Origin of the sequence: Brytella acorum, assembly GCF_029309905.1 — a bacterium.
Classification (GTDB): Bacteria; Pseudomonadota; Alphaproteobacteria; order Acetobacterales; family Acetobacteraceae; genus Brytella; species Brytella acorum.
On the sequence record NZ_JARBJP010000004.1, the window covers coordinates 57672 to 173014 of the forward strand.

At 59.0% G+C, this 115343-nt stretch carries 106 protein-coding genes, 2 tRNA genes and 1 pseudogene (2 of these 109 cut by a window edge); 51 read left to right on the top strand and 58 right to left on the bottom strand.

The genetic code is table 11. The features are described 5' to 3' along the window. The 10 genes from PWM43_RS08610 to pgm form a co-directional block, all read right to left on the bottom strand. Positions 1-1226, bottom strand: the 5' portion of a protein-coding gene (locus tag PWM43_RS08610; protein WP_289842088.1) for an ATP-binding protein. Its footprint begins 148 nt before the window's first position; 1226 of the gene's 1374 nt are visible here — the first part of the coding sequence; its start codon is at positions 1224-1226; the stop codon falls past the left edge of the window. 7 nt (positions 1227-1233) lie between these two features. After that, the gene (locus PWM43_RS08615) at positions 1234-2001 is read right to left on the bottom strand and encodes a response regulator (protein WP_289842089.1); all 768 of its coding nucleotides are present in this window, start codon (positions 1999-2001) and stop codon (positions 1234-1236) included. 89 nt (positions 2002-2090) lie between these two features. After that, the gene (locus PWM43_RS08620; RefSeq protein ID WP_289842090.1) at positions 2091-3353 is read right to left on the bottom strand and encodes a hypothetical protein; all 1263 of its coding nucleotides are present in this window, start codon (positions 3351-3353) and stop codon (positions 2091-2093) included. A 7-nt stretch (positions 3354-3360) separates the two neighbouring features. Continuing rightward, positions 3361-3795 carry an ExbD/TolR family protein gene (locus PWM43_RS08625; RefSeq protein ID WP_289842271.1) on the bottom strand — a complete coding sequence of 145 codons (435 nt, stop codon included), beginning with the start codon at positions 3793-3795 and terminating at the stop codon, positions 3361-3363. A 172-nt stretch (positions 3796-3967) separates the two neighbouring features. Further along, on the bottom strand, positions 3968-4396 hold the full coding sequence (locus tag PWM43_RS08630; RefSeq protein WP_289842091.1) for an ExbD/TolR family protein: 429 nt from the start codon (positions 4394-4396) through the stop codon (positions 3968-3970). 2 nt (positions 4397-4398) lie between these two features. Continuing rightward, positions 4399-5439, bottom strand: coding sequence for a MotA/TolQ/ExbB proton channel family protein (locus tag PWM43_RS08635; protein ID WP_289842092.1), 1041 nt, complete (start codon positions 5437-5439; stop codon positions 4399-4401). Positions 5440-5652: 213 nt separating this feature from the next. Next, positions 5653-6330 carry an energy transducer TonB gene (locus tag PWM43_RS08640; protein ID WP_289842093.1) on the bottom strand — a complete coding sequence of 226 codons (678 nt, stop codon included), beginning with the start codon at positions 6328-6330 and terminating at the stop codon, positions 5653-5655. Between the two features lie 493 nt (positions 6331-6823). Further along, positions 6824-7955, bottom strand: a protein-coding gene (gene prfB, locus PWM43_RS08645) for a peptide chain release factor 2 (protein WP_289842094.1) whose coding sequence is annotated in 2 segments (ribosomal slippage) — positions 6824-7885 and positions 7887-7955 — 1131 coding nt in all. Because the reading frame shifts where the segments join, the coding sequence is not laid out codon by codon here. 26 nt (positions 7956-7981) lie between these two features. Then, the gene (locus tag PWM43_RS08650) at positions 7982-10753 is read right to left on the bottom strand and encodes a penicillin-binding protein 1A (protein ID WP_289842095.1); all 2772 of its coding nucleotides are present in this window, start codon (positions 10751-10753) and stop codon (positions 7982-7984) included. 233 nt (positions 10754-10986) lie between these two features. Further along, positions 10987-12633 carry a phosphoglucomutase (alpha-D-glucose-1,6-bisphosphate-dependent) gene (gene pgm, locus PWM43_RS08655; RefSeq protein WP_289842096.1) on the bottom strand — a complete coding sequence of 549 codons (1647 nt, stop codon included), beginning with the start codon at positions 12631-12633 and terminating at the stop codon, positions 10987-10989. 455 nt (positions 12634-13088) lie between these two features. On the opposite strand from pgm, the gene PWM43_RS08660 reads away from it, so the two are divergent. Beyond that, positions 13089-14177, top strand: a complete 1089-nt coding sequence (locus PWM43_RS08660) for a glycosyltransferase family 61 protein (RefSeq protein WP_289842097.1) — start codon at positions 13089-13091, stop codon at positions 14175-14177. 690 nt (positions 14178-14867) lie between these two features. Further along, the gene (locus PWM43_RS08665; RefSeq protein ID WP_289842098.1) at positions 14868-16487 is read left to right on the top strand and encodes a hypothetical protein; all 1620 of its coding nucleotides are present in this window, start codon (positions 14868-14870) and stop codon (positions 16485-16487) included. Positions 16488-16801: 314 nt separating this feature from the next. Here PWM43_RS08665 and PWM43_RS08670 read toward each other — a convergent pair whose 3' ends face one another. The 3 genes from PWM43_RS08670 to PWM43_RS08680 form a co-directional block, all read right to left on the bottom strand. Continuing rightward, positions 16802-17533 carry a hypothetical protein gene (locus tag PWM43_RS08670; protein ID WP_289842099.1) on the bottom strand — a complete coding sequence of 244 codons (732 nt, stop codon included), beginning with the start codon at positions 17531-17533 and terminating at the stop codon, positions 16802-16804. Positions 17534-17797: 264 nt separating this feature from the next. Next, positions 17798-21406 carry an ABC transporter permease/M1 family aminopeptidase gene (locus PWM43_RS08675; RefSeq protein ID WP_289842100.1) on the bottom strand — a complete coding sequence of 1203 codons (3609 nt, stop codon included), beginning with the start codon at positions 21404-21406 and terminating at the stop codon, positions 17798-17800. Positions 21407-21409: 3 nt separating this feature from the next. Next, positions 21410-22288: an ABC transporter ATP-binding protein gene (locus PWM43_RS08680; RefSeq protein ID WP_289842101.1), complete on the bottom strand. Its 879-nt coding sequence runs from the start codon at positions 22286-22288 to the stop codon at positions 21410-21412. Between the two features lie 151 nt (positions 22289-22439). On the opposite strand from PWM43_RS08680, the gene PWM43_RS08685 reads away from it, so the two are divergent. Both PWM43_RS08685 and PWM43_RS08690 read left to right on the top strand, forming a co-directional pair. Next, the gene (locus PWM43_RS08685) at positions 22440-22733 is read left to right on the top strand and encodes an autorepressor SdpR family transcription factor (RefSeq protein ID WP_289842102.1); all 294 of its coding nucleotides are present in this window, start codon (positions 22440-22442) and stop codon (positions 22731-22733) included. Further along, positions 22712-23332, top strand: a complete 621-nt coding sequence (locus PWM43_RS08690; RefSeq protein ID WP_289842103.1) for an SdpI family protein — start codon at positions 22712-22714, stop codon at positions 23330-23332. The genes PWM43_RS08685 and PWM43_RS08690 overlap by 22 nt, the downstream gene beginning before the upstream one ends. Before the next feature lie 231 nt (positions 23333-23563). Here the strand turns inward: PWM43_RS08690 and prfC are convergent, their stop codons facing one another. After that, positions 23564-25123 (bottom strand): peptide chain release factor 3, encoded by a 1560-nt coding sequence (gene prfC / locus PWM43_RS08695; RefSeq protein WP_289842104.1) that lies wholly within the window; start codon positions 25121-25123, stop codon positions 23564-23566. A 96-nt stretch (positions 25124-25219) separates the two neighbouring features. Continuing rightward, positions 25220-25837: a 30S ribosomal protein S4 gene (gene rpsD, locus PWM43_RS08700; protein ID WP_289842105.1), complete on the bottom strand. Its 618-nt coding sequence runs from the start codon at positions 25835-25837 to the stop codon at positions 25220-25222. A 712-nt stretch (positions 25838-26549) separates the two neighbouring features. On the opposite strand from rpsD, the gene PWM43_RS08705 reads away from it, so the two are divergent. Next, positions 26550-28460 carry a S53 family peptidase gene (locus PWM43_RS08705; RefSeq protein WP_289842272.1) on the top strand — a complete coding sequence of 637 codons (1911 nt, stop codon included), beginning with the start codon at positions 26550-26552 and terminating at the stop codon, positions 28458-28460. Positions 28461-28581: 121 nt separating this feature from the next. Here the strand turns inward: PWM43_RS08705 and PWM43_RS08710 are convergent. The 3 genes and pseudogenes from PWM43_RS08710 to PWM43_RS08720 all read right to left on the bottom strand — a co-directional run. Continuing rightward, positions 28582-28934, bottom strand: a pseudogene (locus PWM43_RS08710) (ABC transporter ATP-binding protein); the annotation flags it as partial. Between the two features lie 88 nt (positions 28935-29022). Next, positions 29023-30018, bottom strand: coding sequence for an aldo/keto reductase (locus PWM43_RS08715; protein WP_289842106.1), 996 nt, complete (start codon positions 30016-30018; stop codon positions 29023-29025). A 332-nt stretch (positions 30019-30350) separates the two neighbouring features. Then, positions 30351-32186, bottom strand: coding sequence for an ABC transporter ATP-binding protein (locus PWM43_RS08720; RefSeq protein WP_289842107.1), 1836 nt, complete (start codon positions 32184-32186; stop codon positions 30351-30353). Between the two features lie 113 nt (positions 32187-32299). Between PWM43_RS08720 and nth the strand changes: the two genes are divergently transcribed. Together nth and PWM43_RS08730 are read left to right on the top strand one after the other, a co-directional pair. Continuing rightward, positions 32300-33022, top strand: a complete 723-nt coding sequence (nth, locus tag PWM43_RS08725; RefSeq protein ID WP_289842108.1) for an endonuclease III — start codon at positions 32300-32302, stop codon at positions 33020-33022. A gap of 97 nt (positions 33023-33119) precedes the next feature. Then, positions 33120-33407: a DUF1330 domain-containing protein gene (locus tag PWM43_RS08730; protein WP_289842109.1), complete on the top strand. Its 288-nt coding sequence runs from the start codon at positions 33120-33122 to the stop codon at positions 33405-33407. A gap of 12 nt (positions 33408-33419) precedes the next feature. Here PWM43_RS08730 and PWM43_RS08735 read toward each other — a convergent pair whose 3' ends face one another. Both PWM43_RS08735 and PWM43_RS08740 read right to left on the bottom strand, forming a co-directional pair. Beyond that, entirely contained in the window at positions 33420-35597 is a 2178-nt protein-coding gene (locus PWM43_RS08735) for a ComEC/Rec2 family competence protein (RefSeq protein WP_289842110.1), read from the bottom strand. Positions 35598-35603: 6 nt separating this feature from the next. Then, positions 35604-36380, bottom strand: coding sequence for a T2 family ribonuclease (locus PWM43_RS08740; protein ID WP_289842111.1), 777 nt, complete (start codon positions 36378-36380; stop codon positions 35604-35606). Between PWM43_RS08740 and PWM43_RS08745 the strand changes: the two genes are divergently transcribed. Continuing rightward, on the top strand, positions 36379-37059 hold the full coding sequence (locus tag PWM43_RS08745; RefSeq protein ID WP_289842112.1) for a hypothetical protein: 681 nt from the start codon (positions 36379-36381) through the stop codon (positions 37057-37059). The two genes, PWM43_RS08740 and PWM43_RS08745, sit on opposite strands and share 2 nt — an antisense overlap. Before the next feature lie 78 nt (positions 37060-37137). Here PWM43_RS08745 and PWM43_RS08750 read toward each other — a convergent pair whose 3' ends face one another. From PWM43_RS08750 to PWM43_RS08760, 3 genes are read right to left on the bottom strand one after another with little or no spacing between them, the layout of a single operon-like run. Further along, complete coding sequence (locus PWM43_RS08750; RefSeq protein ID WP_289842113.1) at positions 37138-37722, bottom strand: RsmD family RNA methyltransferase; 585 nt, start codon at positions 37720-37722, stop codon at positions 37138-37140. Positions 37723-37746: 24 nt separating this feature from the next. Beyond that, positions 37747-38613, bottom strand: a complete 867-nt coding sequence (locus PWM43_RS08755) for a pseudouridine synthase (RefSeq protein ID WP_289842114.1) — start codon at positions 38611-38613, stop codon at positions 37747-37749. Further along, a complete protein-coding gene (locus PWM43_RS08760; protein WP_289842115.1) occupies positions 38610-39332 on the bottom strand; it encodes a gamma-glutamyl-gamma-aminobutyrate hydrolase family protein in 723 nt (240 codons plus the stop codon). The genes PWM43_RS08755 and PWM43_RS08760 overlap by 4 nt, the downstream gene beginning before the upstream one ends. Before the next feature lie 81 nt (positions 39333-39413). Between PWM43_RS08760 and PWM43_RS08765 the strand changes: the two genes are divergently transcribed. Beyond that, positions 39414-39860 carry a nucleoside deaminase gene (locus PWM43_RS08765; protein WP_289842273.1) on the top strand — a complete coding sequence of 149 codons (447 nt, stop codon included), beginning with the start codon at positions 39414-39416 and terminating at the stop codon, positions 39858-39860. 14 nt (positions 39861-39874) lie between these two features. On the opposite strand, the gene PWM43_RS08770 is transcribed toward PWM43_RS08765, so the two are convergent. Then, positions 39875-40336 (bottom strand): hypothetical protein, encoded by a 462-nt coding sequence (locus PWM43_RS08770; protein WP_289842116.1) that lies wholly within the window; start codon positions 40334-40336, stop codon positions 39875-39877. A gap of 344 nt (positions 40337-40680) precedes the next feature. Here PWM43_RS08770 and PWM43_RS08775 point away from each other — a divergent pair, with 344 nt between their 5' ends. The 3 genes from PWM43_RS08775 to PWM43_RS08785 all read left to right on the top strand — a co-directional run bounded on the left by PWM43_RS08775 (position 40681) and on the right by PWM43_RS08785 (position 45968). Next, positions 40681-42237 carry a Do family serine endopeptidase gene (locus PWM43_RS08775; RefSeq protein ID WP_289842117.1) on the top strand — a complete coding sequence of 519 codons (1557 nt, stop codon included), beginning with the start codon at positions 40681-40683 and terminating at the stop codon, positions 42235-42237. A 258-nt stretch (positions 42238-42495) separates the two neighbouring features. Next, the gene (locus PWM43_RS08780; RefSeq protein WP_394356055.1) at positions 42496-45201 is read left to right on the top strand and encodes a DNA translocase FtsK; all 2706 of its coding nucleotides are present in this window, start codon (positions 42496-42498) and stop codon (positions 45199-45201) included. Beyond that, positions 45198-45968: an RluA family pseudouridine synthase gene (locus PWM43_RS08785; protein WP_289842118.1), complete on the top strand. Its 771-nt coding sequence runs from the start codon at positions 45198-45200 to the stop codon at positions 45966-45968. Before PWM43_RS08780 ends, PWM43_RS08785 begins: the two co-directional genes overlap by 4 nt. On the opposite strand, the gene PWM43_RS08790 is transcribed toward PWM43_RS08785, so the two are convergent. Genes PWM43_RS08790 through rfbB form a run of 5 tightly spaced genes read right to left on the bottom strand, consistent with a single transcriptional unit; the run spans position 45908 to position 50424 of the window. After that, positions 45908-46915 (bottom strand): glycosyltransferase, encoded by a 1008-nt coding sequence (locus PWM43_RS08790; protein ID WP_289842119.1) that lies wholly within the window; start codon positions 46913-46915, stop codon positions 45908-45910. The two genes, PWM43_RS08785 and PWM43_RS08790, sit on opposite strands and share 61 nt — an antisense overlap. Positions 46916-46938: 23 nt before the next feature. Further along, on the bottom strand, positions 46939-47835 hold the full coding sequence (gene rfbD / locus PWM43_RS08795; RefSeq protein ID WP_289842120.1) for a dTDP-4-dehydrorhamnose reductase: 897 nt from the start codon (positions 47833-47835) through the stop codon (positions 46939-46941). Beyond that, positions 47832-48392: a dTDP-4-dehydrorhamnose 3,5-epimerase gene (gene rfbC, locus PWM43_RS08800; protein WP_289842121.1), complete on the bottom strand. Its 561-nt coding sequence runs from the start codon at positions 48390-48392 to the stop codon at positions 47832-47834. Before rfbC ends, rfbD begins: the two co-directional genes overlap by 4 nt. A gap of 53 nt (positions 48393-48445) precedes the next feature. Next, a complete protein-coding gene (gene rfbA, locus PWM43_RS08805) occupies positions 48446-49369 on the bottom strand; it encodes a glucose-1-phosphate thymidylyltransferase RfbA (RefSeq protein WP_394356056.1) in 924 nt (307 codons plus the stop codon). Then, positions 49369-50424 (bottom strand): dTDP-glucose 4,6-dehydratase, encoded by a 1056-nt coding sequence (gene rfbB / locus PWM43_RS08810; protein WP_289842122.1) that lies wholly within the window; start codon positions 50422-50424, stop codon positions 49369-49371. Before rfbB ends, rfbA begins: the two co-directional genes overlap by 1 nt. Before the next feature lie 164 nt (positions 50425-50588). Here rfbB and PWM43_RS08815 point away from each other — a divergent pair, with 164 nt between their 5' ends. Next, positions 50589-52658 carry a hypothetical protein gene (locus PWM43_RS08815; protein ID WP_289842123.1) on the top strand — a complete coding sequence of 690 codons (2070 nt, stop codon included), beginning with the start codon at positions 50589-50591 and terminating at the stop codon, positions 52656-52658. After that, positions 52655-53320: a histidine phosphatase family protein gene (locus PWM43_RS08820; RefSeq protein ID WP_289842124.1), complete on the top strand. Its 666-nt coding sequence runs from the start codon at positions 52655-52657 to the stop codon at positions 53318-53320. The genes PWM43_RS08815 and PWM43_RS08820 overlap by 4 nt, the downstream gene beginning before the upstream one ends. Before the next feature lie 917 nt (positions 53321-54237). Here PWM43_RS08820 and PWM43_RS08825 read toward each other — a convergent pair. The 6 genes from PWM43_RS08825 to mnmE all read right to left on the bottom strand — a co-directional run bounded on the left by PWM43_RS08825 (position 54238) and on the right by mnmE (position 59831). Next, positions 54238-54313 (bottom strand) — tRNA-Lys (locus PWM43_RS08825). 84 nt (positions 54314-54397) lie between these two features. Beyond that, complete coding sequence (locus tag PWM43_RS08830) at positions 54398-55282, bottom strand: ParB/RepB/Spo0J family partition protein (RefSeq protein ID WP_289842125.1); 885 nt, start codon at positions 55280-55282, stop codon at positions 54398-54400. A 5-nt stretch (positions 55283-55287) separates the two neighbouring features. Beyond that, positions 55288-56094, bottom strand: coding sequence for a ParA family protein (locus PWM43_RS08835; protein ID WP_289842126.1), 807 nt, complete (start codon positions 56092-56094; stop codon positions 55288-55290). Beyond that, positions 56084-56665, bottom strand: a complete 582-nt coding sequence (gene rsmG / locus PWM43_RS08840) for a 16S rRNA (guanine(527)-N(7))-methyltransferase RsmG (RefSeq protein WP_289842276.1) — start codon at positions 56663-56665, stop codon at positions 56084-56086. Before rsmG ends, PWM43_RS08835 begins: the two co-directional genes overlap by 11 nt. After that, a complete protein-coding gene (gene mnmG, locus PWM43_RS08845) occupies positions 56662-58518 on the bottom strand; it encodes a tRNA uridine-5-carboxymethylaminomethyl(34) synthesis enzyme MnmG (RefSeq protein ID WP_289842127.1) in 1857 nt (618 codons plus the stop codon). Before mnmG ends, rsmG begins: the two co-directional genes overlap by 4 nt. A gap of 11 nt (positions 58519-58529) precedes the next feature. After that, the gene (mnmE, locus tag PWM43_RS08850; protein WP_289842128.1) at positions 58530-59831 is read right to left on the bottom strand and encodes a tRNA uridine-5-carboxymethylaminomethyl(34) synthesis GTPase MnmE; all 1302 of its coding nucleotides are present in this window, start codon (positions 59829-59831) and stop codon (positions 58530-58532) included. A gap of 20 nt (positions 59832-59851) precedes the next feature. Here mnmE and PWM43_RS08855 point away from each other — a divergent pair, with 20 nt between their 5' ends. Then, complete coding sequence (locus tag PWM43_RS08855) at positions 59852-60301, top strand: methylated-DNA--[protein]-cysteine S-methyltransferase (protein WP_289842129.1); 450 nt, start codon at positions 59852-59854, stop codon at positions 60299-60301. Between the two features lie 38 nt (positions 60302-60339). Here PWM43_RS08855 and rho read toward each other — a convergent pair whose 3' ends face one another. Together rho and PWM43_RS08865 are read right to left on the bottom strand one after the other, a co-directional pair. Next, positions 60340-61629: a transcription termination factor Rho gene (gene rho / locus PWM43_RS08860; RefSeq protein ID WP_289842130.1), complete on the bottom strand. Its 1290-nt coding sequence runs from the start codon at positions 61627-61629 to the stop codon at positions 60340-60342. A gap of 253 nt (positions 61630-61882) precedes the next feature. Further along, a complete protein-coding gene (locus PWM43_RS08865; RefSeq protein WP_289842131.1) occupies positions 61883-62866 on the bottom strand; it encodes a magnesium transporter CorA family protein in 984 nt (327 codons plus the stop codon). A 141-nt stretch (positions 62867-63007) separates the two neighbouring features. Here PWM43_RS08865 and trpB point away from each other — a divergent pair, with 141 nt between their 5' ends. Both trpB and trpA read left to right on the top strand, forming a co-directional pair. Then, the gene (trpB, locus tag PWM43_RS08870; protein ID WP_289842132.1) at positions 63008-64243 is read left to right on the top strand and encodes a tryptophan synthase subunit beta; all 1236 of its coding nucleotides are present in this window, start codon (positions 63008-63010) and stop codon (positions 64241-64243) included. Further along, positions 64240-65052, top strand: coding sequence for a tryptophan synthase subunit alpha (gene trpA / locus PWM43_RS08875; RefSeq protein WP_289842133.1), 813 nt, complete (start codon positions 64240-64242; stop codon positions 65050-65052). The genes trpB and trpA overlap by 4 nt, the downstream gene beginning before the upstream one ends. A 56-nt stretch (positions 65053-65108) precedes the next feature. On the opposite strand, the gene PWM43_RS08880 is transcribed toward trpA, so the two are convergent. Beyond that, positions 65109-65672 (bottom strand): HdeD family acid-resistance protein, encoded by a 564-nt coding sequence (locus PWM43_RS08880; protein ID WP_289842134.1) that lies wholly within the window; start codon positions 65670-65672, stop codon positions 65109-65111. A 246-nt stretch (positions 65673-65918) separates the two neighbouring features. On the opposite strand from PWM43_RS08880, the gene accD reads away from it, so the two are divergent. Both accD and PWM43_RS08890 read left to right on the top strand, forming a co-directional pair. Continuing rightward, positions 65919-66806 carry an acetyl-CoA carboxylase, carboxyltransferase subunit beta gene (accD, locus tag PWM43_RS08885; protein WP_289842135.1) on the top strand — a complete coding sequence of 296 codons (888 nt, stop codon included), beginning with the start codon at positions 65919-65921 and terminating at the stop codon, positions 66804-66806. Between the two features lie 13 nt (positions 66807-66819). Beyond that, positions 66820-68139, top strand: a complete 1320-nt coding sequence (locus PWM43_RS08890; protein WP_289842136.1) for a bifunctional folylpolyglutamate synthase/dihydrofolate synthase — start codon at positions 66820-66822, stop codon at positions 68137-68139. A 25-nt stretch (positions 68140-68164) separates the two neighbouring features. Here the strand turns inward: PWM43_RS08890 and PWM43_RS08895 are convergent, their stop codons facing one another. The 7 genes from PWM43_RS08895 to PWM43_RS08925 all read right to left on the bottom strand — a co-directional run bounded on the left by PWM43_RS08895 (position 68165) and on the right by PWM43_RS08925 (position 72375). Further along, on the bottom strand, positions 68165-68377 hold the full coding sequence (locus PWM43_RS08895; protein ID WP_289842137.1) for a hypothetical protein: 213 nt from the start codon (positions 68375-68377) through the stop codon (positions 68165-68167). Further along, positions 68377-68577: a hypothetical protein gene (locus PWM43_RS08900; RefSeq protein WP_289842138.1), complete on the bottom strand. Its 201-nt coding sequence runs from the start codon at positions 68575-68577 to the stop codon at positions 68377-68379. Before PWM43_RS08900 ends, PWM43_RS08895 begins: the two co-directional genes overlap by 1 nt. A gap of 675 nt (positions 68578-69252) precedes the next feature. Further along, complete coding sequence (locus tag PWM43_RS08905; RefSeq protein ID WP_289842139.1) at positions 69253-69702, bottom strand: DUF2501 domain-containing protein; 450 nt, start codon at positions 69700-69702, stop codon at positions 69253-69255. Between the two features lie 479 nt (positions 69703-70181). Further along, complete coding sequence (locus PWM43_RS08910) at positions 70182-70733, bottom strand: hypothetical protein (RefSeq protein WP_289842140.1); 552 nt, start codon at positions 70731-70733, stop codon at positions 70182-70184. Further along, positions 70733-71110, bottom strand: coding sequence for a hypothetical protein (locus PWM43_RS08915; RefSeq protein ID WP_289842141.1), 378 nt, complete (start codon positions 71108-71110; stop codon positions 70733-70735). The genes PWM43_RS08910 and PWM43_RS08915 overlap by 1 nt, the downstream gene beginning before the upstream one ends. A gap of 481 nt (positions 71111-71591) precedes the next feature. Next, a tRNA-Ala gene (locus PWM43_RS08920) sits at positions 71592-71667 on the bottom strand. A 102-nt stretch (positions 71668-71769) separates the two neighbouring features. After that, positions 71770-72375, bottom strand: coding sequence for a Maf family protein (locus PWM43_RS08925; RefSeq protein WP_289842142.1), 606 nt, complete (start codon positions 72373-72375; stop codon positions 71770-71772). Positions 72376-72747: 372 nt separating this feature from the next. Here PWM43_RS08925 and hemE point away from each other — a divergent pair, with 372 nt between their 5' ends. From hemE to hemJ, 3 genes are read left to right on the top strand one after another with little or no spacing between them, the layout of a single operon-like run. After that, positions 72748-73812, top strand: coding sequence for a uroporphyrinogen decarboxylase (gene hemE / locus PWM43_RS08930; RefSeq protein ID WP_289842143.1), 1065 nt, complete (start codon positions 72748-72750; stop codon positions 73810-73812). Further along, positions 73809-74504 (top strand): HAD family hydrolase, encoded by a 696-nt coding sequence (locus tag PWM43_RS08935; RefSeq protein WP_289842144.1) that lies wholly within the window; start codon positions 73809-73811, stop codon positions 74502-74504. Before hemE ends, PWM43_RS08935 begins: the two co-directional genes overlap by 4 nt. Next, entirely contained in the window at positions 74501-74953 is a 453-nt protein-coding gene (gene hemJ, locus PWM43_RS08940; RefSeq protein WP_289842145.1) for a protoporphyrinogen oxidase HemJ, read from the top strand. Before PWM43_RS08935 ends, hemJ begins: the two co-directional genes overlap by 4 nt. A gap of 42 nt (positions 74954-74995) precedes the next feature. On the opposite strand, the gene PWM43_RS08945 is transcribed toward hemJ, so the two are convergent. From PWM43_RS08945 to PWM43_RS08960, 4 genes are read right to left on the bottom strand one after another with little or no spacing between them, the layout of a single operon-like run. Next, on the bottom strand, positions 74996-75439 hold the full coding sequence (locus PWM43_RS08945) for a DUF2501 domain-containing protein (RefSeq protein ID WP_289842146.1): 444 nt from the start codon (positions 75437-75439) through the stop codon (positions 74996-74998). A 59-nt stretch (positions 75440-75498) separates the two neighbouring features. Further along, positions 75499-75807: a hypothetical protein gene (locus PWM43_RS08950; RefSeq protein ID WP_289842147.1), complete on the bottom strand. Its 309-nt coding sequence runs from the start codon at positions 75805-75807 to the stop codon at positions 75499-75501. Beyond that, positions 75804-76769, bottom strand: coding sequence for an SDR family oxidoreductase (locus tag PWM43_RS08955; RefSeq protein ID WP_289842148.1), 966 nt, complete (start codon positions 76767-76769; stop codon positions 75804-75806). Before PWM43_RS08955 ends, PWM43_RS08950 begins: the two co-directional genes overlap by 4 nt. Positions 76770-76778: 9 nt before the next feature. Then, positions 76779-77363, bottom strand: coding sequence for a DedA family protein (locus PWM43_RS08960; protein WP_289842149.1), 585 nt, complete (start codon positions 77361-77363; stop codon positions 76779-76781). Between the two features lie 166 nt (positions 77364-77529). Here PWM43_RS08960 and PWM43_RS08965 point away from each other — a divergent pair, with 166 nt between their 5' ends. Continuing rightward, on the top strand, positions 77530-79479 hold the full coding sequence (locus PWM43_RS08965) for an alpha/beta hydrolase family protein (protein WP_289842150.1): 1950 nt from the start codon (positions 77530-77532) through the stop codon (positions 79477-79479). Here the strand turns inward: PWM43_RS08965 and PWM43_RS08970 are convergent. Then, positions 79463-80740: an MATE family efflux transporter gene (locus PWM43_RS08970; RefSeq protein WP_289842277.1), complete on the bottom strand. Its 1278-nt coding sequence runs from the start codon at positions 80738-80740 to the stop codon at positions 79463-79465. The two genes, PWM43_RS08965 and PWM43_RS08970, sit on opposite strands and share 17 nt — an antisense overlap. Before the next feature lie 276 nt (positions 80741-81016). Here PWM43_RS08970 and flgE point away from each other — a divergent pair, with 276 nt between their 5' ends. From flgE to PWM43_RS08985, 3 genes are read left to right on the top strand one after another with little or no spacing between them, the layout of a single operon-like run. Further along, on the top strand, positions 81017-82312 hold the full coding sequence (gene flgE / locus PWM43_RS08975; protein WP_289842151.1) for a flagellar hook protein FlgE: 1296 nt from the start codon (positions 81017-81019) through the stop codon (positions 82310-82312). 28 nt (positions 82313-82340) lie between these two features. Next, entirely contained in the window at positions 82341-83846 is a 1506-nt protein-coding gene (flgK, locus tag PWM43_RS08980) for a flagellar hook-associated protein FlgK (RefSeq protein ID WP_289842152.1), read from the top strand. A gap of 2 nt (positions 83847-83848) precedes the next feature. Next, positions 83849-84919, top strand: coding sequence for a flagellin (locus PWM43_RS08985; protein WP_289842153.1), 1071 nt, complete (start codon positions 83849-83851; stop codon positions 84917-84919). 174 nt (positions 84920-85093) lie between these two features. Here the strand turns inward: PWM43_RS08985 and PWM43_RS08990 are convergent, their stop codons facing one another. The 3 genes from PWM43_RS08990 to PWM43_RS09000 form a co-directional block, all read right to left on the bottom strand. Next, on the bottom strand, positions 85094-86107 hold the full coding sequence (locus tag PWM43_RS08990) for an asparaginase (RefSeq protein ID WP_289842154.1): 1014 nt from the start codon (positions 86105-86107) through the stop codon (positions 85094-85096). A gap of 20 nt (positions 86108-86127) precedes the next feature. Continuing rightward, on the bottom strand, positions 86128-86457 hold the full coding sequence (locus PWM43_RS08995) for a hypothetical protein (protein WP_289842155.1): 330 nt from the start codon (positions 86455-86457) through the stop codon (positions 86128-86130). Between the two features lie 220 nt (positions 86458-86677). Then, the gene (locus PWM43_RS09000; protein ID WP_289842156.1) at positions 86678-87163 is read right to left on the bottom strand and encodes a transcriptional repressor; all 486 of its coding nucleotides are present in this window, start codon (positions 87161-87163) and stop codon (positions 86678-86680) included. Positions 87164-87274: 111 nt separating this feature from the next. Between PWM43_RS09000 and PWM43_RS09005 the strand changes: the two genes are divergently transcribed. From PWM43_RS09005 to PWM43_RS09015, 3 genes are read left to right on the top strand one after another with little or no spacing between them, the layout of a single operon-like run. Beyond that, positions 87275-88159 (top strand): metal ABC transporter solute-binding protein, Zn/Mn family, encoded by an 885-nt coding sequence (locus tag PWM43_RS09005; protein ID WP_289842157.1) that lies wholly within the window; start codon positions 87275-87277, stop codon positions 88157-88159. Beyond that, positions 88156-88836, top strand: a complete 681-nt coding sequence (locus PWM43_RS09010) for an ATP-binding cassette domain-containing protein (protein WP_289842158.1) — start codon at positions 88156-88158, stop codon at positions 88834-88836. The genes PWM43_RS09005 and PWM43_RS09010 overlap by 4 nt, the downstream gene beginning before the upstream one ends. A gap of 11 nt (positions 88837-88847) precedes the next feature. After that, positions 88848-89690, top strand: coding sequence for a metal ABC transporter permease (locus PWM43_RS09015; RefSeq protein ID WP_289842159.1), 843 nt, complete (start codon positions 88848-88850; stop codon positions 89688-89690). Here PWM43_RS09015 and PWM43_RS09020 read toward each other — a convergent pair. The 5 genes from PWM43_RS09020 to PWM43_RS09040 all read right to left on the bottom strand — a co-directional run bounded on the left by PWM43_RS09020 (position 89647) and on the right by PWM43_RS09040 (position 96667). Next, on the bottom strand, positions 89647-89769 hold the full coding sequence (locus tag PWM43_RS09020; RefSeq protein ID WP_289842160.1) for a hypothetical protein: 123 nt from the start codon (positions 89767-89769) through the stop codon (positions 89647-89649). The two genes, PWM43_RS09015 and PWM43_RS09020, sit on opposite strands and share 44 nt — an antisense overlap. Before the next feature lie 109 nt (positions 89770-89878). Then, positions 89879-91471, bottom strand: a complete 1593-nt coding sequence (locus tag PWM43_RS09025; protein WP_289842161.1) for an efflux transporter outer membrane subunit — start codon at positions 91469-91471, stop codon at positions 89879-89881. Further along, on the bottom strand, positions 91468-92655 hold the full coding sequence (locus PWM43_RS09030; protein ID WP_289842162.1) for an efflux RND transporter periplasmic adaptor subunit: 1188 nt from the start codon (positions 92653-92655) through the stop codon (positions 91468-91470). The genes PWM43_RS09025 and PWM43_RS09030 overlap by 4 nt, the downstream gene beginning before the upstream one ends. Beyond that, positions 92655-95822 (bottom strand): efflux RND transporter permease subunit, encoded by a 3168-nt coding sequence (locus PWM43_RS09035; RefSeq protein ID WP_289842163.1) that lies wholly within the window; start codon positions 95820-95822, stop codon positions 92655-92657. The genes PWM43_RS09030 and PWM43_RS09035 overlap by 1 nt, the downstream gene beginning before the upstream one ends. Positions 95823-96274: 452 nt before the next feature. Then, on the bottom strand, positions 96275-96667 hold the full coding sequence (locus PWM43_RS09040; RefSeq protein ID WP_289842164.1) for a helix-turn-helix domain-containing protein: 393 nt from the start codon (positions 96665-96667) through the stop codon (positions 96275-96277). Positions 96668-97080: 413 nt separating this feature from the next. On the opposite strand from PWM43_RS09040, the gene PWM43_RS09045 reads away from it, so the two are divergent. From PWM43_RS09045 to PWM43_RS09150, 22 genes are all read left to right on the top strand, one after another. Further along, positions 97081-97608, top strand: coding sequence for a hypothetical protein (locus PWM43_RS09045; protein WP_289842165.1), 528 nt, complete (start codon positions 97081-97083; stop codon positions 97606-97608). A gap of 493 nt (positions 97609-98101) precedes the next feature. After that, on the top strand, positions 98102-98551 hold the full coding sequence (locus PWM43_RS09050) for a hypothetical protein (protein ID WP_289842166.1): 450 nt from the start codon (positions 98102-98104) through the stop codon (positions 98549-98551). After that, positions 98535-99842, top strand: a complete 1308-nt coding sequence (locus PWM43_RS09055; protein ID WP_289842278.1) for a phage terminase large subunit — start codon at positions 98535-98537, stop codon at positions 99840-99842. The genes PWM43_RS09050 and PWM43_RS09055 overlap by 17 nt, the downstream gene beginning before the upstream one ends. Before the next feature lie 29 nt (positions 99843-99871). After that, positions 99872-101305: a phage portal protein gene (locus tag PWM43_RS09060; RefSeq protein WP_289842167.1), complete on the top strand. Its 1434-nt coding sequence runs from the start codon at positions 99872-99874 to the stop codon at positions 101303-101305. Continuing rightward, entirely contained in the window at positions 101305-101739 is a 435-nt protein-coding gene (locus PWM43_RS09065; protein ID WP_289842168.1) for a phage scaffolding protein, read from the top strand. The genes PWM43_RS09060 and PWM43_RS09065 overlap by 1 nt, the downstream gene beginning before the upstream one ends. 86 nt (positions 101740-101825) lie before the next feature. Next, positions 101826-103205, top strand: coding sequence for a DUF4043 domain-containing protein (locus PWM43_RS09070; RefSeq protein WP_289842169.1), 1380 nt, complete (start codon positions 101826-101828; stop codon positions 103203-103205). 13 nt (positions 103206-103218) lie between these two features. After that, positions 103219-103620: a hypothetical protein gene (locus PWM43_RS09075; RefSeq protein ID WP_289842170.1), complete on the top strand. Its 402-nt coding sequence runs from the start codon at positions 103219-103221 to the stop codon at positions 103618-103620. A gap of 44 nt (positions 103621-103664) precedes the next feature. Then, positions 103665-104261 (top strand): hypothetical protein, encoded by a 597-nt coding sequence (locus PWM43_RS09080; protein ID WP_289842171.1) that lies wholly within the window; start codon positions 103665-103667, stop codon positions 104259-104261. Positions 104262-104385: 124 nt separating this feature from the next. Beyond that, positions 104386-105240, top strand: a complete 855-nt coding sequence (locus tag PWM43_RS09085; RefSeq protein ID WP_289842172.1) for a hypothetical protein — start codon at positions 104386-104388, stop codon at positions 105238-105240. An 87-nt stretch (positions 105241-105327) separates the two neighbouring features. Beyond that, positions 105328-106812, top strand: coding sequence for a phage tail sheath protein (locus tag PWM43_RS09090; protein ID WP_289842173.1), 1485 nt, complete (start codon positions 105328-105330; stop codon positions 106810-106812). 2 nt (positions 106813-106814) lie between these two features. Then, positions 106815-107240, top strand: coding sequence for a hypothetical protein (locus PWM43_RS09095; protein WP_289842174.1), 426 nt, complete (start codon positions 106815-106817; stop codon positions 107238-107240). Continuing rightward, the gene (locus PWM43_RS09100) at positions 107237-107557 is read left to right on the top strand and encodes a hypothetical protein (protein WP_289842175.1); all 321 of its coding nucleotides are present in this window, start codon (positions 107237-107239) and stop codon (positions 107555-107557) included. Before PWM43_RS09095 ends, PWM43_RS09100 begins: the two co-directional genes overlap by 4 nt. Before the next feature lie 264 nt (positions 107558-107821). Further along, entirely contained in the window at positions 107822-108520 is a 699-nt protein-coding gene (locus PWM43_RS09105) for a hypothetical protein (protein WP_289842176.1), read from the top strand. A gap of 121 nt (positions 108521-108641) precedes the next feature. Beyond that, on the top strand, positions 108642-109466 hold the full coding sequence (locus PWM43_RS09110; protein WP_289842177.1) for a hypothetical protein: 825 nt from the start codon (positions 108642-108644) through the stop codon (positions 109464-109466). Between the two features lie 53 nt (positions 109467-109519). Further along, positions 109520-109723 (top strand): hypothetical protein, encoded by a 204-nt coding sequence (locus tag PWM43_RS15425; protein ID WP_394356058.1) that lies wholly within the window; start codon positions 109520-109522, stop codon positions 109721-109723. Next, positions 109720-110796 (top strand): hypothetical protein, encoded by a 1077-nt coding sequence (locus tag PWM43_RS09120; RefSeq protein WP_289842179.1) that lies wholly within the window; start codon positions 109720-109722, stop codon positions 110794-110796. Before PWM43_RS15425 ends, PWM43_RS09120 begins: the two co-directional genes overlap by 4 nt. Next, the gene (locus PWM43_RS09125; protein WP_289842180.1) at positions 110796-111416 is read left to right on the top strand and encodes a baseplate assembly protein; all 621 of its coding nucleotides are present in this window, start codon (positions 110796-110798) and stop codon (positions 111414-111416) included. Before PWM43_RS09120 ends, PWM43_RS09125 begins: the two co-directional genes overlap by 1 nt. Next, the gene (locus tag PWM43_RS09130; RefSeq protein WP_289842181.1) at positions 111413-111775 is read left to right on the top strand and encodes a GPW/gp25 family protein; all 363 of its coding nucleotides are present in this window, start codon (positions 111413-111415) and stop codon (positions 111773-111775) included. Before PWM43_RS09125 ends, PWM43_RS09130 begins: the two co-directional genes overlap by 4 nt. 103 nt (positions 111776-111878) lie before the next feature. After that, positions 111879-113021 carry a baseplate J/gp47 family protein gene (locus PWM43_RS09135; RefSeq protein ID WP_289842182.1) on the top strand — a complete coding sequence of 381 codons (1143 nt, stop codon included), beginning with the start codon at positions 111879-111881 and terminating at the stop codon, positions 113019-113021. Further along, the gene (locus PWM43_RS09140; RefSeq protein WP_289842183.1) at positions 113018-114256 is read left to right on the top strand and encodes a hypothetical protein; all 1239 of its coding nucleotides are present in this window, start codon (positions 113018-113020) and stop codon (positions 114254-114256) included. The genes PWM43_RS09135 and PWM43_RS09140 overlap by 4 nt, the downstream gene beginning before the upstream one ends. Beyond that, a complete protein-coding gene (locus PWM43_RS09145) occupies positions 114256-114942 on the top strand; it encodes a hypothetical protein (protein WP_289842184.1) in 687 nt (228 codons plus the stop codon). Before PWM43_RS09140 ends, PWM43_RS09145 begins: the two co-directional genes overlap by 1 nt. Further along, on the top strand, positions 114942-115343 hold the start of the coding sequence (locus PWM43_RS09150; protein WP_289842185.1) for a glycine-rich domain-containing protein. 858 nt of this gene lie beyond the right edge of the window; the window shows 402 of its 1260 coding nt (coding positions 1-402); it begins with the start codon at positions 114942-114944; the stop codon falls past the right edge of the window. Before PWM43_RS09145 ends, PWM43_RS09150 begins: the two co-directional genes overlap by 1 nt.

Sequence of the window (115343 nt, forward strand, 5' to 3'; positions counted from 1 at the left end):
CGCGAGCGTGAGCCTTCCAGACGATAGAACGCCGCCAGTACGCGTTCCCGCTCATGTTCCGGAATCCCCGGCCCGCTGTCATCGACCATGACCGTCACGCGGTCATGGTCGCGACGCAGCGTGACATGGGCGTCACCGCCATAATTGCAGGCATTATCGATCAGGTTGGCGAAAATACGTTTGGTGGCCAGCGGACGCGCGGTCATCTGACACCGATCCGGCCCGTCGTAACCCGTTACACGTCCACGATCACTTTGGGATTCGAGCAACGTCATGAGCGTCGCGGACAGATCCATCATCCGGGTCGGCTCGGGATCGAGATCGCCCGCGAGATAAGCCAGAACGCCATTCACCATGGCTTCCATCTCGTCGACGTCGGATTCTATGGCCATCTGGGCTTCGGGATCGGCCAGGAACCCGGCGCGAAGTCGCAGCCGCGCCAAGGGTGTGCGAAGATCGTGCGAGACCGCCGCGAGAACTTCGGTACGATCGTTGATCAACCGCTGGATACGAACTTGCATGGCGTTGATCGCTCGCGCCAGACCACGCACCTCTCGCGGCCCCCGTTCTTCCAGCGGCACCCAGCTGCCCGCCTGTCCGACGGCATCCGCTACAGCAGCCAGGGCACGCAGCGGCGTACTGAGGGCACGCACCAGCATCGCGGCGGCGATCGCGACGGCCCCTGCCGTGATGGCGGCGGAGGCCAGACCTCGGGTGACATGACGTCGGCCGATGACATCGCGCGCCGTAAATTCGAGACGACTGCCGTCCCGCAGGGACAGAGCGCCATAAACGCTGCTTCCGGAATGCGGATCTGCGGAAACCTGCAATCCGGCACGACCGAGAACCGGATCGACCGCAACGAGCTGCTGGCGAAGCTGCCCGAGCGAATAGGAAAATCGGAGAGGCGCGGGTTGTCCGACCGGATGCCAGCTGATGCCCAGTTCATTATCCGACAGCAAAATCGCCAGGACCGGACGTTGAGACGGCTGGGCGGTTTCAATCACCCGAAGATCCGTGCTGAGCGTTTCCGCGATCTGGCTGATCCGGGCATCGTCGGCGATGTAGGTTTCGGCTTCTTCGTAAAACAGAGCGCTGGCCAGGAAGACCATCACGACCGCTGCCAGCAGAACCATGCTGACGCGTCCCACCAGTCCGACCGGCCAGAGACGGATGCGCCCGGCCGCGGAACGGGCGCCGGAAGTCGTCGGACTCACACCGCTCATGTCTCGGTCAGAGACGCTCGACTTCTGGAACGAAAATATAGCCCAATCCACGCACCGTGCGGATCAACGCATCCGCGTCTCGCCCCAGCTTTCTACGGAGGCGGCTGACAAGAACATCGATACTCCGATCGGAGACATCTCCAAGCCGGGTCCGTGAGAGTTCGAGCAGACGGTCACGGGAGATGACGCGCTGCGGATTATCGAGAAAGCTGGTTAGAAGATCATGCTCGGCGCCTGAAATATCAACGGCCACGCCAGTGGGGTCGGTCAGTTCACGGCGCCGCAGGTCCAGTGTCCAGCCTGCGAATCGGATCGTTTCACGTCGCTGGAGACTGGCGACGGGCACCGGCTGGTTGCCGCGCCGAAGCACGGCACGGACACGTGCCAGAAGTTCACGCTGGCTGAAGGGCTTGGCGACATAATCATCCGCGCCGATTTCGAGGCCCTGAACGCGATCGCGCTCTTCGCCACGGGCGGACACCATGATCACCGGCGTCTGACGCAGAGGGGCCTCTCCGGGATGGGACATCCCTTGCCCCGACCTCAACGACCGGCAAAGCTCCACGCCGTTGGTGCCTGGCAACATCACATCCAGAATGATGAGGTCTACCGGTGCGACCGACAGCGCCTCCCACATTTCGTCCCCGCTGGCGACGCTTCTGACCCTGAAGCCATCGCCCTGCAGGGCACGCTGTAGAAGAGTCCGCATACCCGCATCATCTTCGACGATCAGGATTCGGGCCGGGAGATCAGGATTCTGTGAATTTTCTGTCATCTTATTTTCACGTCTACATCATAAATAGCCGTGATGGACAGAGGGTTTCTCCCTCTGTCCGCACATAATATTCAAAAAACAAACGGCTATTACTTACCGGAAGTAACGGGACGTGAAATCAGCAGTTCCCAAAGCTGAGCAAGATCCTGCGATCCATTATCGCTTTTGACCGTGTTGAACGTCTGGGCCGCATCCTTCTTCAGACCGCCATCCATCTGGGCCATACCGTAATCGAGCAATGCAACATCGGGAAAGCGCGGCTTCTTCGCCAGCCCCTGTTTCATGAGAGCAAGCCCCGCAGGCACCTGTCCCGCAAGCACCATGTTGTAGCCGGTCGTCAATGCCGGTCCCGCTGTCGGTGCGGTGGCGGCAGCGGATGCATCGCCCGCCAGAGCCGCCTTGGTGTCCGCCGCCCGGCTTACCGCCATCGCGCGCAGCTTCGCTTCCCTGGCCGCGCCCGTACCCTTGCCGAGAACGCCATTGCTGAAGCCCTGGTTCAGAAGATTGACGGCCAGTTGAGGCTGACCCGCCTCCATCGCACGCTCGGCCATATCGATGTAATCATCGGGGCTCGTCAGTGTTCCCGTCGCCGCGCGCAGACGCAGCAGGTTGAACTGAAGCGATGCGGGAAGCTTCGGGTTCGCGGCCAGATTATGGATGAGAGCGGCCCAGTAATCAGGCTTGGAGTAATATTTCGCCAGCAGGACAAAAGCATGGGTCTGCTGGTCCGCATCCTTCAACTCACGATAGCAGGCGACAAGAAACTGAAGCTGGTTTTCAGAAGGAATCCGACCCGCTTTGATCTCCGCGTCGATCTGCTCCTTCTGCACCCTTGCAGCATTCGCGAAATCCTTCTGCTGGTAGTAAGCCTGCACAAGCACGGTCTGCATTTTCGGATCGGCTTTGGGACCCGCAGCCTTCAGATAGGCTTCTGTCGCCTTGACGGTCGCGGCATAGTTTTTTGCCTGATATGCCAGACTGGCCTGCGCCATCATCATCTGAAGCTTGGCGGACCCTGGCGTACGCGAGGACGCGATCAGGACATCATAGGCCTTGATCGCCGCAGGCACGTCATTGGACTGCGCTGCGACGGCGGCCCGCATCTGCGCGACCGTATAGGTCTCGTAATCGCTCTTGCCGGATACGGCGTCGGCAGCATCCACCGAGGCCATCGCCTTGCCGTAATTCTTGGCCGCCAGGGCGGTCTGCGCCGCCTGCAACGGCGTCCCGACCTTAACGCTCAGCGTGTCGTCAGCATAGGCAACCCCGACGAGAGGCAGGGAGACCGGTATGGCAACGGAAACCGCGAGAAACGCACTCGTGAGAAATGCGGTGCGTTGGTTACGGAACAAACCCAACTTACTGTCCTTCCATGAACTGATCCTGCCCGACGATACCCAGCTTCGTAATGCCCAGCCGCTGCGCATCAGCAAGAACATGCGCCACAGTCTTGTAATTCGCCAAACGGTTTGGGTGGATATGCATTTCCGGCTGGTCAGCCTGAGAAGCCGCGTTCATGAAACGAGACTGAAGATCCTGCTCGCCGGAAATCGCCTCGCCATTCCACGTGATGGAATTGTCGAAATCGATTGCGACGGTCACGACTTTGGGTTGTTCCGTCGAGGGTGGCGGATTGCCCTGCGGCAAATCCAGAGCAACGGAATGGGTCTGCAGCGGAATGGTGATGATCAGCATGATCAGCAGCACAAGCATGACGTCGATCAGCGGCGTCGTGTTGATATCGACGATACCTTCGTCTTCGTGCGTGCTGTCCGATCCGACATTCATGCCCATGACGGCGATCTCCAACAAAGGGCGACTGCACCGTCCCAAGAAGGGAACGGGAGAACATTGAGATAAAGCTGCCCCGCATCCTTCATGTGACGCGGGACCCGACCGAGAACAGTCGGTGCCGTTTTAAGGCGGATGCCGCCGGTCGCTTCCGATCGACGCTCCGCCCTGTTGATTACTGAGCCGTGCGGGGCTGCTCAGTAATGAAGTCGACATGATAGATGCCGGCTTCCTGGCATGTCGCCACCAACCGCCCGATCGATTCGTAACGCGCTTTGGAGTCGCCGCGAATCTGGATCTGGGGCTGCGGCTTCAGGACCGCGATCTTCTCGAGACGATCGAGAAGATCCTGATGACCACGCAAAGGCACTTCGTTCCAGTAAGCCTGCCCGTTCGCCGTCACAGCGAGAACCACGTTGCCGAGTTTCGTCTGCGTGGGCTGGTTGGCATCTTTCGGAAGCTGCACCTTCACCGTATGCGTGGCGACCTGCTGCGTGATGAGAAAGATGATGAGCAAGACGAGCATGACGTCGACAAGCGGCGTCGTATTGATCGCCGAGACAACCTCGTCTTCCTCTCCACCCCCTCCGACGTTCATTCCCATGATTACGCAATCCGCTCGCTGGTGGTTGTGGTGACCGACGCATCATTGCCACGCACGGTCGGAAGTGCACCGTGGCGGAAGCCGCCCATCAGGACGGACTGGACGTCAGCGGAGAAGTTGCGAACGCGATCCATGGCGCTCTTGTTACGACGCACGAGCAGGTTGTAACCCAACACGGCCGGAACAGCGGTCGCAAGACCGATCGCGGTCATGATCAGCGATTCACCAACCGGACCGGCAACCTTGTCGATCGATGCCTGACCGGACGTGCCGATGGCGACGAGGGCGTGATAGATACCCCACACCGTGCCGAACAGACCGACGAACGGCGAGGTCGAGCCGACCGTTCCAAGGAATGCGAGACCGCCCTGCAGACGCGTGTTGATCGTATCGACAGCGCGCTGGATGGAGATGGCTGTCCAGCTGTGAAGATCGATCGAGTCCCGCATGGAGCCCTCATGGTGCTCGGCGGCCACGATGCCGGTCTCGGCAACATAGCGGAACGGCGAAGACTGCTTCAGCGTCGCCGCGCCTTCCTGGACGCTGCTCTTGGTCCAGAAGACCTTGGCTGCTTCCTTGGAAGCGGCGAACACCTTCGCCTGCTCGAGGAACTTGGTGACCATGATGATCCAGGTGCCAGCCGACATGATCACCAGGATGACCAGAACGCTGCGGGCAATAGCATCGCCATTACCCCAAAGGGCTTTCAGGCCATATGGGTTTTCTGCCGGCTCCGCGGCGGCAGCGTCGGCCGGCGGAGGAGCATCGGCACCGGGCGCCGGGGCGGCAGCATCGGGAGCAGGCGTCGGCGCCGGAGCAGAAGCATCGGGAGAGCTCGGCGCGGCATCTGCCGGAGCCGCGGGAGCCGGGGCCGCAGCGTCAGGCGCGGGCGTCGCAGGAGCCTGAGCAGGCGCTGCGTTCGGATCTGTGGTCGGGGCTTCCTGCGCGAGAGCGACGACCGGCATGGCGACGGCCTGGGCTACGGCCAGCGTCACTGCCAGGGCCGGGGCGGCGAGAGCGGGAAGGCGGAACAGTCTCGTCATTAACTCCAAATCCTCTGAGATAGAGCCCTCCCGGAAGGGGACTCTGGCAGCACCGCCCCGGACACCCCGGAACGGTCCGTGAAGTCATCGGTTGAGTCCCGAACATCGGAACCACCGCTGAAAATCGGGTCGAACCTCCGTCACCGGCGGCCCGACAGTTATATTTAAAGAGCAGATCGCGTTGCGAGGAACACGATACCTGCCCCCGCCTGATCAGTCCCCGTCGCCCAGGGCGAAGTTGATGTGCAGGACGTGATGATGCTCGACAACAGGCTGACCGTTCGTGACGGCGGGCTGGTATCGGGCACGACGCAGGAAGTCCATCGCCGCTTCGACGAAGGCATGTCCGCCTGAAGAGTTCACGACAGAGCAGTTCGAAGTGCGACCGTCCGTGCCGATGTCACAGGCGACCGTCACACTGCCTTCGCGGTTTTCCTCAAGCATTTCCTCCGGAAAAATCGGCTTGGCACCGTTGATCGGCGAAGCGCCCGCGGAATGATCGGCGACAGCGGGACTCGGCGGCCCCGGATGTGACGGCGGCTCGGTCGAGATGTGCTCAGCCGTAGCCGGAGGCTGCGGTGTGGGCGGCTTCTCGTGCGTCACCTGCTTGATCACGTGTTTCTGCGGCGGCGGCTGGATCTGGATCTTCGGCGGCGGAATGTACGGCGGCGGCGGCGTCACCATCTGCGGCGGCGGCGGCGGCGGCGGTGGCGGCGGCGGCTTCTTCGGCTCAGTGATGATCTGCGTCTTGATCGGCGGTCGGAGATGCTGGACGATCGCCGCCCCCAACCCGTTCAACAGGGCATAAATCACCACAATATGGAAGATCACAGCAATCGCGATGCCGACGATGTACTTCGTCGGGCTTCGCTGTTGCTCGGCGTAGTTCATCGAATGAGACCCTCCCAAAACCCTCGATCGTCCAGTACCCCGCTTTTTTTCAAAAGTGGGGCGTGCGCAACGCAACTGCTTCGCAGCTGATACGTTGTACCTGGTGGATCAGAGCGCTCCCGCATCCACGGGAACCGCGTCGATCGACCAGGCCATACCTCAAGAGCATGGCACCTGTGCGATTTGGGCAAATCTATGGCCCAGGTGTCAAGCCGCTTTCGGCATCCATTTTTTATCGGAACCCGTCATCGTAACGATGTGACACAGGCTTACCGCCCGCACATGAGAGCCGTTTGAACGGTGTTCTGCAAGTGTAATATTAATGACTTCGTTCTCAAAGCCGCAGATTTTTTTTCATTTAATATCGTACAGGCGCATCAAACAGTACGATTCTGATAAAATCGCTTCATCAGACACCGCACGCCGAAGAAGGGGACGGACACGTCCGCTCCCCCGACGATGCGGCACATCATCATCTGAAAAAACGTATACTTTATTGTGCGTTGGCACTCGCCTCGGATCGTGTCGCCCCCACGCGCTCTGCCAGAGCCGCCGACATGAAGTCATCCAGCGCTCCATCGAGCACGGCGGTGGGGTTGCCTTTCTCGACTCCCGTACGAAGATCCTTGACCAGCTGATAGGGCGCCAGAACGTAAGAACGGATCTGGTGTCCCCAGCCGATGTCTGTTTTCGCGGCTTCCGTCTGGGCTGCGGCAGCTTCCCGTTTCTGCAACTCGGCTTCATAGAGTCGCGCCTTGAGCATCTGCATGGCCGTCGCGCGGTTCCGATGCTGGGAACGATCTGTCTGGCACGCCACGACAATGCCTGTCGGCATATGCGTGATGCGAATCGCCGAATCGGTTTTGTTGACGTGCTGGCCGCCCGCGCCGGACGCACGGAAAGTATCGACCTTCAGATCGCCGTCATTGACCTCGATTTCGATCGTATCGTCGACCACGGGATAGACCCAGACGGAGGCAAAGGACGTCTGGCGACGCGCGGCGGCATCGAACGGCGAAATCCGGACGAGACGATGCACACCGGCTTCCGTCTTGAGCCAGCCATACGCATTCGCCCCGGAAACCTGCAAAGTCGCCGACTTGATACCGGCCTGCTCGCCCTCGCTGGACTCCATCAACGTGACTTTATAACCGCGTTGCTCGGCCCACCGGGTATACATACGCAGCAGCATCTCGGCCCAGTCCTGGGCTTCGGTACCGCCAGCGCCCGCATTCACCTCGAGATAGCAGTCATTGCTATCGGCTTCGCCCGAGAGAAGGCTTTCAATCTGACGGGCATGCGCCTGCTGAGCGAGGCCGCGCAACGTGGCAACGGCCTCGCCGACCGTGGCCTCGTCGCCTTCGGCTTCCGCCATTTCGGCAAGCTCAAGCATGTCGGAGGCATCACGTTCAATCTGCTGGACGCCTTCGACCTGCCCCGCCAGAAGCGTGCGCTCGCGCATCAGCTTCTGGGCGACATCGGCATCGTTCCACAGATCGGGGTCTTCGGCTCGGTGATTAAGCTCGGCTAGCCGCGCCTGGGATGCATCCCAGTCAAAGATGCCTCCTCAGCAGCGCCACCGACTGCTTGATCTGCTCGAATAGGGCCTCGGTTTCGGCCGACATGTCAAAACTCCTTTTTGAATGACGCCTTAGTACAGTCCGCCCACACCGATGTCACCCGTCTGCGCTGCCGGAGGCGTCGCTCCCGATTTGACTGGCTGACCGTTCTTCGCCACCGGCACGCCGTTCGGCCCGATGGTCTCCGAGCCAGTGCCCGCCGACAGAGTGTCTGCCGGTGCTGGTGCGGCGGCCATATCCGTTTCCGAATCGGAAATATTCTCCGCCCCCGTATCCGCCGCCGTCAGGGCTTCCGTCCCGGCCCCGAAGCCGTTGAGCGCGACGCTCATACCGGGCACCTGATCCGGCTTGAACGCATCCACCGCCATCATGCGACCCGTATCGTACCGGGCAAGGACCATCCCGTCGGGCTGCCGGAAGGAGAGTTTCGGACGCCCCTCGAAAACCGCCTTCATCATCTTGTTCCACATAGGTCCGGCGATGCGACCACCGGTTTCATTCTTGCCCAGCGAACGTGGCGTATCATAACCGACCCAGACAACGGTCACGACGTCGGGAGAAAAGCCTGCGAACCAGGCATCGTGAAAGTCCTGACTGGTACCGGTCTTGCCCGCGACCTCTCGATCGATGCCTTCTCCGGCCTGGGTTCCCGTGCCATGGCGAATGACGTCCTGCATCATCGTGGTGATCTGATAGGCGCTTTCGTCACTGGCGATACGCGGCCTGTTATCGGCAACCACCGGAACTTCCAGACTGCCCGCGACGGGCTCTGCCGGCGTGGCGGGAGGTACGGCCGACGGTACGGCGCCGCCACTGCCGCCACTGGCCGAATCTCCCGAGACCGGCTCCGATGGAGGGGGCGGCGCCAGAGCGGGAGGCGTCGGAGGGGCCTGCATCATCGTGCCCAAGGTCAGCGTCTGCCCCTGCGGCGTCCATATCAGATGTCCGTCGCGGTCCTGGACCGTATCGATCAGAGACGGCACCACGATGTGCCCCTCCGATGCAATGGAAGCATAGGCTGCGGTTTCACGCAGGACCGTCGTCTCGACGGCCCCGAGAGCCGCCGGAAGCACATGGGGCATCTGCTCGACCAGACCGGCCCGAATTGCCATGTCCGCGACCGCTTTCATGCCGAGATGGGCGGCCAGCCGGATCGTGACAAGGTTACGACTTTCACGCAGGGCATCATGCAGGGTCGTCGGCCCCCAGTTGTCCTCCTCGTAGTTATGAGGGTGCCAGTCCCCATAGGAGACAGGCGCATCGTCAAATTTTTCCGATGGCGGAATGCCCTTCTCCATCGCCGTCAGATAGACGAACGGTTTGAACGACGAACCGGGCTGACGCAGGGCCTGCGTCGCGCGGTTGAACTGCGATTCACGGAACGACCAGCCGCCGACCATGGCCAGAACGCGCCCCGTGCGCACATCCATCGTCACGATCGCACCTTCGATGCCCGGCACCTGTCGAAGCCCGACGGAAGAGCCGCCCGCCTGAGGTTCGACCAGAACGAGGTCTCCGCTGCGCACGGCATGCGAGCGCATCCAGCCGCGATCCTTCGCCACGATCGTACCCGATTGCGGCGCGCCGTCCTCAAGCCAGCCGACCTCGGCTCTGGCGGGCGAGATCACCACAGCCAGACGCCACTGCTCGATCAGGCCGGGGGGCGCCTTCGCGGTTTTCAGAGCATGGCTCCAGCTTGAAGGGTCGGCCGCGACGTCAGCGTCGAGATGCCCGACCGGGCCGCGCCAGGCTTCGTGGGCGCGATCATAATCGACGAGGCCCTCACGCAGAACGCGGGTCGCCACGTTCTGCAGAACAGGATCAAGGCTGGTATGCACTTCCAGCCCGCTGCGGGTCGCCACGTCCTCTCCATATCGCTCGATAAGCTGGCGGCGCACTTCGGAGCCGAACCACTCCGAATTGGCCAGCGGACCGAACCGGCGCGCATTGTGGGGAATGAGAGGCTCGGCCATTGCGGCGCGCTCCTCTTCGGATGTGATGGCCCCGATTTCGAACATCCGGCCGATCACGAGATTACGGCGCGCCGTCGCGGCGTCCGGATGCCGGAACGGATCGTAATTGCTGGGCGACTTGGGCAGTGCTGCGAGCGTCGCGGCTTCGGCGACGGTGAGCTGGTCCAGGGTCTTGTTGAAATAGGTCTGGGCCGCGGCCGCCACCCCATAGGCCCGGCTGCCCAGATAGATGCCGTTGAGATAGATCTCGAGAATCTTGTCTTTGGGAAGGGTCTGTTCGATCCGCAACGCCAGGAGCATCTCCCTGAGCTTGCGGGAGATGGACAGCTCGTTGCTGTCGAGCACCATATCGCGCGCGACCTGCTGCGTGATCGTCGAGGCGCCGATGGGTCGCTTGCCGTCGGCGCGCGTCAGATTGGTCATCTCCGCGCGCGCTATGGCCAGAGGGTCGATGCCCTTATGCGTATAGAAGTGCTGGTCTTCGATCGCGATGAAGGCGTTCTTGACGCGGGTGGGAATCGCGGTGATCGGCACGTAAATGCGCCGCTCGGCTGCCAGCTCGGCCATAAGGTGGTCATCGCCGGAATAGATCCGGCTGACGGTCGGCGGCTGGTAATGACGCAGACTGTCCACGCTCGGCAGCCCGGACGCCAGACCATCATATTTCTGCCAGACGACCAGCGTCGTCCCCGCGACGCCCACCAGGACGACGCCGGTCGTGACGGCCAGAATCTGCCGCCAGCGGCGAAAGCGCGGCCCTCCCGGTCCCCGGCCGCCGGATCGACGCCCTCCGAACAGCGATGGGCGGGAGCCGTTCCCCTTTCCCCCTCCATTGCCCGAGGGGGCGTCACGATGCCAGGCAAACGTCATGAAAGCCGAAGGTCCAAAAAACGGGGTTAAGATCATTCTGCGCTTTGTAGCATCGCCGCTGTCGTCCGTCGCCTCCCGGCTCCGGCAACATTCGGAACCGGCACGATTGCGACCGGCGCGGGTAAAGCTGGTCCATGAAGAAAGCAAAACAAGGGCGCGGTCCCCCGGCTCGCCAAAGGCCGCCGGTCCGCGCTGTCAGCCGGAAAAAAAGGGACAGCCCCTGATCCGATGGCTTAAGCCGACAGGACCCGGCTGATCACTTCCTGCGCCTCGTCCTGGATCTCCCTGAGATGTTCGGGGCTTTTGAAACTTTCGGCATAGATTTTATAGACATCCTCCGTGCCCGACGGGCGCGCGGCGAACCAGCCGTCTTTCGTCGTCACCTTCAGCCCGCCGATCGCAGCCCCGTTGCCCGGAGCGGTGGTCAGCTTCGCCGTGATCGTCTCGCCAGCCAGAGTATCGCCCGGATATTGCTCGGGCGAGAGCTTCGACAGCTGGGCTTTCTGCTCCGGCGTCGCGGCGGCGTCGATCCGCGCATAATAGGGCGTGCCGAGTCGAGCCGCGATTTCATGGTAATGCTCGCTGGGATTCTTACCGGTTTTTGCGGTGATCTCTGCGGCCAGAAGCCCGAGAATGAGACCGTCCTTGTCCGTGGTCCAGACCGTGCCGTCACGGCGCAGGAACGTCGCCCCCGCGCTTTCTTCACCGCCAAAGCCGAGCGAACCATCCATCAGACCGGGCACGAACCATTTAAGCCCCACGGGCACCTCGACCAGTTTCCGCCCCAGCTCCGCCGCCACCCGGTCGATCAGGCCGCTACTGACCAATGTCTTGCCGATGCCGAGATCAGCGCCCCAGTCGGGCCGGTTCCGGTAAAGATAGGCGATCGCCACGGCGAGATAATGATTCGGATTCAGCAATCCGTCCGGCAGCGCGACGATGCCGTGACGGTCCGCATCCGTGTCATTCGCAAAGGCAACGTCGAACTGGCGGCCCATGCTGATCAGACGGGCCATCGCATAAGGTGACGAACAATCCATGCGGATCTGTCCATCCCAGTCTGCCGTCATGAAGCCGAATTGCGGATCGACTTCCGTACTGACGATCGTCGCATCAAGGCCATAGCGGTCGATGATGGGCTGCCAGTAGGCGACGGCTGCGCCGCCAAGTGGATCAATCCCGATCCTGACGCCCGCGTCGCGAATGGCCGCCATGTCGATGACCGAGTCCAGATCCGCCACGTAGGGCGTGACGAAATCATAGCGGGTCACGCAGCTTTGGTGGATCGCCTCGTCGAACGGCAGACGTTTCACGTCTTTCAGCCCGTCCATCAGAAAGCCGTTGGCGAGATCCTGAACCGCCTTGGTGATGGACGTATCCGCGGGGCCGCCATTGGGTGGGTTGTATTTGAAGCCCCCATCGACCGGCGGATTATGCGACGGGGTTACGACGATGCCGTCCGCCAGACCGCCGGTTCGGCCTCTGTTATATGTGAGAATGGCGTGAGAGATGACCGGGGTCGGCGTGTAGCCGTCATTCTGGTCGATATGCACGGCGATGCCGTGAGCTGCGAGAACCTCCACGGCGGTTCGCTGAGCCGGAGCGGAGACGGCATGACTGTCGATCCCCAAAAAGAGCGGACCGTCAATGCCTTCAGCCTTGCGATGTCGCGCGATCGCCTCGCAGATCGCCAGGATATGATTCTCGTTGAAGCTCGTATGGAGTGGCGAGCCCCGATGACCTGAAGTGCCGAACGATACGCGCTGGGTGGCGACCGCTGGGTCCGGCTTGCGCTCGTAATAGGCAGCGATCAGAGCCGGAATATCCGCGAGATCCGACGCGGGAAGCCGCTTTCCGGCCAGGGGACTGATGTTTGCCATGATGAATAACGGTCCTCGCGAAACTGTTGAACGATAGGTTGCCGGTTAACAAACAACCTCTGCGACGGGCGGTCCAGCCCCATGGGCTGTTTTGGGCGGCAGAGTTCTTGTAGCGGTTTGGGAGATGAACGTGGCAACCGCATGAGCCGTTGCGTTTCAGACCGATTAAGGAAAGCAGCGGGTCTCCCATTCCGGGCGCTCCACAGTTTCGCATCTCTGCGGAAGGTATCCATACAAGCGGGATCGGTGTTCCGGGGGATACGAAAAGAGTGGAATAGTCAGGCCAGCCCGCCGCGAACAAAGAGTGTACGCAAGATCCTGGCGCCGGAAAAAAGACGTCTGGATTTCGGCACGGACAATGTGGCCGCATTTGATGGCCTCGATGGTTCACACTGCCCAGTGATCATCGTAGGGTGAGGGCAAGCTGATTGTCATCGGACCGAGAAAGACGTCTCATGAAAAAACATGAAATACTATCTTTACCCATGAGAGATATATCCGAAACCGGATTGCCTTTCGTCGAATTGGCGAAAAGCTCGATGGCAATTAATATGACTTTCCATTCTATTTTGGGTGTGACAGACGGAGACGCACTGATGTCTCTTCATCGCAACCCGATTTACGAAGCTGTTGGTTATTACGTCGCTTCAAACGCCATGGTCACTTATGATGGAACAATCATTTATAACGATAACATAGTTTCTTCTCCTACATTAAATGTCTCTGAATTAAACAGGCACGTTCTTGAGCACTTTCTTGAAGGAGAACTTCCCCTTCTTCATCCGATCGGCGGATTGTCGGTTGTACTCTATGGTTTCGGGTGGGTCGTTTATGGACACTGGCTGGTAGAGTTTTTCACACGGGTATACACGGTTCATGCCTTTGGGATGGATCTGAATAAGATTACCTGGATACTACCGAATGATGTCCCCCAATATGTCCTCTCTTTTCTCAGTAAAATTGGCATCCGAAAAGAGAGTCTTTTCCTCTTTGACCATAAACGTGAGATCGTATGCTGCGAAAATCTCTTGATTCCTGTAAATCTATGCAAGTCCTCATCTAACGCACATCCGCTTTTCGAAAAATATTGTCAGTGGTTTAGAAAATTATGCGTCGGTCATGAAGCCGCGCTCGATAAATGTAACAAGCTGTTTGTCACTCGGAAATCGTTCACAAACCATCGTCCGGTCGTGAATGGAGATGAGTTAAAAGAAATCTCACAGGAGTTCGGCTACCAGGTATTCTCGCCAGAGACTATGTCTCTTGATGAACAGATTGAGATTTTCTCGACGGCAGCGAGTATTGCTGGGGAATACGGATCTGGACTGCACAACTCAATTTTCGCTCCCGAGCATGCGGTTATTACGGCGTTGCGTATTAATCGTCAGGCATTTGGCTTTGTGCAGAGCTCCCTCGCAGCCGCAGGTGGGCAGACGATGTCTTATGTGTTCGGTGAAGAGCGAGACGATGGACTCTATATCCGCCCCGACTGGTATCGTACCGCCCTTCAATATGCGGATGACAGCATAAACTCTCGTTTTTAACGTTCGGGCATCTTCGAGAAGACTGTTTTCTGGCGGAAAGCACGGCCGAAGATATTCGGCTATCGCCTCTCGGGAAAATACTCCCGGGCCATCTGCCGTTGCCCGACACTTGCCTGGCACGAAAAGATCAGAGTGCATTCCTGGCCCTGACGCATAAAAATCATTCAGGGCTTCTCACCTCATGACGAAAACCCCTGCACAGATGCTCCACGAAGAACCACGGACCTTATCGAAGTCATTTTTGATTGACTTTGTAGCACAAAAAGTGTATTATATTCTTATGATGCCATATTTGCATCATTTTAGGGAAAAATATAAATGCGCTTTTTATTTTTTATTTGTGCGTTTTTTCTTACGGTGCCCGAATGCTTCGCTGACACTGTTGCTTCATACTACAAAAATAGTAACGGTCAATATATAAAAGTCAATCTTGCGTCTCCTGTAACGGCGACGGGTCTCCCGGGCGTCGTAAATTTTAAAAATTCCGCACGGCAATGGGAAGGCGTCCAAGCAATCAGCCTCGTCTGCGGCCTTGATGCGTCCCAGAACGCCATTCCCTGCGATTACCTTCAGCCAACTCGTATCAATCAGCCGCTTGGAATCGCAGGCCTCGATGCCGGGGGACACGAACTCGCACCGCTCGGAAGCGTCGGCGCATCGGTCTTATTTTCGTCTGACGGCGCGCCGGTCATGTCGGTCAATCCGTCGCAGAATGATCCGACCAAGCCCTATCAGGACAACTACTCTGGCGGCAGTCTCATCAAGCCGCATGCGCTGTTGGTCACCGGCGCGCGCGTGGGTCTTCCGAATACTGACGATGACCATAATGCGAATGGGCAACTTTATCTTGTCGGCCAAACAGATGGCCCCGATGGGCTGGGATGTCTGATCTGTGTGATCAACAGCGGCAATGCCCTGCCAAACACCATGCCGGGCATATCGGGCGGCGGTTCGTCGAACTGGGCCAATGGCGCCTCGGGGATCGCTGAGTATGGCGATGCCGACAGTCCCATGGAATATCTGTTCGAGCAGAACCTTCAGCCCGTGCTGACACTGGATGTGGCGAGTTACACCGCTGGCCAGATTGTCCTGAAATCAGCCATGAGCGCCGCTCAGATGGCGCGCGTTCACTACGGCATGTATGTCCAGACGAACAGTGTCGATCCGACACTGGCAACCCCGACATTCAGCGCGACGACAAGCCAGGGCGGCCTCACATTTTACGCTTCCATCGTCGATCACGTCGTGGACAACACGCATATCGCCGTGCGCGGCTGGGCCGTCCCCGGTTCCGGAAAGACAGGGGGCGTTCCAGATACGTCGAGCCTGGACACCGCATGGACAAATTTTGGCAAGGCCGTCGTCGGCATAGGGTCTCCAACCAACACGAGCCATATCAACTGGGTTTTCGACTACGAGGCCGGACAGTCCTGGGTTCGGAACTACGAGAACGAAATCGACCTGATCAACAATTCAGGTCAGGACGGGCGTGTTCGCATCCGTGGCCTGACGATGACCTATCAGGGCAACGCGGCTCCTTCGGCTGATAGCTGGGCTCTCAATCTCAATACGGCGCCGATGCCGGTCGATATTCATATGGAGGTTGGCGCCAAATCCGTGGGTATCGAGAGCAACGCTTTCTGGTTTCATGGCAACGCGGGCGTCAGCAATCAGGGCGACACTTGGGAAATGATGGAAAGTGCCGCCTTCGCCGGTTCAGCGCAGAATATGCGTCTCGTGAGTTGGCTGGCTCAGGATTGCGCGACGGCGGGATATGGCTGCGTTTCCCTACACCAGGGCCTCATCGTGAACGGGACAACGGGTGCCGTGAGCACTCCGCAGGCACAGATCGTTTATGACCCCCTGCTACCGGGACACACGACGAACAGCACGGGCGTTCTCGGACTCGCCTCATTCGGTGGAATTGACTTCAGTCTGGATGGTGGACATCCAACAGTGCCCCAAGGGAATTTTCTAGTGCTCCAACCTTCGAACTGGACAGAAAGCTCTTCTGTAGCGCCCATACTCCAAGCAGCTTCGGCATCGCAGCTGAACGTTCGTGATACGTCGGGCAACGGTATTACACTGAATACCTATGGCTTGACCGTTGGTGGCGAAGCAGATGTCGGAACGTTAGTTTCGAGCGGGAATGTTAACGTCAAAAACGGCGCTTATTTTCAGGAATCTTTGACTACCCCCGCTTCTTCGACAAGCGCTTGTATAGCGGGTGAATTTACAGACGATCAGAATTATCATTATGTCTGCGTACAAACCAACACATGGAAGAGAGTGGCGCTCAGCAGCTTCTAGTATTTTATTATTTTCATGGATTTTTTATGACGAATTGAAACTATATTCTTAAAATCCAGCGGGGAATTGAGCAGGCGAAAATGCAGAGTATTTTGACTTAGCCTGCATCACTTCCCCTATGGTGGCCAGCAACCAGATGAGGTGAAGAAGACGGTCGGCTCGTTGGTGACTCCCTGCAGCCGATAGTTGTCATGGATGGTCTTCCAAACAATCAAGGGACGACCAATAAACCGTCCCTATTCTTCAATCTCGAGCAATTTTTGAATTATGCTCCCACAAAAGATCTGTTACACTCGATATGTCAGCTTTCTCATTTAAAACGAGTTATGCAAAAAATAAGGAAAAATATCGTTCCCATATAAATCAAAATTATCTGAACCATTACCAATTCCAAATGGATAATTATAAATACTGAACCAGTTCGGCTTTCCGCTACCAATCCACATTTCGCAACTTACTCGATTTATCTGCTCTGGATGGCAAAAGCTTTCATCCGCAAAGCTTTTTGATAGCGGATGCTCCAGACTCCTTACATATTTGGAAGTGGCCCACCAAAAGTTTCCTTGGAAGTGCTCTCGTGGGTGCATATGAAAGTTTATTCCCGCCACGTCGTGAGACTGCAACATTGTAACGCAATCCCTCCACTTCGTAATTGTTCCGTACTCCAGAAACCTTCTCCAGCTATTGACATTTTTTATTACACTCAAATCTCTTGTTTGCGAAAAATGGCGAATACCCTTAGTGTGAAAATACATTACATATTCATATTCTTTGTTTTTATTACAAAAATCAAAAAGATGCTTTAGAGTGAAAGCTTCATATTGACTTTCATCTTCTGATATTTCTATTATTTCTATAAAATTATATTGAGATATATATTGCCTTATAACTTCACCCTGCTTACTATTTATGCAGCAAAATATCCGTGCATTATGCCTTAAACCCGCCTGTATCAGGTTTTTTATCTGCTCATCTATGAGAAGGCACCATGAGACTGAATTTTCAGGTGCCCAAACATGGTAAAATACAGCCGCTTTCTTCATCATAAAATCCAATAATTCAGGTGTTGTTTATATAAATTGTTCAGTAAATTTTGGGAAACTCCTTGTCAACAGGCCTTGCTGCGCGAATAAACGACTGAAGCTGGTGACGGCCATGCTGCTCTTACCAGGTTACCCAATTGGAGCATCCAAACGCTTATCGAGGCTGGTTCATGAACGTGACCAGCCTCATCATCAGTCGTGCCAAGGCGCGCACCATCAGCGGTACACGGCCCGTTTGCGACAAACCCGTCTACAGAATACGCACCGTCAAGGCCCCGTCACCAGCTTGACGTTATCGTCCGGATTGCGATCGACCATCTCTACATACGGGTCAATTCCCGCATAGCTTGGCTGGCGATCAACCGTGAAATGCAAGGTGTTGTCACCCGTTTTGATCGCCCGACGCGCCATCAGAACCACATTCTTCCGGTCGAAGGCCGCTTCCCCAGGCATAGCCGTAAAGAGACCGATATCGACGGGCTCGTTCATCGGCGTTTCCGTCTCATTACCCTTCCCGTCCGCGTAAAGCTTCTTCGCCGAGACTTTCATGTCCACATCGAACCGGCCATCGGGGCGCTTCGTTACGACACCGGACACCGTGCGCAGATCGTAGAGCGTGATCTTTTCGAACAGATCGGTGATGAGCTGCTGCCCCGCCGGTGCAGCATCGCCGATCTGCCCGGCCTGGGCACGGAAGTCACCGACGAGATCAAGCGAGCGTGGCCACGGGGCGCCCTTGAAGCGATAATCGGTAAGCAACTGGCGCAGACCGGCATTCACCCGATCCGCTCCCAGACGGTCCTGAAGCAGATACATCACGACCGAGCCCTTGCGGTAATGGATGTATTGCTGGTTCTCCACGCGCTCGAGGGGCTCTTCTTCCAGGCGTTCCGCACCGCGTGCGCGTAAATACTGATCCAGCTCATATTTGAGGAAGCGACGGATCTTGTCGGGGCCATACAGCTCCCGCATCGTCATGAGGGCCGAATACTGCGCCAGCGTTTCGGAGAGCATGGTCGCACCCTGCATATCCGCGCCGACGACCTGATGCGCCCACCATTGATGGCCCAGTTCGTGAGCCGTCACGTAGGTCACGTAATCGATGTTGTCGGGTTTCGACAGATTGGCGATGAAACCGATCCCTTCCGAATAGGGGATCGTGCCCGCGAAAGCCTGTGCGAACGAAGAATAGGCCGGAAACTCCAGAATGCGGGCATAGTGAAACTGATAGGGGCCAAAATTGGACTCGTAATATTTCAGCCCCGCCTTGAAGCCATTCAGCATCCGGTCGACGTTCCAAGGATGGTGCGGGTCGTAATAGACCGTCAGGGCAATCGGTCCATTGGGACCGTCATAGGTCGCATGACGTTCGGCGTAGCGCGCGGACTGCACGGCGAAGAAGTTGAGCACCGGCGCCGAGGTGACGAAGCGAGCCGTCCGTCGGCCGTCATGCGTCACATCCGAAACCCGGTCTCCCGGCGCGATCGGTGTCTGGTCGGCGTCGGTCGTGACCGTGATATCCGCGGTCGTCCAGCCCGCATGGATGTAGTTCTGCGCCTGCGCCGAGCGATCCTCGAGCTTCGCCATCCGCAATTCCGGCGTCAGTCCATATTTGCGCCTCTTGATGCGGTCCTGAAGCAGCCCGTCGCGCGTCATGCCGATCGTCGGCGCGAAATCGTCCTTGTTGACGAACGTGCCGTTGGGGAAAATTCCCAGTCCCGTATTGGCGGCGTTAGCAAAGCCGCGTTGCCTGCGCTCGGTGCGGAAATCCATCCCGATCGTCGCACCCGGCGCGAGCGGCCGGGCCAGCTTGTAGATGCGGTAGTGGAACCGCGGATAGTCACGCTCCAGCGTCGCGCCGTCGATCCTGAGGTCGAGCAGCTTCGTCTGACGCGTCTCCATGCGTATATGAACACGGTCCAGCGGCACATTCTGATGATTGGTCAGGTCATAATGACCCGTGACCGCCATCGCCGGGCCGTTCGGATGAATGTCGATGTCGAAACGCAATGCCGTCACGTCGGGTTGGGGGACATGCTCGTAGGCCAGCAGCGCCTTCTCGTAATCCGCCATGTACCGGTCGCGCTGGTCCGGCGTGCGATATTCGTTCCAGACATGCGTGTTGATGAAAATGAACACGCCGAGAGCCGCGAAACATCCCAGCGCCGCACCGCCGATCGCCGCGGGCGTCCCGCGGATACGGGATGGGAGCACGGCGAGACGCGCCTGAAGCGTCATGGCCGCGCCGCGCCGCCACAGAAGATGGCACAGCACGACCAGGATGATGGCGAAACACGCCCAGTAAAGATCGCAGACCAGCAATCCCTTCCAGAAGGTGCCTACCCCGTTCATATCGGAGAGCGGCATGCCGGGCGTGCGTCCGTAATTATAGAGAATGTCGTCCAGTCCCAGCGTGCCGCCGATCAGACGCAGCACCATGTAGAGGAACATCAATCCCCAGCCGACGAATTTCTGCGGCGCGAGAACCTGGAAAAACACCGCCAGGATGGCTGTCAGAAGTGTCGAGACGGTCGCGGGCAGCACGAACCAGAGCAGGTAATGTCCCAGTTCCAGATGCGTGTAGCCATGGGCGAGCTGGTAGATCACGCCCACGACGACACCCGCGATCAGCGTCGTGAACAGCACGATGGCGATGGCCGGCACCTTGCTCAGCACGAAGATCCAGCCCGGCAGAGGAGCCGCGCCCACCAGTTCCTGCATCTTGCGGTCCTGTTCGCGCCAGACGACCTCGCCCGCGTAAAACGCCGCCATGATGAACGGAATCATCGTGAAAGCACCCATGAGATGCTGGATCATCACGCGGGTCACGGGCCAGACAGGCGTGCCATACATCTCGTCGAGATCGGTCAGGCCGCCGATCGTGTTCATGATGCCCAGCAGAAGAAGAACGACATAGGCCGGGCTGCGCAGCACCTGCCGGATTTCGAATCGCAGACGCAGGAGATACTGCGCCCGCCGGGCGGACGCATCGAAACGCGGGCGGGGCAGGGCGCGTGGATTGAACACGGGGAGCGGCGCTGACGGGGCTTCATCCCAGCGCCGGGACAGACGCGGCTGGCGTCGGGTGAAGCGGAAGAGACTGCCCGCGAGCGCCAGAAGAGCCGCCGCGATCCCGCACCAGATCAGCCGGTTCCATAGAAGGATGCTCGTCGGTGGCGGCGCCAGCATATTGCGCTCGACCGGGGTCCAGTAGCGCGTTGCCAGATCGACCGCGCCGAACCCGAACGGTTCGATATAGCCGAACGTCTCTTCAAGACGGGGCAACCTGCCGATCATCGTGGTCGCGATCGTCCACACAACCATGAGGGCGACCGCGACGATGTAGGACCCCATCATGGAGCGTGTCAGGGTCGCCGTGGCGAACATGAGCGCGCTGATGAGAAACAGGTTCGGGATCGCGAGAAGGCCGTAAGCCTTGAAGTTGGCGAGCCAATGAACCGGGCCGAGCGTTTCAGGATCGACCCAGGGCATGAATGAGCCCAGCAGCACGCCCAGAGGGACTGCGAGAAACACCACGCAACAGGTGAGAAAAACCCCGAGGAAACGGCCGTAGATGTAAGGCAGGCGTCGCAGACGCGTTGCGTACAGGATCTGGCCGAAGCCGGTTTCCTCGTCGCGGATGACGGCATTGGCCGCGATGGCCGCGCAGACGAACAGCGAGAAGACCGAGAAGATCTGCTCCATCTGAGCGACGGCGTAGGGTGCGTTCTTGTGAACGTTGCCGCCCCCGCCGATCTGAATGACGGATACGGTCGTGCACAGGAAAGTCAGGGTGAAGAAGATCAGGGCGCAGACCCAGAAAGCCGGGCCGCGCATCTGATAGCGGATCTCGAACCGCGCGATACGTGCGAGCATGGATCAGGCCGCCCGGCGGGAGTTGTCGAGCGTACGGAAATAGACGTCCTCGAGGCTTCCCTCCATCGGTTCGAAACCGGCACCGGGATCGCTCTGTGCCTCGACATGAATGATCGTGCGCCCAGCGAACAGGCGCACCGCGATGACACGATAATCCTGCTGGTAGCGCTCCAGATCCTCGCGCGGGATGATCTTGCGCCACAACTGTCCGCGACTCTCGTCGATCAACGCCAGCGGCGCGCCTTCGAGCAGAATGCGCCCTCCGGCCAGGACGGCCATGCGGGGGCAGAGATCGGCGACGTCCTCGACGATATGGGTCGAGAGAATGATCACGACCTGCTCGCCGACTTCCACGAGCAGGTTGAGGAAACGGTTGCGCTCTTCCGGATCGAGCCCCGCCGTCGGCTCGTCCACGATGATGAGGGAAGGCTGCCCGATCAGAGCCTGCGCGATGCCGAAGCGCTGGCGCATGCCGCCCGAGAAGCCCGCGACCGCCTTTTTGCGCACATTCCAGAGATTGACCTGCTGAAGCAGCGTCTCGACCGTTTCGCGTCGCTCGCCCTTACCCGTAATGCCCTTCAGCACGGCCAGGTGATCGAGCAGATCATAGGCCGAGACGCGCGGGTAAACGCCGAAATCCTGCGGCAGATAGCCCAGCGTCTCGCGCAGGCGCTCCGGCTCGCGCAGGACGTCGATCCGATCGAACGTGATCGCCCCTGATGTCGGCGCCTGCAACGTCGCGATCGTGCGCATGAGGGTCGACTTGCCCGCCCCGTTGGGACCGAGCAGGCCGAACATGCCACGCGGTATGTCGAGGGAAACATGATCGAGCGCGCGTGTGCCGTTCGGATAAACCTGCACGAGGTCCGAGATATGCAGCATGGTAGTCGAAAGTCCTTCCGGTTTGGTGGTGAAACGTTACACGAACAATCCGGCGGCGGGCGAGTGCTCTCACATTACATTCGTCATTCCGCGCTCTCCTTCAGGGCAGATTTTTATTGCTTTATTTCGGTGTTTCGCTAAACAACGAAATATGAGTGATGTTTTCAAAGCCCTCGCCGATCCAACCCGTCGCGCCATCCTCGTGCTGCTGCGCGAACGCGCCATGACGGCGGGCGAAATCGCCGAGCATTTCAACCTGACGCGTTCGACGCTCTCCGGCCATTTCTCGACGCTTCACGCCGCCGGGCTGGTGGAGCGGGATCGTGAAGGTACGACCATTACGTACCGCCTGCGCCTGTCGGTTCTGGAAGAAGCCTGGCTCGGCCTGGCCTCTGCCCTGCATCTTGGAGAGGAGACAACCCGTTGGAAAAAGAACGACGTCTAGGTCCGGCGATCTCGGCCACGCTGATCGCGCTGACGACAGGAGCATGTCTGAGCGTTACCTGGCATAGTGCCGCACCGCGCAGTGCGATCCTGACGACGGTCACATGGAGCGTCGCGACACAGGCTGTCACATGGCTTGTTATGTTTTACGCGCCGTATTTTCTCAATCGCGACCGCGAAGCCGGTTTCAGGCGCTCCATGTCCTTTTACGATACGGCGTGGGTCACGCTGACGGCACTGCTCTGCGTCACTCAAGCCTGTCTGGTGGCGAAGATACGAGGATTTGGGGTCTCGATGCCGTCACTCCATGCTTTCAGTCTGGGCATTCTGTTTGTCGTGCTCGGAAATACGCTCGGCAAACTGAGCCCCAATGGCGTCATCGGCATCCGCACACCCTGGACCCGACGCAGCGTCTGGGTCTGGGACAGAACGCATCGAACCTGTGGTCCCTTGATGGTTCTGCTTGGCACAGCCTTTCTGGTCATGGGCTTGCTCGCCCGACCCTCGCAGATACTCCAGATTGCCCTCGTCCTCAGCTTCGCCGCGCTCGCTTACGGAATTTCGTGGTATTATGGACGGATAGAGGCGCGCCGATCATGAGGAGGCGCATATGGGTCCCAATGCCTCCATGGGCCTCATCGCGCTGGTGATTGCAGCCAATGCGATGCGGGGCTGTGTCTTTGGCTGGCTGTTCTGGAAAGCGCAATGATGGCGCATGCGACCGCGCATCTTGCGGTGTTCGGACTTATGGCCGTGATCGCCGCTTGAGGGAGGCAGGAATTATCGGGTTCTGCCCGTACCCGGAAGGAGATTTGTCCCCTTCACCCCGATTTATGGGTTGCCGATTCCGATCTGCTTGATGTCATGGAAAGCCAGATCCGGATTCGCTTCCGTCGTCCGACGCATCATGAAGGCGGAACTGGCGAGAAAGACCGGATCGCCATCGAGATCGTCCGCCATGGACGAGCGGTTGACCATCGAGAACGTCTCGATCTTCGCCTTGTCACCGGTCACCCAGCGCGCCAGCGAGAAAGGCGTCGTCTCGAACCCGATGGACACTCCGTATTCGCCCATGAGCCGCGACTGGAGCACATCAAGCTGAAGCGTGCCGACCACGCCGACGATCGGGGGCAGGCCATCCTGGGGGCGGAAAAGCTGCACGACGCCTTCTTCCGCCAGTTCGACCAGCGCCTGACGCAGCTTCTTGGCCTTCATGGCGTCATCGAGCCGCACGCGACGCAGGATTTCCGGCGCGAAATGCGGAACGCCCGTAAAGCGCAGATCCTCGCCCTCGGTCAGCGTATCGCCGATGCGCAGCGTGCCATGATTCGGAATGCCGACCACATCCCCCCCGAAGGCCTCTTCCGCCAACTGGCGGTCCCGCGCGAAGAAGAACTGCGGCGTATGCAGGGCAAACTGCTTGCCCGTCCGTACATGCTTCAGCCGCATCCCGCGCGTCAGGCGACCCGAACAGACCCGCGCAAACGCCATGCGATCGCGGTGATTGGGGTCCATATTCGCCTGAATCTTGAAGATCAGCGCGGACACGGCCGTCTCGTCCGCCCGCACGGCACGCGTTTCAGACGGCTGGGCGCGAGGCGCCGGGCCATAGGCGACGAGCGCGTCCAGCAGATCGGTCACGCCGATCTCCTTCATGGCGCTGCCGAAAAACACCGGTGTCAGATGGCCCGCATCGAAAGACTCGCGATCGAATTCCGGCAACGCGGCCTCGACCAGTTCGAGATCCTCGGAAAGCTGCACCAGGCGCGGATCGGATTGCGGAAGCCCGGCGGCCAGACCGCGCAGTTCCCGCGTGCGAAGATCATAAGTCCCCGCGAATGTCGCCGCGCGCCCGACCGGCCATGTCGCGGGCGAGGTGTCGAGCGCCAGAGTATTGGCAATCTCGTCAAGCAGCGAGAAGCAGTCCTGCGCCTCACGGTCCATCTTGTTGATGAAGGTGACGATCGGGATGTCGCGCAGGCGGCAGATCTCGAACAGCTTGCGCGTCCGGTCCTCGATGCCCTTGGCGGCGTCGATCACCATGACGGCGCAGTCCACGGCGGTCAGCGTGCGGTAGGTGTCTTCGGAGAAGTCTTCATGGCCCGGCGTATCGAGCAGGTTGAAGACGCAATCGCCATATTCGAACGTCATGACCGAAGTCACGACGGAAATGCCACGATCGCGCTCGATGCCCATCCAGTCCGATTTCGTGCGGCGACGTTCGCCTTTCGCACGCACGTTGCCTGCCATCTGGATCGCACCACCGGCGCGCAGGATACGCTCAGTCAGCGTGGTCTTGCCGGCATCCGGATGCGAGATGATCGCGAACGTACGGCGGCGCGCGATCTCGCGTTCGATGATCGCATCCGGAGCAGTGGCGGTTTCGGACATGACAGATACCCGTCTTCAGAACGACGAACGCCGGGCCGGGGGCAAGGCCCCGGACCCGGCGTTCGAAGGAACATCCGGCCCGAAGGCCGGCGTGGATCAGCGCGAGTAGAACTCGACGACCAGGTTCGGTTCCATCTGCACCGGATACGGCACATCGGACAGGCGCGGGCTGCGGATGAACTTGCCCTTCATCTGGCGATGATCGACTTCCACGTATTCCGGAACGTCGCGCTCGCCGCTCTGGGCCGCATCAAGAACAACCGCGAGCTGCTTGGAACGCTCGCGCACTTCGATCACGTCACCATCACGCACCAGGTAGGACGGGATGTTGACCTTGCGGCCATTGACCGTGACATGGCCGTGGTTGACGAACTGACGCGCGGCGAACGGCGTGATCGCGAATTTGAGGCGATAGATCACCGCATCGAGGCGGCGCTCCAGCAGGTCGATCAGGTTCTCCGAGGTATCGCCCTTGCGACGGACGGCTTCCTCGTAATACTTGCGGAACTGCTTCTCGCTGATGTTGCCGTAATAGCCCTTGAGCTTCTGCTTGGCCATGAGCTGGACCGAGAAGTCGGACGGCTTCTGCTTGCGGCGCTGGCCGTGCTGGCCGGGGCCATATTCACGACGATTGACCGGGGACTTCGCGCGGCCCCACAGATTGACGCCGAGACGGCGATTGATCTTGTACTTGCTTTCCTGGCGCTTGCTCATTGCAAGAACGACCTTTCGGCTTCCGGCCTTCCCCATGCTGCATGGAAGACCGCCTGTTGCACCGGTAGGCCACTTCCCGAACTGGAAGCGGCGGGCGCGTGTCTGATACCGCAACCACGGAGCGCAGACTCCGATCCGGTCACGGCCGGCACGTCCACGTTCCCGGCAATGGCGGCCTCCTATCCGCCGGGGCGCGTCTTGTCAACGAAAGAGAGCCAAATTCCGCCACCTCCGGCCAGGGAACCCACTTCAGCAGACGGACTGTCCTCAACCTGCAACCGCCCGCATCCCTCGTTTCGATACCTTCCTCTCTTGATACTATTCACGGGAAAGACGATAGCCCGTCGCACACCCGAGGGTTTTTCCCGACCAACCAGACGGGAGCGGCGTGCTCAAGCCCCTCCGTCACCAGACCGGCTTCGTACCACCAGATCCCGCCCGAAAATTTGTCCGACAAAGCGAGGTGGAATCAAGAATGATCTCACTTATCCACCATGCTCTCGGGTAACATCGACGGCAACGAAATTTTATCAAACAATGCTTAATCGTAACTGTTTAACTTTCGAAACAGACATGGCAATCTTCTGACAGCAATCCGCACTCATCCGCGTCGCGCCATCCCGGGCCGTGGGAGCGTTTTCATTGCTCTTTTCTGAACCCGCACAAGGACGATAACTCAATGAAACGCCTTGGTTTTTCTGAACGTGCCATAATGGGCTGCCTCCTTGCCTGTGGAGCGCTTCCCGGCGGGTCGGCGTCAGCACAACCTCTCACATTCGTCAGCCCTCTTGCTTCCGAGGAATCCGTGTCTTTCACCGTTGTCCTTCCGCTGCGTGATCGGGCTGGCCTGGAAGCCATGGTCGCCCGTCAGCACGATCCGGCAACGTCCCTTTATCATCACTGGCTCACGCCCCAGGAGGTCGAAACACAGTACGGGCCGTCCGCCACGACAATCGCCGCGGTCACGACCGCCCTCCAGAAAAGCGGCCTCAGCGTGACAGTACATGGCCATACGCTTTCCGTGTCCGGCACGGCTTCGCGGGTCGGACACGCGTTCAACACCAGTCTCGCCTATGGACGCAGCCAGGGCGGGGCGCTTCGCAGCTATGCGATGACGGCGCCCGTTCTTCCATCCGCCCTCACATCGGTGAAAGCCGTCGTTCTGGGTCTCGATAAGAATATCCACGAAGCTCACGTGGACAGTCAGAAAATAGCGCTCTCGCAGTCTGCGATCCTCGACCCCGCCAACCGCTACAGCAAGGACGGCACCTATTGGTACAATGATCTCAAGCAGGCCTATCAGTTCCCATCTTATCAGACGATGATCCAAAAAAACGGCAAGCAGGTCCGTCTTGATGGAACAGGTGTCACCGTGGGCATCCTCATGTCGGCCGACATCAATGATTCAGACCTCTCCGCCGTCTTCAACCATGAACACTTCATGGCCAATTCCGGACAGGCCTCGAATCCGTCGCTCTACAAGCGCGTGGCGGTCGATGGCGGTGCGACGACCAATACCAACCAGTTCGACGAGGCGTCTCTCGACACACAGCAGGCCCTGACCGGCGCGCCGGGCTCGCACGTCATCCTCTACCAGATTCCTTCCCTGGCCAACTCGGAAATGCTCGCGGGCTTCGGCAAGATCATCGCCGATAACGAGGCGGACGTCGTTTCCGCGTCATTCGGTGAATGCGAGCTTTATTTCACAGCCGGATATAATTTCGGTTCCGACTATACGTCCTATTTCGATATCGCCCATGAAATGTTCCTTCAAGGCAATGCCCAGGGCATAACCTTCCTTGCCTCATCGGGCGACAACGCGGGACTGGAATGTCCGGATACGAATTATGTGCTTCAGGGCAATAACGGCAGCTATGTCAAAGGCATCGAATGGCCGGCAAGCGATCCCAACGTGACGGCAGTCGGGGGTACGAACCTGCTCACCCAGAACACTTCCGGCAGCCTCGATTCGACCTATGTCGGCGAAAACGCGTACAGCGATCCCCTTCCCGCCAAAGATCCTTTTGGCATCGGCAAGACGCTCGTCAACGCGCGCTGGGGCGCAGGCGGCGGCCTCTCCGTCTATTTCGCCAAACCCGCTTACCAGACTGACGGCGGCATCAACACCGGCTCAACCGGCTATCGGGCCGTGCCGGACATCGGCATGCAGGTCGGCGGCTGCCCATATGGCGCCATTACCCCGTGCAACGGCGGGAACAGTGTCCTCAATGGAAACGGCAACACGGATCGCTCCGCCGTCGTCGTCAGCACCAACGGGATTTTCAGCGGGTTCATCGGAACGTCCGTCGCCGCGCCGGAGCTTGCCGGCGCCGTTGCCATTCTGATCGAGAAATCGGGTCGTCAAGGCAATCTGAATCCCTATCTTTACGCGCTCGGCACCGCCCAAGCCAGCACCGGATCGAACAATACAGATCGTTCGACGACCGTCTTCCATCGCACCATTCCGGGATATAATGGCGTGGTAACGAATAACCAGCCGGTCAATACGCGTGGGAAATACTTCAACTACACGACGGGTCTGGGCACGCCGGTCGTCTATCGCCTTGTCGGCATGCCTGACGCCGAGAAAGCGGGTGTGCCGCAGAGCGCTTCCAATCCGTAGCTGACCGCGATCACCCGGAAGCTCCGTAAAATCCTCCGGTTTGACGGAGTTTCCGCGATGCTTTCTCGTTTTCTCACGAGAGAGGAGCCAATCAATAACCGTCGGACCGACCTGCGCCCGCTCAACCTTCCAGGGACTGAAGCTGGAACAGGCGACGGTGCATGCCCCCGTCCTGACGGATGAGCTCTGCGTGGGAGCCATCCTCCTTCAACTCACCATGACTGAAGCCCAGAATACGCCAGAATAGGATCGCGTTCCATCACCGTCGTGAGACGATGCGCAACGACGATGACGGTCCCGTCGCGCATCAGCCGTTCGATAAAGCCCGACGCATTGGCGCGATGGGACGCTTCCTCGATCTGCCCCTGTGTCGCCCCCAGGGCGATCATAGGCAATATTTTCAGCCAGCGAGCGGTGAAACAGGATGGACTCCTGCCGCACGATGACAATCCAAGAACGCCGGATCCTGCATACCCGTCAGGATATCCACCCCGCAGACTCCGATCCGATCACGGCCCACACCCCCTACGTGCCCGGCGACGGCCCGCCCCACCTTCTGCCGTCAGGCGCTACGCTGGGGAGGTGCCATGAAATCAGGCTCGATTTCGTCAGGAACGTGTCGCTTGAGAATCGCGTCGATCTCCGCGAGTTCGTCTTTCGACAGCGTCCAGCCCAGCGCATCGCGAATGCCTTCGATCTGCGCGGGCTTGCGCGCGCCCCACAGAGCCACGGTCGGTCCCTGATCGAGCACCCAGCGTATGGCCAGGCTGAGAACGGTCTTGCCACGCTTTTCGGCAAAGGCTTTCAGATCCTCGACTGCCGCCAGATAATTCCTGAAACGGGGCGGCTGGAACTTGGGATCCATCGAGCGCAGATCGTCCTTCGGAAACGTTGAGTCCGCCGTCATCTTTCCCGCCAGCAAGCCACGACACAGAGGACCGTAGGCCAGCACGACCGCGTGATGCTTATGCGCATAAGGCAGCACATCGCGCTCGGTCGGACCGCGCTCGAACAGGTTATATGGCGGCTGGATGGTGCTGAGCGGCACTTTCGCGCGGAACTTCTCCATATCCGCCACCGAAAAATTGCTGACCCCGACGGCCCGGATCTTGCCTTCCTGATGCAGTTTTTCGAGTTCGGCCGCCGTATCCTCGACGGGGGTGAGACCATCGGGCCAGTGCACCTGCTCAAGATCGAGGTAGTCTGTCTTCAGGCGACGCAAAGACTGTTCGACCTCATCGCGGACGCGCTCGGGGCGGCTGTCGCGGAAAACTTTGTGATCCTGCGTCCAGTTCAGACCGAGTTTCGTGGCGATGACGACCTTTTCGCGTCGGCCGCCTTCAAGCGCTCGACCGACGACTTCCTCGCTATGCCCAAACCCATAAACCGGTGCGGTATCGATCAGGTTCACGCCTTCATCCAGCGCCCGATGAATGGTCCGGACGGCATTTTCGTCGTCGGGACCGCCCCACATCCACCCGCCGATGGCCCAGGTTCCAAGCGCAATACGAGTCACCGGCTGTTCGATGCCGGGAATGGTGATCGTGTCTGTCGCCATGACGGACGTCCTTCCTGAAAAAAGGGTTCGGTATCGGGAGCCGCGGAGCCAGTTTGTCGGGATCCGCGATGGCCCCGCGCATGGGAGGTCAGAACGCAACGTCAGCCTCCGCCAAGTGTTCCCCATCGAAACGCCTCAGGCCGGAAAGTGCAACCCGCTCCTGTTTTCAGAGCCTGACTCCCAAAGCAGTCCGATTGATTTTTCGGACCGGACTGGCACGGTTTCGGGACTCGCGCGGTTTTGGGACTGGCATGGCGACGGGTCGCATATCATGAGCCTCCGGACCTGGAAGAAGGGGCGGAGGTCCCCTCCCAAGGTGCGCGGCCGCGCACTCAACCTTCCAGGGACTGGAGTTCGAACAGGCGACGGTAAATACCACCGTCCTGACGGATCAGCTCCGCATGGGAACCGTCTTCCCTCACTTCGCCATGACTGAAGACCAGAATACGATCGAGTTCCATCACCGTCGCCAGACGATGCGCAACGACAATCACCGTCCGGTCGCGCATCAGGCGCTCCATCGCATCCTGAACCAGGGCTTCAGACTCCGAATCGAGGCTGGACGTCGCTTCATCGAAAATGAGGATCGGCGCATCCGCCAGAAAAGCCCGCGCGATCGCCACGCGCTGCCGCTCGCCGCCCGAGAGCTTGACCCCTCGCTCGCCGACCAGCGTCGCATAGCCGTCAGGCAGCCGCTCGATGAAGTCCGACGCATTGGCGCGACGGGCCGCTTCCTCGATCTCCGCCTGCGTTGCCCCCGGCCGGCCATAGGCGATGTTTTCGGCCAATGATCGGTGAAACAGAATGGGCTCCTGCGGCACGATGGCAATCTGCGAGCGAAGGGATTCCTGCGTGACCGTCCGGATATCCACGCCATCGACCAGGATACGTCCGCCGCTGACATCGTAAAGGCGCTGCAGCAGCTTGGTAAATGTCGTCTTGCCCGAACCACTCGGCCCCACCAGCGCCACACGCGAGCCGGGCGCGATCGTGACGTCCAGATCGCTGTAGAGCGGCTTCGTCTGCGCGGGGTAGCGAAAAGTCACATGCTCGAAATGGATGGCCCCATGCGGGAAGCGCGCGACGAGCGCGCCCGGCTGATCCTGCACACCGGCTTCACGCCCGAAGATGGCGACCAGTTCTTCCATCTCGTTGACCGAACGCTGCACCTGACTGACCTGCTGGCCCAGATCCCGCAGATAGCCCTGCACGAGAAACACCATCGTCAGAACATAGGCGACATCCCCCGGTCCCGCCTTGCCGTTCCACCAGAGCCAGACGGACAGGGCAATGAGCTGCATCCGCATGATCAGGGACGCGAGGTTCTGGAGATTCCCGCTATTCGTGCCCCGCACCCATGTCCGGCGCGTTCGGCCACGCCATGCCGCGACCGTGCGGCCGAGCCGACGTTCCTCGCGTCCCTCCGCCCCGAACGCCTTCACCACCGCGTTGCATGTGATGGCGTCGGCCAATGCCGCGCCCATGCGGGTGTCCCACTGGTTGGACTGGCGGGCTGACGGCGCGACGTAGCGCAGCGTCAGCCATATCGACAGCACGATGAACAGCACGACCGACACGCCGAGCACGCCCCCCATCAGGGGCGAGTGCAACCCGAGCACCAGCGTCGTCCCGCACAGCACGATCGCCTCCGGCACGATCATCAGCAGCAGCGTGTCGTTCAGCGTATCCATCGCCCACATGCCACGCGTGAGTTTGCGGACCGTGGAGCCGGCGAAAGTGTTGGCATGCCAGTCCGTCGAGAAACGCTGGACGCGCGCGAAGGCCTTGCCGATCACATCCGTCATCATGGCCAGCGTGAGATCGGTTATGCCGAGGAAGGAAAAGCGGCGCCCGATCAGCCCGATCAGCCCCAGCGATATCAGCCCGCCCACGGTCCAGGTCGCGTCCCGCAGCAGCGCGACCTGTTCGGCGCCATGGGGCGGCCCACCGGCATGCTGTGAGACATCGCTGACGAGACGGCCCGCCAGAACGGGCATGACGATGTCAGCCGCCGTCGCGAGCGCCACCCCGGTCAGCGTGCGGGCAAGTGGCCACGGATGCTCGATCCAGCGGCGCGCGATGAAGGCCACGATGCCTGTGAACGGGATCTCCCGCGTCTTTTTCTCCCGCTGTTGCGGCGTCAGTTCGGATGCGGCAGTTTCGGACACAGACAGGCTCCTCCGCGAAATGAAACACATCGCGGGACGTCAAAGTGATGGATACGGGAACGGTCCATTATGCGCGGCGCCGACTGCCGAGGCAATTCGTGAAAGAACGCTGCATGACGAACGCATCCGCCAGACGTCCCATGACGAAGCCAGAGGCCCGCCGGTTCATCACGGCCCTGGCCGAAGCCAATCCGAACGCCGAAAGCGAACTCGTTTTCACCGACACCTTCACGCTGCTCGTCGCGGTGGTTCTCTCCGCGCAGGCCACGGATAAATCGGTCAACAAGGTGACGGGCGGCCTGTTCCACGATGCGCCGGACCCCGCAGCCATGATCCGGCTCGGCGAAGACGGCATCGCCGCTCACATCCGCACCATTGGCCTGTGGCGGGCCAAGGCGCGGAATGTCTTTCTACTCTCCCGGAAACTCGTCACCGACCATCAGGGCGAGGTTCCGTCGGACCGCGCCAGTCTCGAAGCCCTGCCGGGCGTCGGGCGCAAGACCGCCAATGTCGTGCTCAACGTGGCGTTCGGCGAGAGCGCCATGGCGGTGGATACGCATATCTTCCGCATCGGGAACCGCACCGGCCTCGCGCCCGGAAAGACCACGCGGCAGGTCGAGGACGGCCTGATCTCCCGCATTCCGCCAGACATGCTGCGTCCGGCGCATCACTGGCTGATCCTGCATGGCCGCTATATCTGCAAAGCCCGCAGTCCCGAATGCTGGCGCTGCGCGGGATTCGACCCCTGCCAGTTCAAGGACAAGAAAATCCGTCGGGAAGCCCATGGCGGAACCGCAGTGCCCATGCCGGAACGGCCGGTTGACACGACAGATTGACACAACAGATTGACCGGCAGATCGGGACAAAGCCTCTTCCCGCTTTTCAAACGACGTTCTACCGCTTGAGGCCGTTCTCTCTGGAAGGAAAGCGCTCATGGCCAGCTATATCGTTTTTACCAAGGAAAAAACCACCGATCAGGCTGAACTCGACACCTACGGATCGCTTGTCGGCGAGACATTCAAAGGCCATCCGGTCAAGATCCTCGCGGCCTACGGCCAGCAGGAAGTCCTCGAAGGCACGGGCCCCGAAGGCGTCGTGATCGTCGAGTTCCCCGACCATGAGGCCGCTCTCGCCTGGTATAACGGCCCGGCCTACACGAAAGTGCGCGAACACCGCTTCAAGGGCGGCATCTATCGCGCGACGCTGGTCGCGGGAGTCTGACGAAACGATCCTCTATTCCGCCTGCGCCATGGGAAGATTGGGCACGCCCCGACTGCCTGGCGCAGGCACCCAGAAACGATCGCCACGCCACGCGCGATCGGAAACCAGTTTCCAGCCATGCGGCCCCGCGTAAGCCGCGAAGGCGCCATCCCGCCATACAGAGAACCGGTCGATAAACGGTAGTCCGGGACAAGCCTCGCGAGCAGGCGATTGCGTCACGAACAACGAGGCCTCCCGACAGAACGCCTCCGGAGGGACGTCGAAACCGTCGGAGCGGTCCTGCGGACGCATCAGCACTACACCGCCAGCCGTCTTGACCCGACAGAACGATCCGTCGCATGTCCCCACATCCGCGAGATCCACGGTGGGGAGGGCCAGAGCCTGCGTCCAATCACGGACGACAAGGCGGTCAAGGCCGCTCCCCATGCCGACAGCGAGGCCCTCATCCACCCGAACCGCCATGCTTCCGGCGTCCGGCGCGACAAGCACGTCGGGCCTTGCGACGAGCCAGGGAGAGGCCATCGCGAACAGGATCGGCAGCAACCCGCAAAGACGCGCCTTCCCGCGCCAGAGGCAAAGGAAGCAAAGGCCCAGCAGGTAGAGCAGCAGCCCCCATCCCGGCATGGCGGGAACGGGTGTCACGGCGACCGGAAAGCCCGCGACGCCGTGCGCCATGCGCATGATGAGGGCGATACCGGCTCCCATGACGTGCACCGGCAGCCTCGCGAGCCCCAGCGGCATCAGGAGGAGTGCGATGATGCCTGCGGGCATCACCCATAATCCTGCCAGCGGAACGGCCAGGAGATTGGCCAGCACGAACCAGGGCTGGAAAAGGCCGAAATGCGCCAGACTGACGGGCAGCGTCGCCAGACCGGCCACGACGCTCGTCAGGACCAGCGCCACACCGTGCGTCCCCGCGCCGCGCAGGACCCCGCCCTCGCCACGCAGATTGAGCAGCCCGCCCCGCATGACGTCATAGGCGGCGATCAAGGCCATGACGGCCGCGAACGACATCTGAAAGGAGACGTCGAGCACGACGTAGGGCGCGAACGCCATGATGCCCAGCGCGACGAGCGCCAGGGCGCGCATGGACAGGACCCGACGGCCCGCCAGCAGGGCGACGGTTCCGAAAGCCGCCATGCCCAGCGCCCGGACCGCCGGAAGATGGCTGCCCGTCAGAAGCACATAGAGACCTCCTGCGACAAACCCCACGATAACGGCGATCTCACGGCAGGGCCATCGCAGGGCGACGGGCGGACAGGCGGCCATCAGCAGACGTAACGCCATCACGACGAACCCCATGACGAGGCCGAGATGAAGCCCCGCGACAGCCAGAAGATGAGCGAGGCCCGAAACGGCGAAATCGTCACGCGTCTGCGTTGAAAGCGACGCGGTCTCGCCCGCGAGCAAGGTGGCGGCGATCGCGCCCCGCTGATCTGGAAGCCACGTCATGAGGCTGGCCGCGATCGCCTCGCGCGTGTGTTCCAGCAGCGGCGTTCGACCGCCGGAAAGAACCGAAACCGTGCCAAGGACAGTCCCTGTACCGGCCTGGCCCGCAAACCAGGCTTCGCGCTGCATGTCACGGCCACCAGGCGACGACGGCCAGGGTGTGAGACGCAGCAGCGCCCGCATCCGCAGGCGCGCGCCCGGCAGAAACACGGCGGGATCTCTCGCCTTCAGGCTGATCCTCAACGTTCGGCGCAGGGGAGACATGCCGATATCGAGCCCGCTCTCAAACACGACGCGCTTGAGCACGACACGTCGATTAGCCTGACCGTTGGTTTCGGCGACGGCGTCGATGCGCGCCACCTCGCCCGAGAGGATAACGGCCCGGGAGGGCAGGTAGGGCATGTCGGGCTGGCGGTGCGCGCAGAGCTGAACATCCAGGAAGCCCGCGGACGCGATCAGAAGCGCGAAGCCACCCAACCGCGCGAGGGGACGCCGCCAGAGCGTTGCGACAATGACGAGCGCTCCGCAGAAAACGACCGCGGGGCAAAGAAACCCGGGCTCATGCCGGGGCAGGAAATACGCGATGGCTCCCACGCCGAAAAAGACCGGAAGCCAGGACGGAAGGCGTCGTCCCTGCTCCTGAACCATCGTCCCGATCCGCGACGGCAGGACCATGCGCGCCGTCGTTTCCGGCGTGAGAACGTCGGGCTCGTCGGGATCGAAACGGAAGGCACCGTTCATGACGCGTCAGGGTGCATGAGGTTCAGGACGCTGGATCAGGAAGCGGGCCGGACAACGTGCGAACGCATCGGGCAAGGGCGCCAGGGTATCGGCATCCGGAAAGCGCGAAAGGCCGTCACGTGAGATACCGAAGGTGATATTCGTCAGCATGACGGGCTCGCCCACGAATTCCGAACAGCGCGGCTGGAAATTTTGTGCGGTGGCGCCCGGGACCACGGCCCGGAGATCGGCTTCGGTTACATACTGGCCCTGATGCGTGGTCAGGAAAACGGCGAGCGGACCGTTGGAGACTTTCCGCGCCAGCCTCAGAAGCGTGCGGCCATAAGCTTCAGGCGTGATCCCGAAACAACGCGCTGAAGTGTTGTATTGATATTGGGCGCTCGTCTTTCCGCCATCACCGTCAAGATGGGTGACATGCTGATTGATCGCGGCCAGCTGGGCCGGATCGATCCTGACCTGCGTGAAATCATGGTGACCATACAGTTCGCAGCCATTCAGCCACCACTGGTGCCAACTCTGTCCCTGTGTCGCAAGATCCGCGGGCAGGGTGGGTTGCAATCGTATCGCGACGATCCCCGCGTCATGCGGCAGACCATCATGGCACGCTTCCGTCCGCACGCCGATTTTTTCAGCCGGACAATAACCGGGCTGCCAGGCAAGATCGAGGCGATAGCCGGTGTAGTGATGCGCGCCCGGCCAAGGCCGACCGTCCGTACAGGCGGAAAGCGTCGAAGCCGCGACCAGTAAGCCGATAAGGCGGAGGACTTGCGGGGTACGGCTCATGAAATACGTCATTTTTTTCGTCATGGTCTCGAAAGGAAGGCCCGGCAGAACGTCTATTCATTCCGTCAGCGCTAACAGCTCGTTCCACATCCATACCATGCCGGTAGGATCCATCGCCCTCAACGCCCTGCGCGATCGGGTGATACATCGCCTGAACGTCGAGATGGCTGCCTTCACCCCACGCGGGACGCGTCAATACGAGATTATCCGCCGAGATATCCACAAAGCTGTCCGCAGAAGGAACACGTCCCGCCTGTGGCCAAAGAGCAACAGAAGCCAGCGCTATCCATACTGGACTGCCATCCCGAATCGTGGCGGTTTTCTGCCGGTTTCCGGCATCATTATCAGGACGGCAAGCGAAATATTGAGCGTGCCGATCAACCTTTTCGTAAGGACTCGTCCGCCCCCACCAGAAGAAGGAAAGCAAAATGTTACCCACAACGTCGTCTGGACATCCGGAGTCGATGAGCGGGCTCAATCCTTGGGCACAGTTTTTTCGTCAGGAGACCATCCCTACGGCAGGGGCGATCACTTTGCCGCCGCCGCTTTACCGTCGCGAAACGGAGTCCCGCGCGCATGTATCGGCACGGCGGACATAAACGGGGAGCTGCGAACAAAGACAGTGTTTCATGTGAAACACCTTCGCGAGTGGGCCAGCTCTCTTCCATATCTGTCGTAGGCACCGGACGGCTCACCGAACACGCCGATGACGGCATCGGCCTGTCCAATTCGACACCTCCCACAAGGCCCGTTTCTCTCACGAAGCCCGTGGGGTTTTCAGTTCCGAGGCATGGCCCGGCCGCCAGATCGTCATCATGGCGGCGCCGAAACGCCGGGATATCAGAGGGGTTTCCACAGTAAGAGGCGGCTCGTCGGCACCAGTCTCGGCGACGATGATCGTATCGGGGCCAATCCATCCGGCCCGCTGCAAAGCAGCAACGCCACGCGGAACAAGATCCTGTCCGTAGGGCGGATCGATAAACGCGATGGTCACAGGTCCGGCAGCCCGTGGCGGTCGCAGCACATCGCAGGATAAAACCCGCACCCGGTCCGAAAAACGCGCCGTCGCGATATTGGCCGCCATGATGGCGCGCGCAACAGCATTCTGCTCCATGAACCACGCCTGGGTCGCTCCGCGCGAAAGCGCCTCCAGTCCCAGAGCCGCCGTGCCCGCGAAGGCGTCCAGAACCGTGGCGTCATGCAGCAGTTCACGCCCCCCCCAGGAGGCATGCATCAGAATGTCGAACAGCGCCTGTCGGGCCCGATCCGAGGTCGGGCGCGTCGTCGATCCCGCAGGAGCCCGCAGGGTCAGGCCGCGCCGTTCCCCGCCGACAATTCTCACAGCCCGCTTCTCATCTCGACAACCTCAGTCCTCGCTCTCCGCCGGAGCCACGCTCTCCGGCGCCGCCAACCGGCGCGCGCGCGTCTTGAGGCGCACGGGGGCCGCAAGACCGGGGATCTGCTCACGGAGGATCTTGGTCTGAACCTCTTCGAGTTCACGCTTTTGCAGCGTGCCAAGCTGGAACGGGCCATAAGCCGTGCGAATGAGGCGGCTGACATGGAGATTGAGCCCCATCATGACGCGCCGGATCTCGCGATTTTTTCCTTCACGCAGTGACACCGTCAGCCAGGCGTTATCGCCCTTGCGCGAATCCAGCCCGGCTTCGATCGGCCCGTATTTCACACCTTCGAACTCACTGCCGTTGATCAGGCTCGCGAGACGCCGCTCGTCCACGACGCCGAAAACGCGCACGCGATAACGACGCAGCCACGCATTGCCAGGCAATTCCAGACGCCGGGCCAGCCCCCCGTCATTCGTCAGGAGTAGCAGTCCCTCCGAGTTGATATCCAGCCGCCCGACACTGACCACGCGAGGCATGCCCTCGGGCAGCGATTCGAAGACCGTCGGGCGGCCCTGCGGATCGCGGTGGGTCGTCATCAATCCCTCCGGCTTGTGATAGCGCCAGACGCGCGTGTGTTCCTGCGCGCCCACGACCTGCCCATTCACCTGCACGATGTCTCCCGGCGCGACGAAAGTCGCGGGATGCTCGACCACCGCGCCGTTGAGACGGATGCGCTTCTCCGCGATCATGCGCTCGACGTCGCGACGCGACGCCGTGCCCGCGCGCGCGAGCCATTTGGCGATCCGCTCGCCGCGCGCGGACGCCACGCCATGCTCGTCGGCGGAGCCATGCTCTTCAGCGGGAAGGTCTGGGGGAAGGTCGGCAGTCATCGTCGTTCCTGGGCAGCCGCAATCAGGGCGGCGAAGATTCGGTCGTCGGCGGGATCGATAGCGAATTCCGGGTGCCACTGCACGCCGATACAGAAGCGCGCGCCATGTTTTTCGACGGCCTCTATGATTCCGTCCGGCGCGCGCGCGCAGATTTCCAGCGTTCCGGGGTCTCTCACCGCCTGATGGTGCGAGGAATTCACAGCGAGTTCGTCACGTCCCGCAATCGCGCGCAGTCGCGATCCGGCCACGACGGATACGGTGTGGCCCGCCTCGTCACGCGGGTTCGGCTGTTCGTGAAGCAGCGCGTCGGGACGGGCGTCAGGAATATGCTGGATGAGGCTCCCGCCACATGCGACGGCCATGAGCTGCATCCCGCCGCATATGCCCAGAACCGGCAGGTCACATTTCAACGCGGCTTGCAGGAGCGCCATCTCGGCCTCCGAACGACCCGGCTTGAGCGTGGTCTTGGGGTGGCGATTCTCACCAAACAGGGCCGGGTCGAGGTCGAAGGCCCCGCCTGTCACCACCAGCCCGTCGAGCCGCGCGACCAGGGCTTCCGCCTGCGCGGGATCATGTCCCAGTCCGACCGGCAATCCTCCGGCCCGCACGATCGCATCGCCATAGTTCCGACGCAGCGCATACCACGGCCAGCGCGAGAACGCGCCCGGGGCGCCAGGTTCGATATCGAGCGTCACACCAATGAGGGGAGAAGCAGTCATGGAGCAAGATTAGAACAGAGCCTCGCGAAAGCCCATTGTGTCTGCACGCGGCCAACGGGCATTCTGGTCCTCATGACGCTCATGGACTTGGCATTGAAACAGGCACGACTGGCCGCCGAACGCGGCGAAGTGCCCGTCGGCGCCGTGGTGCTGGGACCGGATGGCGCCATCCTTGCGGAAGCGGGCAATGAAACCGAGGCGTCCCGCGATGCCAGCGCTCATGCGGAACTGCTCGCCATGCGCCGCGCGGCGCAACGCCTTGGAACGGCTCGACTGACCGGATGCACGGTCGTCGTGACGCTTGAGCCGTGCCCGATGTGCGCCGCCGCGATGTCACATTTCCGGGTCAAACGCCTTCTGTTTGGCGCCTATGATCCCAAAGGCGGAGGCGTGGAGCATGGTCCGCGCATCTTCGACTCCGAACGCTGCCTTCACCGTCCGGAAGTCATCGGCGGCGTTCGGGCCGAAGAAAGCGGTGGTCTGCTCCGTGATTTTTTCAGCGCGCGCCGTGCCCCCCGGAATGGCTGACGTGCCGAAAGTCGTCACTCGTCAGGGCAGCGATTCCGGCTCTGCGGGAAATCGGAGCAGATCCGGTTTTTCTCCGGGTTCCATATGAAACGGACCATCTCGCTTGCCGAGCCATCCGCCTGGGCCTGCGCCACCAGCGCGTCGATCGCCCGCACACGGCCATGGACATAGGTGAGATCGACGTTGCCGGAATAGCGGCCCGTGCTGTTGTCCATGCCCTCGAAATGGGTGGGCTTATGTTCCTTGCCCGGCACCCCGAAGAACTGGACGATCTCTTTGGAGGTCTTGTTTTCAAGAGCCTTCAGAGTCGCCTCCGACAGGTCCCGGCACGTAATCTCCGGGCGCTCCTCGTCACCAGGATCGGACGTCCAGCAGGCTGAGTTTCCGGCACCCGTCGCCGCGTGCGCTCGCCCCATCACAGGCGTCACAGCCAGCAACGAAAAGAGCATGACGGTCGGGACAAAAATTTTGGACATCGATTTTCCCCAGTTGGCGGACGTGCCTCTATACCAGTCTTATAAGGCAAGATGCGATCGCTTCAAATTCTGCCATCATCCAGATGGAAATTTTCATTTATACGGGTGAATTCCTGTATTCATGAACCATAAAAATTCTTTTACTTAAAAATATGGAAAATTTTTGAGTATGGGATATTTTTTCTCAAACTATGTCTTACCCATCTTTCATCTGAACTCACTCTTGGTTTTGCGAAATTCCGGTCATATCTGTTTGAGTGTCCTTGCCGCATTGCGGACCGATCCTGACACATCGGCCCGTCAGGCGTTAAGCTGCATATTTTGGTGTCCTGGTGGAAACGAGCATGTCGAACCTTTCCCGTAAGCGCTTCGCGCTCTCGAACTCACGTCGCTTCCTTGCTCTGGCAAGCGCCCCTCTTCTCGCGTTCAGCCTGGCGCAGACCCCCGCCCACGCGGCAGGCCCGATCAAGCCGCAGACGCAGGTCGAGCACCTTCCGAATTTCGTCAATCTGGTCAAGCAGGTGAAGCCGGCGGTCGTCTCCATCACCTCGCATATCCGCGCCGACGTCGCCGCGCGGGAAGAGGGCGGCATGCCGGATCAGGGCGAGCAGCAGGGTTCGCCTTTCCCGTTCCCCTTTCCGTTCCAGATGATGCCGCAGCAGCAGCCCAAGCGGACGGTCGAGGCGCGCGGTTCGGGCTTCATCATTTCCAGCGACGGCTATATCGTCACCAACAATCACGTCGTGAACGGCGCAACCCGTGTCTCCGTCACACTCGATGACGGGACGACGCTGCCGGCCAAGGTGATCGGCCACGATCCGCAAACCGACGTCGCCCTGCTGAAGATCACACCCAACAGCCCGCTCTCCTTCATCGAACTCGGCGACTCCGACGAAGTGCAGCCCGGCGAATGGGTGGTGGCGGTCGGCAACCCGTTCGGACTGGGAGGAACCGTGACCTCGGGCATCGTCTCGGCCCGGGGCCGCAACCTCAATTCCGGCGCCTATGACGACTTCATCCAGACCGATGCGCCCATCAACCAGGGCAACTCGGGCGGTCCGCTCTTCACGCAGGACGGCAAAGTCGTGGGCATGAACACGGCCATCCTGTCGCCATCGGGAGGCTCGGTCGGCATCGGCTTCGCCATTCCGTCGAACACGATCAAGAACGTCGTCGACCAGCTTCGCAAGACCGGTCATGTCGTGCGCGGTTATCTGGGCCTCACGGATCAGAGCATCTCCCCGACCATGGCCAAGGCCCTCGGCCTCAAGCCGGGCGAACCGGGCGCTCCGCCGATGGGTTCGCTCGTCGCCAGCGTCAATCCGCATGGGCCGGCCGACAAAGCCGGGGTGAAGGCGGGCGATGTCATCACCACGCTCAACGGCAAGCCGATCAAGGACGGGCATGACCTGGCGGTCCATGTCGTTTCCATGACCCCGGGTTCGAAAGCCACGCTGGGCATCCTGCGTGACAACAAACCAACGTCAATCGACGTCGTCGTCGGCAATATGAGCAAGGACAAGGCCAGCGGCGACAGCGATGATGCGACCGATGATTCGGCCAGCAACTCCAGCAGCCGAATCGGGATTTCGCTCATTCCACTGACGCCGGATGTGCGTCAGCAGCTCGGCGTGGATGAAACCGTCACGGGTACCGTGGTGAACGGTGTCGATAGCGGCTCGCCCGCGGAACATGCCGGAGTACGCCCTGGCGATATCATCCAGGCTGTCGGCACGACGAAAGTGACGTCTCCGCGCGCCGCCATGACCGCCGCCCGCTCCATTCTGAAGACGAAACAGCCTGTTCTGCTCAGAATCCTGCGCGACGGACAACCGCTCTTCATCGCCATTTCGCCGAATTCCTCCCAGGATGACGACGGCGGGAGCGACGACGGCCAGTGACGATGACCGGTCCCTGAATTCCGGAAAATCATCGAAACGGGGCGTCGACCGCAAGGTCCACGCCCCGTTTTCATCTGCGCTTCATCCCCGTTCCGAAGATTTCACGATCGGCACCAGCCTTATCCACGACAAATTCATGTTTTCTTCTGTTGTTAAGCGCTTCGCGGCTATAGTTAAGACGAACCCGATTGCCGCCATTCCCGTGTCCGCCCATCGCTGGGGCGCGACCTGCCCGCTTGATGACAGGATCGTATTTCTTTGGCCTCGTTCAGCCGCATGACCTCTCCCGGAGCCTCTTCTTCCAAACTACGAGACCAGCTTCGCGCCCGCCTCGCCGAACTCGGCGGGCTGGGCCTGCTCGCCGCGGCGCTGACGCTTGGCGTGGCTCTGTGGAGCTATAACCCGGTCGATCCATCCTTCAACACGTCCACCGGAACCGCCCCGACCAATATGCTCGGGCAGATCGGCGCTTCCCTGTCCGATTTCCTCGTGCAGTGGTTCGGTCTCGCCAGCGGTCTTCCGATCGTCGTGCTGATCGCCTGGGCCTGGCAGATCGTGCGCCGTCATGCCCTTGGCGCTCCCATTCTGCGGATTTTATCTTTTCTGGCCCTGCTTCCGGTTTCCGCCGGTGTCGTGGCGTCGTTTCAGGTCATGATCCCGGCGCTCTCGGGAACCTGGCCCTCCCGTGCGGGACTGGGCGGCCAGATCGGCCGTTCCCTGGCGGAGCACGCCGTCGGTGCGGGCCGGGCCGAGCTTGGCAATATCGGTGCTATTCTCGGCTTTCTTCTCGGATGGCTCCTGTTTCTTCTGCTTCTGCCTCTGGCGATGGGACTGACCCGTCGGGAATGGCGGATGCTCGGGCGCGGCGTGACGATGGCCGCGCGCCAGCCCACGCAGATTGTTCGTCGTCTCAACGGCCATAAAGAGCCTTCTCCCGAACCGGACTGGAAGCGCTACGAGGCGCAGGTCGCGCCGATCGTGGATCGCAACGCCAACAACCGGTCCCCGGACGAGACACGCGAACGGAATTTCACCCCCGCCCGGACCGGTTGGCTCCAGCCCCCCAGCCGACAGAACGAAGCCCCACCGGCCGCGCCGGCAGAAGCCGTCGAAACAAAAGCCCTGACGGTTCCCGCCAATCTCTACGCCAATCAGCTGGCCACGATCGCCCGCGACGGAGAACAGCAGCAACGGCCTTCGACACGTGCTCCAACACCCGCGCCTTATGATGACGACGAGGCTTTCGCGCGCCCGCGCTCCATGACCAGCACCGCGCCGCAGCGTGACGGGAATGAAGGACGTGCGGATGCGGCTGCCGAGACGGCGGAGCCGGTGGGCATGTTCAAGCGCGGTCTTTTCAACATGCTGAAAGGCGAGCGGGCGGCGGCGCGCCCCAACCCCGCCGCCGCGCCAGGCTGGGAGCCGACCGGCTGGAAGCCCCCTCCCCTCTCCCTGCTGACGAAAACGCCGCCTCACGCCATGACCGGCCCGTCGAACGAGGTGCTTCAGGCCAATGCGCGCCTCCTTGAAACCGTGCTGGGCGATTATGGCGTTCAGGGTCAGATCGGCGACATTCACGCGGGCCCCGTGGTCACGCTTTATGAACTCGAACCGGCCCCAGGTATCCGCTCGGCGCGCGTGATCGGACTGGCGGATGATATCGCGCGCTCGCTTTCCGTGCTCAGCGTGCGTATCGCGACCGTGCCGGGCCGCAACGTCATCGGCATCGAAGTGCCTAATGCGGCGCGCGAAACGGTCTATTTCTCGGAATTGCTGGAAGCGCCGGACTGGCGCGATGATCGTGGGCAGCTGACGCTTGCTCTCGGCAAGGACATTGCCGGCAATCCGGTCTATGCCGATCTCGCGCGCATGCCACATCTGCTGATCGCGGGCACCACAGGTTCAGGCAAGTCCGTCGGCGTGAACGCCATGATCCTGTCACTGCTCTACAGGCTCTCGCCAGAAGAGTGCCGCCTTATCATGATCGACCCCAAGATCCTCGAACTGTCAATCTATGACGGCATTCCGCATCTGCTGACGCCGGTCGTGACGGAACCCGCCAAGGCGGTGTCGGCTCTTAAATGGACGGTGCGGGAAATGGACAAGCGCTATCGCGCGATGGCGCATCTCCAGGTCCGCAACATCGCGGGCTATAACGAGCGCGTGCAGGAGGCGCGGGCGTCTGGAGAATTGCTGACCCGCCGCGTCCAGACAGGCTTCGATCCGGAAACCGGCCGCCCCGTGTTCGAGGAACAGGCGCTCAACCTTGAAGCCATGCCCTATATCGTCGTCTTCATCGACGAAATGGCCGATCTGATGATGGTGGCGGGCAAGGAGATCGAGACGGCGGTACAACGTCTGGCCCAGAAGGCCCGTGCCGCCGGGATTCACGTCATCATGGCGACGCAGCGTCCATCCGTGGACGTGATCACCGGCACGATCAAGGCCAATTTTCCCACGCGCATCTCGTTCCAGGTCATCAGCAAGTTCGACAGTCGCACGATTCTTGGCGAGCAGGGCGCGGAACAGCTTCTGGGACAGGGTGACATGCTGTTCATGCAAGGCGGCGGTCGCATCACCCGCGTTCACGGACCGTTTGTCGGTGACAGCGAAGTCGAAGCCGTCGTGGCCGATCTGCGCTCCAAGGGCGAACCGATCTACAACGACGATGTCGTGGCAGGTCTCGACGAGGAGAGCGAGAGCGGTGGCGGCAAGGGTGGGAGCGGCAACGGCCTGAACGGGGGCGCCTATGATGCGGAAGCCAGCCTGTTCGATCAGGCGGTATCCATCGTGGCCCGGGAAGGCAAGGCTTCGACGTCATTTATCCAGCGCCATCTCTCCATCGGCTATAACCGGGCCGCGAAAATCATCGAGCAGATGGAGAAAGAAGGTATCGTGAGCGCGGCCAATCACGTCGGCAAACGCGAAGTTCTCATCAAGCGTCAGAGGGACGACGAGGAATGAAACGTCCGGTGTCGTCGGCACCGGACGCAGCCGCCTTTCCCTATCCTGTCCTTTACAGAAGCCCGCGGCTGATCGTGATCGACAAACCCGCGGGACTGCCGGTCCATGCGGGACCGAAGACAGGACGGACTCTGGAAGATGCGTTCCCCCTTCTTTCTCTAAGAAAAGATGGCCCCTGGCTCGTGCATCGACTGGATGCAGATACATCCGGATGCGTGCTCGTCGCACTGCGGAAACAGGCGCTCATCCAGGCGCAGGCCGCCTTTCAGGGCCGCCAGGTGCGCAAGACCTACTGGGCCGTGGTCGAAGGCCACCCGGCGGACCATTCAGGCGAAAACGCTTCAGGCGAGATCAACGCCCCGCTCCGGCGGGACGAGCAGCGTAACGGCTGGCGGATGATCGTGGATCCCAGGGGCCAGCCAGCCCGCACGGGATGGCGTGTTCTGGGCCGCGATGGCGACAGGTCGTGGCTGGAACTCACGCTGCATACCGGTCGGACCCATCAGGCGCGCGCCCATTGTGCCGCGCTCGGCTGCCCGATCCTGGGCGACCCCGTTTATTATCCACTGGAGAACCGGGCATCTGGAAATCGGGCCGTTCCCCTCCAGCTTCTCAGCCGTCGGCTCGAAATCACCGTCGGCGAGGAGCACATCGATACCTGTGCGATACCGCCCGAAGCCATGACGGCGTTCCTCGGCCGTATGGGCTATCGTCCATCCGATAGTACGAACCAGAAACGGAACAGCCAGGTCTCTGACGGCGTCTGACGCACCAGACCGGGATATCGTCTCAGGAGGCGCGCGCGCGCCCATCGACCACGCGGCAGGGTGTGTGCCAGATCGACGAGCAAGGCGCGGGCCTTCGGGGTTGCGATGGCCGGACGCGACATCAACCCCGCCACGTTTGCGGAGAATGTCGCCATGAACTGATACGGCCCGCGCCGTAACGCCGCGAACGCCCGATGCAGACGCGAGCGGTTGGCTCCCACGACGTTCCGCCCATGCTGGCGATAATAGCTGACGCAGCGTCCGTCAGCGACGACGACCCCACCCGTGGCCGTCACGACGAGATAGGCCCACCAATCGTGAAGAACCTCTTCCGGCGGCGCAAAATCCACCAGAAGAGCGCACGCGGCGGCCGAAAGCATCATCGTGTGACCCGTCACGATATTCTGCGTCAGCGCTGCTTCGAAACCCGGCGGACGAAGAAAGGGCGGCGACTCGCCTTTTACAGTCAGGGAGGCATCCGTCAGATACTGGCGGGCGCAATACAGGGCCGGGCCGGTGCGATGACCAGCAAGCGCTGTGACAGCCCAGTCGAGCTTTTCCGGCAGCCAGACATCATCCTGATCCGCGTAGGCCACCATCGCGCCTGGAGGCACCAATGTCAGGAGATGGGCGAAGGAACGGGCGACGCCGAGTCGTTCCTCACATTCACGGCTTTCGATACAGCGTCCCAGTCCTCGGTGAGCCTGAAAGGACAGCATGATCGCCCGTGACGCATCATCAGACCCGTCATCGCGCCAGTAAAGCGTCCAGTTCCGATGGGTCTGCGCAACGAAGCTGTCGAGCTGCTGGTTGAGGAAGGCTTCGCCGTTATAGACGGACAGTAGGATGGCGACAGGCGCTTCCTGCATGTCGCCCCCCCCAACCATGCGCGGCACCCAGCTTCGAGGTGCGGCACTGTCACGTGCTTTGGAATCGGGATGCCGCACGGAAGCGAGGTTGAGCCGTCAGTTCAGACTTTGGCGAAGAGCTTGCCCACGGTATGCGCCACGCTGTCGCGCCATTCCGGGAGCTTCACGCCGAAGACGCGTTCGAGTTTGCCGCAATCAAGGCGCGAATCCTGCGGACGCTTCGCCGGTGTTGGCCAGTCCTGCGTCCGGATGGCCAGAATTTCCGGCACGGCCTGCCCATGTTTTGCAGCTTCTTCGAGCGTTGCCACCGCCAGACCGTGCCATGTCGTGTCGCCCTGGCCGCTGGCGTGATAGATGCCGGCGTATGAGTCTTTCCAGCCGCCCGTTTCGATTTTCGCGATGATCGCGAAAATGGCCTGTGCGAGATCATCGGAGCTGGTCGGATTACCGCTCTGGTCACCGACAACCTTGAGCTGGGGATTTCTGGCCCCGGCATTGATCATGGTGCGCACGAAATTCTTGCCATGGGCCGAATAGACCCAGGACGTCCGCAGAACGATGGACTGTGGATTGGCGGCGAGCACGGCCTGTTCGCCTGCGGCCTTCGTGCTGCCGTAGACCGTCTCCGGCGAAACGGGATCGGTTTCGACGTAGGGAGCGCCCTTATCCCCTGAGAAGACGTAGTCCGTGGACACGTGTATCAGAGGGATACCCGCCGCCGCGCAAGCCGTGGCCAACTCAGCCGGCCCGGACTCGTTGGCGCGGGTCGCGCCTTCCTTTTCGGTCTCGGCAAGATCCACGGCGGTCCAGGCCGCCGCATTCACGACGATTTCGGGATGATATCTGGCGATCGCCGCGGCAATCGTCTCGGGGCGGTCGAAATCGAATTCGGGCCGTCCCACACGGATTACACGCCCCTGACCGAGAGTTTCGAGGGAAACGGCCAACTGCCCGCTGCCGCCTGTGACGAGGATTTTGCCCTTGTCCTGCGCGCTCATGAGTATTGGAACCAGTTGGTGGCTTCGGTGAAGTGCGGTGCGACAAGGTCCTTGTCGGACAGGACGGCGTCCTTCGGATTCACGGGCCAGTCGATCGCGATATGAGGACAGTTCCAGATGACCGCGCGTTCCGACGCCTTGTCATAGACGTTGGTGCATTTGTACTGCACCTCGGCATTCTCGGTCAGTGTCACGAAACCATGCAGAAAGCCCGGTGGAATCCAGAGCTGGGACCAGTTTTCTTCCGAAAGCTCGGCTGCGACCCACTGACCATAGGTCGGTGAGCCCGTGCGGGCATCCACGGCGACATCCCAGATCGCCCCCCGCGTGCAACGCACCAGCTTGCCTTGGGCATAGGGGGCAAGCTGACAATGCAGGCCACGCACGACGCCCTTCTGGCGCGACAGACTCTGGTTGTCCTGAACGAACGGAAGATCGATACCCGCTTCCGTCATCCGCGACAGATTATAGGTTTCGGAAAAGAAGCCACGATTGTCTCCGAAACGCGGCGGCGTCACGAGAATGACTTCGGGTATTTCGAGACGTTCGACTTTCATGATCCTGCCTTTTTTCTGCCGTCAGCGATGGGGAATCGACCGGTCGCGGACCTTCAGTTCTTGCTGACAGTCGCGAGCGGTTGGCCGTGCTCCGCCAGCTCGCGGAGCATACGGCCGAGATCCGTCTTCGCGACGCGATGGGCGAGCGCCAGAAGCTGCTGCTTGTCGATGAAGCCCATTCGGAAGGCGACTTCCTCCGGCGATCCAACCAGCATGCCCTGACGCGACTGGATCGTCTGCACGAATGTACCCGCCTGCATGAGGCTGTCCGGCATGCCGGCATCCAGCCACGCGCAACCTCGGCCCAGCCGGTCGACCTGCAACGTTCCTTCTTCCAGATACATGCGGTTGAGATCGGTGATTTCCAGCTCGCCGCGTGGGCTCGGCTTGACCCTCTTGGCAAAGTCGACCACACGGTGATCGTAGAAATAAAGGCCCGTCACCGCCCAGTTGGACTGGGGCTCTGTCGGCTTCTCCACGATTTCCAGAGCCCGACCGTTCTCGTCGAACGAGACCACGCCGTACCGCTCCGGATCGCGCACCTGATAGGCGAAAACCGTTGCGCCTTCGGGACGCTTGGCTGCGGCGCGCAGAAGCACGCCAAGATGGTCGGCGAAGATGAGGTTATCGCCAAGCGCCAGCGCACTCGGCGCACCGTCAAGCCATTCATCGGCGATCAGGAAAGCCTGCGCCAGCCCGTCGGGCGACGGCTGAACACGATATTCAAACTTCACGCCGAACTGCGAACCGTCGCCCAGCAGCCGTTGGAACTGGGGAATATCATGCGGGGTGGAGATGATCATGATGTCCCGGATACCCGCGAGCATCAGCGTCGACAGCGGATAATAGATCATCGGTTTATCGTAAACCGGCAGCAGCTGCTTTGATGACGCAAGCGTCATGGGATGCAGGCGCGTGCCGGAACCGCCCGCGAGCAGAATCCCCTTCATGGGGGTCGAGAAAGAGACGCTCGGCATCAGGAATTCGTCCCTAGTCGCTGGCCCGTATAGCGACGGGCGCGGATTTCTTCCCACCAATCACGATGATCAAGATACCATTGGACCGTCTTACGGATCCCGGTTTCGAAATCGTGCTTGGCCTTCCAGTCCAGCGCCTCTTCGGCATGGCTCGCATCGATTTCGTAGCGGAAATCATGCCCTGGACGATCGCTCACAAAACGGATCAGGCGCTCACGCGGGCCGGCGGGGTCGGGCACGAGTTCGTCGAGCACGGCGCAAATCGTTTTGACAACGTCGAGATTCGTGCGCGGTTGCCGCGCGCCGATCGCGTATGTTTCACCGGGCTTGCCGATTTCAACAGCCTTGACCAACGCCTCAGCGTGATCCTCGACGAACAGCCAGTCGCGGACGTTTTCACCCTTGCCGTAAACCGGCAGTTCCTTGCCTTCAATCGCATTGATCGTCACCAGAGGGATCAATTTCTCGGGGAAGTGCCACACGCCATAATTGTTCGTCGTGTTCGTAACGAAGGTCGGAAGGCCATAGGTATGATACCAGGCGCGCACGAGATGATCCGAGGCCGCCTTGGACGCCGAATACGGGCTTCGCGGATCGTAAGGCGTCGTTTCCGTGAACGGCGGATCTTCCGGCTCGAGATGGCCAAAGACCTCATCGGTGGAAATGTGGTGAAAACGGAAGGCTTTCTGCTCGTCTGCGCCCAGACCGCTCCAATATTTGCGAGCCGCTTCCAGGAGGGAATAAGTTCCAACGACATTGGTCTGGACGAAAACGCCAGGGCCGTCGATCGAACGATCCACATGGCTTTCGGCGGCGAGATGCATGACCGCGTCAGGCTGGAAGCTCTCGAAAAGCCGCTGCATCTCCACGCCATTGACGATATTGGCCCGAGCATGGCTGTAGCGATCGTTTGACGCAACCTCGGACACTGTGTCTTCCGACGCCGCATAGGTCATGCAATCGACGTTGAGAACACTATGTTCGGTGTTGCGTATGATGTGCCGCACAACCGCCGACCCGATAAACCCGCATCCGCCGGTCAATAATATGCGCATCGACGGTCTTCTCCCGAACAGACGTTTTCTATCCCATTCCTTAATACTTACCGAGAGGGAAGGAAAGGGCCGCCGCCTCTCGCGCCGATAACGCTCTTGCTTTAGACAGGGGCCACGACAAAGCCACAGCGGCCCTGAACCATGGACCGTCGAAGGAATTGCACATGCTCCAGGACGGGCTCACACGAACGCTTCTTGAAACGCTGGATCGTCCCGATCTGCGGACGATCGCGGGGCCGGTCGATGTAAGTCTGGATGTTCACCTCGCGATTCCATTTCGCGTCTGCGGCCCCCGCGTGGTGCTGGGCGGTCTGGCTCTGGAGCGGCCGGAACTGTCGCCCACCCTTCTGCGGCATGCGCTCGAACTCGCCCGCCTCCGCCTCGATGCGCCTGACATCGGATGCGAATACGCCATTTTCGCCTCGGCCCGTCTCGCCGCGTTGTTTCACGACCTCACGCCCGAAGCATGCTCAACGACGGACATCCTCCCATGGATTGACGTGCTGAGACAGGATCACGTCCCACCGGTGCAGGTGTTGCACACGCTCTGGTCCCAGCTTTCGGGAATGGTCGCCGATGCTCCGGAACAGATCGATGGCGAGGCCGCTGCCAGAGGACTGGAACGCGTCTGGCCGATGCTGGGGCCAACGGAAGCACTCATGGCGGAAGGCGGCGACGCGCGACTGGCGGTCGACCCGGATACGGGCCTCAATCGCTATGGCTGTTCTCACCGGCCTCGTCCCTGGGCGGTCACCTTCGCGTCCTCCACAGCTTCCTCTCTTTCGGAGCGTGGTTTCGAAGGGGCGGAAAATGCAAGACGACGCGCGGTCGTCGCGATCCTGCGCGGGCACAATGTCGATCAGGCCAGAGAGGCCTCGAGCCAAGACGCCAGAATCGCTCTGGCCCGATGTTATGGTGTCATGCCGGAACAGGTGATTCTGGCGGCGTCAGGCACCGATTGTGAACTGGCCGTGCTCGCGATCGCTGCCGACCGTGCGAACGCTCGCCCTCTGTCCAATATTCTCGTCGCTCCGGACGAGACCGGAAGCGGCGTCCCGCTGGCGGCGGCCGGCCGACATTTTGCGGACGAGGCAGCCAATGATGCGATCGTCACAAAAGGAGCACGCGTCGAAGGTTTCCCGGACGCGACCATTCTGCACGGGGTGGCAATCCGCGACGGTGCCGGCTCACCACGAGAAAGCGCGGAAATAGACGCGGAATGTGAAGCGACCATCGCCAGAGAGATATCGGCGGGGCGGCACGTTATCCTGCACCAGCTCGACATGTCCAAAACGGGGCTGGTCGCGCCGCGCGAAGACCTGCTTGAGACGTTGCTGGCGCGCTTCGACGGGCGTCTGGACATCGTGGTGGATGCCTGTCAGGCTCGCCTCGAGCCCGCCCGCATCCGCCAGATGGTCGCAGCGGGGATCATGGTCATGGTCACGGGGTCCAAATTTTTTACCGGACCGCCGTTCTGCGGCGCGCTTCTGTTACCGCAGGCGCATGTCGCCCGACTTTCGAAAGCCCGTCTGCCCCGTGGGCTTTCCGCATACGCGCACAAGGCTGAATGGCCGCCTCTGCTGGAAGACAACGCGCTCCGCGACGGCGCAAATTTCGGCCTCGCGCTTCGATGGCATGCGGCTCTGGCGGAGATGCTTGCCTTTCTCGCCATCCCGCCGGACCGTATCCGTGCGACGCTGGTCGCATTCCTTGAGATGGGTCGTGACGCGATCGACGCGAATCCCGATCTTGAATTGCTTGAACCTCCGGCTCTCATCCGACCGCCGATTGAAGGCCGCCCCGGCTGGGATGACGTGCCGACCATTCTCTCGTTTCTCGTCCGCGATCCTCAGGACCACGAGCGCGTCATGGTCCTGGAAGACACTCGCAGGCTGCATCGCTGGCTGAACGCCGACCTTTCTCCCTGGATCAGGAATTCACCAATCGCTTCGCGCCTGTGCCATCTTGGCCAGCCCGTCCCCGTGAACGCCCCTCAACTGGGTGACGCTACCCTGGCAGGCGCGCTCCGTCTGTGTGCTGGCGCACGTCTCGTCTCCGGGGAGCCCTCGCATGCCGGCATGGATCCTTCCGCGCGCCTGATCCGAGAGTTCAATGACGCCCGCGCGGCATTGGCGAAAATCTCCCTGATCCTGCAAAACTGGGATAGCCTGCGTGCGGCCGATCCCGTTCCGCATTACGCCCCTCTTCAGATGGACCGACAGGGAACCTCATGACGCAGTCACACGGCCACTTTCTCGATGCCATGCAGCTCCCTTCGGGAGTCACCCGTTTCTGGCTGATTCGCCATGCTCTCGTCGAGCCGCAGGCGCGTCTGCGGCTCTATGGGGCTCTGGACGTCGATGTCTGCGGCGACAGCCTCATGGCTCAACGTCCTTATTATGAAGCGATCGCCCGGCGCCTCCCGGAAGATGCGCGATGGGTGGTCTCCCCACTCCGTCGCACCCACGCGACGGCCCAGGCGATTTTTGAGGCTGGCTATGGCAACCGCGACATGCTGATCGAACCGCGTTTCATCGAGCAGTCCATGGGGGAGTGGCACGATCTTCCTCATGGTGACCTTCCACGCAAGCTCCGGCAACGCGCGCATGATTTCTGGTCCACCTCCGCCAGCGAGCAGCCCCCCGGTGGCGAAAGCATGCTGGATGTCTGTGCCCGCGTCGGTCATGCTTTGGATGATCTGGCTGAGGTGAACGCTGGCCGCGATACAGTGGTCGTCAGCCATGGGGGCGCCATTCGCGCAGCGCTTTCTCACGCTCTGCAGGTTCATCCCGACACAGCGCTCCGCTTTGCCATTCAGAACCTGTCCCTGACAATTCTGGAGCGCATCAATGGCGTCTGGAGAGTTGTGACGGTAAACGAACTTCCTGCGGGCTGAAGCCGTGACGACCGCATGACCTCATGCAGCGCGTGTTTCAGGTTCTCAGATCTATAAACGCGTAATTTTTGGAATTTTCAGGAATTTCTCATCGTATATATAAATGCAATCGACGTAATAATTGTCATAATCAACCAGAATATGCTGAAATGGAAGCTTCCATCCGCGTCCATCGACATGGAAACACATACGGCGATCAGGCATAACGTCGCGACGACACCTGTAGCTCCCATCCACGCCATACGGTGCTTGAGCATGAAACTTCCTATCTGTTCATTGGCCGAGGCCACGACCCGCCGAGTGAAAGAGTGGGTTTGTACAATCAGGCCGCAGTATCAGCCTGATTCAAGAGAGACGCAAGCAAACTTGCCAGCATGAGGCTGTTCGCAAAGAAGCGGACTTCCCTCTCTCGCCTCCTGTCGGAGTCCCGGGACTTCATCCATGATCCATGGCGCTTGACACCGGGAACCGGTCGATCAACTCGCCATTCCGTGTCGAATCGATGAAGAAGGAGGAAGGCGGGAGGAACTAAAGCAGGAATGTCAGGCTCTGGGATACTTGAATTTGTTCCACATATGGAACAGCAGAAACTTCCGGTCGATGAAGAATGTGTGTGGCGCAGGGAGGCCAAGATCCGGCGACTTCTTGACAGTGCGCGTAAAATTCGGAGCTTAAGGATTTAAGCACGCTTCCCGATGTAATGGTCAAAATCTGGACGTCATGCTCGTGAGAGTAAGGCTAATCCTTACTGGCTGAACACGCCTGTAGCCGAGCCGCGTCGATCTGCGCCCGAATGCAGGCGGCGATCGACATCTCCTGACATTGATGAGCGAAGAGACATCTGAAGTGGCCGGTTCGCATCACCGCCAAAGACTCAAAAATCTGGAATTTTCCGAGAGAAAGACCGGAAGGAACGATGGTGGGCACACAAGGGCTCGAACCTTGGACCCGCTGATTAAGAGTCAGCTGCTCTACCAACTGAGCTATGTGCCCATCGTTCCGTTCCGGTGGCGGCCTTCTAACAGCGCATTCAGAACCCTGCAAGAGGATTTTTTTGAATTCTCCGAATTCGCCGTCCTATTTATGATCCGGATTGAGAAGGCGAAGGATACCATCAAATTGCTCTAACGAGCGGTAGCCCAGCTGAAGCGTGCCACCTTTTCCATCAAATTTGATTTTAACCTTCAGACCCAGTCGCGACGAAAGATCACGTTCGAGATGCACGATCTCGGTATCTCCGGAGACGGACGTGGGTGCCTGAGCAATACGCGGCGCCTGGCGCGCCAGAGCTTCTGTCTGCCGGACGTTCAGGCCACGCTCAATCACCTGTCCGGCCGCTGCGACCGGATCAGGATGCGCGAGCAGGGCGCGCGCATGGCCCGCACTTAAACGCCCTGCACGGACATGCGCGCGAACCTCCTGCGGGAGTTGAAGAAGGCGCAGGGTATTGCCAATATGCGGGCGCGATTTGCCAACCGAACCCGCCAGTTCTTCCTGCGTGAGCGCGAAGTCCGTGAGCAAGCGCTGGAGACCCTCCGCTTCTTCAATGGCGTTGAGATCCGCACGCTGCAAATTCTCGACGAGTGCCGCCGCCATGGCATCACCGTCATCAAATGCGCGGACATGAACCGGCATTTCATGCAGACCCGCCCTTTGGGCCGCACGCCAACGGCGCTCACCCGCAATGATCTGGTAGTGCCCGGCCTTGGCCGGATCAGGACGCACGAGAATGGGCTGAAGTACACCCCGGCTGCGAATGGAGGCGGAAAGTTCTTCCAGCCGTCCTTCATCCATATCCTGCCGGGGCTGGAAGGGGCCGGGCGCCAGAAGATCGATACCAAGCGTCGTTGCCGCCGGAACATTTTCTGACGACGGACGCGTGACCTTGACGAGATCGGACGCCTGATCGCCCAGCAACGCCGCCAATCCGCGCCCCAGACGTGGAGCGTCCTTCTTCGCCATCGTTTTCAGCCTTTCCGTTCAGGACGTGCGGCAACCCGTGCCGCCAACTCGTCGGCCAGCATACCGTAAGCTGTGGCGCCACTGCTGCGACGATCATATTCAAGAACCGAACAACCGTGGCTTTGCGCTTCGGAAATACGGATATTCCGAGGAATCACGGTTTGCAGAACCTGTTCACCAAAAAAACTGCGAGCATCGGCTGCAACGAGTTCGGAAAGATTATTGCGTCGATCATACATCGTCAGAACGATGCCCGCGATGTGCAAATCAGCGTTAAACGCGCGACGCACACGCTCAACCGTGCGAACCAGTTGACTGATCCCTTCAAGCGCAAAAAATTCGCATTGCAGCGGCACAAGAACACCGTCAGCCGCGACCAGCGCATTCAGCGTCAGAATGCCCAGGCTCGGCGGGCAGTCGATCAGAATAAAATCGTATTGCGAGGCGAGTTGCTGGAGGGCTTCCTGCAATCGATATTCCCGCCGCTCGGATGCGATAAGCTCGATTTCGACACCAGCGAGATCGTTATCCGCCGTGATGATATGAAGGTTCTCGACGCTGGTCTCGCGCGCCCAGGACGCTGCCGGGGCTTCCTGCATTAGGGCCGCGTAACTGCCATTACCGCGCTGATCGTAACCCACGCCAAGGCCGGTTGACGCATTCCCCTGCGGGTCGAGGTCTACGAGCAGGACGCGTTTGGACCCTGCGAGCGCAGATGCGAGATTGATGGCGGTTGTCGTTTTACCGACGCCCCCCTTCTGATTGGCAACCGCGATGATGCGCGCTGCTCTGATCTTGTCGTTACTCGACACGCCGGATGTCGCTCACTTTGATGATGGCACCGTTTTCGTCAGTGCGACTGTTCAGGATCTCGTGGCTCATGTGCCAGTTCGCTTGCGCATCGGTCAACTCATCGGGCAGCGCTTTCCCCTTGAGAAAGAGCGCCTGACCGCCGGGGGCGAGCAATGGCTGGGTCCACTCCAGAAGCTTGGCCAAAGGCGCCAGAGCCCGCGCGGTCACGAAAGAAGCCGGGGCCGGTCGCGCGGCTTCGATGCGTTGCGCCAGCACCTGCGCCCGGACACCGCAAGCACGTGCAGCCTCCCGCAGAAACGCCGCCTTGCGTTGATCCGATTCGATAAGCGTCATTTCCGCATCTGAGGCAATGCCGACGATCAGGCCGGGAAAGCCGCCACCCGAGCCGAGATCGATGACGCGAGCCCCTCTCGGAACAAGCGGCGCGATCTGAAGCGAATCCTCGATATGCCGGGGCCAGAGTTGGGCCAGATCCCGCGCACTGACGAGGTTGATCTTCGCGTTCCATTTGATCAGCAACGCGGCGAACGTCTCCAGCCTCGCCTGCGTTTCACGTGAAACATCCATCAGGCAGCGAGCCTGAGATGCGCCAGCAAAGCGACAAGCGCCGCAGGCGTGACGCCGGAGATACGTTGAGCCGCAGCAAAATTGACCGGACGGGCCGCGGCAAGGCGCTCGCGCATTTCCGAGCTCAGACCGCCGATGGTCGTATAATCGAGATCGGGCGGGAAATTCAGAAGGGCGTCTCCTTCCATCTGTCGGATCTCCCTGTCCTGCCGCTGAAGGTAGCCATCATATCGTGCCTCCGTTTCCACATGACGGCGGATGCGTTCGGGCAATGCCCCAAACCAGGGTGCCAGCTGCACCGCCATCTCCGGGGTGGCGCGCGCCGCGAACGCATCGCAGAGGGAGCGTCGGCGACCATCCTGTGAAATCGCCAGACCCGCGTTTTTCAATTGCGCCGGTGTGAAGACGCTTTCCGAAGCCCGCGTCACCGCGTCGTCGATCAGGGCTTTGGTCTTCGCAAAGACGGCAGCCCGCTGCGCGCCGACACAACCGGCACGCTCGCCCTTGGAAGTCAGTCTGAGATCCGCATTGTCGGCGCGCAGCGTCAGGCGATATTCCGCTCGTGATGTGAACATCCGATAGGGCTCGGATATCCCCTGAAGCGTCAGATCATCGACCATGACGCCGAGATAGGCTTCGCTGCGCTCGAAAATGACGGCATCCTGCCCGACAGCCTTTCTGGCGGCGTTCAGGCCTGCCAGCAGGCCCTGAGCACCCGCTTCCTCATAGCCCGTCGTTCCGTTGATCTGACCGGCGAGAAAAAGCCCCGGAAGAGCGCGCAGTTCCAGACTTGGAAACAGCTCGCGCGGATCGACGTAATCATATTCGACGGCATAGCCAGGCATAACGATCCGTGCCTTTTCCAGACCCGGAATGGACGCGATCATGGCCGCCTGCACATCGGCCGGCAGGCTGGTGGAAATACCATTGGGATAGACCAGGTCTCCGCCCGGGTTGCCCGGCAGACCTTCCGGCTCGAGAAAAATCTGGTGCCCGTTGCGCTCACCGAAACGCACGACCTTGTCTTCGATCGACGGGCAGTAGCGGGGCCCCCGCCCTGAAATCGCGCCACCGTACATGGCCGATTTTTCCAGGTTGTCGCGGATGATCTGATGGGTTTCGCCCGTCGTTGTCGTGATGCGGCAGCAGAGTTGCGGATTGGTGATCCGTGCGGTCATCGTGCTGAAAGGTTCAGGCTGGGCATCGCCATCGTCACGCTCCAGCGACTCCCAATCGATGCTGTCACGCGCCAGCCGGGCTGGCGTGCCGGTCTTGAGACGCCCCATACGCAGACCGAGACTTTCGAGACGCAGCCCGAGCGCGGCCGCCGGTCGCTCGCCGACGCGTCCCGCCTGTTCCTGGGTGTGTCCGATATGAATCACACCGCGCAGGAACGTGCCGCTCGTGAGAACCACGGCACCAGCGCGATAGATCACCTCGTCCGCACAGACGACACCCTGAACCCTTGGACCGTCGAGCAGCACGTCGACCACCTCGCCTTCGCGCAGTTCCAGATTCGGGGTCGCATCGAGGAGCCTTCGGATGGCGGTTCGATAGAGCGAACGATCGGCCTGTGCCCGTGGACCGTGCACGGCTGGCCCTTTGGAACGATTCAGTAGCTTAAAATGAATTCCCGCAGCGTCAGCAGCACGCCCCATCAACCCGTCCAGCGCGTCGATTTCCCGCACAAGGTGCCCCTTGCCGATACCGCCAATCGCCGGGTTGCAGGACATGACGCCAACAGTTTCCAGGCGCTGGGTCAGGAGCAGCGTGCGCGCGCCAAAACGTGCCGCCGCCGCCGCCGCTTCGCAGCCCGCATGTCCTCCTCCAATGACGATGACGTCGTAGGCGCTCACTTCAATTCCCGTCATTTCCCGATGCAGAACTGGCTGAATATCACGTCCAGCAGAGATTCGACATCAACTTGCCCCGTCAAACGACCTAAAGCGCGCATGGACAGCCGGAACTCCTCACCGCGCAGTTCCGGCCATACCTGGATGCCCGCGCGCTCAAGATGCGCCAGGGCTTCCTGGATGCCTGCGCGATGCCGCGCCCTTGTTAGCGGCACGCCCTGACTGGCCATGAGCGCGCGGACGCGACGGCGCACTTCGTCCCGAAGCGCATCGAGACCGTCGCCATTTATGGCGCTGATCGCCAATACGCTCTCTTCCACCATCGCGTCCTGATCGATTTTATTGCGTACGAGCAGGGCGTCTGGCGTCAGGGCATTTGGTGGGTCTCCTTCATAAAGCTGCAAAACGATATCGGCCTGTTTCACGTGAAACATCGCCCGGCGGATGCCCTCCGCCTCGATTTCATCCTCAGTCTCACGGAGCCCCGCCGTGTCGACGAGACGAAGCTTGATGCCGTCGAGCACCCAGTCGACAGCAATCACATCGCGGGTCGTGCCGGGCCTGTGTGTGACAATGGCTGCATCATATCCGGACAACGCATTGAGAAGGCTGGATTTCCCCGCGTTGGGTTCGCCCGCGATGACAATCGTGACGCCACGACGGACAAGTTCGCCCCGGTGATCCGCAAGATGCGCCCTCATTTCGGCCTGAAGATCCAGACGTTCGGTTTCCAGCACACCCTCTACGGCGGCCGACAGGGTTTCGTCAGGAAAATCAATAAGGGCTTCGTGCTGCGCGAGCAGTCGGCGCAAACGCTGCGCCCATCCGTCATAAAGGCGACTCAACGCGCCATCCGCCTGATGGAGAGCCTGTCGCCTCTGCGAGGCGCTTTCGGCCTCGATGAGATCCGCGACAGCTTCCGCCTGAAGCAGATCCATGCGCCCTGCCTGCACAGCCCGCCGCGTAAACTCGCCCGGCTCCGCCGGACGCGCGCCCAACGTCGTCAGAGCGAGGGCGACGCCGTCAATCACCGCTGGTCCCGCATGAAGATGGAGTTCAAAACTGTCTTCACCCGTGTAAGCGTTCGGCCCCGGAAACCACAGCACCACCGCCTCGTCGAGAATTTCGTCGCCTGACATCAGACGCCTCAGACTCGCCCGCCGTGGCTGCGGCAGCCTGCCAGCGCACAAGGCCCTGAGAATACGATCACAACCGCCGCCGCTGACGCGCATGACGGCGATGGCGGCACGACCCATTCCGGTCGCGAGCGCAAAAATCGGGGCAGGAAGATCGGAAAACATCGGAAGCTCGGTCATGGGCGTGCTATGCTCCTATCATGCCACAGCTTTCTTTTCATTCTCCAATCGGCCCGCTCACACTCTCGGAAGACGATGAGCATATCGTCGCTCTCGACTGGGGCTGGGGACGCGATCAGGAAGAAACGCCCCTGCTCGTGCGCGCGCGCGACATGGTCGATCGCTATTTTGACGGCGAAAAAGAGACGTTCGATCTACCGTTGGCGCCATTCGGAACGGCTTACCGCAAACGCGTCTGGGACGCTTTACGGCAGGTGCCTTACGGTCAGACGACATCCTATGGCGAACTGGCCGCAAGGGTCGGCGGCTCAGCGCGCTCTGTCGGCGGCGCGATGGCGGCCAATCCCATTCCGATCCTTATCCCCTGTCACCGCATTCTTGGCCGTCACGGATTGGGCGGCTATTCGGGCAGTGGGGGACTGGACGACAAGCGCGCCCTGCTGCGTCTCGAAGGCGTGGAACTCATCTGAGAGCACGCGGCGCTCCACTGGGGAGCGCCGCCGCCGGACTAGTTGTTCATCGCGTCGAAGAAATCCTGATTCGACTTGCTGTATTTCAGCTTGTCGAGAAGGAAATCCATCGCGTCCATCGTGCCCATCGGCGCCAGAATACGACGCAGGACCCACATCTTCGAAAGCGTGGCGCGATCGACCAGCAGTTCTTCCTTGCGTGTCCCCGACTTCGTGATGTCGATGGCCGGGAAGGTGCGCTTGTCGGAGAGCTTCCGATCGAGAATGAGCTCGGAGTTACCGGTGCCCTTGAACTCTTCGAAGATGACCTCATCCATGCGCGAACCGGTATCGATCAGGGCCGTCGCAATGATCGTCAGCGAACCGCCTTCCTCGATGTTGCGCGCCGCGCCGAAGAAGCGCTTGGGACGCTGCAGCGCGTTTGCATCGACACCACCCGTCAACACCTTGCCCGACGACGGCACGACCGTGTTGTACGCACGTGCCAGGCGCGTGATGGAATCAAGCAGGATGACGACGTCGCGCTTGTGTTCGACCAGACGCTTGGCCTTCTCGAGCACCATTTCCGTGACCTGCACATGGCGGGTCGCAGGCTCATCGAAGGTCGAGGCGACAACTTCGCCGCGAACCGAACGCGCCATGTCCGTCACTTCTTCCGGCCGCTCGTCGATCAGGAGAACGATCAGGAAAACTTCCGGATGATTGGCTGAAATCGATGCGGCGATGCTCTGGAGCATGACCGTCTTGCCGGTCCGCGGCGGCGCGACGATCAGGGCGCGCTGGCCCATGCCGATCGGTGCCACGAGATCGATGACGCGCGCCGTATAGTCACGCTGGTCTTTCTTGCCCTTGGCCGGGGCTTCGACAGGCCCCGTCGGCTCGACTTCCATCTTCAGACGACGATCGGGGTAGAGCGGCGTCAGATTGTCGAAGTTGATCCGCTGCCGGACGGCTTCGGGCGCCTCGAAGTTGATCGTGTTGACCTTGAGCAGCGAGAAATAACGCTCCCCATCGCGTGGCGCGCGAATCTGTCCTTCGACCGTGTCGCCCGGACGCAGCGCATAACGACGAACCTGCGTGGGCGAGATGTAGATATCGTCGGGGCCCGGAAGGTAATTGGCTTCAGGCGAACGCAGAAAGCCGAAGCCGTCCGGCAGGATTTCCAGCGTGCCTTCGCCGTAAATCGCCTGGTCATTTTCAGCGAGTGTTTTGAGAATGGCGAACATGATGTCCTGCTTGCGCATGGACGACGCATTCTCGATATCGAGACTTTCGGCGTAAGCCAGAAGATCTGCGGGCGATTTAGCCTTGAGTTCGGCGAGATGCATGAAAAGTGCCTTGGAAATGGGCTGGTCGCGGATGCTGAGTCACACCTGCTGGCGGGCGTCAGAGTCGTAACGACGTCACGATGAGGTGGTCGCTCGACGGGCCTAATCCTGTAACCGCCTGAGCGATCAGCGCATGAAAAATAGGAAGAATCAATTCGGCAGGACGCCGACTGGTTACCGCGGGTGCCTACGCCTGTTTCCGACCCGCGTCAAGTCTGCCGTCATCTGACCTGGGGTGGCTTCACGGAACCGTTCAGCGGGCGCCGAACCACCCTCTGCGCCAGAAGATCACAAGCGGGACCAGGATCGAAAGCATCATGAGACCGAGGCAGTAATAGTAGCCGTAATGCCAGTCCAACTCGGGCATGGTCTTGAAATTCATGCCATAGACACCTGCGATCAATGTGGGCGTGATCCCCACGAAACTGACCACGGTCAGCAGTTTCATACCGTCATTCTGCTCGATACTGATAAATCCCAAAGTGGCGTCAAGAAGAAACTGGATCTTGTTCCAGGTCTGGGCGGAGGCATCGTTCAGAGAAAGAACGTCCCGTGCCACAATCTTCATGCGCGCGCTGAGGGGGGCGGGCATCATGTATTCGGTATTATCGCCCAGAAAGTGACCGGTCCGGTCCAACGCCAGAAGGCTGTCGCGAATATAGGATGTCAGATCACCGCTATGGCCGAGCCTCCGCAGGGTTTCCCGCAGCATTTCCGCCGTGCGCGCCCGCTTGCGCGGCTGATCGGCGGCGAAGACCTTGCGTGAAATCACATCCAGATCCCGGCCCAGAGCCTCGATCACATCCGCGATCCTGTTGACGATTGCTTCGAGCAGGATCATCAGGATTTCGGGAGCGGACGGCCTTGGTTCATCCTTCTTCCACTCGGCGATATCGCGCCCTACGATATCGAACGCGTTATAATCGGCATATCGGATCGTAATGATCTTGTCCGGCGCCAGGACGATACCGATCGGAAGCGCGGTGACATCTTCCAGATCATTTCGATCGACCATAGGCATGGAGAGATAGACGATGTCTCCGCGTTTGTAATGACGCGATGAACTTTCGATCTCATCTAGCTGATCACGGGTCGGAATTTTCATTCCGGCGATGCGGTTCGCTCGCTCCAGTTGATCGCTGTTCGGTTCTATGAGGTCGAGCCATACGACACCCTGGGCGTCCGTCGGGTCGATGACTTCGTGCGCCGGCTCTCCGAACGGGCGGGCTAGAAACATACGTGATCCCCTGCAAGCCCCTTGTCTTTCCCGCGATCTGATCTTTGAAGCAACCCCCAACGCGGAAGAATGGACGGGCAAGCCTTCCCTCTGGTATCGCTGTGGCCCGAAATGACGGGACAGACAGGGAACGGCCCGACCATGAACACGCTCAACGAAACGACAACGCCATCGCCGAACAGTCTGCGTTCAGGACCGGACTGGCGCGGCCGCTTTGGCATTTTCGGGGGGCGCTTCGTTGCCGAAACCCTGATGCCGCTCGTGCAGGATCTTGAAGCCGCTTATGAGAAAGCCAAGGCCGATCCCGCGTTTCACGTGAAACTGAACTACTATCTGAAAGACTATGTCGGCCGTCCGAGCCCGCTCTGGTTCGCCGAGCGCCTGACGCGCGAGCTCGGTGGCGCGAAAATCTATCTCAAACGCGAAGAACTCAACCATACGGGTTCGCACAAGCTGAACAACGTGATGGGCCAGATCCTGCTGGCCGAGCGCATGGGCAAGACGCGCATTGTCGCGGAAACGGGGGCGGGGCAGCATGGCGTCGCCACAGCCACGGTCTGCGCCCTGTTCGGCATGAAATGCGTCATCTACATGGGTGCTACGGACGTCGAACGGCAAAAACCCAATGTGTTCCGCATGCATCTGCTCGGCGCGGAGGTCGTTCCGGTCACCGCAGGCGCCGGAACGCTCAAGGACGCGATGAACGAGGCGATGCGCGACTGGGTCGCCAACGTCGAGGATACGTATTTCCTCGTCGGCACGGTCGCGGGACCGCATCCGTACCCGCGGATGGTGCGTGATTTCCAGTCCGTCATCGGCGACGAAACACGCGAACAGATCATCGAGGCCGAAGGCCGTCTGCCGGACTGCATCGTCGCGGCCATCGGCGGCGGCTCGAACGCCATGGGCATTTTCCATCCGTTTCTCGACGAGCCCTCCGTGCGGCTGATCGGCGTCGAGGCGGCCGGCCACGGCTTGGATAGCGGCAAGACCGCCGCGTCAATCTCACGCGGCCGTCCTGGCGTTCTGCATGGCAACCGCACCTATCTCCTTCAGGACAAGGACGGGCAGATCGACGAGGCGCATTCGATCAGCGCCGGACTGGATTATCCCGGTATCGGGCCTGAACATTCCTGGCTACATGAGATCGGGCGTGCCGAATATGTCGGCGTTACCGATCAGGAGGCGCTCGACGCCTTTCAGCTTCTGACGCGGAGCGAAGGCATCATTCCGGCTCTCGAATGCGCGCATGGCCTGGGCTACGTCATGAAGCTCGCGCCGACGCTGGATCGGGACAAGATCATCGTCCTCAACGTCTCGGGACGGGGAGACAAAGACATCTTCACGGTCGCCAAGCATCTGGGAGTTTCGCTTTGAGCCGTATCAAGGCGCGCTTCGACGCGCTCAAGGCGGAAGGGCGCGGCGCCCTCATCCCCTATCTTCAGGCCTTCGATCCGGATCTGGAAACATCCTACGCCATCCTGAGCGGCATGCCGGGAGCGGGGGCCGATCTGATCGAGATCGGCGTGCCGTTCTCCGACCCCTCCGCTGATGGCCCGACCATCCAGCAGGCCGCGCTGCGCGGCCTCGGAGTCGGCGCCACGCTGACGCGCGTTCTGGATATGGTGCGGCGTTTCCGCAAGGACGATGACATCACGCCGATCATTCTGATGGGGTATCTCAACCCGATCGACAGCTATGGTCCGAAGCGCTTCTGCGTGGATGCGGCTCAGGCGGGTGTGGATGGTCTGATCATCGTCGACCTGCCGCCGGAAGAAGCGGATCTCCTCGCGGATGACGCCAGCGCCAATGGTCTCGACGTCATCCGGCTCGTGGCGCCGAACACCCCGGACGCACGCCTGCGAGCGATCCTGCCGGACGCCAGAGGCTTCATCTATTACGTGAGCATCACGGGCGTGACCGGCACCCGTTCGGCCAGTGAGACGCAACTCTCGGCGGCCCTGCCGCGCATCCGCGCGATCAGTGATCTTCCGGTTGCGATCGGGTTCGGCGTCCGCACGCCCGAACAGGCTGCGATCGCCGCCAGGACAGGCGATGCCGCCGTAGTGGCCAGTGCGCTCATCCATACGCTTGCAACCACGCTGAAGGGCGGCAAGGCGACGGCGGATACGGTTCCCGCCGTGCTCGATCAGGTCCGCGAACTCTCAGCCGCCATCCGCGAATAGGTCAAGCGCCTGTCGTCCGTCACGGCAGGCGTTTCTCCTTCTGTTACCGGGTTCTGTTACAGGGCGCGGCTTGCGGCTGTGCCGATACCGACCATGGCTGCCCCGGCGAAGATCAGTTCGATGCCGATCAACGTACCGAGCAGCCACAGGCCCGACCACGGCAATGTCATGAAAATCAGGGCGCCGACGAGAAGCGTGATGATCGCGCTCAGGAGCATGCCCCACCAGTTGCTCAGGTAACGATGGCCGCTCGCCCACGCCGCGCGGGCGATTCCTGAAAAAATCAGGCATCCGGCGAGAAAGGCCGTGACAAACACCGAACCGGTCACGGGCTCCTCGATGACCAGCAGACCACCGAGCACATAGAGAACCCCCGCCAGCGCCATGAACCACTTGTTGGACGACGACACCTGATTCTGCGCGAAAGCCTGCGCGAGTTGCGCCACCCCGCCAAAAACCATAAGCACGCCGATCAGGACCACGCTGGCCAGCGTGGTAAACACCGCATCGATCCAGGCAAGGACGCCAAGAACGATCAGCAGGCAGCCGATGGCGATGAGCCAGCCCGGTTTGAGGGTCCGTAACGGTCCTGGCGGCTGAAAAGAATTGAATTCGGACATCTTGCGTGTCTCCCCATGTTTCGCGCCCAAGCGCCCACTCTATCATGGTATAGTACGTTCAGCGCCCGCCTGTCCGATGAATCTGCGGTTCTCGTCAGCGTCGGCTGGACGAAGCGTCGAAACCATCCGTCGTCAACACACTGGCGCAAAGCTGCGTCAAACGCTAAAAGCGTCGCCCTACATTTACGAAAATAGACTTACGGACGTGGGAGGCCGCCCCTTCCCTTCGCGACGGAGAATGATGTCATGAGCTGGCTGACCGAATATGTCCGCCCCAAGATCCGGGGTTTCCTGAAGCGTGAAGTTCCCGACAACCTGTGGACCAGTTGCGAATCCTGTTCCCAGATGATTCTCGTCCGCGATCTGGAACGTGCCCACAAAGTCTGCCCGCATTGCGGGTATCATATGCGGCCGACGGCTATGGAACGTCTGGCATGGACGTTCGACAATGGCGAGTTCACACGCATCGAACTGCCAAAGGTCCCAACCGATCCGCTGAATTTCCGGGATAGCAAGAAATACTCGGATCGCCTCAAGGACCAGCGCAATCGGTCCCATCTCGATGAGTCGATGGTGGTGGCTCACGGCGAAATCGGTGGTCACGCGGCTGTCGTCGCCGTTATGGCCTTCGAGTTCATGGCGGGCTCGATGGGGACTGCCCTCGGCGAAGCGTTCATCGCGGCCTGCCGTCTGGCGATCCTGCAAAAAGCCCCGCTGATCGTTTTCACGTCTTCGGGCGGCGCACGCATGCAGGAAGGCATGCTGTCGCTGATGCAGATGCCGCGCACGACCATCGGCGTGGAAATGCTCAACGATGCCCAAATTCCCTATATCGTCGTTCTGACGAACCCGACGACGGGCGGTGTTTCGGCTTCTTTCGCCATGCTGGGCGACATCCAGATCGCGGAACCACAGGCGCTGATCGCGTTCGCAGGCCCGCGCGTCATCCAGGATACGGTGCGCGAGAAACTGCCGGAAGGCTTCCAGCGCGCCGAATATCTGCTGGAACACGGCATGATCGACCGCGTCGTCAAGCGCGGCGACCTGCCTCGGGAACTGGCGCTCGTCATCGGGCTTCTGACGGCTGGACGCGCGATGTCGTCCATTCCGACACCCGGCACCGAAGCGGCCTGAAGGCCCCGGACGCGTGACCGTAACGGGAGCCCCAGTCAGACTGAGCGACGAATATCAGGGTCGGGCGGGAGAGATTCTGGCCCGCCTTCAGGCGCTTTATCCCAAGCTGATCGACCTCTCGCTCGATCGGCTGCGAGCCCTCCTTGCCCGGCTTGGGCATCCTGAACGGCAGCTACCGCCCGTCATCCATGTGGCCGGGACGAACGGCAAGGGCAGCACCTGCGCCAATCTCCGCGCCATCGCCGAAGCGGCTGGCTGGCGCGCCCATGTGATGACGAGCCCCCATCTCGTCAGCGTCGTCGAGCGCTTTCGTGTGGCGGGTACACTGGTCTCCGAAGATGCGCTCATCGACGTTCTCGAAGAAATCGAACGGGTCAATGACGGCGCGCCCATTACGGTTTTCGAGGTTCTGACGGCGGCGGGCTTTCTGCTCTTCGCCCGGACACCGGCCGATCTCGCCATCATCGAGGTGGGTCTGGGTGGGCGTCTCGACGCCACGAACGTCATCCCTCACCCGGCGGCATGTATCATCACGCCCATCAGCCGCGATCATGAAGCCTTCCTGGGCGATACGCTGGAAGCCATCGCGTACGAGAAGGCGGGCATCATCAAGCAGGGCATTCCCGTGATCTGCGCGTCGCAACCGCCAGAAGTTCTGGCGGTCGTGGAAAAACAGGCGCGCGGGCTTCAGGCGCCCCTCTGGCGCCTCGGCCACGAGGTCGGGGTTCAGGATTCTGCGGAAGGATTGCGTTATCGCGATCCTCTCGGCCCTCTCGATCTCCCCAGACCCGGCCTGCTGGGGGTCCATCAGGTCGAGAACGCGACTCTGGCCGTCGCCGGGCTACGGGCGAGTGGCCTGCCCCTCTCGGAAACGGCGTGGGCGGGCATTGCCCGGACAAGCTGGCCCGCGCGTCTCCAACGCCTGACCGGAAATCTCAGCCGTCAACTTCCGCCGGACTGGGAACTCTGGCTCGACGGTGGCCATAACCCGGGCGCCGGGATTGCGTTGGCGGCGACGCTCTCTCAATGGAAAGACAGACCGCTTCATCTGATCGTCGGCATGAAGCAGAGCAAGGACGCTCGTGGTTTCATAAACCCACTTCTATCGCTGGCCGAGACGACTCAAGCAGTCAGCGAGCCGGGACAGCATCTGGCGCTCAACGTGGACGAAATCATCCAGGCTTCGGGCGGCCGGGCTGTCGCGGGGCCCACGATCCTCGCGGCCCTGACGAGACTGCGCGCGCAGGGCGGACCCGCTGCCCGCGTGGTTCTATGCGGCAGCCTCTATCTCGCGGGCGTGGCTCTCGCGCAGGACGGCACCCACCCGGTCTGACTCCTTCGTCGGACCGTGCGGGATATCAGGAAACGGCCGCCACGCCACGTATGATCGCCCAGATCGTCCAGACCCACCATGCCGCGATCATGGCCCAGGGCACGACGAGAAGAACGCTGCCCGCGCCGAAAGTTATGGCTGCGATGCCAGCCACGAATGTATGCGCGACCGCGACTGCGATGGTCACCAGAACCCCGACCCAGAAGATCTTGATCTGCCAGTCGAATGTCTCGCGCATCAGAGGCCCGTGACGATAGCGGTGATATAGGCGAGGACCACGCCAATCGGGGCCGTGATGGCTGTGAAGAACGCCAGAACGTAGAGCACGTAAACCGTCATGGCCCAGAAGCGACCGCCGGTTCGGCTTTCCACAGGGTAAAAACGCCGCCGAGAGAAGGCATCGTAGTCAGACTGATATCCATAATGATAACGCGTCACGGACTTGTCCTTTCAGAACAATTCATTCTGATTTTTTAAGAGCAAAATTCATGCCAAATTACCTTGACGGCCCGATTATCCTTTTTTCGCTTCCATAATGGTGGTTTGCGCCAAAACAGCTTCGAAATGCACTTTTTTTGCCATTCCAGATGTCCGTGACTTCTCGTTCTCGCTTATCTTTTCATGAAAAGCGGTGTCTACGGCATTCAGCGTATCAATGAAAAAGCGAGAGTGGTTCGATCACTGACGAACCACGTGGACAGAGCCTGAACGCTCAATGTCCAGTGAGAAAAATTCTGGTGTCTTTCGCCGCGTCCGATCCCCAGGCGCCGATTTTTTGACCGGTCTTCTTCCCCCACTTGCCAATGTTCCGACCAGTATCCGCGCCCCAGCGACCAACCGTGTTTCCGGTTTTATGGCCCCATTCGCCCGTGACATGAACCGCGTTTTCCGTACCGTTCTTTACGGTGTTCCAACTCTTCCGGGCTGTCTTGCAGGAAGAAGACGCACAGGGGCGTGTATCGTGAGCGCTACCTGACGTTACAGACAAGGTCACGGCGAACGCCATCAGCAATGATAAAGCCTTCTTCATGGAAATATTTCCAATGGCGCCGATCCCGTCTCGAAGGCAACACGATACGCGCCATCGGGATGAGACCGACCTCCGTCAAAAGATCAGATCAGATTTTTGGCGCGATCCAGGACCATGTTGCAAACCTTTTTCTTGATGCCGCTCGTCAGGCTCGAGAGGGAAAAAGGATTGTCTCCACCTGTAAGAAGTTGGCCTTGCTGGCCGGCCGTATAATCACTTGAGGACGTGACATCCTGCTTGCCGGTCAGGCTGCCGAGAGCGGACGTCGCGCCGCTGCCATTCAGATAGTTGTTCTGGACGCAGTAGCTCAAAACCCCGGCGACATTACCCATGCTGGCTGAGGAAACGTTCGGCAACATGCTCCCCATCGCGCCACTGGCCATATTTCCCATGCCACCCGTCATGCCACTCATCGCACTGCCCGCGCTATCGACCCCGGGCAATGATTGCGCCTGTGCGCCGGAGACCGTGAGACCGGAAACCGTAAGAACCGCCACCGTGAGGCAGACAGCAAAACCGTTCGAATTACGCATCGTTTTATCCCTTCTGAGAAGCGTCGAGGGCAGCGCCTGTCCAGCTTCAGAATGCACCCGCTGCCACGATCAGGTTAACGCACCTCGCGAGAACACGCACCTTTACGACGACAGGAAAACTTACGGATATACAGAAGAGTCGCGCCAAAACCTGCGCTCTTCAAGGATTTTCACGATTTCCGAGGAGAGTTGGCGGAGCCAATCTCCACCTAACTTATGTCTCCGGTCGTCCCTCAGCATCCTTTTAATGCACTGTTTTCTATATTCTTAATTCTTATACCGTCTCTAACCGTCTCGGCGCGGCATCCTGGTATTCGGTGGCTGAACTGGCTGCATTGGCGTTGCCTGGGCTGTCTGCAACAAAGCCGGGTCTTCAGACCCGAGCGGCGTCGGAAGGCTGGCATGCGGAGGATGAGAAGGGGATGACTGTCAGGGCGCGGGATTTTCGGTAGCGAGCGCTCCAGCATCTGACCCGTTCATCAGTGCGCTTTATGCGGGCGGAAATGCCCGGTCGCTTTCCGATGTGTTGTCTTTAGCGGCGGGACCGGCACGACCTCATAGAACGAGTTACCCTGATAATTGCCGATTAGTCGAAAGTTTCTGCCCGGCGCTCCACGCCCGGTCGTGCGCCAGGCGGCGACAGTGGTGGAAGCAGCTCCGCTGGTGGGTGCGGACACCACCTCTATTGCGTCCCTGATGAAGGTCGCGACGGCTGGATACCTGGCCGACTCTGACACCAGCTTTGCAAGCTTGCCAGCCAAGAGCCCCGGAAGTGTCGGATAGTCCCTGAAGCCTGCGAACTGATTGCCCAGCCGGACGATGTCCTGCTCGCTGGTTGCACCGGCTGCCATGTAACGGGCTGGTGTACGCAAACGGTTCTCCACGACCTGACGCATGAGGCGCATCGCCTTCAGCGACTCATCGCGATTGTAGCTGCTTTCCAACGGACCGATCGTTTCCAGAAGCAGCAACCGTACAAGTGCACCCGCATCCGTGTTCTCGGGGGGAAGTGGATCGCTCGCTGTGGCCATTACTTCCTGCCTTCCGGTCCCTCGACCTTCACCGTCACGCCATATCGGCGACAGGCTCTCTCGGTATCGGTGAGCCATTTGCGCGTCACGAGGTAGGTGCTTGTTCCAACCTCCGCGTCCGATGCCACGACATCCTTGGCGGTATCGATCACGTTAGTTTCATCGGCCAGAGACTTCGGATCGTCAACCGTGCTGGGATGCCACGTGATCACCTGCTTCTGAGCGGGCCAGATGACAATGCCTTGCGTCACAGCACTCTGGCGGTCCGCCTGGCCGACGAGACACACGGACTGCTTTCCACCCTTTCCGCGCCTGAGGACGAGTTCCTGAACCTGACCCCTCCAACCGTGAAACACGGCATCGGAATCAGGGGACACCCATCTGACCTGAGCATGCGCAGCCATGGGTGCGGTGAGAACGACAAGGAGAGTGCTCGACCACAGAAATCTCATCACTCGAATCCCCGGTTGCGGCACTATCATAATCGGCCAAATATTCTGCGACGGCAATACAACATGGAGGGATCGAAGAACCGTTGATTGGTTCCCCTTTTGCCTGATTTCAGGTTTTTGGCGTGTTGATTGCTGGTTCCTGGACCTGATTTTCGCTCTGCGTTTTGAGGAGAGAGAGGGTTTCATGCTCAGGATGTCTACGCGGCGGCGTCAATCCACTGCAGGAGGAGAAAGCGGCGCATGTTGTAGACGATATTGGCCAACCAACAGGCTTCGAAACGGAAAGCATGTCTCTGGGTATCCCAGAACGTGCCCAGAAAGCCCATGCGCTATCATGGGTTTCATCGTGGGTACAAAACTACGCCATTTAAAAAATAGCTGTTTTCTGCGATTTTTTTAGTGGAAGTGGTGGAGCCAATCGGAATCGAACCGACGACCTCTTGAATGCCATTCAAGCGCTCTCCCAACTGAGCTATGGCCCCGCCAGATCAGACCGGTTTCCTTGGGGAGAAACCGGTGCGCGCGGTATAGCGAGGCTATTTCTTCATGGCAAGCGACAAAGCGCACTATTTTCAAATGTCATTTCAGCTTTCCAGAACACCGTATTGCCTCAGAGCCTCGAGCACAGCGATGCGGGGCAGACCGAGGACAGCATCAAAAGCGCCGTCAATGGCATCCATGAGCTGGATACCCCGTCCTTCCACGCGATAGCAGCCGACGCAGGAGAGGATCGCCTCGCCTTCCTCTTCCAGATAGCGCTCCAGGAACGCATCCGAGAAGCGTCTGACACTCACGCGTGGCGTTTCGACATGCGACCAGAGTTCCGCGCCGTCCCTATATAGAGTGACGGCCGTATGGAGAGCATGGGTCCGTCCGCGGAGGATCGTCAGATGGTGCCGGGCCTGCTCGATATTGGCGGGTTTGGCAAAAATCTGCCCGTCGAGTTCCAGAATCTGATCGGCCGCCAGGACATAAGCGCCATCGGGCATGGAACGGAGGTCGAAAAGCAGACGCGCCTTTGCCCGCGCCAGTTCCAGAGCAAGGCCGCGCGCATTCATTCCCTGCGTGTCCAGGGTTTCTCGCAACGCATCTTCGTCCAGGGGTACAGGGAGAGCGTCAATGGCAAGCCCGGCTTCTTCCAGAAGACGTCTGCGGATTGCCGATCCGCTCGCCAGCACCAGCTTCGACATCCGTTCCCGCCCAACTCCGACGGTTGTTTCCCTTCTGTCCAAACCGAGTCCCTCCTTTTGACCTGACCGTAAAACCTGTCGACGAGTACCGTCAGTACTGGGGTACATGGGGACAGTACAGACCTTAGGCCACGAGCCTGTCTAGTACCGGGGATGGTACTTCCGGCGGGCGGTACGGTGGGTTGTACACAGGTCGTCTGGGGAGTTTTCGGGATAAGACTCCACAAGCGGCGGAAAACGGCGAGTCGAAGGTTGTACACAGTGTGGGAAAGTCGGGGTACGTTTTCGGAAAGACGGGTACCCCATCTTCCACAGGCATCAACCAATCCGACAGGATTTCTTTATTTTATCTTTCGTGGTTAGTGAGCAGCCATGGTTCGTGATCCTTCTTTCCCGGTGGCTCGCAATGTCGCCGCCAAACCGCTGCTGCGTGTCCTTCATGGCGAAGCCGTATGGCCACCTCCGATCTGGCTGATGCGACAGGCCGGTCGCTATCTTCCCGAATTTCGGGCCATGCGGGCTCAGGCGGATTTCCTGACGCGCTGCATGACGCCCGATATCGCGACGGAACTGACGTTGCAGCCCATTCGACGCTACGGCATGGATGGGGCCATCCTGTTTTCGGACATTCTGATCCTCCCCTGGGCGCTCGGTCAGAAACTCGAATTCATTGAAGGACGCGGGCCTGTTCTCGATCCGATCCGCACCCGTGCGGATCTGGACCGGCTCGATCGGAGCCGCGTCGAAGAGGTGACGGCGCCGGTGCGTGAAACGCTGCGGCGTCTGACCACGGAATTGCCGTCTCACACGACTCTGCTCGGTTTTGCGGGAAGCCCGTTTACCGTGGCCTGTTACATGGTCGAGGGCGGCGGTTCGCGGGACTTCGCCGCGACACGCACCATGGCTTTGACGGAAACGGCCCTTTTCGAGCGCCTGATCGATCTGTTGACCGAACAGACCGCAACGATGCTCGTGGGGCAGATCGATGCCGGCGCCGAAGCCGTCGTGCTGTTCGACAGCTGGGCGGGTCTCCTGCCGCCGTCACAGTTCCGCCGCTGGGTGATCAAGCCGACCCGCCGGATCGTGGATCATATCCACGCGGCGCGGCCTCATGCGAAGATCATCGGCTTCCCCCGTCTCGCGGGCGTGATGACGGCGGAATATGCAAGCCGGACGGGCTGCGATGCCCTGGCCTGCGACACGGGCGCGGATCTTGCGGTCGTGGCCGCCAGCACGGCTTCGACTTTGCCGCTACAGGGCAATCTCGACCCGGTCATTCTTCTCGCGGGCGGTGAAACACTTGTCTCGGAAGCCCGCGCCATTCGTGACAGCATGCGAGGACGGCCCCACATCTTCAATCTGGGGCATGGCGTGATGCAGGAGACGCCGCCCGAACACGTGGCCGCTCTTGTCAAGGCTGTGCGCACTCTGACATGACAGACGCTCTCGACCCGGGATGTCGCCCGAAGCTGGTCATTTTCGACTGTGACGGCGTTCTGATTGACAGTGAGGGACCGTGCATCCGCGAGATCGCAGCCCAGGTCCGTCAGGCCGGGATTGCGATTTCGGATGACGAAGCTCTCTCGATGTTTCCCGGCATGGCCCTTGGCGACGTCCAGAAGCAACTGGAGGCTCGTGGGGGCCTGTCGCTGGGAAGCGACTGGGTCGCGCGGATGCAGGCGCGCTTTGTGACGCTTATGGGCGAGCAGGCGGAGCCGATCGAAGGCGCGGGGCGGGTTCTGGCGTCTCTGGCCGAGGCGGGGCTGCCCTTTCGTGTGGGCTCCAACTCGTCGATCGTGGAAATGGATGCGAAATTCGGGCGTGTCGGGTTTGATCGGTATATCCCTCGCGAGCGCGTCCATTCCGCCAGGGAGCTGGGGCGTCCGAAGCCCGATCCTCATGTCTATCTGCATGCCGCCGCACAGGAGGGCGTGAAGCCGGAAGACTGCGTGGTGATCGAGGATTCCGATCCCGGCGTTCAGGCCGCGCATGATGCGGGAATGGCCTGCATTCTCCTGCGTGAAAGCGGGCCGATGCCGCCGCGACAATGGCCCGGCCTGATCCGGGTCCGTCATCTGGATGAGGTCTTACCGCTGCTCGTCGGGACACGGAGGTCGTCGAACGCATGATCGTTTTTCTGCCCTGGCTTCGCTGGTTGCTTGCCTTCCATGTCATGGCGTTCGTCGCCTGGATGGCGGGCACGTTCTATCTGCCCCGGCTTTACGTCTATCATTGCCAGACGATGGTCGGCTCGGCGGAGAGCGAGCGGTTCAAAGGCATGGAACGCCGCCTGCTACGTCAGATCATGACGCCCGCGGCGATTGCGACGCTCGTTTTCGGCGCCATCATGGCAGCCATTCCCGGTGTGATCGACTGGTCCGCGCCCTGGTGGTGGCTCAAGCTCGCCGGTGTGGCCGGGCTGTTCGCATTTCATGGGGCGTGCGCGCGCTGGCGGCGTGACTTCGAGGAAGATCGCCGGCCTCATCCCGAACGCTATTACAGGATCGCCAACGAGGTCCCCACGCTGCTCATGGCGCTGATCGTGATCATGATCATCATCAGACCGTGGGGGGGATGAGCCTTCTTCTTCCGCTGGAACGGCGGTGAAGAAGGCTTCGGACTACTGCGAGATCAGGCTGTAGGCACGATCCTTGAGCTGTGCGCACACTTCGCCCCGATGATCGTGATCAAGTGAATTGATGTCGAAGGCGGCGGAGCCCGTCTGAAGCAGGCCGGTGCCGCCGAAGGCATACCACGGGTCGTTTTGCACATCGGCGCGCGCGGCGAGCGTCCGAGCCGCCACACGGATCGCTGTTCCATCGTAGTAGTCGGCGCTGATGCACTTGGCGAGAAGACCGGCGACATTGCCCGCATCGGCATGATCGATGAGGGGAACACCGAACGGCCCCAGAGCGCCGGGGGTCGAAACCGTTGCGACGGGCGGAAGCGCGGGAACGGTGATGGATGCGCCGGTCTGTGCGAAAGCCGTCCCCGAACACAAAATCGCGCCAAGCAGACTGGCGGTCATGAAACGGCGCGGTGAAAAGGCGAAAAATCGGATCATCGGGACCTCATTGATCTGGAGAAATTTCGAAGACACGGACGGGAAGCCATGGCTGGATGTCAATAGCCCGACCCTGCCAGGAGGGATGTGACGATGGCGCGCCATTCTGTCTGCAGATCACCATGCTGCATGGTGCGATGCGCACGGCGATACCAGTAGCGCGCATTGGGGATATCGTCTTCCTGCCGGTGAAGCCACGCATGGACCCAGTCGCTGTCTGCTTCTCCCTCGTGCGCCTGAGTGAGGCGATGGGCTTCTTTCCAGTCTTTCTTACCGGCCCACCAGAGGGCCAGAAGGGCCGGAGACAGCTCTGTTGGAGGAATGTCCTCGTCGAGCGTCTCGAGATAGGCCGACAAGGTTATGCTCATGATGCCTTCTCCCAGTCGAAAATCGTGCCAGTCAGTTCTTCCGAAACCTGCCAGAGCTTGCGGGCCAGTTCCGGATCGGCGGCTTTCGGGGGGATGAGAGCGGCTCCTGGCGGTCCGCGCCGTTCTCCCCTGCCCTGTGGACCATAATAACCACCATCGAGCGCATCCGGCGAGAGCGCGGCGTGGAGAAGTGGCAAAGCACCCTGTGAGACGTCTTGTCCCATGGCATGGAATACGGCGCTCCCGATCCGCTCCTGTGCCTGTCGGAGCACACGCTGGATCAGGCTGTTGTTTCGGCCCAGTGCTGCGCTGTTGGCGATGATGTCGCTGCTCGACCAGCCGGGATGGGCGGCGCGCGAATGGATTTTATCGCCATGCAGGCGGGCGCGACGATCGAGTTCGATGGCAAAATTCAGATTGGCGAGCTTGCTCTGGCGGTAACGGCCGAACGGGCTGTAGTGCTTTCGCGCATTGAGGTCCTGAAAGGGCAGATCCCCCTTCCACGCGGCCAGAGACGCCACCGTGACCACGATACCGCTCCCGCGCGTCAGGATGGGGAGAAGCTGAGCCGTTAGCGCAAAGTGACCCAGGTGGTTCGTGCCGAACTGAAGCTCGAAGCCGTCCTGTGTCGCCAGTCGTTGCGATGGTCCCATGACCCCGGCGTTGTTCACGAGAATATCGAGGGCGGGGAGACTGTCTTTGAGCTGGTCGGCACCGTCGCGGATATCGGTCAGGGACGTCAGGTCCAGCTTCAGAAAGCGGATATCGGCATCCGGGACGGCGGCTCTGATTCTGGCCAGCGCGGCCTCGCCTTTCTGCGGGTTGCGCCCCGCAAGAATTGTCCGGATGCCCTGCCTTGCGAATTGATGGGCGAGTTCCAGGCCCAGGCCACCAGTGGCTCCCGTAACGACGGCGGTTCTTTGGGTGGGTTGCGTCGAAACGGCGGGCGTGGAGGAGATCATGGGGTGTTCCTATCCCTGGGGTTTGGCTTTGCTCTCCTCCTGACGCGCATCGGCCAGAGCTTCGTCCGTGAGGCGTTTTTCGTTGCGTTTGAGGAAAATCATCATAAACACGGCGGAGATGACGACCACGACACCAGCGACGATGGCGACGGGGCCCGAGAGTTTGAGAAATCCCTTTCCCAGATAATAGGTGGCGATCGCGTAGCCGCCCGCCCAGCACAGGCCGCCCAGCGCGTTATGCCATAGGAACGACCGCCACGGCATTCGGTTCGCTCCGGCCAGCAAGGCGACGAAAACCCGAAGGATGGCTACGAACCGGCCCAGAAAGACGATCAGGCCGCCGTGACGCTTGAAGAGGTAGCGGCCCAGCATCAGGCGCTCGTCTGTCAGGCCGATCTTTTTGCCGTAACGCCGCAGCAGGCGGTAGCCCAGCGCCCGCCCGATGAGGAAGCCGAAATTATCGCCCATGATCGCGCCCGAGACGGCGGCCAGGACGATCCATCGGATCTCGAGATGATGGGTGGCGGCTGCGTAAAGTGAAGCACCGATGATGATGCTTTCGGCCGGGAGTGGCAGGCCCATGGATTCAAACATGACCACGAGACCGATGACGCCATACCCATACTGGACGAGCAGGTGTTCCAGAAAATGAAGCAGAGCTGCGCCCTTTCGGAAGATATTTGCCGCGTCACAAGCCGTGGCTCCGCTTGTGAAGTCAAGTCCGCTCGCCAGATCGGTACAGGATCTCTATTCTATCGGTATGGCCTCTTCATCTGTCTCATCCTCTGTTCCCGCCGGTTTCTGGTCCTCCTGGGTGACGCCCGATCTTGTGGCGGGCCAGAGCGTGCGGCTTTCCGAACTGCGTGCGGCGGGAGGCTGGCTCTACTGGCTGGAAGGACGTCCCCTGTCAGGCGGAAGGACTGTTCTGGTCGGGGTGGACCTTGAGGGCGGCGCTCGGCGCGTGGATATCTCACCGCCGGACAGCGATGTCGGATCCCGCGTTCATGAATATGGCGGAGGGAGCTACGCCGTCGCGCCGGACGGTCGTATCGTCCTCAGTGATCGAAAAGAGGCCGGCGTCTGGCTCCGGGACAGGAAGGGTGCCTGGCGCAGACTGGGCGGCCTGTCGGGCCGTCGTTATGCGGATTTTGCTTTCGATCCCGGTGGAGAAGGTCTTTTCGCCGTGTGCGAAGATCTCGGGGTCGAGGGTGCGGAGCCGCAGGCGTCCCTTGTATGGTTTGGACCGGACGGGACAGAGCATCGGATCGTATCCAGCGCCGATTTTTATGCGTCACCCCGGCCCGCGCCCGATGGGGCTTTTCTCGCCTGGTATGAGTGGCATCATCCGGACATGCCCTGGGATGCGACGACGCTGAAGGTCGCGTCGATCCTTCGAGACGGATCGGGTCCAGTCGTGGCGGACGTCAGGATCATGGCTGGTGGTGAGGCGCGCTGTAGCGTGATCGAGCCTGTCTGGCAGTCTGCGCGGGTGCTTCTGGCCAATTCGGACGCCGTTGGTGGATGGCGGCCGTATCGTTTTGATCTGGCTGATGAGGGTAGCGCGGGCCGTATGGCATCTCCTCTTCCCGATCCGGAAGCCGAGGTGGGTTTCCCGCCATGGGTTTTCGGACAGGAAACGCTGCGTCCTCTACCGGATGGCGGGCTGCTGGCTCTGGGGACGCGCAACGGGCTGCCCGTCGTGCTGCGATTGAACGGCGAAGCGTGGCAGGAGATGACACTGGGGGCGCCCGCTTCCTGTCCGGTGGTCATAGGCGACAGATTTGCCTGGCTGGATGCTCCGCCGGATCGCGCCTCAAGAGTGGTCAGCGGTCGGCCGGGGGAAGATCCTGTCGTGCTTGGAGAGGCGTTCGCGTGGCCGGAGGGCGTCTTTCCAGACGATGTGGCCGCGCCGATGCCCCTCACCTTCCCTACGACCGACGGTTCACAGGCCCATGCTCTGTTCTATGCGCCCGCCAGTGCTCGTCATATTCTGCGAGCGGGTGAAAAACCGCCTCTCGTGGTCATGGCGCATGGGGGGCCGACGGCAGCGGCCAGCCCTGCTTTTTCATTTAAGGTTCAGTGGTGGACGTCCCGTGGTTTTGCCGTGATCGACGTCAATTATCGAGGCTCGACCGGATTTGGCCGAGCATACCGACAGGCTCTGGATGGCGAATGGGGTGTTCTGGACGTATCCGACTGCCTCGATGCGGTGCGATATGTTCTCGCAGAAGGTCTTGCCGATCCGGCCAGATGTGTCATTCGGGGCAGCAGCGCGGGAGGGCTCACGGTTCTCGGCTGTCTCGCCCGATCGTCTCTTTTCGCGGCAGGCACGTCTCTTTATGGCGTTACCGATCTGCGCTCCCTTGCGGAGGAGACCCATAAATTCGAGAGTCGCTATCTGGATCGCCTAGTCGGGCCCTATCCTGAAGATGAAGCCGTTTATCTGGAGCGGTCTCCTGTTTCTCATGCGGACGGGATACAGGCGCCTGTCCTGTTCCTGCATGGTTCGGAAGACAGGGTCGTACCGCTCGGTCAGGCGGAGCGTATGGTCGAGCGGCTGCGCGCGCGCGGAAAGCGGGCCGAACTTCATGTCTATCCCGGGGAAGCCCACGGCTTCCGGAGTCAGGATACGCTGATGGACAGTTTCGAGCGCGAACTGCGCTTCTACCGTGATGTCTTCACGCGGGATGTCGTCAAAGAGCGCGAATAACGCGGAAAGCGACGAGGACGGCGGCAGTTCCGAAGATCACCACCCCGAGAGACTGTCCGTACAGGATACCGATCGGCCCGTAATGGGCGCCGATCCACACGAACGGAATCGTGCCCAGCGTGGCTCGGCCCCAGTTGAATCCGGTCGAATAAAACGCATGTCCGAGGTTGTTGAACGCTGTATTGGCGACGAACAGCAGGCCAACGAAGAAGTAGCTTGCGACGAGCCATTCACAGAACAGCGTGACGATGTCCGCGCCGATGCCTCTGAGGCCAAAGATGTGAACGATTTCCTGATGGAACAGTGCAAGCAGGAACCACGTGATCGCCACACACAGCGCGGTGAGCTTGAGTGCCGAGACCAGAGCTTCCCGGACGCGATGCACCTGACCCGCACCAAGATTTTGCGACATGATGGGGCCGACGGAGCCGGTAAGCGCAAAAACCAGTGCGAAGGCGACAGGCACGATCCGATCGATCGTCGCTTGTCCGGAAATGGCTTCAAGGCCGAATCGCGACATGAAATGGGTAACGAAGACGGTGCCGAGCGGAGTGGCGAGGTTGGTCGCGATCGCGGGTAATGCGACTTTGCCGATCTGACGTGTCGCAGGCGCTATGGCCCAGAGTCTGGGCCATTCGATCATGCGGTGCTCCCGCACACACAGGAAGCCTGCGACGACGACAGCGCTGCGCGAAATGATGGTCGAGATGGCGGCGCCCGTAAGACCCAGGTGCAGTCCGAAGATCATGATCGGATCCATGATGGCCGAGATCATGGCGCCGATGAGCGTGACCTGCATCGCGCGCCGGGCGTCTCCGACGGCACGTAGAAGGGCGGACTGCGCCATGCCGAAGCAGGTCAGGGGCAGGGCCGGCGCGATGATGTGCAGGAATCCCGTGGCCTGACTCTGGGCTTCGCCGGTCGCACCGAGGGCTTCGAGAAGTTCGGGAGCAAGCAGGGCGGTCAGGATACCAAGAATGGCACTGGAGAAGAGCATGACCACCAGAAAGCCGGATGCGAGGTGCCGGGCGCGGATCGAACGGCATGCCCCGATCAGACGCCCGGTGACGGCGCCAAGGCCAATCATCATGCCGATGCAGACGGAGAGCTGCACGTAGCTGATCGCCGTTGCGAAACCGATGGCCGCGGTCAGCGCCGGGTCTCGGAGGTGTGAAATGTAATAGAAATTGAGCAGGTCCACGGCGAAAACCGCCATCATTCCGATAGCGCCTGTGCCGGCCATGACGGCGACGTGTCGCATGATGTTGCCGGTGACGAAGCGTGCGGGCCGCGTTGCGCTCCTGTCGACCTTGGGAGGGGGCGGGCTCGAGTCGGCTTCATTCAGCCTGTCGGAAGCTTCGTGTGGAAGGGAGACGGTCTGGGGCATCGACGACCATTGTGCACGGTCTTTTGGCCGCTTGAAACGCATGGATCGCGTCAAAGATCACTTTTCATGCGTTTTTCGCGATCATGACTCGGAGCCGATAAGGGCTTTGTTAACGCTTGAATGCGACCCTTCCCGTCTGGGCCGCCTGTCATGCGTGCCCTTGAAAGCACGTCAGCGCGTCAAAGGGGCATCAAGATGTCGATTTTCGGTTCGGTCATCACGGCGGTCAGTGGATTGAATGCCCAGTCGAAGGCATTCAGTAATCTCAGCAATAATATCGCCAACAGTCAAACTGTCGGGTACAAGGCCACGAATACGGCCTTCCAGAACTTCGTCACGACCGATCAGGATTTCACGTCGGACATTGGCGGTGACGATAGCGTGAGGGCGCTGACGATCCAGAACGCGGCTGCGCAGGGCGAGATTACGTCCTCGACCAACAACCTGGCGCTTGCGGTATCGGGTAATGGCTACTTTAATGTTCTTCAACAGGCTGGAACGTCGACCAGTTCGAATCCGGTACCGGGAAATGAACAGCTTTACACGCGCAACGGTGACTTCTCCTTCGATAAGTCCGGCTACCTCGTAAATACTTCAGGTTATTTTCTTGAGGGCTACAATGTATCGAACGGAAAAGTCAGCGGTGATCTGAAGCCCATTCAGATCAAGAACGTTTCCTTCGTGCCCACCCAGTCCACGACACTGACCATGTCCGGCACGTTGATCAATAATGGAAAAACCGTTTCCACGACTTCTGCCGTGTACGATAGTTCCGGGAAAAAAAGTCAGGCTGAATTCGACTGGACGCCGAGCGTCACGACAACCGCGCCCGATGGAAGCGCCCAGTATAACTGGACGGTGACGAGTCCGACGGATTCCACGCTTTCGATTCCGGTTGCATTCAGTTCGGATGGCAGTCTTCTTTCGGTCAACGGGAACTCGACCACATCTCAGGAAGGAAGTTTCACGTCTCAGGGGCTGACGGTTAATCTGGGTACGATCGGCAGCGCTGGCGGTATGAGTTTCGACGCATCGACGACGAGCGGCACCGCTACAGCGCCGGCGACGACATCGGACAGTGTGACGACCGGGAATTTTGAGGGTCTGTCCATGCGCTCCGACGGATCAGTCATGGCGACATTTGATAACGGTCAGTCGCAACTGGTCGCAAAAATTCCCCTGGCGACCTTTGCCGCTCCAGATGGGCTCGCTTTGCAGGATGGACAGGCTTATTCCGCGACGTCCGCGTCCGGGAACGCTCAGATCAATACCGTCGGGCAGAATGGTGCTGGAACGCTTGATACGTCCTCTGTGGAAGCTTCCACCACGGATATGACCAGTGATCTCTCGAAATTAATTGTTGCCCAGCAGGCTTATGGCGCCAATACGAAGATCGTTACAACAGCAGATCAGCTGATGCAGACGACTATCGCGATGATTCAGTAACGTTATCCGCTGATAGGGGTCGACACTCATGAGCTTGAATACTTCTCTCAACATTGCCACAACCGGACTTCGGGTAACGGAATATGCGATCGGGGTTGCGTCCCAAAATATCGCGAATGCCGGAACAAATGGCTATATTGCCGAGATCGCCAATGTCCGCTCGTTGAATACCAACGGACAGGGTACAGGTGTTCAGGCGACCGGGACGACGCTTGCTTCGAACGACGCGCTTAATAACGCCGTTCTCACTCAGAATGCCCAGACGGCGCTGCTGACGGCGCAGAAAGGCGCTCTTTCCGCTCTGACCAGCGTACAAGGATCGACGGACGCCAGTTCGGGCAGTAGCGGCACGCTTTCAGATCAACTGGGCAATCTGCAGTCGTCCCTGATTTCATTGCTGAGTACACCGACAAGCTCAGCGGGTCAGAATACGGCTGTGACCGACGCGACGGAGCTTGTTTCTACCGTTCATACATTGGCCGATACATACCAGACTCAACGTCAGACAGCCCAGGACACGATCGTGTCCAGCGTGGGCAGCATCAATACAGATCTGACGACGATTGGGTCACTATCGACGCAGATCATGCGGTTGAAAGCCCAGGGGCAGAGCACGGCTGAGCTCGAAAACCAGCGTAATACGGCCGTGACGGATCTGTCGACGCAGATTTCCATCAAGACGACGGCGACCGCGAATGGCGATATGGTCGTGAAAACAGGAAGCGGTCTTGTATTGCCCACGCATGATGTGGATGGCAGCACAAACGGCGCGATTTCGTCTTCATGGCCTCTTGATACGTCGTCAGCGACGGTTACGTCTGCGATGGCTTATCCTGGTACGGACAGTTCAAATGCTATCCCGAAAATCATGCTGGGGGACCGGGACGTCACATCCCTCCTTCAGGGCGGGACTTTGGGCGGCAATGTTGCGCTGCGCGACACAATCCTTCCTACAATGCAGGCGCAGCTTGACTCGTTTTCCTACTCCCTGGCCACTCGTTTCGATGCGCAGGGTATGACGTTGTTTACAAATAGCGTTGGAGCGTTGCCTTCAGCAGACGGAACGGCAAATGCGCCGTCCGGGATCGTTGGATTTTCCCAGAATCTTCAGGTCAGTGCTGCGTATACGAGTGATCCCAGTAAGCTCGTCAACGGATCGAGCGCGGATACGTCCGTGTTGCAGGCTGTCATTTCGAAAACCTTTGCGTCTTCCGCGACATCTGCGCCAAGTGCACAGCTTGGTATCAACGGCGATCTGTCAACCGGGTATGATGGTACGGAGGATATTCTTTCTCTCGCCACGACCCTGACGGCCTCGCAAGCTGCTGTTGCCGATAATGTCAGTTCAAACCTGACGACGGCTCAGGCGACCCAGACAAGTCTCGCGACAAGTTTGTCGAGTGCTGTTGGGGTTTCTGTCGATGACGAAATGTCGAAAGTGGTCGCGTTGCAAAACGCCTATACGGCTAATGCCAAGGTCGTCGCGGCGGTGCAGTCCATGTTCCAATCCCTTATGAGCGCGATCGGAGCCTGAAAATGGTCGGAATTTCGACGTCCTTTGGCATGACCGGTCAGGGATTGTCCCTGCGGGCAGGGATCTCCAACCTCTCATCGCAGCAACAGGCACTCCAAACGCAAGTCGCGACCGGTGTCGCTTCCGACACTTATGCCGGCTTAGGCGTCAATCGTGTACAGGCGCTCGCGCTTCAGCCCGCACTGACTCAAATATCTGCATGGTCGAGCAATGTGACTTCGGCGCAGAACACGTTGACCACAACCCAAACTGCGTTGTCGGGCATCAGCGATATTGCGGCTTCGCTATCCAAATCCCTGCAGAATATAAGTGGAACAGCCAATTCGGCCTCCGTAGCGGCTGTGGTCCAGGAGGCACAGCAGGATCTCGCGAGCCTTGGCGGCCTGCTAAATACGAAATCCGGGAATTCGTATGTTCTGGCCGGGCGACAGAGCACGGTTGCTCCCGTGACATCGTCGAATCTGGCGACATCCGAATTGGCTACATCGATTACAAACGTTGTTAAAGCTCTGGGTTCGACAAGCGCCGATGACGTGCTGACTGCGACACAGTCGCTCGCAGCGACAACCAGCGCAGATTCGCCATTTTCTGCCAATTTGTCTGTGAACGGAACGGAGGCTTCATCTCTGACTTCGGTAGTGCAGATCGGGCAGGGAGAGTGGATATCTGTCGGCACGACAGCGACGGCTGGCACAGCGGGGACGGATAGCTCGACGGGTTCTCCAATCAGGGATCTGATGCGGAACCTCATGGTTGTCGCATCTTTGGGAAGCACGACGCCCGGCACGGCAGAATACAAGAATCTCATTCAGGGACTGACGACATCGAATGGTGACGTCACGTCTCAACTATCAGATCTTTCAGCGAATCTCGGCGTTACGCAGAATCGTCTATCATTTCAGAGTAGTAGCTTGTCGCAGATGCAGACGGCGCTGCGCACGCAGTTGGGCAATGCCAAGAATGTTGATTATGCGACCGTATCAACGCAATTGAGCGCGGTCAAAGCCCAGTTGCAGGCATCATATTCCGTTATCGCTGACATGAAGAGTTTGACGTTGGCTCAGTTCATATAAGTCATTGGAATGACCGGGCGTAGTACGGTCATTCAAAGCGGCGGCTGGAAAGCTATCCGTTAACGGATAGCCGGTATCGGCGACAGAAAGTCGTCTCTGAAAACATGAGACGGCTGATCCTGTCTTTCACAGGACAACGGTCGTAACTTCATATCCCTGTAAACAGGATAGGTTTCATTGTATTAAACAGGCGGCTGGCTGCATCGAACCAATGGGGAAACCGTTCCAGTTGCGGAGCGGGTAATTAGCCTGCTCCGTCATGAAGGCTTCATCGTGCGGCGACCAAAGCGACGCGCCAAAACGCTGCAACAAGACTGTAACCGCGACTTCCACTGCACGATTTCCACCATCATCCGCCTTCAGGGCGAACCCCAGGCCCAGTTCCGGCAGAGCCGCGACCATCACGCCTTCCGCTCCCATCTTGCAAAAGACGCGCGTCTGGAAATGTTCCATGATCCGCGTATCGAAGCGTCCTGTGCCTGCGACCATGAAGGGGGCCGCAGCGATCGCTTCGCGTAATTTTGTGGCTGCGACGGCCCGACCTCCGGACATATGGGTGCTGCTTCCGAAGCGAGCAAAACCAGTGGCCAGGGCCCGAAGAGGAATGGCGTAGGTTGGCATTGAGCATCCGTCTGTGCCACGATTCTGCTCGTTATGGGCTGTGCCGGTGAGCGTGGCCAATATTTCCGTTGCTTCGCGCTGGACCGGATGTTTTGGCAGGACATACCCCGTGGGATCGAGGCCCAGATCGCAGGCCGTGCATATCATCGCGGCATGTTTGCCTGAGCAATTGTTATGCAGCGCTGTTGGATGGTGTCCTTCCGTCGCCAAGGCACGCGCGGCAGCCTCGTAGGTGGGCCAATGAACTCCACATTCCAGACAGGTGACATCGCGGCCGACCCTAGAAAGAAGGCGGGCGGCAGCGTCTGCGTGGCGCTGCTCGCCGTTATGGGAAGCGCAGGCGAGGGCGAGTTCTTCCTGGCTGGCTCCGAGACGCTCTGCCGCGCCGCTCTCCACGAATGGAAGTGCGAGGAGAGCCTTGACGGTGGAGCGGGGAAAAATCGGCGCCTCGACATCGCCTAAGGACCATAAAATGTCGCCCTCGCTATCCACGACGACAGCGCGGCCCAGGTGGCTCGATTCGACGCGACCGCCTCGGAAAACTTCGGCAAGAAGACCGGATGTCATCGATACATAACCTTTTTCGTTCAGGATGGTTCTTGATTGCCTGTCAGCAGATAGCAGAAACCTCCGAGGCGCGCGGACTCATCGGGTTCGACTTCGAGCCAGGTTTCTATAAGGGTTTTTCGTATGCGCAGCACAACGGGCAACGTTTCGTCCGGCGTATGGCTTTGTTCGGCCCGGGATTCAATCAGGGAAAGAAGGGCGCCGGGCTCCACGAATGCCAGAGGATGGCGCTTATCAAGGGGTAGTCCGGTTTCCCGGAGTGTCGTCTCGATGACTGGGTCTGTGACGAGATAGAGATATCCGTCGGGCCGATGAGATGCTGGAAGACGACGAAAATCGACAGACGTCAACGGAGCTTCTTCAGGGAGAATATGTGTTCGAAGCGTGTGCTCTGGAGCGATTTTGGTCTGATGAGGTTGTGATGGGAGGGGGCTGAACAGATCGTGCTGCTCGCTGCTATCCTCTTTGGTGACGGAGGCGCGAGTCTGGCGTTGAGGCGGTGTCGCCGTCGTGCTGCCACCTTCGAGCGGCAGGACAGGAATATTCTTTTTCGTGCTCAGTTTTTCTTACTCAGGAAACGTGTTCCGCGCATTGGGCGCAGATTCCTTCGACTTCGATCGTTGTATGTTCCACGTGAAACCCGACGTTCCGAGCGGCGAGATTTACCGCTGATTCCGTTTCGTCATTTTCGAGTTCTTTCACAATGCCGCACGTGCGACAGATGAGGAACTGAGCGCGATGACCGCAAGCCTTGCCGTGATGGCAGCGCAGGCGGTGAGAACAACCGACGAACGCCGAAAGGCGCTCGATCTTATGAATGAGACCGTGATCGGAGAGAAATTCAAGAGCGCGATAAACCGTCGGAGGAGCGGCATTGCGATGATGGCTGCGTAACAGATCAAGAAGATCGTAGGCGCCGATGGGACGGGGCGAGGACAGGATCATGCCGAGAACCTGCCGCCGTGTGTCCGTGAGGCGACTGCCTTGTAGAGCGCAATAGCGTTCCGAGAGAGACAACCGGTCTTCCACGTCGCCTGGGAACCGCATTTCATTCATTTGAACAGATGGTCCCGGCATGTCGGCTCACCTTCTTTCGCTCTTGCCCAGTCGTATCATGGACCTCTATACCCGGTTTGCCCCTGTTATAACATAACGAAGCAGTGCCGCGTGCTCCGACGTCTCGTCTTTTCGCTTTTTCTGAACTGGGTGATTGCCATCGCTCCTGCTCTGGCGCAGACGCTGACCCAGTCTCAGGTTAGGCATGTTGTCTGTGCTGAGGCCGTCTGGTGCGACATTACATCCCAGATCGGGGGCTCGGCCGTGACAACGCAGGCGATCGTCGTGTCTCCACAGGCGGATCCTCATGACGTCATGACGTCTCCCGCGATGGCGCGTGATATCGCCAAAGCGGATATCGTGATCGTCAACGGTGCGGAATATGACGAATGGGCACTGCGTCTCGCCGCGACGTCACGGGGCGCGGGACGCGAGACGCTCGATGTGGGGCGACTGACGCGAGCATCCCCGGATGCCAATCCTCATCTCTTTGATGATCTGGGCGTGGTGGAGGCTTTCGCGCATCATATGACCGCGGAACTGATCGGCAATCAGCCCCGGAAAGCTCCGGAGCTGATGCAGAGGGCGAGCGCTTTCGACGGCGCGATCGAGCGCTTGCGTCAGCGGGTCGTCTCGGTGAAGTCCGAGGTGACGGCGAAGCGGATTGTCGCTACCGAGCCTGTCGGCGGCGCTCTGTTCACGGCTTTGGGCCTTGAGGTGATCTGCCCGCGTTTCGCTCTGGCGGTCATGCATCATACGGAGCCTGCGCCGCGTGACCTCGCGCTTGTGGAAGGAGCGTTGGAGACAGGACAGGCCGCGGCCCTGATCTTCAATCCCGCGGTCACCAGTCCGGCTTTGAATGGGTTGGTCGATACGGCCCGCGCGCATGGAGTGCCAGTCGTGCCGATGTCGGAAATGCCCATGCCGGGGCAGCACTGGCAGGATTGGTATGAGGGCCGCCTTACAATACTGAAACAGGCTTTATCTGTTCGGTGAGCCCTCGTTCTCCTCTTGTGTTTTCAGGTCTCGAACTCAGTCACGGAGAACGCAAACTCTGTGCCGACGTAAACTGTGCGCTGCCGACGGGTAGCGTCACCTTGTTACAGGGACATAATGGGGCCGGTAAAACGACCCTGTTTCGGGCTATTCTGGGCCTGCATAGGAGTCGGGCGGGCGAGATCCGCGTGTTTGGAGGAGCACCGGCGCAGGGGCGCTCGCGCATTGGATATCTGCCGCAGACGCGCCCTCTTTCCGCCCCGCAGCTTGCGGCCCGCGCTTTCGTGACGGCGGCGTGGCGTGGCTCCCGGTTCGGGTTGCCTAGTTTCGGGCGAGCCTGTCGGAACGCCGTCGACGAAGCTTTGACCTGTGTCGATGCGTGCGCTTTGGCGACGCGACCGATGTTTCAGCTTTCAGGCGGAGAACGCCAGCGGATCGGACTGGCAGCGGCGCTTCTGGATCGACCTCGATTGCTTTTGCTCGATGAGCCGCTGGCCGGTCTCGACACGGCTCACCAGGAGCAGCTCGCCGTTCTTTTGCGTCATCTGCAGAGGACGGCTGGTGTCACGATTTTCGTCTCCGTGCATGGTCGTTCGCCATTGGACGATGTCGCGGATTTCCGACTGACTCTTCGTCCGCGGGGGGCATCGTTCCTGCCGGTCCATGTTGATTCCTGAAAGCCGTCGCGATGCTTGAGTTCGAGTTTATGCGGCATGCCTTTATGGCCGCGGCGTTGGTGGGTGCGCTGAGTGGCGTCACGGGGTGGTTTCTGGTCCTGCGCGGACAGAGCTTCGCGGGACACGCGCTTTCCCATATCGGGTTTGCGGGCGCGGCGGGCGCTGTGCTTCTGGGCTGTCCGCCCCTGCTTGGCATGACGTTCACGACCGCACTGGCGGCGTTGGGTATGGGCTGGGAATCGTCCGGGGACAGTCGAGGGCATGTATCGGCGGGGCGGGACAGCATCATCGGCTTGATTCTGGCGGCGAGTCTCGGATTGGGAACGCTTTTTCTTCAGTGGAGCAATGCGCCGTCCAACCGAGCGACGGCTTTGTTGTTTGGCAACATTCTGGGGGTCGATGGAACGACGTTGTTGTTGCTTGGCGGAATGTCCGTGGCCTGTTTCGGCACCCTGGCCTGTATCGCGCGTCCCCTGCTTTTTCTCAGCCTCGATCCGGACATGGCGGTTGCCCGGGGCGTTCCGGGACGTTTGGTGTCGTTGGTTTTTATGGTGCTTGTGGCTCTTTCGACCGCGATGTGCGCTGAAGTGACTGGCGTTCTGCTCGTCTTCAGCCTGCTCGTTGGTCCTGCCGCCACCATGTTGCGGCTGGGGCTATCACCCTGGAAAGGTGTATTTGGAGCGGCGGTGCTGGCGGTCGTCTATGGCTGGGGCGCGCTGGCGTTGTCCTGGTGGACGGATGCGCCCGTATCGTTCTGGATCGGACTTTTCGCGGCTGTCGGATATGGTGCTGCCTGGGCCAGCGCCCGGATCAGCGGGGCAGGCTCCAGTCGAGCCATGCGACGAGGCCGATGAAGGTAGCCAGAAATATGTGCATGATGACCAGCGCTCGATAGCCGATTACCGGCACGTCGTCTTTGACTTTGTTGGCCATGGATTCTGTCTCCGTCGCGATCTGTCGGCAATTCTATGCTGAAATGCCGACAGCGACCATGCCTCTTTCGTGGAGCAGTTCTTGGGGCCGCTCCCTTTTTGTCCTTCGTTCAGGGTGACGGGATAACCGGACCTCCTGGCGCATTCGTCGCACGGAGATTTTCGAATGTTGCCGGGTCCTGTGAAATCGTGACGCCTCCGACCGGGGCCGGGTGATGCAGATCGGAATACTGGAGGGGTTCAATCGACAGGGTCTGGTCCATCGTCGGCATGAGATGCACGTTCCAACCGCCGCCGAGGGCGCGGATAAGCCCGACATCCGCCTGGAAGAGCCGGGTGGCGACTTCGACCTGATGGATGCGGGTATCGAGGGTCTGGACCTGGGAAAAGAGGGCATCGAGATAAGTGCCGACGCCACCCTGATAGAGCGTCATGGTCATGTTTTGCGTGTCCAGCGTTGCGCGGACGGCCTTTTCCAGCGTGTTGTTTTCAAGATTCAGGCGATCGGTACGTGAAAGCCCGTCTTCGACTTCCCGAAAGGCATTGAGGACCTTGCTACGATAGGTATCGCGTGTTTCGCGATATCCTGACCAGCTGCGTTGGAGTTCCGCACGTCGGAGGCCGCCTTCGAAGAGAGGCAGCTCGAAACTGGCTCCGTAAGTCCATAGGGAATTGGCCAGATTGGCGAGATCGAAGCCGTTCTGGGCGAAGCCGCCGCCGACATTCAGTGAAATATGGGGGTAGAAGGCGGCGCGTGCGATACCGATTTCGCGATTGGCCTGGGCCATTTCGCGTTCGGAGGCCGCGATATCGGGGCGACGCTGGAGCAGTTCCGAGGGGATGCCCGTTGGGATCGCGGGTTGTGCTGACAGCATTCTGCTTTGGGAGGCGATGTGGAAGCCCGACGGCGCGGTGTTGGTCAGGACGGCGATCGCGTGTTCCGTCACGGCGCGCGCGGCCTCTACATCCAGTTTGGCGGCCTGGGTGTTGTAAAGCTGGGTCTGGGCGCGTGCGACATCGAGGCGGGGTGCCGCCTGATTGGCAAGCTGGTTCTGCGTAATTTTGAGGGCTTTTTCGTAGTAGCCGATGGATTGTTCGTAGATCGCGATCTGGGCGTCATAGCCCCGTAATTCGACGTAATCCGATGCGAGTTCCGCCTGGAGGCTCAGGCGGGACAGGGCGAAGTCGGCTGCTTTTTCCTGGGCGTACTGCTTCTGGGCGCGGACATGATTGCGAATGGCGGACCAGAAATCGGGCTCCCACGAAGCCAGACCACCATAGCTTTCATCTGTGGCCGTCGTCTCGCCCTTATAGCGGAACAGTCGATCGGCGGACTGTTTGTTGTCGGATGCGCCCGCTGCGAGCGCGAGATGTGGCAGGAGTTCGGAACGGGCTTTCACCACCATCGCGCGTGCCTGGATGAAGCGTTCGGCGGATGCCTGCAGATCGGGATTGGAAGCTGTCAGCTTGGCTTCGAGCGATGTGAGAAGCGGGTCGTTGAACAATGTCCACCAATCCATGGGCATGACGGTATCCGCCGGCGTTGCCCGCGCGAAGGGCGCCTGCCCGTGCCAGCTGTCGGGCACGACGAATTTGGGTTGCTCGTAATTGGGGGCCAGATCGCAGCCGGAGAGCGCAAGCATGGCGGTGGCCGCGCCGCATGCGAGGGCTATGCGGCCGAACGGGAGGAAACGATGGATCATTCGTCGGAGTCCGAACCGTCATTGGTGGCGAGATACCCGGCGGCGGGTTGGGTGACATGCACTTCCTGACCTTCGAGGAGGTCGGCGGGGGGATTGAGAATGACGTGATCTCCGGCGGCGAGACCGCTCTGGATTTCGCTGTCACGGTCTCCCTGGCGTCCGACGACCACGTTACGGAAATGCACATGGTTTGTGTCGTCAACGACGACGACCTGCATGCCTTTTTCCATAAACACGAGGCAGCCTGTCGGGATTTCGAAAAGCTTGTCGTTCGTATTCTTTGCCGTCAGGTCAACCGACGCGAAGGTCCCAGGCCAGAGTTGCCGATCGTGGTTGTCGATCGTGAATTCGGTGATGGCGGTACGGGTATTGGGGTCAAACCCGCGTGCGACGGTCAGGAACTGGGCTATGAAAGTTTTGCCGGGAAACTGCGGAACCGAAAATTTGGCTTCGAGGCCTGGTTGGAGGATGTAAGCAAAGACTTCCGGTACGGAGACGAACAGGCGGAGTTTGTGGACGTCCGCGACGGTGAAGAGTTCGGTGGCCGAACCCTGAGCCGTCAGGTTGCCTCCGCCTGCGTTGACATAGTCGCCGACACTGACGTCACGGGCGGTGACGACACCGTCGAAAGGCGCGACGAGTTGTTTGAATCGTTCGAGCGCTTCGAAGCGATCGACATTGTGTTGCGCGGCTTCCAGATTCGCTTTTTCCGACTGCAGGTTCGCAAGGGAAACAGACACGGACTGCCCGGAGACGGACTGGGATTTACCCATGGCCTGCCACCGTTGGGCCGTGACGGCCGCGAGGTTGTACTTTGCTTCGGCGGCCGCGTAGTCTGCCTTGGCCTGTGCATATTGCGCATCAAGGCTCGGAGCGTTGATTTCGGCGAGAATATCGCCGGCCTTCACTTCTGCGCCGTAATCACGGTACCACATTTTCACGTAGCCCGAAGCCTGAGGATAAATCGGGGCCTGATACCAGGCGTCCAGTGTTCCGGGGAGTGTGATCGCGACCTTCCGTGCAGCATGCCGAGGCGTTACGATCGTGACGTCCTGAATGGCGGCAGCGTTGGTATCCGCGCGAAGTTCGCTGGCGGCGTGAACGCGTCCGACGACGAGGACTGCGATATAAAGTCCGGCGATGCAGACGCCGACGCTGAGAATGGCTTTACGGGAGGCGGCCATCAGATAGACTCCTGGCGACGGGAAGGACGGTGGTGAAGAATGGCGTAGACGCTCGGGACGAACAGCAGCGTCGAGAGTGTGGCGACCAGCAGTCCTCCGATGACGGCGCGGCCCAGGGGGGCGTTACTCGAATTGCTGATTGCCATCGGCACCATGCCGACAATCATCGCGAGAGCGGTCATAAGAACGGGACGGATACGTCCGAATCCGGCTTCGACAGCGGCCTTGAGGGCATCTCCATGTATGTCCATGCGTTCACGGGCATACGAGACGACGAGAATGGAGTTAGCCGTTGCCGTGCCCATGCACATGATTGCGCCTGTGAGTGCCGGGACGGAAAGGCGAGTGCCGGTCAGAAACAGTGCCCATGCGATGCCCGCCAAGGCGCCAGGCAGGGCCGTTATGATGACGAACGGATCAAGCCAGGACTGAAAGTTCACAACGATGAGCAGATAGATGAGCAGGATGGAGACAACGAGACCAAGAACCAGCTGGCTGTAAGCCGCGTGCATCGTTTCGGCCTGTCCGCGCACGTTCACGACTGCGGTCTTTGGCAGGGAGGACTTGGTCTGAGCGAGGACGCGATTAACGCCGGAAAGAACGGAACCGAGGTCTGTTTTCTCGGCAGCGACATAAATGTCGACCTGCGGCATCGAGTTGTAGTGAGTCACCTCTCCGGGTGTGCCGGTTGGTATGATACGCGCGAGGCTCCCCAAAAATTGAGACGGTTTGTTGGAAGGATTACCGTCGCCTTTGGTGACAGGAATTGTCAGGAGATCATTGAAATGTGTGAGCTGATTCTGGCTCACGTAGGTGTTGAGCGGGAACGTCACGTTTTCTTTGGGATCCAGCCAATATTGAGGATCGACCGTGATGCTGCCTGAATCTGTCATCAACTGATTGTTCGCCATATCTCCTTCAGTCAGGTCGGTGGCCTGCATGAAGGTGCGGTCTCCAGTCACGAGCAGTGTCGGGGTTTTCATGGTCTGTTGGATCACGACGTCTGCGGCACCGGGAATTCGACGTAAAGCATCAATGATATTGCGGGCGTAATCGTAGTCAGCGTGAATTTCCGGACCGGATATCTGAATATCGATAGGCGCTGGCGAACCGAAATTCAGAATTTTCGCGGTCAGATCTGCTGGCAGGAAGGTAAAGACCGTGCCTGGAAAGTTGGCGGACAGATCCTTACGCAGCATGGCACGGTAATCCCATACCGGACTTTCGTCATTGGTCAGGTGGATTTCGAGGTCGCAGTCCTGGCTTCCGACTGTTGGTGTCGGAATGAACGCCTGATTGTGTGGTCCTTCCGGCAAGCCGCAGTTACTAATGACGCTCTCAACTTTGCCGGGGAGGTCGTGCTTGATCCGGTCGTCAACCAGAGAGGCGATGCGTGATGCGACTTCGATACGTGTGCCCAATGGTGCCCGCATATGCATCTGCAGCATGCCGGATTTGGTTTCCGGGAAAAAATCCCGCCCGGCAAATCCGTACAGCGCAAGTGAAGCGATTGATACGAAGAGGAAGAAGCCGACAAATTGGCGACGCTTCGCAACGCAACGCGAGAGGGTACGCTCGTAGCTGTCGCGGAAGCGCATGAAGCGCGATTCAAACCCTTGCTGGAAGCGGCCGAAGAACCCGCGTGGTGCGGCGTGTGTGTCGTCGTCATGTGCTCCGTGGTGAACCTGACCGGCGAGAAGATATTTTGCCATGGTCGGCACGAGCGTTCGAGAGAGGATGAACGAAGCGATCATGGCGAAAATGATGGCTTCAGCCATGGGCATGAACAGCCAGCCAGCGACACCTGAAAGCGTGAAAAGCGGCAGCCAGACGATGCATATGCAGGTTGTCGAAACGAAGGTTGGAATGACGATCTGGTTTGCGGCGTCGATAATGGCGATTTCGAGGTCTTTCCCCATTTCAAGATGCGTATCGATGTTCTCGATCATGACGGTGGCGTCATCGACGAGGATGCCGACGGCAAGGGCCAGGCCTCCGAGTGTCATCACATTGATCGACTGGCCCGCCCATCCCAGGCAGATCAGGGCGCAGAGGATGGCGAGCGGAATAGAGGTGGCGATGATGACGGTCGAACGCCATGAGCCGAGAAAGAGAAGGACCACGATGCCGGTCAGGAATGCGGCTGTAACCATTTCCCGGACGACGTCCTTGATGGAGTCGCGCACGAACACCGAAGCATCTGTAAGGATGCTGACATTGACGTCCGGGGGGAGCACAGCCCGTATACGGGGGAGAAGCTTGCGCACGCCATTGACGACATCGAGTGTCGACGCTTCGCCCGACTTCATAGTGACGACTTCAACGCCCTGGCGACCGCCGACGATGACAGCGTTCGTCTGGGGATGACCGCCTCGATAGACGTCTGCGACGTCGTGGATATAGACCATGGCGTTCCCGACTTTTTTCACGGGAATATTGCCTATGTCCTTCATACTTTGAGGTGTGGCGTTGGTCTGCACCATCCAGTCGACCGCGTCGATTTTCTGATCGCCGGCTGGCAGAACGATGTTTTGATCGTGAAGCGCGTTCTGAACATCCATCGCGGACAACTGGTGCGCGCGAAGCTGCTCCTGATTGAGTGCGACCATGACAAAGCTGTCCATGCCACCGTACGGGTGCGGTACAACAGCGCCCGGTACGGTTACGAGCAAAGGACGCACGCGTATCATGGCCAACTTATAGAGATCTGAAGGCGTCTGATGATCCGAGGTAAGTTGCAGAGAAATGACGGGCACTGAGGACGCGTCAAGACGCATGATCATCGGGGCGGGGATGTGGGCGGGAAGCTGCTGGATCACTGTTTGGGATATGGCGACAACATCCGCCTCAGCTGGTCCAAGGTCAGTTCCAGGCTGAAAGAAGATTTCGACAATTCCTCGACCATAATAGGAGTTTGACTCCATATGTTCGATCCCCTCAACGGTCGAGGTGACGCCCATCTCGTAGTTCCAGATAATTCGGCCCGCGAATTCTTCTGGAAGCATGCCGCCGTAAGTCCATACAACTGCAACTACTGGTATTTTTATATTCGGAAATACGTCAGTAGGAGTTTTCAAGATTGACATGACACCAAGCATGACGATCAAGATAGACATTACGACGAATGTTAGGGGACGCCTGAGAGCGGTAACCACAATAGCATTCATCTGTGGGTCTGTCCTTAAGCGGTTACTACCATTCTATTTTTATATAAATGGCAGATGTTGTTAGTTCTATTGTATAAGTCACATTTCTTATTCATATTGTAGCATAGTGTTTTTGACACATAATGTCGCGTAAATGTTATTTTATGTTGCTTCAGAGCGTCCTGAAGCATCCGGACTTGAAATGCGCGGGCAACATATTTGGCAAATAGCCATATTTCTGTGTTGACTTAGTGGCATGGCGCCATTAATAAATCATTAATCGGGGAAGAAGCTCACGTGATCCGATGGCTCGAAGGTCGTCCGGATGATCACGAAAACAGCGAGGGCGTTCATGAGAGCGAAAAGTAATGATTGCTTTGTTCCTGTTTTGTTCCTACTTTGATCTCAATGGTGAACGACTGGCGAATCGGTGGGAAAGGCAGAGCCTGATATGGCTATCGAGAGAGAACCCCTCAGTGGAGGTCCTCATTTGGTTTCGTGGGCGACGCAGGCTTGTCGAAAGGCGTGCTTCTGTCCGTGTGAGTCTCCGTGTCTTGCCGCTGGAGCACCAGCTCTGGGTGCAGAGCCGCAAGTCGCAGCGCCAATTCTTCGTCGGTTCGACCGTTCAGGACACCTTTCAACAGAAAGTCGGTTGATACGCGGAGACGGTTTGATAAAGCCGCGATAAGGAAAACATTGGGTGCCCGGTCTCCCTTTTCTATCTTGTTCAGAGTCGAGGCGTCTACACCGAGCAGGCGCGCACATTCGCTCTGGTTTGGTATGACGAGTTCTCTTGCCCAGGAGATCCGCATGCCGATGGCACGCTGCAGCGTGGCGAGGGAATTGGGTCTCTTGTGTTTGGCCATATGGCATTCATAGCAATGGCTTTATGCCAAATCTAGTGGGTAGTGAAATTTTGAGCGTGGTAGTGGCATATTGCCACATCCCTGGAGTGCGAGACATGTTGGATAAAAGCGCCAGAGTGAAACAGAAACGCGAAAAGGTGAGCGCAGAGGAAGTTGCTGCCGATCTCGCACTGGATGAACATACGAGGAAGTTTCCTCGAGCACCGAATTCTTTTTCGTATCGGAGTTCCGTTGATCGGGACAGTGGAGACGCTTTGCCTTCGGGACACCCGCTGAGTTGGGGGGCTCTATGGCAAACCGAAGTGATACCGCTCTTTCCGGGCCTCATGCCGATGGGCATGCCCGAGGCAGGCATTAGAGAAAGATCGCCGGTCGTTTGGTGAAAAAAACGATTTCCGAACATGATGGGAAATGTGAAGGAGCAGACCGTGCCGCTGACAGTGTCTGAAAATCAGAAAGAAGAATCGTTTCAGGAGCCCACACCAGAGCGGCAGAGAAGAGATATTTTTCGACGCGTCGGGGATGCATACAAAGTCGTCAATACGGTTCAGGTTCTGAGAGAAGCTGGCGATATTGGAGATGATGAGATCAGAGCTGCTGATCGCTGGAGCCGTGAGTATATTTTCTCAACACTTGGTGTTGTGGATCAACCGATACAAACGAGATCTGAATCGATACGGGGCGATGTTCATACCTGGATGCTGGGTCGGGGAAAATGCGCCGAACGCCTCAGTCTGATTCGTGAAACGCTGGGGTTGGGGGCGCATGTCAGGTTGGAAATGATGCTTGGGCGAGAGATGTCTTTTTCGGCAATGGCAAACCGACTTTATCCGGACCTTTCATCGGCCAGAGCCAGAATGAAAGTCTCGGCCCAATGTGCCTTCCTTCTTGAGCAGCTTTCTCATTTTTATAGGAATAATAAATCGAGAAATCATAGTTGACGTATGCGCGCTTTATGTATATAGATTCAATTATAATAGAGTATTTCTATTGGAGCTCGATGTGTTGTCTTGCTCAAAAATAATTTCAGAAAATAATATAGTGTATTCTGGTTATCAATATTTTATTCTCGTGGAGAAAGAAGCGGAGAATCTTCTTATATGTCCGTTTGTGAGAGATGGACAACCTTTCCACCGACATGATCTTGAATTGACCTGGGTTGAATTTTCGGGAACCGGATTGCCTTGCGCGGATATGCGTATACGCGCCATTCCTTGTCGGCGGCATGCGAGCCGTGTGCAGTTTGTCGGCACTGCCGACGTGCGCCTAACGGCTCGCGTCAAGAAAGCTTTACGTGTGGAAATGAAGGCACGTTCGCAGGAGGACAGGAGTTCTCCTCTTCTATCGATGCGGAACATCCATGATAGAGGGCGGCATCGACCCACGATCAGGGCGGTTTATTTTTAATAATTATGACCGTTTTATACGGAGAAAATGAAGGTTATGGACAATAAAAAGCCTTCTACGTCTATCAGACGCCATTCTTCCATTGTGAAAACAAAGCGTATTTTTCTCAATCATCTGGCTCTTAGCGCGAACGTGACGTCATCCGCGCGTGTCGCGCATGTGGAGCGCGGAACTGTCTATCGCTGGAAGGAACAAGATTCCGTATTTGCGGAGGCCTGGGCGCAAGCCCTTGAGGAAGCAACGGATATTTTGGAAGCTGAAGCGCGACGGAGGGCAGTTGAAGGTATTGAGGAGCCGATTCTGTCCGGCGGAAAAATTCTAAATGACCCCGTCACGGGCAATCGTTTAATGCGCAGGCGATACAGTGATGGCTTGATGCGTTTTCTTTTGAGAGCTCATAGGCCGTCGCGCTTCGGGGAGCATGAAGGGGAGAGAAATATATCCATTCATATCACTTGCGATGACGCGGCTCTTTAAATTAAATCCCGGACAAATTGAGGCTAATCGTCTGTTGGGCAAGAGCGCTCGGCATATTCTGCTGCGAGGGGGATCACGATCTGGGAAAACATTTGTGCTTCTCCGGGCAATCGTTATCAGGGCCTTACGCGTTGGCGCAACAAGGCACGGCGTTTTTCGATATCATCTGACGTCTTTACGTGCGAGCGTTCTGATGGACACATTTCCTGCCGTGATGCGACTATGCTTTCCGGGCGTTCAGTATCGTTTTGATCGGCAGGATAGCGTTATTGTTTTTCCCAATCAGTCTTCGATTTTTTTTGGAGGTCTTGATGATGCCGAGCGTACCGAAAAAATTCTCGGGTTAGAATTTTCTACGGTTTATCTGAACGAGGCGAGCCAGATCAGTTTCGGCGCGAGAAATATGCTTTTGACTCGTTTGGCTCAAAAAAGTGATCTTATTGTTCGTGAATATATCGATGCTAATCCGCCTACGATGGATCATTGGCTATATTCTCTTTTTGAGCTTCAGGTTGATCCAAAATCCGGCGAACCCCTGACGACGCCTGAGATGTACGCCACGATGATTTTGAATCCGGAGTTCAATCGGGAGAATTTGAGTTTCGATTATCTTGAACAACTTGAAGCACTTCCAGAGCGGGAGCGGAGGCGTTTTCTGCTTGGAGAGTATCAGACTACCGTTGATTGTGCTTTGTGGCACATGGATAAGATAAGGCGTCTGCCAGCGATTGACGCTCTGAATCGTGCAGACGCTGCTAGAAAGATGCGTCGTATTATCGTGGCCATCGATCCGTCAGGCGCATCGGGACCGGATGACGTCCGTTCGGATGAAATTGGGATTATTGTTTGCGGTCTTGATTCTGATGGCAACGGTCATGTTCTTGAAGACGCCTCCATCAAGGAGGGGCCTGCGGGTTGGGCTGCTCGGGCGCTGAAAGCATTTGACGACTGGGGCGCCGAGAGATTGGTTGCGGAGAAAAATTTTGGCGGCGCGCTCGTCGAGGCGACGATCCGAAGCATTCGTGGGCATGCTCCCGTAAAAATGGTTTCTGCGGCGCGAGGAAAAGTGGCACGCGCGGAACCTGTTGCCGCGATCTATGAGCTTGGTCGTGTTTTCCATCATGGTCGTTTTCATGCGTTGGAAGACCAGCTCTGTCGATTTTCTGCAAGTGGGTATCAAGGTGCAAGGTCACCGGACCGGGCGGATGCTCTGGTGTGGGGATTGAGTACATTGATGCTGGAGACCCAAACCTCGACTACATGGGGGCCTAGCCTGAATTTTGCGCGTTGAGCGCATCTGTTTAAATATGGGAATATCAAATGGACTGGCTGTCGTTGCAGCGTCACTATGTGGCGCCGCCGGGTTTGCCTGCGCGTGCGGCACGACTTCTGGCGCTTGAACGGGTTCTCTCGGGGACGCAATATGATGTTCTCCCCAATCCGTTTTCGCGGGAACGTTCCGGGGCTGGCGAATATATCCCCCTGGCATTGAGGCGTCCGTCTGTTCGCACCAATTTGTGTCGGATCGTCGTGGATGAGGCTGTTTCTCTGCTTTTCGGAGATACGCACTGGCCCTCTCTGGTCGCTGCGGATTCACGGACCGTCAGAGGGCTTGTCGCTTTTGCGCGTGATGTCGGACTGCCTTCTCTTATGACGGAGGGGGCCATTCGAGGAGCCGTGGGTTCAGTCGCCATCTTGTTCGAGGTTGCGCATCACGTTCCGCGACTGTCAATTTTGAATACGGCATATCTGACACCGCGTTGGGATACGCAGACGGGCATACTTCTCGAGGTTGTGGAACGATATCAGGTTATCGGTCACGTTCTCGCCGAGCAGGGGCATGTCATAACTTCTGACATGCTGGAGGCTCATTTCTGGTGGAAGCGGGTGTGGGATGTTGATTCCTGCACGGTTTTTGTTCCCACGCCGCTCGGGGAAGAGCCTTCCGTTCCGGATACGCTTCGTTCAATCCATCATGGACTTGGATTTGTTCCGATTGTCTGGACGCGTAACCTGAGTACGACAGGGATGGGGGAGCCTGACGGTGAATGCACTTTTGAGCGTGCCATCGATACGGTTATCGAAGCCGATTATCTCCTCTCCCAGGCTGGGCGAGGGCTCAAATATGGTTCTGACCCGACGCTGGTTCTCAAAACCAACGGTTTTCCTGAAAATGACGTGCGTCAGGGAGGCGCGGCTTCTGCGTTGACCTTGCCGCCAGAAGGGGACGCCAAATTGCTGGAGATCAATGGCAATGCCGCAGGTGCGGTTCTTGCTCATTACAGAGAGCTTCGACAGCTTGTTCTTGAGCAGTTGCATGGCAATCGTGCGCATGGTGACCGGCTTTCTGCCGGACAGTCGGGGCGGGCGCTTGAAATGATGAGCCAGCCGCTGATCTGGCTTGCGGACAGGTTGAGGCATTCGTATGGGGAAGGGGGATTAATCCCCATTTATCGTATGGCCTGCCGATTTTCTTCTGTCCTGGAGGACGGATTGTATCTCGGCGGAGAAATGGTGCGGAGTATGGACCCCAATGGTCTGGCTCTGCATTGGCCTCCATGGTTCGCTCCGGGGGAGATGGAACTTCTTTCGCTTGCACAGGGGCTCGTTGCGGCATGGCGTGGCGGCATTCTGAGTCGCGAGACTGCAGTACGTCTTTATGCAACGGCGACTGGAAATCCAGATCCTTCCGGAGAGTGGGATCGCGTGTGTGCGTTTATGGCGGACGATACCGCTGAAAACGAGGAGTTTTAATGAGCGAAGATATTGAGTCGTTGCAGCGGTCGCTTTCCGAAACTCGGAAAGCGATGGAAGAAATGCGTAAAAGTCATGAGCAGAGACTCAGCGAAGTGCGTCTTGAGGGAGACAGAGCCGTGGTCCTGGCGACCTTAAAGGCGGAGGCATTGCGCCTTGGGGCTCATAACCCGGAAGACGTCGTACGCTTAATGGACTGGACCGAGATCAAGCGCGACGATGATGGCCAGGTTGCGGACGCGTCATCCGCGATTGAAAAAATGCGGCGGGAACGCGCTTATCTTTTTTCAGCGCTGACTGTTTCCGGAAAATCGAGTGGTTCAACGGTTGGAGGTCTTGCCCCAAGGCCGGGCGCGCCTCCATCATTCGACGCGCGCAAGGCATCTGATCAGGATTATGCCGCAAGAAAGTGGCAGTTTCTGGCAGGGAAATAGCAAGCTTATTGCCTGTGGCTCATAAGCTACGCTGATATTATCTTTATTTCTGACCGTAATTCTATAATAAATTGGAAGAAACCTTCATGGGTATCGAAAATTTCCCCGTTCAGCTCCAGGCCGCAGTTCAGCAGGGGTTTCTCGCGCGTGAATTTGAGAACGGTCTACGTTCGCGTCTTGGCTTCCGTCAGATTGCAGATCGTGAGGTATTTCCGAATGCCATCGGCGAAACACTGACAAAGACACGTAAAAGCCTGAAGGCTCCCGTAACAACGCCGATGCTGCCGACGGGGAATACGAATTTCGATAATGGCCTCTCGCCGAGCGGTTGGTCTATTGAGCAATACACTTTGTCGATCAATCAGTACGGCGACACGATTGACCTGAATATGGTCACGTCCGGCGTCGGGATTGCGTCTCAGTTTTTGGCGAATGCCAATACGAACGGTATTCAGGCTATGCAGTCGCTGGACCGTCTGGCCCGTAACACCCTTTTCGGTGGCGCGCCGAATGGTGTTGGCGGCTATCTTGGCGGGAATACGCGCGTGACGACAACGCTGGGCTCGGCTGGAGATACGATCGAAGTCGACGATATTTCCGGATTCCAGAATGTTATTGTAAACGGCCAAGTGACCTCGATCGGCTCCAGCCATGGGATGACTGTTACCGTCGGATCCGGTGTGTATACTTTGATTGCTGCGCAGGCGGATGCGACCAATGTGTCGACAGCTCCTAATGGTATTTCCGGAACGTTGACGTTTTCGGCTGCCGTCTCTGTATCGGACGGCACAAATGGGAACGCTGTGGTAGCGGCTACGGCGCCTCTTGTGATCCGGCCGAATGGTCGTCTTACAACCGCAGCCCTTCAGACGGCCAGCGTCAATGGTCCGGCGGACACGCTGAGCATTCAGAATGTTCTGGCGGGTGTTGCCGCATTGCGTCGGAACAATGTTCCCGTGATCGACGGAGCTTACCACTGCTATCTGGACGACCTGCAGTTGCTGTCTATGTTCCGTGATGCGGACTTCAAATATCTGTATCGTGGTGCTTATGGTTCGGAAGAATATCGTTCTGGGCAGGTTGTCGAACTGCTGGGGGTGCGCTTCATTCCGACCACAGAGGCACCTCAGCAGGCGTCGCTTGGTGCCGGTTCGATTCATCGGGCACTTCTCGTGGGACAAGGTGCGATTGTTGAGGGTGATTGCGCATCTGTCGGTCATAGCGACATTCCGGATATGGAGCGGTCTCTGATTGAAATTGTTGATGGTGTCGCGATGGTGACGCGCGAGCCTCTTGATCGCCTACGTCAGATTATTGCGCAGTCCTGGTATTGGATTGGCGGTTTTGCACTGCCGACAGATGTGACGGCGAATACGTCTATTATTCCGACGGCGACCAATGCGTATCTCAAGCGTGGTGTGATTATTGAGAGCCTTGGAACGGATGCTCTCGGGTTGGTGAGCTGATTGGAGGAAGGGCATGTCTGAGTCCACGGGTTTTTCGGACATGCCGCTCAGTGACGCCGAAAAAACGGATGTGCGTCGATTCTGCGGTTATCCGGCAATTGGTGCAACGGCGAGCGGTGAAAATTCCTGGCGTTTTTTTCAAACCTATGGGGCGCTTGAGTGGCGGATGAACAATCTTTCCTCAAGCGAACTGATCCAGGCGCGGACTTACGTGGCGCAAATCCTACCGCTTGAAGTCGCGATTCTGGGCGTGTCTGCCAATTTGGATACCGATCAGGCGGCTGTCTGGAAGCATAATGCCAACGAGACAAGGGACCGAATGTCTCTTTTCTGTCTCTGGCGCAAACGATTTTGCGGCTTCCTGGGAGTGCCGCCTGGGCCTGACCTGCAGAGTATGGCCGACATCATAATCTGAAATAAGAGATTTTGACGCCGTTCAAGGAGGATAGGGAGAATATTTTGGAGCGCGATGCACTCGATAGACTTGTGGCTGTCGGCTTCGGACATGCGGCGCTGCATCTTGGCATGAAGGGTGTACAGTATCGCCCAACGGATGCGCTGGCCCCGATGGCGTCCGTATATGCGGCGCCAGTCATGGCGTTCGATCGTCAGCCAGGCTTCAGGTTTCTGGCGCCGGGCGGGTGGGGAGCCATAAGTCGTTTTGTTCTGATGGATGTTTCCGACGTTCTGACGGGTGATATTCTGGTCAGCGGCCAGGATACATATTTCGTGGCGCGAACGGATGATTTCCGGCCGCCGCTCTGTATCCAGTGCAACCGTGTCGTGACCATTAGCAATGTAACGGGAACAAGCGGGAACGTCGTTGCGTCCTGCCCGGCTGCGATCGAAATGAAGGGCAGGGGAGAGGGGGAAAAGAGCGGAATGCCGGGGTCACTGCGACCGGGGCAATTTGTCCTGCTGCTTCCGTCTTTGCCGGGCGTTTTGCTGCAGCCGTATATGACGGTTACGAGTGATCTCGGGACATCCTACACGTTGAATGCGGTCGAAACGTCATCTTACGGCTTTCGCTGCATTATTTCGATGCAGCAGGTATGATATGGCGGATGTGTCTCAGGTCTCGTTAGCTCTTGCGTTTGAATGTGCGACGCTTGTCTACCCGCTCGGGCTGGACAAGGCGTCCGTGACGGGACGACAGACTTTTGTGCGCCGAGGATGGTTGTTGCCCAGCGACGTCTTTTCGGCCGAATCTGTCAGGAGCAATGTTGATTATATCACCGTAACGGCGGCACTTGAGGATTACAAGGGTCTGGCGGAACCGCTGGGGCGACCATGGACCCAGGATCTTAAAATTGATCCCACGATCAGCGTTTCTTGTGACGATAATGTCGCGACGGTTGCTTTTGCCAGTGGAGGCGCTCCTTGTGGTATCGTGGGGTTGCGTTGGGATGGCGGTCCTATCCGCTCGGCGACGAGTGCCTATGCGGTTTCAGCGAATGATACGCCACAAAGCGTCGCGGCGGGATTGGCCGCGGGGTTCAGCGGTGCGATCGCTGTGGGCGCGCAAGTCAAAGTTTTAGAGGGCTCGTTGACGGCCCGCGTGGCGGGTTATGGCCGTTCACGTCGCGTGACGCGACGACAAACCCAGAAATTGCGACTTTCGATATGGACGAGCAGCGCAGACGCTCGCGAGCAACTGGGACAGCTCCTGGACACCTCGCTCAGTGAGATCAACTGGTTGCCGACTGCGGATTGTGGTCAGGCGCAACTTTCGTTCGAGGGATCTGGAGATATCGATACTTTGCAGACGCAGACCCTGTATCGCCGAGACCTTATTTTTCGAACGGTTTTTGACACCTTTCAGAGTGAATGGTCGGCATACATGATGTTCGGCGTGGGACAGCTATCAGGACCAGAATGGGAGGCTGGCTTCGGAGATGCGCTGCCCAGTCTGGACGGGCAGAGCGATCTGGCGGTGCTGGCCGCAGAGGCTGCCGCGACCCAAGGTATTGTGGCTGATTGCTCCTATCCAGGTCTTACGACTGACGCATTTGGAACGGTCCGATCGGCATCGTGAGACAATGATTTTGGCTGAAATTTTACAGGCCGACTCTCACTGCAACCGTCCTGCTTATGAGTGTGCCGCAGTTCGAAGGGAAATTTAATGTCGCGTATTTATCAGGCTGGAACGTTGAACACGTCTGCGCTGACGGTTCCAGACCTTTATGTGCAGATTGCTCAGCCGCAATCTTTAACGCTGTCTGGCGCATCGACGGGTATTCTTGGAGTTGTTGGAACCGCGTCATGGGGGCCGACAAATGTACCCACGCCTGTCGGCGGCATGGGCGACTATATGTCGAGTTTTGGTGCGAAACGGGGCAACACGACGGATGCCGGGCTTGCCGTTAATATCGCTCAGCTTCAGGGGGCGAATCTATTTCGGGTCGTGCGCGTCACCGATGGAACGGATAAGGCGGCCGCAGGGGCGCTCAGTGGCGTAACGCTTACGGCGGCTTGTACGGGATCGGCTGGTAACGACATTGTGGCAACATTGGCTGTTGCGAGCCGGGGATACTCTCTGGTCGTGTCTCATCCGGTACTCGGCGTCTCGAATTACATGGGTGCAGACTGGCCCGCGCTTGCACAGGCGGTCGCGGCCGATTCCGCAGCTCTGGTCGTGTTGGAGATTCCTTCGGAGGCGCCGACGTTCAGCGCGGGTGGAGTTACCCTCTCTGGGGGCAGCGATGGTGGGATTCCTCCGACCTCCGCATTTATTGGTGTGGATGGTGTGAGCCGGACCGGCATGTATGCTCTGCGTGGGCAGGGATGCTCACTCGTTATACTGCATGGTATTACTGACTCGAGTTGTTTCACCATTCAGGCTGCGTTTGGCCTTGGTGAAGGGGCTTATATGGTTGTGAGTGGACCGCAGGGAGATACGCTGGCCAATGCCGTGGCGAACAAGGCATCAGCGGGGCTGGATTCCTATGCTGTCAAACTCATGTTTGGTGACTGGATATGGTGGAATGACGATACGAATGGGCTGATGCTTGTCAGTCCTCAGGCATTTTCTGCGGGAATCCTGGCGGCTCTATCACCGCAGAGATCGAGTTTGAACAAGGCGCTCTCTGGCGTGGTCGGTAGCCAGAAAGCGGGCATGTCCGGAGTGGGAACAACTTATTCTGTCGCTGAACTGGCGATGTTGTTCGAGGCGGGGATCGATGTGATCTGTAACCCCGCGCCGGGTGGTTCATATTGGGCTGTTCGCTGTGGGCATAATAGCTCCAGTAATGCCGCAATTTGTGGCGATAATTATACACGGATGACGAACTACCTGGCCTCGTCTCTGGCGGGAGGCATGGGCGCTTATGTGGGGAGCGTTATCAACGACACGTTGTTCGGGGATATTCGTGCCACGCTTCTTGGATTTTTGTCTTCACTTGTTTCGCAGGGAATTCTTGGAATCACCAATAATACGCTGCCTTATGCGGTTGTTTGTGACGCGAGCAATAACAGCGCGGCCCGGATTGCGTTGGGTTATGTCCAGGCTGATGTTCAGGTCCAATATCAGGGCATTAATGAGAAGTTTATCGTCAATCTACAGGGCGGAACGTCTGTAACTGTCTCCAACTCTGGGGGGAATGTTTAAGCATGACCAAACCATATAGTATCGGTCGTGACTGCCGCGTGACGTTTTTGTGGAATGGCTCTCGGATTGACCTGAGAGATGTTACCGGGTTTCAGGCAATCCAGCAGACGCGCACGCAGAGGGCCGATCCTCTTAACGGAATGCCCGTCGTCTTTAATACGCCGAATGGGTGGAGCGGAACATTTACGATTGCGCGCGCCAATGCCAATCTCGACGAGCTGGTGGCGGCGATTGAATCATCTTTCTGGAATGCAGGCGTCATCGGGAGTGGTACGATTTATCAGTATATCACCGAGCCGGACGGAAGCATGACAACCTGGGAATATCTGAATGTTTCCATGACGTTGGAAACGGATCGTTGGCAAGCTGAGGGCATGATCCATCAATCCGTTCACTTTTTTGCATCTACGCGAGTGAAAATTTCATGACCATGCTTCCTCATGAGATAAAGACCTCTGGGGGGCGGAAGTTAACGCTTCGTGAGGTCGATCCCGCCGACATGTTGGATTTAATCGAAGCTGCTGGCTCGGCCATGAACGGGGCTTCGGCCGCTACATGGCTGGGTTATGCGCAGATGGTTTGCTCGGTCACAGCGATAGACGGCGTTCCAGTACAGATGCCTGCCACGAAGTTGGAGGTCAAGGATCTTGCCCGCCGTATTGGTAATGACGGGGTGTCAGTATTGTGTCCTTTGTTCGAAGGGGAGATCGCTCAGTCGGAGATCGAAGCTTCAGCAAAAAACTGAGTCGGCACCCCGTTTTTGGAGAAATGCTCTATCTTCTTCGAAATGGGGTGCCGTGGGATGTAATGAAGCAATGGTCGCGAGCGCGCCGAATGGCTGCATGTGTGGCAATTGCCGAACAGGATGGGGCCATTTTTGACTGGGATTTCATGCGATATCGTTCCGAATAGGTTGATTCCTGTTCGCGTCCCACGAGCAGCTAAAGTTGCCGTGGGACGGATTCTGAGTGTATCGCGCCTTATGAATGTGGTGCCGCGTCGGAAGGCTATGGATATTCCGCAGAAATCTGCTGAATCCGAGTCTGCGAATGCCGTACATTTGGTGTCCTTATTGCGCGGTATTCGTGATAAATTTGTTTTGCGACATGTGAATTTTGAACGAAAACAATTATTGTCTGGCACGAAATCAAAACATTTTTCGTTCAAGTCCCTGGGAGCTAAGAAGTTTGGCCTGGGTGCTGGCTCGAATGCGAAAATGTCGAGAGTAATGTATTTCTTGGATCGATCTCGAAGTAATAATATTCGTCCTTATTCCGGCCAGTTTATGTCGCCGACTGTCAGGGCAATATTGCATCGCTCCAAGGTGATGGTCGGTCAGACTCTTTATCCGATGGAAAGCGGTGCCAAAAAAGCGCCATTTACGAATAATCGATCATCACTGGGACTTGTTTCTGTGCCTAAAACCAGTTTTGGTCGGCAGACCGACGGTATCCGGTGGGTGCCTCCATATCGTGCGCCGATGTCAGAGGTTAACAAACGAAGGGGTGGCGGAGTTGGGCGATCGGTCGATGATGCGGGCGTCCATATCGACGGTTCGTTTTCAAATCATCTTTCTATGTCTGCGACAATCAACAGAGGCGTCGTGGATATTGTGCCCGGTAGCGGATATCTTGCAGCGAGGAGTCGCTCCGCGATGTTCGATGAGCTGGCACACCCACAATATGCCGGAACGAGTGTTGGATTTTAATAACGCATTTTATGCTTGAGATACGAGACTTTGTCGCATGGGCGTTGGAATAACAGAAATTGAGTCTGTAGTCGGTGCGATAGGACGGGCATCTGCTGCGGCACCTGTCTTGATTGGCAACATGGTTCTGACCGGGCTGGAAGTTCCCGATGAACTTATCGTGGGAGGGCGACAGGAGCTGGTTGTGCATCGCCTCCTTGGTGGTGGTCGGGTTATCGACACGCTTGGTAATGATCCGTCGAGACTGATGCTGCGGGGGAGGTTTGTCGGGCCAGAAGCGCAGATGCGCGCCAGGATACTTGAGCGCATGCGCATGGCAGGCGCAGCTGTCGCCTTTTCGGCCGCGGGGTTATCGTGCCAAGTATGGATCGTGCAATTCCAATACGCGTACGAAGCGAAGGGCGCTTTGTGCCGTTATTGGCTCGAACTTGAGCGTGCCGCGGAACAGGTATCGAATACCGCGTCTCAGGAGAACGGCTGGTCAAATGATGTGGGAAATGCGCTTTCAACGTTAACGTCCTTTGTCGGAGGCGTATCCAGTGCGACGTATGTTCTGGCGGGGCAGATCGGGACGGTGGGTGGTCAAGTTACGCCGCTGGCTACAATGGTCGGCGCAGGTGGGGCCGTTGCCAAGGTTTCCGATGCTTTGGGAGTCGTGAATGGTATCTCCCAGACAGGAGTGGACTTGGCGACTTCTCCAGAATCCGTTGCCTCAATGCTCTCCGGATTTCGACAGGCTGGTGCGGGTCTTACTTCTGTTTTGAGCGAAAGTGGCGCCAATCTGGAGGGAATTGCTCTCATGAATAGCAATTCCCTCTCGGCTCTCACAGTCAATGCCGGACTAGCCAGTACGGCGGCTGACACGGGGGGGCTGCTCAATCGTGCATCTGCGAATGTGTCGATTGCGGGGGGCATAGTTCCTACCGCTGCGAATGCTACCGTCTAAAGTAAAACTAACTTCATATATGGTAAAAGTGGTGAAATGCGAGGGTCGTGACAATGATAATCCAGGTCACAGCGGCGGATATTTCTCTTTTTCACGTAGCCGCGCGGTACTTGGGTGATGCAACTCAATGGTGGCGGATCTCCCAGTTAAACGGTATCTCCGATCCTGATCTGAGTCGTCTGACGTCCCCAATTTCGGTTGCATTGCCGTCACAGAGTGCGACTTTAACGGCAGGTCTGCCGGAGTTGGTCGCATGAGCAACGCGCGAGCGTGGGACATAAGGCTGCTGGTCGACGGGGAGGTTCCACTTGGGACGCCGGTTATGGCCTTCAAGGTGTCAACAAGCCGTTATGCGGAGTGTGATACGGCCGAAATGCATCTCGCGGTAGATCGGCTGGCTCTTCAGGGTGTTCGCCCCTGGTTTGATTCTATGGTTTCGACGCGCCCGGACGTCCAGTTACAGCTTTTGAGGCGGAATACAAAAGGGGCATCATGGCAAACTATTTTCCATGGCATTGCAGACTATGTTATCTGGTCTCGTGATAACTATCGTGTAACGATAGAGTGTCGCGATTATTTATCATTGCTATTGGACGCACGTGTACAGGATGCATGGCTTAATTGCCGCGCTTCGGAGTTGATCGAACGTGTTGTAGCGACGTCAGGTCTGTCTTCCGATATTGACCTTGGGAGCACTGATAGTCCTGCGACAGGAATGACAGGGCAATTCTGGCAGGTTGAACACAAACGTGGGAGCGCTCTGGCACAGCATCGCTTTCAGACGGCGTTTGATATCGCTTTTTTTCTGGCGCGTGAGGCTAATTGTGACCTTTTCGCGTCCGGAAAGACGATTGTCGCCCGGCCCATTCTTTCTTCAGATGACCAGAATGCGATCATACATGAAAACAGCACGGGAGCATTGACGACCTTGTTGTATCGGGATCTTGCAGCTCCGGACGGTGTCGTTGTGCATTTTGCGTCCTGGGATAGTCGCCAGAGAAGCCGTACCGAGACGTTTTTTGATGGACACACATTCTCTTCAGAGCGTCCTGCAAAAGGGTTGATTCATAGTTTTCGTGTGCCTGGCCGAAGACTGGATGATCTGCAGGTTATGGCGCGTGGAAAATATATGAGGATCGTGGCGCAGCAGAGGCACGTACATTTGCGTCTTCCCGGGTGTCCGGATATTCGACCTCGGAGTTTCATGAAGCTACCGGAGAACGCCGTTACGGCTTGGCCAGACATTATGGGCATCGATCGTGTGGTTTCCCAAGTCTCACCGACAGAAGGATTTATTCAGGATATTGTTTTTTCTGAGAGGTTGGCTTGATGGATAACCATTTCGCTGCGGTCACCACAACCAATAGAATCGCTCACACAGTTCATGGTATTGTTTCGGCTGTTGATCCGGCGAATCATGCCGTCAAGGTCTTATTGCAGCCGGAGAATATCGAGACTGGCTGGATTCCGGATGCTGTCTTGACACAAGTTGGAGATCTTCGAATTTCCTGCCCGACTGTTCCTGGAACACATGTCGTTCTTCAACCGATTGAAGGGGACGGGGAGCATCTGGTTGTTACAAGTGTCGTTTACGATGCCGTTGTCATGCCTGTCGTGTCGCCGGCGACAGGTCTGGTGGCCCAGCCCGGAGAGTTGTTGATCGTGACAGGGTGTGGAGCGCCCCCTCAGGGCAACGATGATCCTGTCGGAGCTTCCAATGGCGTTGCCGGGTGGTGCCATGTGACACCTACCGGAGTTTTTCTCGGGGCTGGAGATGCGAGGCTGAGCATAAATGACGGGGAGGTGGTCATTTCTGTTGACGGCACGACGGCAAGTTTATCTTCCGCCGGTCTCAAGTTGGAGGGGGGAGATATCATGACCGATCTCCATTCGCTGAATTCGCATCGACATCCCCTGGGCAACCAAGTGACGGGAGGACCGCTGGGATGAATGCGATCGCGCATGTCATGGGGGCGGACCTTACACTGGCGGCGGGCACGGGTCTTTCTGTAATTTCGGGCGCAGACTGTGTTCGTCAAAAAATATTGCGACGTCTTTGTACCAATCCTGGCGCTTATATCTGGCAACTTGATTATGGTGCGGGGCTTCCCGCGATGATCGGAGATCCGACTTCGACGTCCCTTATCGAGAGCATTGTGAGGGCTCAAATGGCACTGGAGGCGGGTGTCGATCAGACTCAACCGGTGTCGGTCAGTGTCGAGCAATTCTCTGATGGGGGCGTGCGCTGCGTTATAACGTATGTCGATGCTCAGACTCAACAGACGCAATTGCTCAGCGTCCTCAACTAAGGGGAAGCGGCCTGGGTGCGCAAGACGCAATTCTCAGGGCTGACAGCGGGAATATTGGAGAACGGCAGGGCGCTTTTCGGCGCCCTTTTTGTTGGGTGCGGATATGTCTCTTACTTTTCGATCTTTCGCGACGACCGTTGCGACAGCGGTCGCAACGGCGCAGGCATCCTGTGCTCAATTATTAAATATGGATGTGGGGACGCCCGGGCGGGCGTTGATGGAAAGCGTCAGCGGTGTAGGGCTCTGGTTTCAGTATCTGGCCCTGCAAGTTTTATCGCGTACGCGCCTTGCGACATCTCAGGGAACAGATTGCGATAGCTTCGTAAACGATTTCGGAATGATGAGACTATCCGGAACGCCTGCGACCGGCATGGTGACAATGACCTGTTTTTCGTCTCAGGGACAGTCGGCCGTTATCCCTGCCGGTGTCACCGTCCGCACAGTTTCTGGCATAACATTTACTGTCATCGAGGATAGTGCGCTTCCGTACTGGTCTACGACATTGGGGGGATATGTTCGGACTGCCGGGGTGGCGTCAATCTCTGTTCCTGTTCAAGCCGTTATCGCCGGTGGATCGGGGAATGTAGCGATCGGGGCCATCTGCCTGATGGGAACGGCTGTCGCCGGTATCGATACCGTCACGAATTCCGCCCCCCTGTTGAACGGCTCGGATATGGAAACCGATGAGGCGCTTCGTGATCGATTTCCGTTATGGTTGGCGGCGAAAGCGACGGGGTGTCCTGCTGCGGTGGAAAATGCAGTGGCCGGTGTGCAGAGCAACCTGAGTTGCGCGCTGATGGATGGACAATCCCCGGACGGCAGTTCGCGAGCCGGATACTTTACTGTCGTGGTGGATGATGGAACCGGAGCGGCCTCGGATGCCGTTGTGAGTGCCGTTTATGACGCCGTAGATGCGGTGAGAGCCTGCGGGGTCGCCTTTGCTGTCCAGAGACCGAGCGTCATGACGCTCAATGTCTCCATGACCATTACGGTGCCGGTAAATTCGGATACCCAGCTCGTGCAAACGGCTTTGTCGGCAGCCGTTATGGCTGACATTGAAGCTGTGGGCGTCGGCGGTGGCTACGCCTATAGCCGCCTTGCCTATCTTGCATATGTCAACGCCGGTGTCACGGTTCTCGCCGTGACGAATGTGCTTTTGAACGGAAGTCAGGCAGACATTACTTCGCAAAAAAATCGCATTCTTTTGCCGGGATCCGTGTCAATTCAAGTTATCGGAGGATCATGATGCCTGCGTTTAATAATTATCCGAAGCGCGGTACGGTTCGGGGCGATGAAGTTCTTGTTGTTGCTGATAGCAGTGGTATTCAGACCCTGAATGTCACGGCCTCTCAACTTGCCGGCGCTCCGGCTGTTTCACCAGCCACGGGCGAATTCTATGTTGACGATGGCGCGAAAGTCAGTCGTTTTGGTGACCGACTTTTTGTGGGTGCCGCAGTGGATTATCCGGCACAGTCGTCTCGGGATGTGACGCCGCAGGACTGGCTGTCTGGACTGATGGCCGAGACCTCTATCGGACCCTGGGCCATGCAGACCGCGCAGAGTGCCTCTCTCGCAAGATTTGGAACCACGGCATTTGTGGGTGCTTCGCGCACTTCTGACTCACAGTCTGCGGGTTCCATGATGGGCTTCGTGCCGAGTTCAATTGGCATTGGTGCCTGGGGTGTTGCGGATGCGACAGAAAATCCGACGTCGACGACGGCCTATGCTTATTACGGTGAAGGGTGGCGTCTGGCGGGTGTAAATTATCAACCGACGTTCTGTATGGAATTAGAGGCCGTCAATCTCGGCGGACCGGCTTCAGGTATGTCGACCCCGTATCATCCGAATTGCGGCGGAGGGACGTACGCTATTCAGCTTGGAGCGGGTGGAGGGCAGACGTCGGGAACCTCGGACGCCGAAGCTGGAATCGTTTTTGTCAGCAATCCCAATGCGTTTAAGACTGGTATCATATTTGGTGCCTCGTCGCTGACCGGGACAGAGGGATCGGATAGCGGTTACGGAACCGCGATTTCAATGAGCAAGGGACATGGCATCCAATGGCAGACGCCGGAAACAGTCCAGAATGTTCAAGGCGCGTCTACGGGTGCGATGATTTATTCCACAGTAGAGACATCTACCAAGGGCTCTCGGATACAGTTTCTGGATGATGTTCTTGCCATTGAGGACGCGGCAGGAAATGCGGTTTTTTCCGTCGGTATTAATGAAAATCCGACAAATGTTCTGCAGGTGCAAGCCGGTAGCGGTCAGCAGGCGGCGGGAATTTACGTGCAAGGTGGTTTGGGAGGATCTCAGAACCTGGGTCTTTATCCAGGTTTGGGAGGAGAAATTCAGATGACTTCTCCTGTTTCGGGTCTTGCCGGGGCGGTGCCAACGACGGCGTCTGGAGGATTTTTACACATTAATATCAATGGCCAAGACTATCGGATTCCGCTTTTTGAAGCAACGCAGGTGGGAGGCTGATGAGTGAACTGAAAGATGTAGCCTCGGTTACGTTATTGGCAACGGATGGAAAGCCGTTGCTCGATCTCTCTCCTGTACTGGGTTCGAAAGAAGATTTTGCGGGACGTCTGAGATCGTTGCTGCCCACAGGATGGTTTCCAAGTCCTCCTCAGGACGAGGAAATCGAAGAGGCCCCTGCCCTTGCGGCAGTCTTACTTGGTTTTGGTTCTGTTTTTTCCTGGGCATGGGCATTGCTGGGAGGCGTGGCGAAACAAAGCCGCATCGGCAGCATGGACGGGGCCTTTCTGGATATCGCCGCAGCAGATTATTTTGGGAATGCCGGTTTGCTGCGACGTCAGAATGAAACAGATTCCCGTTATCGGGCGAGAATTGCGAGCAGTCTGGTCGATGTCCGTAACACGCGGACGGCCGTCGAAAGGGTTCTGACGAGTATTACGGGTGCCGCGCCGCGTATCGTCGAGCCGATGAATGCCGGAGACTGCCGGGCGCTTGGAGGTCTTGATATTCCGATCGCCGGAGGCGGATACGGTTGGGGATCATCGTCGCTTCGATATGGTCATCCTGCCGGGGGACAGTTTTTTGTGGAGACGGTCCCGGGGAACGCCTCTGGAGCCGTTGAAATTGCAGCAGCGGTCGAGCGGACCAAAGCGCTTGGTGTCATGGCATGGATAAGGGTTGAAAGCTGATGGATCGTGCGATCGTTTATGCGGGCTCCATTCCGATGGATACTGATTTTCTGAAAGCAGGACGCTACGCGAAAGAGGGATTGGGGCGTTTCGCCGAGATGGTGTTCGGTGTGAATGCTACCGCCGCGTGTGGTCTTTCCTGCAGTGTGTCGACGACAGCTTTAGAGATTTCTATCGGGGTTGGTTCGATTGTGGCGCCAGGTGTTCTGGATGCCAATCCTATCGGAGGGGCCGGTGCGGGTCTTGCCGCTGATGAAACGGTGCTTTCCGTTCAGTATTTAAACAGCAATGTACAGACGGTCACTATTCCGACCAGCGGTATCGTTTGCACGATTTATGCTGTGTGTCAGGAATCGGATATCGATTTTGATGTTCTGCCATTTTACAATTCCGCGCAGCCG

Bases quoted from the DNA above. Each gene is read 5' to 3' on its own strand.
- PWM43_RS15425 (WP_394356058.1), top strand. From the start codon at position 109,520: ATGATAATCCAGGTCACAGCGGCGGATATTTCTCTTTTTCACGTAGCC.
- PWM43_RS09095 (WP_289842174.1), top strand. From the start codon at position 106,815: ATGACCAAACCATATAGTATCGGTCGTGACTGCCGCGTGACGTTTTTG.
- PWM43_RS08965 (WP_289842150.1), top strand. From the start codon at position 77,530: ATGGCCTCTTCATCTGTCTCATCCTCTGTTCCCGCCGGTTTCTGGTCC.
- PWM43_RS09020 (WP_289842160.1), bottom strand. From the start codon at position 89,769: ATGGCCAACAAAGTCAAAGACGACGTGCCGGTAATCGGCTATCGAGCG.
- PWM43_RS08670 (WP_289842099.1), bottom strand. From the start codon at position 17,533: ATGATGAAGAAAGCGGCTGTATTTTACCATGTTTGGGCACCTGAAAAT.
- PWM43_RS08985 (WP_289842153.1), top strand. From the start codon at position 83,849: ATGGTCGGAATTTCGACGTCCTTTGGCATGACCGGTCAGGGATTGTCC.
- PWM43_RS09035 (WP_289842163.1), bottom strand. From the start codon at position 95,822: ATGAATGCTATTGTGGTTACCGCTCTCAGGCGTCCCCTAACATTCGTC.
- PWM43_RS08660 (WP_289842097.1), top strand. From the start codon at position 13,089: ATGAAAAAACATGAAATACTATCTTTACCCATGAGAGATATATCCGAA.
- PWM43_RS08775 (WP_289842117.1), top strand. From the start codon at position 40,681: ATGTCGAACCTTTCCCGTAAGCGCTTCGCGCTCTCGAACTCACGTCGC.
- PWM43_RS08815 (WP_289842123.1), top strand. From the start codon at position 50,589: ATGCTCCAGGACGGGCTCACACGAACGCTTCTTGAAACGCTGGATCGT.
- PWM43_RS08615 (WP_289842089.1), bottom strand. From the start codon at position 2,001: ATGACAGAAAATTCACAGAATCCTGATCTCCCGGCCCGAATCCTGATC.
- PWM43_RS09110 (WP_289842177.1), top strand. From the start codon at position 108,642: ATGGTTCTGACCGGGCTGGAAGTTCCCGATGAACTTATCGTGGGAGGG.
- PWM43_RS08950 (WP_289842147.1), bottom strand. From the start codon at position 75,807: ATGAGCATAACCTTGTCGGCCTATCTCGAGACGCTCGACGAGGACATT.
- nth (WP_289842108.1), top strand. From the start codon at position 32,300: ATGACGAACGCATCCGCCAGACGTCCCATGACGAAGCCAGAGGCCCGC.
- PWM43_RS08935 (WP_289842144.1), top strand. From the start codon at position 73,809: ATGACAGACGCTCTCGACCCGGGATGTCGCCCGAAGCTGGTCATTTTC.
- PWM43_RS08895 (WP_289842137.1), bottom strand. From the start codon at position 68,377: ATGCGCGAGACATTCGACTGGCAGATCAAGATCTTCTGGGTCGGGGTT.
- PWM43_RS08970 (WP_289842277.1), bottom strand. From the start codon at position 80,740: ATGCGACACGTCGCCGTCATGGCCGGCACAGGCGCTATCGGAATGATG.
- PWM43_RS09060 (WP_289842167.1), top strand. From the start codon at position 99,872: ATGGACTGGCTGTCGTTGCAGCGTCACTATGTGGCGCCGCCGGGTTTG.
- PWM43_RS09000 (WP_289842156.1), bottom strand. From the start codon at position 87,163: ATGAATGAAATGCGGTTCCCAGGCGACGTGGAAGACCGGTTGTCTCTC.
- rho (WP_289842130.1), bottom strand. From the start codon at position 61,629: ATGCATCTCGCCGAACTCAAGGCTAAATCGCCCGCAGATCTTCTGGCT.
- PWM43_RS08910 (WP_289842140.1), bottom strand. From the start codon at position 70,733: ATGGCCACAGCGAGCGATCCACTTCCCCCCGAGAACACGGATGCGGGT.
- PWM43_RS08740 (WP_289842111.1), bottom strand. From the start codon at position 36,380: ATGAGCCGTACCCCGCAAGTCCTCCGCCTTATCGGCTTACTGGTCGCG.
- PWM43_RS09050 (WP_289842166.1), top strand. From the start codon at position 98,102: ATGAAGGTTATGGACAATAAAAAGCCTTCTACGTCTATCAGACGCCAT.
- PWM43_RS09140 (WP_289842183.1), top strand. From the start codon at position 113,018: ATGATGCCTGCGTTTAATAATTATCCGAAGCGCGGTACGGTTCGGGGC.
- rpsD (WP_289842105.1), bottom strand. From the start codon at position 25,837: ATGAGCAAGCGCCAGGAAAGCAAGTACAAGATCAATCGCCGTCTCGGC.
- PWM43_RS09125 (WP_289842180.1), top strand. From the start codon at position 110,796: ATGGATAACCATTTCGCTGCGGTCACCACAACCAATAGAATCGCTCAC.
- PWM43_RS09025 (WP_289842161.1), bottom strand. From the start codon at position 91,471: ATGATCCATCGTTTCCTCCCGTTCGGCCGCATAGCCCTCGCATGCGGC.
- PWM43_RS08925 (WP_289842142.1), bottom strand. From the start codon at position 72,375: ATGTCGAAGCTGGTGCTGGCGAGCGGATCGGCAATCCGCAGACGTCTT.
- PWM43_RS09070 (WP_289842169.1), top strand. From the start codon at position 101,826: ATGGGTATCGAAAATTTCCCCGTTCAGCTCCAGGCCGCAGTTCAGCAG.
- PWM43_RS08760 (WP_289842115.1), bottom strand. From the start codon at position 39,332: ATGACTGCTTCTCCCCTCATTGGTGTGACGCTCGATATCGAACCTGGC.
- PWM43_RS08635 (WP_289842092.1), bottom strand. From the start codon at position 5,439: ATGACGAGACTGTTCCGCCTTCCCGCTCTCGCCGCCCCGGCCCTGGCA.
- PWM43_RS09015 (WP_289842159.1), top strand. From the start codon at position 88,848: ATGCTTGAGTTCGAGTTTATGCGGCATGCCTTTATGGCCGCGGCGTTG.
- PWM43_RS08630 (WP_289842091.1), bottom strand. From the start codon at position 4,396: ATGGGAATGAACGTCGGAGGGGGTGGAGAGGAAGACGAGGTTGTCTCG.
- PWM43_RS08675 (WP_289842100.1), bottom strand. From the start codon at position 21,406: ATGCTCGCACGTATCGCGCGGTTCGAGATCCGCTATCAGATGCGCGGC.
- prfC (WP_289842104.1), bottom strand. From the start codon at position 25,123: ATGTCCGAAACCGCCACTGCTCCGGATGCGATCATCGAACGCGAGATC.
- hemE (WP_289842143.1), top strand. From the start codon at position 72,748: ATGGTTCGTGATCCTTCTTTCCCGGTGGCTCGCAATGTCGCCGCCAAA.
- PWM43_RS08770 (WP_289842116.1), bottom strand. From the start codon at position 40,336: ATGTCCAAAATTTTTGTCCCGACCGTCATGCTCTTTTCGTTGCTGGCT.
- PWM43_RS08705 (WP_289842272.1), top strand. From the start codon at position 26,550: ATGGGCTGCCTCCTTGCCTGTGGAGCGCTTCCCGGCGGGTCGGCGTCA.
- PWM43_RS09120 (WP_289842179.1), top strand. From the start codon at position 109,720: ATGAGCAACGCGCGAGCGTGGGACATAAGGCTGCTGGTCGACGGGGAG.
- PWM43_RS09130 (WP_289842181.1), top strand. From the start codon at position 111,413: ATGAATGCGATCGCGCATGTCATGGGGGCGGACCTTACACTGGCGGCG.
- PWM43_RS08880 (WP_289842134.1), bottom strand. From the start codon at position 65,672: ATGTCCGAATTCAATTCTTTTCAGCCGCCAGGACCGTTACGGACCCTC.
- PWM43_RS08715 (WP_289842106.1), bottom strand. From the start codon at position 30,018: ATGGCGACAGACACGATCACCATTCCCGGCATCGAACAGCCGGTGACT.
- PWM43_RS08680 (WP_289842101.1), bottom strand. From the start codon at position 22,288: ATGCTGCATATCTCGGACCTCGTGCAGGTTTATCCGAACGGCACACGC.
- PWM43_RS08855 (WP_289842129.1), top strand. From the start codon at position 59,852: ATGCCACAGCTTTCTTTTCATTCTCCAATCGGCCCGCTCACACTCTCG.
- rfbA (WP_394356056.1), bottom strand. From the start codon at position 49,369: ATGCCGAGCGTCTCTTTCTCGACCCCCATGAAGGGGATTCTGCTCGCG.
- rfbC (WP_289842121.1), bottom strand. From the start codon at position 48,392: ATGAAAGTCGAACGTCTCGAAATACCCGAAGTCATTCTCGTGACGCCG.
- PWM43_RS08765 (WP_289842273.1), top strand. From the start codon at position 39,414: ATGGACTTGGCATTGAAACAGGCACGACTGGCCGCCGAACGCGGCGAA.
- flgE (WP_289842151.1), top strand. From the start codon at position 81,017: ATGCGTGCCCTTGAAAGCACGTCAGCGCGTCAAAGGGGCATCAAGATG.
- PWM43_RS08785 (WP_289842118.1), top strand. From the start codon at position 45,198: ATGAAACGTCCGGTGTCGTCGGCACCGGACGCAGCCGCCTTTCCCTAT.
- PWM43_RS08665 (WP_289842098.1), top strand. From the start codon at position 14,868: ATGTCGGTCAATCCGTCGCAGAATGATCCGACCAAGCCCTATCAGGAC.
- PWM43_RS09135 (WP_289842182.1), top strand. From the start codon at position 111,879: ATGTCTCTTACTTTTCGATCTTTCGCGACGACCGTTGCGACAGCGGTC.
- PWM43_RS09055 (WP_289842278.1), top strand. From the start codon at position 98,535: ATGACGCGGCTCTTTAAATTAAATCCCGGACAAATTGAGGCTAATCGT.
- PWM43_RS08990 (WP_289842154.1), bottom strand. From the start codon at position 86,107: ATGACATCCGGTCTTCTTGCCGAAGTTTTCCGAGGCGGTCGCGTCGAA.
- PWM43_RS08625 (WP_289842271.1), bottom strand. From the start codon at position 3,795: ATGGGCATGAATGTCGGATCGGACAGCACGCACGAAGACGAAGGTATC.
- PWM43_RS08905 (WP_289842139.1), bottom strand. From the start codon at position 69,702: ATGCGTAATTCGAACGGTTTTGCTGTCTGCCTCACGGTGGCGGTTCTT.
- accD (WP_289842135.1), top strand. From the start codon at position 65,919: ATGAGCTGGCTGACCGAATATGTCCGCCCCAAGATCCGGGGTTTCCTG.
- PWM43_RS09075 (WP_289842170.1), top strand. From the start codon at position 103,219: ATGTCTGAGTCCACGGGTTTTTCGGACATGCCGCTCAGTGACGCCGAA.
- PWM43_RS08830 (WP_289842125.1), bottom strand. From the start codon at position 55,282: ATGGCGAAGAAGGACGCTCCACGTCTGGGGCGCGGATTGGCGGCGTTG.
- pgm (WP_289842096.1), bottom strand. From the start codon at position 12,633: ATGGCAAACATCAGTCCCCTGGCCGGAAAGCGGCTTCCCGCGTCGGAT.
- PWM43_RS08945 (WP_289842146.1), bottom strand. From the start codon at position 75,439: ATGATCCGATTTTTCGCCTTTTCACCGCGCCGTTTCATGACCGCCAGT.
- PWM43_RS09065 (WP_289842168.1), top strand. From the start codon at position 101,305: ATGAGCGAAGATATTGAGTCGTTGCAGCGGTCGCTTTCCGAAACTCGG.
- PWM43_RS08650 (WP_289842095.1), bottom strand. From the start codon at position 10,753: ATGACGTTTGCCTGGCATCGTGACGCCCCCTCGGGCAATGGAGGGGGA.
- PWM43_RS09100 (WP_289842175.1), top strand. From the start codon at position 107,237: ATGACCATGCTTCCTCATGAGATAAAGACCTCTGGGGGGCGGAAGTTA.
- PWM43_RS09090 (WP_289842173.1), top strand. From the start codon at position 105,328: ATGTCGCGTATTTATCAGGCTGGAACGTTGAACACGTCTGCGCTGACG.
- PWM43_RS08745 (WP_289842112.1), top strand. From the start codon at position 36,379: ATGAAATACGTCATTTTTTTCGTCATGGTCTCGAAAGGAAGGCCCGGC.
- PWM43_RS09145 (WP_289842184.1), top strand. From the start codon at position 114,256: ATGAGTGAACTGAAAGATGTAGCCTCGGTTACGTTATTGGCAACGGAT.
- PWM43_RS08730 (WP_289842109.1), top strand. From the start codon at position 33,120: ATGGCCAGCTATATCGTTTTTACCAAGGAAAAAACCACCGATCAGGCT.
- mnmE (WP_289842128.1), bottom strand. From the start codon at position 59,831: ATGACCGAGCTTCCGATGTTTTCCGATCTTCCTGCCCCGATTTTTGCG.
- PWM43_RS09040 (WP_289842164.1), bottom strand. From the start codon at position 96,667: ATGGCCAAACACAAGAGACCCAATTCCCTCGCCACGCTGCAGCGTGCC.
- rfbB (WP_289842122.1), bottom strand. From the start codon at position 50,424: ATGCGCATATTATTGACCGGCGGATGCGGGTTTATCGGGTCGGCGGTT.
- PWM43_RS09105 (WP_289842176.1), top strand. From the start codon at position 107,822: ATGGATATTCCGCAGAAATCTGCTGAATCCGAGTCTGCGAATGCCGTA.
- hemJ (WP_289842145.1), top strand. From the start codon at position 74,501: ATGATCGTTTTTCTGCCCTGGCTTCGCTGGTTGCTTGCCTTCCATGTC.
- PWM43_RS08820 (WP_289842124.1), top strand. From the start codon at position 52,655: ATGACGCAGTCACACGGCCACTTTCTCGATGCCATGCAGCTCCCTTCG.
- rfbD (WP_289842120.1), bottom strand. From the start codon at position 47,835: ATGAGCGCGCAGGACAAGGGCAAAATCCTCGTCACAGGCGGCAGCGGG.
- PWM43_RS08865 (WP_289842131.1), bottom strand. From the start codon at position 62,866: ATGTTTCTAGCCCGCCCGTTCGGAGAGCCGGCGCACGAAGTCATCGAC.
- PWM43_RS08685 (WP_289842102.1), top strand. From the start codon at position 22,440: ATGAGTGATGTTTTCAAAGCCCTCGCCGATCCAACCCGTCGCGCCATC.
- PWM43_RS08960 (WP_289842149.1), bottom strand. From the start codon at position 77,363: ATGTTTGAATCCATGGGCCTGCCACTCCCGGCCGAAAGCATCATCATC.
- PWM43_RS08735 (WP_289842110.1), bottom strand. From the start codon at position 35,597: ATGAACGGTGCCTTCCGTTTCGATCCCGACGAGCCCGACGTTCTCACG.
- flgK (WP_289842152.1), top strand. From the start codon at position 82,341: ATGAGCTTGAATACTTCTCTCAACATTGCCACAACCGGACTTCGGGTA.
- PWM43_RS09030 (WP_289842162.1), bottom strand. From the start codon at position 92,655: ATGGCCGCCTCCCGTAAAGCCATTCTCAGCGTCGGCGTCTGCATCGCC.
- PWM43_RS08755 (WP_289842114.1), bottom strand. From the start codon at position 38,613: ATGACTGCCGACCTTCCCCCAGACCTTCCCGCTGAAGAGCATGGCTCC.
- trpB (WP_289842132.1), top strand. From the start codon at position 63,008: ATGAACACGCTCAACGAAACGACAACGCCATCGCCGAACAGTCTGCGT.
- PWM43_RS08640 (WP_289842093.1), bottom strand. From the start codon at position 6,330: ATGAACTACGCCGAGCAACAGCGAAGCCCGACGAAGTACATCGTCGGC.
- PWM43_RS08955 (WP_289842148.1), bottom strand. From the start codon at position 76,769: ATGATCTCCTCCACGCCCGCCGTTTCGACGCAACCCACCCAAAGAACC.